The sequence below is a fragment of the Pseudomonas sp. SDO5271_S396 genome (genome assembly GCF_054071795.1).
This window is the reverse complement of sequence record NZ_JBSVWB010000017.1, coordinates 1-112,904: the sequence shown is the minus strand read 5'-3', so window position 1 is coordinate 112,904 and position 112,904 is coordinate 1. Positions and strand designations below refer to the sequence as shown.

The window sequence follows — 112,904 nt, the reverse complement described above, 5'->3', positions numbered from 1 at the left end:
AATTCAACACCGCCATCGCAGGCAAGCCAGCTCCCACATTTAGTCCTCAGTGATCAGTTGGATTTGTGCGAAGGCTTGCAGCTCGGGGTAGAAAATCCTGAAGTCTTCGCTCAACGGCTCATAAAGCTCACGCAACTCCTGCATCGCAAACCCCAACTCCCCCGGCTGTGTCAGCCGCCGCGAAATCCCTCGCAGCACCTGCTCCATCACCGCGAAGTCACGGTACGAACCCAGCCAGTCATCCGCCGCCATGTAGGGTGCAATCTGCGCCAGGCGCCCCGGCAATTGGGGCTCGGCCGCCAGTACGCGGTACACCTGCGAGGTGAAGCGCTCCAGGGGTTGGTCGGCATACAACACCCAATCCCGCGCCAGGCAGTGGTCGAAAAACACATCGAGGACAATCCCGGCATAACGCCTGCGGGTCAGGCTGAAGCGCGACAACGCCTGCGCCACCAACGGATGACTGTCGGTGTAGCGGTCGATGGCGCGGTGCAGTTGGATCGCCGCTTCGATTTGCGGGCTGAACTGGCCCTGCAGGCGGCCTTTGACGAAATCGCCATAGAGGCTGCCCAGCAGTTGTGCAGGAAGTTGGCCGCCCAGGTGCAGATGTGCGAGATAATTCATGGCGCGCAGTCTAACACTGCCACTCACATATCGTTATAACCCGATATACCGATTCATTCTGGCGTAAGACCAAAATCATATTGGTATATCGGGATAGACCGATTTAAAGTTCGCTTCATCGCGATATAACGCTGTAAGACACCGAGCACCTGCCATGTCCATCGACCTCGACGAAATAATAAAAGCCCTGGCACACCCAGTACGACGAGACATCCTCACCTGGCTGAAAGACCCGAAAGTGCAGTTCCCCGAACAAGTGCACAACCACGAATACGGCATCTGTGCCGGGCAGATCGACCAGCGCTGCGGTTTATCCCAGTCGACCGTGTCGGCCCACCTGGCCACCTTGCAGCGTGCGGGATTGATCAGCAGCCAGAAAGCCGGGCAGTGGCACTTTTTCAAACGCAACGAGGACACGATCCGCGCATTCCTCGAGGCGCTCACCACCGAACTCAGCTCTGAAAGCAGCGAACTGCTGTAACAAGGAACCCCAAATGCCCCTCTCGCTACTCATACTGGCCCTCAGCGCCTTCGCCATCGGTACCACCGAGTTCGTCATCATGGGCTTGCTGCCCGATGTGGCGACGGACCTGGGCGTGTCGATTCCCGGCGCCGGCTGGCTGGTCACCGGCTACGCCCTGGGCGTGGCCATCGGTGCACCGTTCATGGCACTGGCCACCGCCAGGCTGCCACGCAAGGCGGCCCTGGTAGCGTTGATGGGCATCTTCATCATCGGCAACCTGCTCTGTGCCCTCGCCAGCGACTACAACGTGCTGATGTTCGCCCGTGTCGTCACCGCGCTGTGCCACGGTGCCTTCTTTGGTATTGGTTCGGTGGTGGCCGCCAACCTGGTGCCGGCCAACAAACGTGCGTCGGCGGTAGCCCTGATGTTCACCGGCCTGACCCTGGCCAACGTGCTGGGTGTGCCATTGGGCACGGCACTGGGCCAGGAAGCAGGCTGGCGCTCGACCTTCTGGGCGGTGACTGTGATCGGGGTAATCGCGCTGATCGGCCTGATCCGCTTCCTGCCGGCCAAGCGCGACGAAGAAAAACTCGACATGCGCGCCGAACTCGCCGCCCTCAAGGGGGCCGGCATCTGGTTGTCGCTGACCATGACCGCGCTGTTCGCTGCGTCCATGTTCACCCTCTTCACCTACGTCGCGCCGCTGCTTGGCGACGTAACCGGCGTGTCGCCCAAAGGCGTGACCTGGACCCTGCTGCTGATCGGCCTGGGCCTCACCCTGGGCAACATCATCGGCGGCAAGCTGGCGGACAAACGCCTCGCGGCCACCCTGGTGGGTGTGTTCATCAGCATGGCGGTGGTCTCCACCGCGCTGACCTGGACCAGCATCGCCGTGATCCCGACCGAAATCACCCTGTTCCTGTGGGCCACTGCCTCGTTCGCCGCTGTCCCTGCGTTGCAGATCAACGTGGTGACCTTCGGCAAGGCCGCACCGAACCTGGTGTCCACCTTGAACATCGGCGCCTTCAACATCGGCAACGCCCTCGGTGCCTGGGTCGGCGGCAGTGTGATCGCCCACGGTTTCGGCCTGACCAGCGTGCCTTTGGCCGCTGCGGCCCTGGCGATTCTCGCGCTGTTGGTGACCCTGATTACTTTCCGTCAGAGCGGCGATGCCGACCTGGCTCCTGCGACCAACTGATCCACTTCATAGAGAAGGTGTTTTCCCATGACGACTATTTTCGATCCGATCAAACTGGGCGACCTGGAACTGTCGAACCGCATCATCATGGCGCCGCTGACCCGCTGCCGTGCCGACGCCGGTCGCGTGCCCAACGCGCTGATGGCTGAGTACTACGTACAACGCGCTTCCGCCGGCCTGATCCTCAGCGAAGCCACTTCCGTGACGCCACTGGGCGTGGGCTACCCGGATACCCCGGGCATCTGGTCCAACGACCAGGTCCGTGGCTGGGCCAATGTGACCAAGGCCGTACACGGCGCGGGCGGCAAGATCTTCCTGCAACTGTGGCACGTTGGCCGTATTTCCCATCCGTCCTACCTGAACGGCGAAAGCCCGGTGGCCCCAAGCGCCATCCAGCCTAAAGGCCACGTCAGCCTGGTACGTCCGCTGGCCGACTACCCGACGCCGCGTGCCCTGGAAACCGCTGAAATCGCCGACATCGTCGACGCCTACCGCACCGGCGCCGAAAACGCCAAGGCCGCCGGCTTCGACGGCGTGGAAATCCACGGTGCCAACGGCTACCTGCTGGACCAGTTCCTGCAAAGCAGCACCAACCAGCGCACCGACAACTATGGTGGCTCCCTGGAGAACCGTGCCCGCCTGCTGCTGGAAGTGACCGACGCGGCCATTGAAGTCTGGGGCGCCGGCCGCGTGGGCGTGCACCTGGCACCGCGCGCCGACTCCCATGACATGGGCGACGATAACCTGGCGGAAACTTTCACCTACGTCGCCAGCGAACTGGGCAAACGTGGCATCGCGTTCATCTGCTCCCGTGAGAAAGAAGCGGGCGACAGCCTCGGCCCACAATTGAAAAAAGCTTTCGGCGGCCCGTACATCGCCAACGAACGCTTCACCAAGGACAGCGCCAACGCCTGGCTGGCAGCCGGCAAGGCCGATGCGGTGGCCTTTGGCGTACCGTTCATTGCCAACCCGGACCTGCCAGCCCGCCTGAAGGCCGATGCACCACTCAACGAAGCGCACCCGGAGACTTTCTACTCCAAGGGCCCGGTCGGTTACATCGACTACCCGACCTTGGCCATCTGATGTAATGCACTGAAACGAAAAAGCCCCGGCTCGTAGGAGCCGGGGCTTTTTCTTTGGTGAACAGCTATCCAGAGCTCGGGAATAGTCTTACAGGGGTGAGGAAACACTCCTTCACAGCCTTGCAACAAAATCGCTACAAAATACTTAGCCGGCTACCTATCAACTGCAGGCCAGCCCGTATATAAAGTCACCCCACTCATCAAGCATCAGGACGATTAAGCGTCCTTGGGCTTTACTGTTGACACAACCGGACGCAATTTCGCATTTTGTCTTAATTGCGCAGACTAGGGCTCAAGCGCAGCATGTCCAGCCCGATGTCTGCCCAACGCTCGGCGTCCTGATGCAACTGATAGCTGTCGGGCACCAGCAGCCATTGGCCCAGCAGGCCATCGATAAAGGCATGGAGGCACACCGCCCCACGGACGGTGTCGAGGTTTTCCGGAAGTTGCCCGCGATGGACCGCGTTACGCAGTGTCAGGCCGATGCGCAGGTTGCACTCGAGGCTATGGGTCTGGCGCTGGCGGCGCATGTCACACATTTCATCGGTGAATTCGCACTTATGAAACAAAATCTCATTGATGCGTCGGGTTTTCGGGTCCAGAGCCACTTGGTGAAACAGGTGAACCAACAGCTTGCGCAGACACCCCAGCGGGTCGACTTCATCTTCGCTCTCACTGGCCCGGGCCAGCTCGTCCAACGGCTCGTGCAACGTCTCCAGCATGGCCTGCAACAGATCGGCCTTATTGCTGAAATGCCAATAGATGGCCCCACGCGTCACGCCGGCCAGCGTAGCAATATCCGCCAGCGTCGTTCGGGCGACGCCCCGCTCGTAAAAGGCGTGCTCGGCAGCCTGGAGAATCTGGCTGCGGGTTTCCTGAGCTTCCTCTTTGGTGCGACGAACCATGGCAGTAAAACCTCAATCAAGACACTGCGGGGGGTGCTTTTCCCCCGTCTGAATAATAGTGGAGCGCCGCCGTCAGGGGCGCCGAACGTAATAAAATCGAGGCTTTCAGCGCTGCTTTGTCAACATTTCGCACAGCCTGTCAAGAGTTTACAAACAACCGTGAACGTAAGTATATTGCGTAGCAAGCTACTTATCTACTCAGTGCCTGTTTTTTACCCTTCCACACTTCTTGTGCGCACCCTGCGTGCCTGACCCGAGGATCTTCATGCAACTTAAGCCAGCTGTTACCGCTCTGGTCACTGCCGTCGCCCTGGCATCGCTGCTCAGCGGATGTAAAAAGGAAGAAGCGGCTCCGCCCGCTCAAACCCCTCAGGTCGGCGTGGTCACCATTCAACCGCAAGCCTATACCCTGACCTCCGAACTGCCAGGCCGCACCACCGCCTACCGCATCGCGGAAGTTCGCCCTCAGGTCAACGGCATCATTCTCAAGCGCCTGTTCAAGGAAGGCGCGGACGTGAAGGAAGGGCAACAGCTCTACCAGATCGACCCGTCCGTCTACGAGGCCACGCTGAAAAGCGCGCAGGCCAGCCTGACCCAGACCAAGTCCATCACCGACCGCTACAAGCAGTTGGTCGATGAACAAGCCGTCAGCCGTCAGGAATACGACACTGCCGTCGCCAACCGCATGACCGCCGAGGCAAACGTTCAAACCGCCCAGATCAACGTGCGCTACACCAAAGTGTTCGCGCCGATCTCCGGGCGTATCGGCCGTTCTTCGGTGACCGAAGGCGCGCTTGTCAGCAATGGCCAGGCCGACGCCATGGCTGTGATCCAGCAGTTGGACCCGATCTACGTCGACGTCACGCAGTCTTCGGCAGAAATGCTCAAGCTGCGCCGCGACCTGGAAAGCGGCCAACTGCAAAAGGCCGGCGACAACGCTGCCAAGGTCAAGCTGACCCTGGAAGACGGCAGCCAGTACGCCCAGGAAGGCAAGCTGGAGTTCTCCGAAGTGTCGGTTGACGAAACCACCGGTTCCGTGACCCTGCGCGCCGTGTTCCCCAACCCTGATCACCAGTTGCTGCCGGGCATGTTCGTGCACGCCCAGTTGCAGGCCGGTGTGAACAGCAAGGCCATCCTGGCGCCGCAGCAAGGCGTGACCCGCGATCTCAAGGGCATCCCGACCGCGCTGGTGGTGAACAAGGACAACAAGGTCGAGCAACGCGTGCTGGTGGCCAACCGTACCGCCGGCGCCTACTGGCTGGTGGAAAAAGGCCTCGACGCCGGTGACCGCGTGATCACCGAAGGCCTGCAATTCATCAAGCCGGGCATCGAAGTCAAGGTCAAGGACGCCGGCAACGCCAAGCCTGCGGGTTCTGCTGCTCCTGCCGCCGCTGCTGGCAAAGGGGAGTAACCCATGTCGAAATTCTTTATCGACCGTCCCATTTTCGCCTGGGTAATTGCCCTGGTGATCATGCTGGTCGGGGCCCTTTCGATCCTGAAATTGCCCATCAACCAGTACCCGGCCATTGCGCCGACCGCCATCGACATCCAGGTGACCTACCCAGGTGCGTCCGCACAAACCGTGCAAGACACCGTGGTGCAGGTCATCGAGCAACAGCTCAACGGTATCGACAACCTGCGTTATGTCGCCTCGGACAGTAACTCCGACGGCAGCATGACCATCACCGCCACCTTCAACCAGGGCACCAACCCCGACATCGCCCAGGTCCAGGTACAGAACAAGCTGAACCTGGCCACCCCGCTGCTGCCGCAAGAAGTGCAGCAACAGGGTATCCGCGTGACCAAGTCGGTGAAGAACTTCCTGATGGTGATCGGTCTGGTGTCGGAAGACGGCAGCATGACCAAGGACGACCTGTCCAACTACATCGTGTCCAACATCCAGGACCCGATCTCCCGTACTGCGGGCGTCGGTGACTTCCAGGTGTTCGGTTCCCAGTACGCCATGCGTATCTGGCTCGACCCGGCCAAGCTGAACAACTACCAGCTGACGCCGGTGGACGTGAGCAACGCCATCCAGGCCCAGAACGTTCAGGTGGCCACCGGCCAATTGGGCGGCCTGCCTGCCCTGCCCGGTACCCAGCTGAACGCGACCATCATCGGCAAGACGCGCCTGCAGACCCCGGAAGCGTTCGGCAAGATCCTGATGAAGGTGAACACCGACGGTTCGCAGGTTCGCCTGGGCGACGTCGCCCGCATCGAGCTGGGCGGCCAGAACTACAGCATCAGCGCACAGTTCAACGGCAAGCCGGCGTCCGGTATGGCGCTCAAGCTGGCTGCGGGCGCGAACGCCCTGGACACCGCCAAGGCCATCCGTGCCACCGTGGCGTCCCTGGAACCGTTCTTTCCGCCGGGCATGAAAGCCGTGGTGCCGTATGACACCACCCCGGTGGTGACCGAATCGATCTCCGGTGTCGTGGACACCCTGGTCGAGGCGATCGTGCTGGTGTTCCTGGTGATGTTCCTGTTCCTGCAGAACTTCCGCGCCACCATCATCACCACCATGACCGTACCAGTGGTATTGCTGGGTACCTTCGGGATCCTGGCCGCTGCGGGCTTCACCATCAACACCCTGACCATGTTCGGCATGATCCTGGCCATCGGTCTGCTGGTGGACGACGCCATCGTGGTGGTGGAAAACGTCGAGCGGGTCATGGCCGAAGAACACCTGTCGCCCAAAGAGGCAACCGTCAAATCCATGGGCCAGATCCAGGGCGCCCTGGTGGGTATCGCCCTGGTGCTGTCGGCGGTACTGCTGCCAATGGCCTTCTTCGGCGGCTCCACGGGTGTGATCTACCGGCAGTTCTCCATCACCATTGTGTCGGCGATGGCCTTGTCGGTACTGGTTGCACTGATCTTCACCCCGGCGCTGTGCGCCACCATGCTCAAGCCGATCGACCCGGAAAAGCACGGTCAACCCAAGAGCGGTTTCTTCGGCTGGTTCAACCGTACCTTCGACCGTGGCGTACTGAGCTACGAGCGCGGCGTGGGCAACATGATTCGCCACAAGTTTCCGGCGTTCTTGGCCTATGCGCTGATCTTCGCCGGCATGATCTGGATGTTCACGCGTATTCCAAGCGCGTTCCTGCCCGAGGAAGACCAGGGTGTGATCTTTGCCCAGGTACAGACGCCGGTCGGTTCTTCGGCCGAACGTACGCAAAAAGTCATCGACGACATGCGCGCCTACCTGTTGAACGACAAGGAAGGCGAGCCGGGCGAAGGCAAGGCCGTGAAGTCGGTGTTTACCGTGAACGGCTTCAACTTCGCCGGTCGTGGCCAGAGCTCGGGGCTCGCGTTCGTGATGCTCAAGCCGTGGGGCGAGCGTGATGCTTCCCAGTCGGTGTTCGAAGTGGCCAAGCGGGCCCAGGGTTATTTCTTCGGGGCCTTCAAGGACGCGATGGTATTTGCCGTCGTACCGCCTTCCGTACTCGAACTGGGTAACGCCACCGGTTTCGACGTGTTCCTGCAAGACCAGGGCGGCGTCGGCCACCAGAAGCTGATGGACGCACGCAACCAGTTCCTCGGTGCCGCAGCCCAGAGCAAGATCCTGGCGGGTGTGCGCCCCAACGGCGTGAACGATGAACCGCAATACGAACTGACCGTCGACGACGAGAAAGCCAGTGCGCAAGGCATCAGCCTGGCGGACATCCAGCAGACCCTCGCCATCGCGCTGGGTGGCAGCTACATCAACGACTTCATCGACCGTGGTCGTGTGAAGAAGGTGTATGTGCAAGGTGATGCCGCCAGCCGCATGTCGCCGGAAGACCTGACCAAATGGTACGTGCGCAGCCAGTCCGGGAAGATGGTGCCGCTGTCGGCCATCTCCTCCGGCAAGTGGATCTACGGTTCGCCGAAACTCTCGCGGTACAACGGTGTGGCGGCGATGGAAATCCTCGGTACCCCGGCGCCGGGCTACAGCACCGGTGACGCGATGAAGGAAGTCGAGCGCATTGCCAAGGACCTGCCGGCCGGTGTCGGCTACGCGTGGACCGGCCTGTCGTACGAAGAACGCCTGTCCGGCTCCCAGGCTCCAGCGCTGTACGCCCTGTCGCTGCTGGTAGTGTTCCTGTGTCTCGCGGCGCTGTACGAAAGTTGGTCGATTCCGATCGCGGTGGTGCTGGTCGTACCACTGGGGGTGATCGGTGCACTGATCGCCACCAGTTTGCGCGGGTTGTCCAACGACGTGTTCTTCCAGGTGGGCTTGCTGGTGACAGTGGGCCTGGCGGCGAAGAACGCCATCCTGATCGTGGAGTTCGCCAAAGAGCTCCACGAACAAGGCAAAGGCATCGTCGAGGCAGCCATCGAAGCGTCCCGCATGCGTCTGCGCCCGATCATCATGACCTCCATGGCGTTCATGCTCGGCGTACTGCCCCTGGCGATTTCCAGCGGTGCAGGCTCGGGCAGCCAACACGCCATCGGTACCGGCGTAATTGGCGGTATGATCACGGCCACTGTCTTGGCGATCTTCTGGGTGCCACTGTTCTATGCAACCGTGTCCTCCGCAGGCGAACGTAAAAAGACTCACCCTACTGAAACTCCTAAAGAGGCTGGCTAATGAGCAAGTCGCTACTTTCCCTGGCAGTTACGGCATTCGTGCTCAGTGGCTGCTCGCTGATACCTGACTATCAGCGCCCCGAAGCGCCGGTGGCCGCACAGTTCCCGCAGGGGCCGGCGTATTCGTCGGCCCAGGCGCCGAGCCAGGCCGCTGCCGAGCAGGGCTGGAAGCAGTTTTTCCATGACCCTGCCCTGCAACAGCTGATCCAGACCGCACTGGTGAACAACCGCGACCTGCGTGTCGCCGCGTTGAACATCGACGCCTATGCCGCGCAGTACCAGATCCAGCGTGCCGATCTGTTCCCGGCCGTCTCGGCCAATGGCAGCGGCAGTCGCCAGCGTGTGCCGGCCCGTGCCTCGCAGACCGGCGAATCGACCATCACCAGCCAGTACTCGGCCACCCTCGGGATCAGCTCCTACGAGCTGGACCTGTTTGGCCGCGTGCGCAGCCTGAGTGAGGAAGCGCTGCAAAAGTACTTCGCGACTGAAGAAGCGCGCCGCAGCACCCAGATCAGCCTGGTGGCCAGCGTGGCGAATGCCTACCTGACCTGGCAGGCCGACAAGGAACTGCTCAAGCTGACCCAGGACACCCTGGGCGCGTTCGAACAGAGCTACAAGCTGACCTCGCGCAGCAACGAAGTCGGCGTGGCCTCGGCCCTCGACCTCAGCCAGGCGCGTACCTCGGTGGAAAACGCCCGTGTCCAGCTGGCCCGCTATACCCGCCAGGTGGCCCAGGACGAAAACAGCCTGACCCTGCTGCTGGGCGCCGGTCTGCCGGCGAATATCGCCAGCAAGCCACTGTCGGATAACCTGCTCAGCGAAGTGCCCGCCGGGTTGCCGTCGGACCTGCTGCAACGTCGCCCCGACATCGTGCAGGCCGAGTACAACCTCAAGGCCGCCAATGCCAACATCGGCGCAGCCCGTGCAGCGTTCTTCCCCAGCATCAGCCTGACGGCCAACGCCGGTACACTGAGCCCGGACCTCGGCGGCCTGTTCAAAGGCGGCTCGGGGACCTGGTCGTTCGCACCGCAGATCAACATCCCGATCTTCAACGCCGGCAGCCTGCGCGCCAGCCTGGACTACTCGAAGATCCAGAAAGAGATCAACGTGGCGAACTACGAGAAGGCAATCCAGACCGGCTTCCAGGAAGTCTCCGACGGCCTCGCCGCGCGTGAGACCTACAAGCAGCAGCTGGAGGCCCAGCGCGGCTTCGTCGCGGCCAACCAGGACTACTACCGTCTGGCCGAGCGTCGCTACCGCATCGGCGTCGACAGCAACCTGACTTTCCTCGACGCCCAGCGCCAACTGTTCAGTGCCCAGCAGTCGCTGATCACCGACCGCCTGGCGCAGCTCACCAGCGAGGTCAACCTGTACAAGGCCCTCGGCGGTGGCTGGAACGAGCAGACCGCGAAGAACGAGCCGTTGAACGAACAGGCACCGCCGCTGAAGTTGTTCTGATGCCGTTGTAAAAAGTCGCGCTGCTGTAAACAAAACCGCTTTCCTCACCGGAAGCGGTTTTTTTATGCCCGGCCCTCTGTGGCCGGCCTGGCAACTTGCGTTCGATCATCGCCCACAACCCGCCTTCCCCCACTTTCACCGCCCCTGCACCGCCGCGCACCATGGCCGCCACCTGCATAACCCCAATAACAACAGGTCCGACACCATGAGCACTTTTCACCCGCGCCAGCTGCTGCTGGCAACCGCTGTCGCCAGTCTTGCGCTGCCCGTCGTCGCCGACGAACACGGTTTTCTCGAAGACGCCAACGCCAACCTCAACCTGCGCAATTTCTTCTTCAACCGCAACTACACCAACCCGACCAAGGCCCAGGGCAGCGCGCAGGAGTGGACGCAGAGTTTCATCCTCGATGCCAAGTCCGGTTTTACCCAGGGCACGGTAGGGTTCGGCATGGACGTGCTGGGGCTGTACTCGCTGAAGCTCGATGGCGGGCGCGGCACCGGCGGCACCCAGTTGCTGCCGCTGGATCACGACGGGCGCCCGGCGGATGAGTTCGGGCGCCTCGGCGTAGCGTTCAAGGCACGTATTTCCAGGACCGAAGTAAAGGTCGGCGAATGGATGCCGGTGCTGCCGATCCTGCGCTCGGACGATGGCCGCTCCCTGCCGCAAACCCTGCGCGGCGGGCAGATCACCTCGAAGGAAATCGACGGTCTGACCCTCTACGGCGGCCAGTTCCGCGCCAACAGTCCGCGCGACGACAGCAGCATGACGGACATGTCGATGTTCGGAAAAACCGCCTTCACCTCAGACCGCTTCAACTTCCAGGGTGCCGAATACGCGTTCAACGACAAACGCACCCAGGTCGGCCTGTGGAACGCCCAGCTCAAGGACATCTACCGCCAGCAGTTCGTCAACCTGATCCACAGTCAGCCCGTGGGCGACTGGACCCTGGGCGCCAACCTGGGCTTTTTCTACGGCAAGGACGACGGCAGCGCCCGCGCCGGTGAACTGGACAACAAGACCTGGTCCGGGCTGTTCTCCGCCCGATACGGTGGCCATACCTTCTACGTCGGCCTGCAGAAACTCACCGGCAACAGCGCCTGGATGCGCGTCAACGGCACCAGCGGCGGAACCCTGGCCAACGACAGCTACAACGCCAGTTACGACAACGCCCAGGAAAAATCCTGGCAAGTGCGCCACGACTACAACTTCGCCGCCCTCGGCATCCCGGGCCTGACCCTGATGAACCGCTACATCAGCGGCAGTAACGTGCACACCGGCACAATCACCGATGGCCAGGAATGGGGGCGTGAAAGCGAATTGGGCTACACCGTGCAAAGCGGCAGCCTTAAGAACCTCAATGTACGCTGGCGCAACTCCAGCATGCGCCGCGACTACAGCAACAACGAGTTCGACGAAAACCGGTTGATCGTCAGTTACCCGGTGAGCCTGCTGTAAACCGACGCCCCACTTGCGGTAAGGTGCGCGCCTGCCGCTGCGAGCCCCACTGCGCAGCGGCCTCCAGACGAGTCCGGCCCACACCATGAAACCCTTGCGCCTTGCCTTCGCCCTGCTTGCCGTGGCTCTCTGCCTCAGCGGCTGCATCGGCGCACCCATCGCCCTGACGCCGCAAACCGAGCAACGCCTGCAAACCCAGGCGCCGATCCGTTTTCTGCTGACCTTCGACGATGGCCCCAGCGCCTCGGGCTACAACAACCCGAGCCGGTCGGTGGTCGCGGACCTGGCGCACAACCCGATATTGCCGGGCATCAAGGCGGTATTCTTCCTGCAAACCGAGGCCTCGCGCTCCGGCGGCAACCCCCGGGGTCACAAAACCATGGAACGAGAGTACGCCGCCGGGCATCTCCTCGCGTTTCATACCGCCACGGCGTTTCACACCAACCACCGCTGGCTGAACGACGCCGAACTGGAAAGCACCCTCACCCAGGGCAGCGCCGATATCGCTGCGATCACAGGCCAGCCGCCCGTGCTGGTACGTCCGCCGTTCTGGAACTATGACCGCCGCACCTTCGCCGCCTACCAGCGCCATGGCCTGCAAGTATTGCTCACCGACTTGAGCGCCAATGACGGCAAGATCTGGGGCTTCAACGGCAGCCCGCGCCGCCGGGCCAACCTGTACCGGCAGTTGTCGGTGGTACGCGAACACATTGCGCTGGGCGAACTGCCAACGGTGGATGGCGTGATCCCGGTGGTCGTAACCTTCCACGACATCAACCGCTACACCGCGCGCCACCTGCAGGAGTACTTGCAGATCCTGCTCGACAGCGCCCGCATCAATGGCCTGCAGACCGCCGCCGAGCCGTTCTATACCGACACCGCTGGGCTTGAACGTGCGGCGCTGGCGCGCACGGTGAAGGATGTGAACGAGCCGGTGCATCTTCCCGGCGTATGGAATTGGGTGTGGGATGCGGACTCCCACTGATCACATTTCAATTCAGGCTTCGCGGGACTCCACGCCCAGCTCATCCCACACCGACTCCGCCAAATGGAAGGTCGCATTCGCCGCCGGAATCCCGCAGTAGATCGCGCTCTGCATCAGCACTTCCTTGATCTCGGCGCGGGTCACGCCGTTGCTGGCGGCGGCGCGCAGGTGCAGCTTGAGCTCTTCGCTGCGGTTCATGCCGATCAGCATGGCGATGGTGATCAGGCTGCGGGTGTGCCGTGGCAGGCCTGGCCGGGTCCAGATATCGCCCCAGGCGTGGCGGGTGATCATTTCCTGGAACTCGCTGTTGAATTCGCTCAGGGCGTTGAGGCTGCGGTCGACATGGGCGTCGCCCAGCACTTCGCGGCGCACTTGCAGGCCTTCGGCGTAACGTTGTTTCTCGTCCACGACAAATTCTCCGTATTCAAATCGATTACGTGTGGTGAGCGGCATTGCCACCGGTTTAGTACGCCAGCAGAAATTCCAGCACACAATCGCTGAACGCCGCCCCCGCCTGCACGTTGGACAGGTGCGCCGCATAGAACTCGGCATACTCGGCGCCCTGCACATGGGCCTGGATAAAGTGACTGCCGGCGGGCGGCGTCACCGCGTCTTCGCTGCCGGCAATCACCAGGGTCGGAGCCTTGATCGACGACAACTGCTCACGAAAATCCGCATCGCGCACGGCGCCGCAGTTGGCCGCATAGCCTTCAGGCGAAGTGGCCGCCAACATATCGGTGATCAGCTTGGCCTGGTCAGGCCGGGCTTCGGCGAAATCGGCGGTGAACCAACGCGCAATCGATGCATCGCGCAGCGCGACCATCGCCGCAGTGCCGTCGCGCAAGACCATCTCGATGCGCGGGTTCCATACCTCGGGCGTGCCGATTTTGGCGGCGGTGTTGCATACCACCAACCGGTTCAGGCGCTCGCCCGCGTGAATCCCCAACCATTGGCCAATCAAACCGCCCATGGACAAGCCACAGAAATGCGCGCGTTGAATCTCCAGCGCATCCAACAGCGCGATCACATCGCGGCCCAACTGTTCGATGCGGTAAGGGCCCGGGGTCACCAGGGATTTGCCATGGCCGCGGGTGTCGAAACGCAGCACACGAAAATGCTCGGTGAACGCCGGGATCTGGATATCCCACATGTGCAGGTCGGTGCCCAGCGAGTTGGACAGCACCAGCACCGGCGCCCCCTCCGGCCCATCCAGTTGGTAATGCAGGTCGCCGTCGGCAAGGTGGACAAAAGGCACAGCGTTCTCCTCAAGCAAAGTGTTCGGTGACGGCACGGGTGACCCAGGTCTGGGCCTGGCCAAGGTAGTGGGCCGGGTCGAGCAGACGGTCCAGTTCGGCGGCGGACAACTCGGCGGTGACCTGCGGCTCATCGGCCAGCACCGCACGCAAATGCCGCCCTTGCGCAACGGCACGCTTGCAGGCTTGCTCCAGCAGATGGTGCGCGGTCTCGCGACCCAGGCGCTGGGCGAGCACAATGCTCACCGCTTCGGCCAGCACCAGCCCCTGGGTCAGGTCGAGATTTTTTCCCATGCGCTCGGCGTCGACTTCCAGGCCTTCGCTCACCAGCAACGCCTGTTGCAGCGCACCGGAAACCACACGGCAAATCTCCGGCAGGGTCTCCCATTCGGCATGCCACAGGCCCAGGCTGCGCTCGTGTTCCTGGGGCATGGCGCTGAACATCGTCGCCACCAGCCCGGGCACTCGGGTCGCAGCGCTGATCAACACCGCCGCGCCCACCGGGTTGCGCTTGTGGGGCATGGTGGACGAGCCGCCCTTGCCCGGCGCCGAGGGCTCGAAGACTTCCGCCGCTTCGGTCTGCATCAACAAACTCACATCGCGCCCCAGCTTGCCGAGGCTGCCGGCGATCAGGCCCAACACACTGGCGAACTCCACCAGACGGTCGCGCTGGGTGTGCCAGGGTTGTTCGGGCAGTCCCAGTTGTAGCTCTTCGGCCAACGCCGCGGCCACCGGCATGGCCTGCTCGCCCAGCGCCGCCAGGGTGCCGGACGCGCCACCGAACTGCAGCACCAGCAGGCGCGGTTTCAGCTCGGCAAGTCGCTGCCGGCTACGCGTCACCGCCCCCAGCCAACCGGCGATCTTCATCCCCAGGGTGACGGGCGTTGCATGCTGCAACCAGGTCCGCCCGGCCAGGGGAACAGCGGCATAACGCTGGGCCTGAGCGGCCAGAACATCGCCCAGGCGCGCCAGGTCCTTCTCGATCAGCGCCAACGCCCGCCGCAGTTGCAGCACCAGGCCGGTGTCCATCACATCCTGGCTGGTCGCGCCCAGATGTACGTAACGCTCGGCCCCGGCATCTTCTGCGGCAATCAAGGTGCCCAACGCTTTCACCAGCGGAATCGCCGAATTCCCCGCCGTGGCAATCGCCACGCCGAGGGCATCCACGTCGTACAGCGAGGCCAGGCAAGCCTGGGCGATCGGCGCGACGGCGGCCTGGGGAATCACTCCCACCCGGGCCTGGGCCCGGGCCAGCGCCGCTTCGAAATCCAGCATGCCCTGAAGCCGGCCCTGGTCGCAGAACACCTCGGCCATGCTGCCCGTCGTGAAGTAAGCGTCGAACAATTGATTGCCCGTGCGCAGTGTCATAACGCGTCCCTTACAGATCGTGGTGCAAGTACTCCGCCTGTTTCGGCAGGCGCAGGCTGAACAGGAAGGCCACGGCCATCATGCCGGTGACGTACCAGTAGAAGGTGTTTTCCATGCCCATGGACTTGAGGCCCAGGGCCACATATTCCGCCGAGCCACCAAAGATTGCGTTGGCCACCGCATACGCCAGGCCCACACCCAGGGCACGCACGTGAGGCGGGAACATTTCCGCTTTCACCAGGCCGCTGATGGAGGTGTAGAAACTCACGATGGCCAGGGCCAGGGAGATCAGCACAAAGGCCAGGAACGTGCTGGTCACGGTCTTCAGCGTCAGCAGGATCGGCACCGTGCACAGGGTGCCGAGGGCACCGAACCAGAGCATCGAATTACGTCGACCGATCTTGTCGGAGAGCATGCCGAACAACGGCTGCATGCACATGTACAGGAACAGCGCGCCGGTCATGATGTAGCTGGCGGTCTTGGCGTGCATCCCGGCGGTGTTTACCAGGTACTTCTGCATGTAGGTGGTAAAGGTGTAGAAAATCAGCGAGCCACCGGCGGTATAACCCAGCACAGTAATAAACGCGGCTTTGTGATGACGGAACAGCGCGGCCATGCTGCCGGCGTCCTTGTCCTGACGCATTTCCTTGCTGGTGGTTTCCTTCAGGGAGCGGCGCAGCAACAACGAAATCACGGCGGCAATGGCGCCGATCACGAACGGAATCCGCCAGCCCCAGGCCCGCAGCTCTTCTTCGCTGAGGATCTGTTGCAGGATCACCACCACCAGCACCGCCAGCAGTTGCCCGCCGATCAGGGTCACGTACTGGAAGGAGGCGAAGAAACCGCGTTGGCCCTTAAGCGCGACCTCACTCATGTAAGTCGCAGTGGTGCCGTATTCGCCGCCCACCGACAGGCCCTGGAACAGCCGCGCCACCAACAGCAACGCCGGGGCCCAGGCACCGATGTCCTTGTAGGTGGGCAGAAAGGCGATGACCAGCGAGCCGGCGCACATCATCAGCACCGAGATCATCATCGAGTTTTTGCGACCATGTTTGTCGGCCACCCGGCCAAACAGCCAGCCGCCGATAGGCCGCATCAGGAACCCGGCGGCGAACACGCCGGCGGTGTTGAGCAGTTGGACCGTGGGGTCGTCCGACGGGAAAAACGCCGGGGCAAAGTAGATGGCACAGAAGGCATAAACGTAGAAGTCGAACCATTCGACCAGGTTGCCGGAGGAGGCCCCGACAATTGCAAAAATCCGTTTGCTGCGTTCTTCTCCGGTGTAGTGACTCGTTGTTGTTGTCATGTTTTTTTCACTCAGTGGGAACGGGTATAGCCTAGACATACTTTGCAACAACCATGTTCCGCAAGCAGACTTTTGGATAGGGGTTGTTTGAACGGGCGTCATCGCGGGCAAGCCCGCTCCCACAATTTGATTTGTGAATACATTCGAAATGTGGGAGCTGGCTTGCCTGCGATGGGGCCCTCAAGACCAACTCAATAATCGAAGAACACCGTCTCCCTGTCCGTGCCCTGCAAGATCACATTCCACTGATGCACACCCTCTGCATCAGGCTTGGCAATCAAGGTGTTGCGCCGTTCTGACGGCACACACCCCAGCAGCGGGTCATCGCCATTCAGCGCTTCACCGTCAAAATAAATCCGCGTCAACAGGTGCTTCACCAACCCACGGGCAAACACCAGCACCACCAGGTGCGGCGCTTGGGTGGTGCCGTGCAATCCCGGCACGGCGCCGGGCTTGATGGTGGTGAAGCGAAACCGCCCTTCCCCATCGACCGGCACCCGTCCAAAGCCTTCGAAGCTGGGGTCTACAGCCTTGTCCTGCTCATCTTCCGGGTGGTCGTATTTGCCGGCGGCATTGGCCTGCCAGACCTCGAGCATGGCGTCATTGACGACATCGCCATTGCCATCCACCACCTGACCGCTGATCGCCACGCGCTCGCCGAGGGTGGCGGCAGTGGTCAGGTCTTCGCGGTTCAGCCAGGTCAGGCCGATGTGGTAATACGGCCCGACGGTGTGGGACGTGGTCGCGTTGAGTGTCATCTCATTTCTCCATCGGCGTAGCGTCGCGGCCACGCAGGACGATGTCCCAGCGGTAGCCGAGGGCATAGGAAGGAATGGTTTTTTCCAGGTCGAAACGCGCGATCAAGCGTTCCTTGGCCGAGGTGTCCGGTACGCAGTTGTAGATCGGGTCATATTCCAGCAGCGGGTCGCCGGGGAAGTACATCTGTGTGACCAGTCGCGTCAGCACGCTGGGGCCGAACAGCGAAAAGTGGATGTGCGCCGGGCGCCACGCGTTGTGGTGGTTGCCCCACGGGTAGGCGCCAGGCTTGATGGTCTGGAACTGGTACCAGCCATCGGCATCGGTGACGGTGCGCCCGGTGCCGCTGAAGTTCGGGTCCAGCGGCGCGTCGTGCAGGTCGCGCTTGTGGTTGTAGCGCCCGGCGGCGTTGGCCTGCCAGATCTCCACGAGAATGCCCGGCACCGGCAGGCCGTTTTCATCCAGCACGCGCCCGTGAATGATGATGCGCTCGCCCTGGGGCTCGCCGTCATGCTGGGCAGTGAGGTCGTTGTCCTTCGGGTTGACCCGCTCGGCGCCGATGGTCGGGCCGGTGATTTCCGACAGGGAATGGGGCAGAAACACCAGCGGCTTGGACGGCGAACGCAGGTTCGTCGACTGATAGGCCGGGTGCAGGTAATCAGGTTGAGTGCCCGCTTGCGGGCGCCGGTAACCGGGCTTGTCACTCATGAAGCCATCCTCTCTTGTTAGATGCGTTCAATCGCCAGGGCCAGGCCTTGGCCGACACCCACGCACATGGTCGCAAGGCCCTTGCGGCCGCCGGTTTTTTCCAACTGATGCAAGGCGGTCAACACCAGGCGCGCGCCGCTCATGCCCAGCGGGTGGCCGAGGGCGATCGCGCCGCCGTTCGGGTTGACCTGCGGCGCGTCGTCGGCGATGCCCAGCTCGCGCAACACCGCCAAGCCTTGGCTGGCGAAGGCTTCGTTGAGTTCGATCACGTCGAAATCGGTCACCGCCAGGCCGAGGCGCTCCACCAGCTTGCGAACCGCCGGAACCGGGCCGATGCCCATCACACGCGGCGCCACACCGGCGCTGGCCATGCCCAGCACACGGGCGCGGGCGGTCAGGCCGTGTTGCTTGACCGCCTCGGCGGAAGCCAGGATCAACGCCGCCGCCCCGTCATTCACGCCGGAGGCATTGCCGGCGGTGACCGTCTTGTCCGGGCCATTGACCGGTTTGAGTCTGGTCAACGCTTCCAGGGTGGTGTCGGCCCGTGGGTGTTCATCGTGTTCAACGAGGGTCTCGCCTTTTTTGTGGGCGATGCGCACCGGCACGATCTCTTCGGCGAAGAACCCGGCCGCCTGCGCGGCAGCGGTGCGTTGTTGGCTGCGCAGGGCAAAGGCGTCCTGGTCGGCACGGGATACCTTGTAGTCGTCAGCGACGTTGTCGGCGGTTTGCGGCATCGCATCCACGCCGTACTGGGCCTTCATCAGCGGGTTGATGAAACGCCAGCCGATGGTGGTGTCTTCCAGCTTCATGTTGCGTGAGAACGCCGTGTCGGCCTTGCCCATCACGAACGGCGCGCGGGACATCGACTCGACACCACCGGCCAGCGCCAACTCCATTTCCCCACTGGCGATGGCACGGAAAGCGGTGCCGATTGCATCCATGCCCGAAGCGCACAGGCGGTTGAGGGTCACACCCGGAATGCTGTCCGGCAACCCGGCCAGCAACAGCGCCATGCGCGCCACGTTGCGGTTGTCTTCACCGGCCTGGTTGGCGCAGCCGAGGAACACTTCATCCACCGCGCTCCAGTCCACCGACGGGTTGCGCTCGATCAGTGCCTTGATCGGCAGCGCCGCCAGGTCGTCGGCACGCACGGTGGACAGGCCCCCGCCGAAACGGCCGATGGGGGTACGAATGGCGTCACAGATAAATACGTCGCGCATCAGGCTTCTCCCGGCGCTTGGCCATGGGCTGCGGCGGTGCGGGCTTCGAGGTCGCGCAAGGCCGTCAATTCGGTTTCGGTGGGTTCGGCAGTGGTGCTCACTTCAGCGGCAAACCGAACCGGCCAGCCGGTCGCGGCCACCACTTGCTCGCGGGTCACGCCAGGGTGCAGCGCGGTGACCACGAATTCATGGGTGCCGGCTTCCGGCTCCATGATGCACAGGTCGGTAATGATGCCTACAGGCCCGGCGCCCGGCAGGCCGAGGCGTTTGCGCGAATCGCCGCCTTCGCCGTGACCGACCGAGGTGATGAAGTCCAGCTTGTCGACAAACGAGCGCGCCGACTGCTTGAGGATGATCAGCACGCTCTTGGCGGAACCGGCGATTTCCGGCGCGCCACCGGCACCCGGCAAACGAACCTTGGGCTGATGATAGTCACCCACCACGGTGGTGTTGATGTTGCCGAAACGGTCGACCTGGGCCGCACCGAGGAAGCCTACGTCGATACGTCCGCCCTGCAGCCAGTAGCGAAAGATCTCGCCGGTCGGCACCACGGTATCCGCGGTTTCGGCCAGTTCGCCGTCACCGATGGACAGCGGCAGCACCGAGGGTTTGGCGCCAATCGGGCCGGATTCGTAGATCAGCACCACGTCCGGCGACGAGGTCAGGCGCGCCAGGTTGGCGGCCTTGGACGGCAGGCCGATGCCGACAAAGCAGACGGAGCCGTTCTTGAGGCGGCGCGCCGCGGCGACGGTCATCATTTCATTGGTGGAGTAAGCCATTACTGAGCCTCCTGCGCGGTGGCCAGCTTGGCCTGGAATTCACTGAAGTCGGCGGTGCCGTGGATGTATTCGTCGATCCAGGCAGTAAAAGTCCCACGGTCACGGGCAATCGGGTCCCACGCCTGATAAAAGCGGTTGTCGCGCTCGGTGTAACCGTGGGCGTATGACGGGTGCGCGCCGCCTGGCACATGGCACACGGCGGTCAGTGCCCAGGTCGGCAACACACAGGCATTCATCGGGGCGTTCAGGTCGTCGACGATCTCCTCGACGGTCACGATGCAGCGTTTGGCTGCCAGGGCCGCTTCCTTCTGCACCCCCAGAATGCCCCACAGCAGTACGTTGCCCTTGCGGTCGGCTTTTTGCGCGTGGATCACCGTGACGTCCGGACGCACTGAAGGCACCGCCGCCAGCACTTCGCCGGTGAACGGGCAGGTCACGCTCTTGATCAACGGGTTGACCTTGGGCAGGTCGGAACCGGCGTAGGCACGCAGCACGGCGAACGGCAGGCCGGAAGCGCCGGCGACGTAGGCATTGGCCAGGTCAGCGTGGCTGTGTTCTTCGATTTCCAGCGGTTGCGGCCATTGCTTCTCCACCGCGTCACGCAGGCGATGCAGGGAGCCCACGCCCGGGTTGCCGCCCCAGGAGAAAATCAACTTGCGGGCACAACCGGCGCCAATCAACTGGTCGTAGATCAGGTCAGGCGTCATGCGCACCAACGTCAGGTCTTTCTTGCCCTGACGAATGATTTCATGACCCGCTGCCGTAGGGATCAGGTGGGTGAAGCCTTCCAGTGCAACGGTATCGCCGTCGTTCACGAAGTGCTTCACCGCGTCGCGCAGCGCAAGAATTTCAGCCATGGGGTTCGGGCTCCCGGTGTGGATCGAAAAAGGCGCTGAGGTGGCGCCGAAGTGCTTGAAGGTTAAGCCGGGGAAATGGGTCAAACAATCCGATAATCGACTCAGTGTTCGATTATCGAACAGATTGTTATCTTGCTAACCATCCGGACCCACACGGTGCATGTGGAAGCTGGCTTTTGTGGGAGCGGGCTTGCTCGCGAATGCGGTGGGTCAACCGAAATATCTGTGACTGACACACCGTCTTCGCGGGCAAGCCCGCTCCCACATTGGTTGTTCCCACATTTTTACCGCGTCGGGCCTCAGGTGGCGTCGGCGTGGCTGACCAGCCCCTTGATCACCACTGCCGCAGTGGCCAGCGCAGCGGGAATCACCAACGCGGTGAGCACCTGTTCGAAGTGCCAGCCCAGGCCCAGCAGCGTGGCGCCCATCCAGGCCCCCAGGATGGCGCCGAAGCGACCAATGCCAAGCATCCACGACACGCCGGTGGCGCGACCCTGGGTGGGGTAGAAACGTGCCGCCAGGGAGGGCATCGCCGATTGCGCGCCGTTGACGCACATCCCGGCGATCAGCACCAGCGTCGCCAGCAGCGTGATGTTGCCCAGGCTCTGTCCCACCGCGTAGGCAAACACCCCGGCCAGCAGGTAGAAAGTGCCGATAACCTTGTGGGGATTGAAGCGATCCATCGCCCAGCCCACACCGACCGCACTCAACACGCCACCGAACTGGAACAGCGCACCGATGAACGCGGCCTGCTCCAGGCTCGCGCCACTGTCACGCATCAGGGTCGGCAGCCAGCTGGTCAGCAGGTACACGATGACCAGGCCCATGAAATAAGTCAGCCACAGCAGCAAGGTGCCGGCGCTGTAGGTACCGGAGAAAATCACCGCGAACACGTTGCGAGCCTTGACGGTTTTTTGCTCGGGCACGCTGAAGCTGGTGGCCTGGGCAACGATGCCGGGCTCGATGGGCGACAGGGTTTTGCGCACCTTGTCCGTGCCCCGGTTGCGCACCACCAGGTAACGCGCCGACTCCGGCAGCCACAGCATCAGGACCACCACCAATATCAGCGGGAGGATGCCACCGATCATCAACAGCGCATGCCAGCCGAACGCCGGGATCAGCTTGGCCGAAATAAACCCGCCACCGGCCATGCCCAGATTGAAACCACAAAACATGCTGGTGACCAACAGCGACTTGTGCCGTTCAGGCGTGTATTCGGACAGCAGCGTGGTGGCATTCGGCATGCCGGCGCCCAGGCCCAGCCCGGTGAGGAAACGCAGCACCAGCAGCTGGTCGACGTTGCTGCTGTAGGCTGACGCCAGGCTGAAGGCACCGAACACCAGCACCGCGCCCACCAGCACGACTTTGCGGCCAAAACGGTCGGCCAGCGGGCCGGAACCCAGGGCACCGAACACCATGCCGATCAATGCGGCACTCATCACCGGGCCGAGGCTGGCGCGGTCGATGCCCCAGTCCTGGGACAGGGCCGGCGCAATAAAGCCCATGGCGGCGGTGTCGAGGCCATCGAGGAAAACGATCAGGAAACACAGGATCACCACGCGCCACTGATAGCGCGACAGTGGCTGGGCGTTGATAAAGGACTGCACGTCCAGGGGAGTACCGACAGAAGGCTGATTCATTATTTTTATTTCCACACCGGGGGCGGGCTGACGACCTGCGGCCATCGTTGTTATGGAGCACTCTGGGAGCGCTGCCGCACATTAATAAGCCGGGGGAAACACCGTCAATTCATCAGACCGGGATCTGTGCGATCACCGAACACTTAGGCAAACAGCTGCGCGCTCAACTCTCGGCTGGCACTGAGCATGCTCGGCAGGAATCGCTGCTCGAGCTCGCTGCGGCTGACCCGGGCCGCGTGGGTGCTGACGTTGAGCGCCGCCAGCACCTGGCCGGACGCGTCATACACCGGCACCGCAATGGACCGCAGCCCCTGCTCCAATTCCTGATCGACGATGCACCAACCCTGCTGTCGCACTTGCTGCAAGCATTCGAACAAGGCCTGGGGCGTGGTGAGGGTGCGGCTGGTCTTGGTTTGCAGGTCGGCATGGTCGAGGTAGTCCTGCAGCGAAGCGTCATCCAGTGCCGCCAACAGGATGCGGCCCATGGACGTGCAATACGCCGGCAGCCGGCCACCGACCGACAGGTCCACGGAAATCAGGCGCTGAGTGGTGGCCGAACGGGCGATGTAGAGGATGTCGTCGCCTTCGAGCGTAGCCATGTTGCAGGCTTCGTGCAGTTGCTCGCTCATGCGGTCCAGATAGGGCTGGGCCGACACCGCCAGGGGTGTGGACGACAAATAGGCATGACCCAGGGTCAGGACCTTGGGCAGCAGTGAGTAGGTACGCCCGTCGGTGGTGGCGTAGCCGAGTTTGATCAGGGTGTGCAGGCATCGGCGCACGGCGGCGCGGGGGATTTCCGTACGGTGACTGATCTGGGCAATGGTCAGGTGACGCTTGCGCTCCTGGAACGCCTGCACTACGGCAAGGCCCCGGGCCAGGGAGGTCATGAAGTCCGGATCGCCGGTAAGGGCCTGGATGCGCTTGGCCGGGGAGGCAACGATCGGGGGCGCCACTGACGCGAAGGAGTTGCGCAATTGATCGTTCATCTCGGGATCCTTTCTCTTGTTTTTGATCACTGGGAGGGTTGGCGGCTATTACAAGCCGCGCCTGTCGGGATGCACAAGACGGCATCGGCAACATTGTGCGATTATCGGACAGCCATTCGATTATCGCAATTTTGACACGCACTATCGTGCTGCCCCCTTAAAGTGGAAGTTTGCTGTAATGCGCTTGGATGCCCGCAAAATTTATGGCGCCAGAAACTCAACAAGTTCCGACGCTGTCGTGTAACAAAACGCTCACACAAAGTGGGCAGTTTTTAACTTCAGAGTGATAGTTTTATTCGAATGCATCGTTATACTACGGCCTGTATGGCGTTCAGCGCTGCTCATACCGGGATCGGACTTCGCCACTCATGCACACACCGTGCACAGCAGTTCGCAAGTATCTGTCCGGAAGGACAGCCGGCAAGAGTCACCGCCCGGCCTGTTTCAAACTTGAAGGGTTCAATTTGAAATACCTCGCGGTCGGTATTCAGGAATAACGCTCTACTGTCATGACCCTCAACTTAATTAGGTAATACTGTGACGAAAGATGAACTGCGCGCGGAACTTGAGCGCCAGGAGCAACGTTACAAGGATGTTTACGGCGGAGAAGTCACCACTTACGCCGCCCAACCGGAACCTGAACGCAAACCCTGGCGCAAACGAGCCAGCCTGCTCGATCAGGCCTTCGCTCAGGAAATCCAGAAGATTGAACAGGAACTCAAGGCCGACGAGCCCTGAGCCCTTCGGTTCGAGCCCTTGGTCAAGTCTCGGTAGCTGGCTTATGGCTAGCAGCCGGAAAGCTTGCCTCTCTCGGTCAGCCGTGAAATTTCATACAAATGTTTCAGACTTGACGTTTTGATGACAAAACGCCCTGTTACTCGGCCCAGGCTTTATAAATCAAAGACTTGTCAAAGCCCCGTAAACCCTGGGATGCATGGGATTCCCACGTTTTTTTTCATTGAAGATTGTTACCGATGAGCAGCTAGTGCATCGATTACCAAGGTTTTCTGGCATAATCGCGCCCCCTTACGACCGGGTCAGAAAACCTTCATGATCGATTTATTCAGCGGACTGGATGCTTGGGTTCTAGTGAGCCTGTTGCTCGCCCTGGCCTTTGTCCTCGCCTTCGAGTTCATCAATGGCTTTCATGACACCGCTAACGCGGTGGCCACAGTCATCTACACCAAAGCCATGCCACCTCACCTGGCCGTGTTCTTCTCCGGGGTGTTCAACTTCCTCGGCGTGCTGCTCGGCGGTGTGGGTGTCGCCTATGCCATCGTGCACTTGCTGCCGGTGGAGTTGCTGATCAATGTGAACACCGGCCACGGCCTGGCCATGGTCTTCTCGTTGCTGGCAGCCGCCATCACCTGGAACCTGGGGACCTGGTACTTCGGTATTCCCGCTTCCAGCTCCCATACCCTGATCGGTTCGATCCTCGGCGTCGGTCTGGCCAACGCCCTGATCAACGACATTCCTCTGGCGGACGGGGTGAACTGGCAGAAAGCGATCGATATCGGCGCCTCCCTGGTGTTCTCGCCAATGGCGGGCTTCCTGGTCGCCGCACTGGTGCTGATCGGCCTCAAATGGTGGCGCCCGCTGTCCAAGATGCACAAAACCCCGGACCAGCGCCGCAAGCTCGACGACAAGAAGCACCCGCCCTTCTGGAACCGCCTGGTCCTGGTGATTTCCGCCATGGCCGTGAGTTTCGTGCACGGTTCCAACGACGGCCAGAAGGGTATTGGCCTGATCATGCTGGTGCTGATCGGCATCGTTCCGGCGCAATTCGTACTCGACCTGGGCAGCACCACTTACCAGATCGAACGCACCCGCGACGCCACCGTGCACCTGAGCCAGTTCTATCAGCGCAATAACGCGACCCTCGGCGAGTTCCTGGCCTTGGGCAAAAGCGTGAAAGACGACCTGCCCGGCAAGTTCCAGTGCAACCCGCAGCAGACCGAGCCAACCATCAATGCGCTGGTCAGCACCCTCAAAGGTGTTTCCGACTATCACTCGCTGACCGCCGAACACCGTATCGAAGTGCGCCGTTACTTGCTGTGCCTGGACGACACCGCGAAGAAAGTCGGCAAGTTGCCGGGCCTGGATGCGCGTGAGAAGTCCGACCTCGACAAGTTGCGCAAGGACCTGACCGCCACCACCGAATACGCCCCGTTCTGGGTGATCCTCGCCGTGGCACTGGCTTTGGGCCTGGGCACCATGGTCGGCTGGAAACGCGTGGTACTGACCATCGGTGAAAAGATCGGCAAGCAGGGCATGACCTATGCCCAGGGCATGTCGGCCCAGATCACCACCGCCAGCATGATCGGCCTGGCCAACATCTTCAGCCTGCCGGTGTCCACCACCCACGTACTGTCCTCGGGCGTGGCCGGCACCATGGTCGCCAACAAGAGCGGCCTGCAAGGCGGCACCGTGAAGACCATCCTGATGGCCTGGGTACTCACCCTGCCCGCCACCGTGGGCCTGTCGGCCGGGTTGTTCTGGCTGGCGTCCAAGGCGCTGGGCAGTTGATAAAACGCCCGCAATAAAAAAGGTGCGATCCGCGAGGTTCGCACCTTTTTTATTGCCTGACTTTAAATCCGTCACGGTCCAATTGTGGGAGCCGGGCTTGCCCGCGATTGCGCGGGGCCAGCCAAAACATCATCGACTGACACTCCGCTATCGCGGGCAAGCCCGGCTCCCACAGTTGATCTTCGTTTGTTAAATAGCAGGCAAAAAAAAGGGCGACCGAAGTCGCCCAAAATGCCTTGCGTGCCCCTGTATCCGAAGCGACTCAGCGCTTGTTGCGCTTATTCGCGTCTCTCCAGATAAAAATTCCAAACCCTGCAAAAAACATCACCATGAGGCTGACCGTCAGCACTCCGGCGAAGACCACATTGTCGAAAAACATGATCGGCCTCCTGCACTTGCCCTGTTGCGATAGGGCTAAGTTAATGGAGAACGCGGTTTGAAAAATTGACGGGGATCAATGTCGCCCGCAAAGGGGCGTAAAGAAAGGCAACTGCTGACCTGCATCAAGAGATGCAAGTCGCTTCAACGCTTTTTCGGTTTGTTCTTCGACTTTTTCTTGCTTTTGCCCAGCGGCATCGCCTGCTCAAACGCCTGGCGTACTTCATTCAAACGTTTGTCGTTGAGGTCGTGAATACGTTTGGCACGCTCGGCATTCAGGTCGATCAGCTTGTCATCATCACTCATGGCTTGGCTTACGTCGTGGCGGGATTGGCTCAATAATGCGGCCTCTCCTACGTTACGGCAAATTCAGCGCGCGACAAACGGCAGGTCATCGCCCAAAATCGCCATGTCTCCAGGTTCGATAGAAGCACGCTGATGGCACTGCACAACAACCTTCCCCCGCTGTTGGCCCTGCGCGCCTTTGAAGCCGTGGCGCGGCACTTGAGCTTTATCAAGGCGGCGAATGAATTGTCGGTGACCCAGAGCGCCTTGAGTCACCAGGTGCAAAAGCTCGAACAGTACCTGGGCAAACCCTTATTTATCCGACGCACCCGTGCCATTGATCTGACGACAGACGGTCAACACTATTACGACGAGATCCGCCCCGCCCTGGACGCCATCGCCGCCGCCACCCGAACCCAACGGGAAACGCCCAGCGCCACGGTGCTGCGCATCGGTCTGCTCGCCTCCTTTGCCACGCTATGGTTGGCACCGCGACTGGCAGGGTTTCTCAGCCGCTACCCGCATATCCAGGTGGAGCTGTTACCGGCGATTCAACTGGCGAACGTCGCTGCCGCCGAGGTCGACCTGGCTATCCGCTATGGCAAGGGAGACTGGCCCGACGTACAGGCCACACGACTGATGGCAGAAATCATCTCTCCCGTATGCAGCCCAGGGTTCAAGGCCAGCCAATTGCACAACGGCCCGCTGTTGATGGCCACCTCGCACCGCCCTTTCGAGTGGACGGATTGGTCTGCCCACTATCAGGTCGATCTGGAACGCCACCCTCGGGTGATGCTGCACGACTACAACATCGTGGTCGAAGCCGCCGTGGCCGGCCAAGGCATCGCCATGGGCCGCCACCATTTGATCGAACGCCGGCTCCAGGACGGCAGCCTGGTGGAAGCCTTCGATTGGCCGCCGTTTCACAGCGATATCGGCTACTGGCTGATCGCCCCTCAAGCACCGATCAGCGAAGCGGCGCGGTGCTTCAGCGACTGGCTGAAGGACGCCTGCGCCGACGCGTGAGTTTTTTCGATACGTCGTGTGAGATCTATCCGTTTGTCGCTCCATCGCACGACCGCCATGCTGAAACCTCGTCAACCCTGAGGATTTCGCCATGAGTACTTCCATCCGCCAACGTGTACAAGGCCTCGGCCTGAGCTTGCCAACACCCAGCCAGCCGATCGCCAACTACATCAACCACGTGATCAGCCAGAACCAGCTGTTCATCTCCGGGCAAATCCCGTTGATCGACGGCAAGCCTGCCTTTATCGGTCGGCTGGGCGAATCCCTCAGCGATGCCGAAGGCGCCCAGGCCGCCGAGCTCGCGGCGCTGGGTCTGTTGGGGCAATTGAGCCACGCACTCGGGGATGACCTGTCGCGGTTGGTCCGCACCGTGCGCCTGGGCGTATTCATCGCCAGCAGCGGTGACTTCAAGCAACAGAGCGTCGTGGCCAATGGCGCCTCGAATCTGCTGGTCAACGCCCTCGGCGACCAGGGCCGTCATGTGCGCACCGCTGTCGGGGTGTCCAGCCTGCCCGCCGGCGTAGCGGTGGAGGTTGACGCGATTTTCGAGCTGCAGCCGTGAGCCCGCTGGAAGTCCAGCACCTGCGGGACGACACGCCTGGCTGCCAGTCCGGCATTGTGCACTTCAACCACGCCGGTGCGTCCCTGCCCAGCCAGGCGACCCTCGACGCAGTCACCGAGCAACTGCAACGCGAAGCCCGCGACGGCCCGATGGAGGCCGGCGAACACGGCGCGGTGCTGGTGGAAAAAGCCCGACGCGCTGCCGGACAACTGCTCAACGCGCCGGCGTCTTCGATTGCCTTTGCCAGCAGTGGTTCGAGCGCCTGGAGCCTGGCGTTCCAGGCGCTGGGGCGGTGGCAGCCTGGCGACCGAATTCTGGTCGGGCGTCACGAATGGGGCGGCAACCTGGCCAGTATGGAACTGGCGGTGCAAGCCGGGGCCCGCGTGGAAGTCATCCCGTGTGATGACAGCGGCGCGGTCTGCCCGATTGCGCTGGAGGCGATGATCGATGACCAGGTCAAACTGATCGACCTCACCTGGCTGCCGGCCAATGGCGGCCTGATCAACCCGGCCCAGGCCATCGGCGAAGTAGCCCGGCGTCAGGGCATCCCCTACTTCATCGATGCCGGGCAGGCCGTCGGCCAGATACCGGTGGATGTCAAGGCGCAGCACTGCGATGTGCTCAAGTCGGCAGGCCGCAAACACCTGCGCGGGCCACGGGGCACGGCGTTGCTGTATGTGCGGCCGGAATTCCTGCACCGCCTTGAGCCGGCCCAGCGCGATGTGTTTTCGGCGCCCTGGAATGCCCAGGGTTTCGACCTGCGCAACGACGCCCGGCGCTTTGAAACCAGCGAAGCGTCCCTCGCCCTGCTGGCCGGTCTGGGGAATGCCTTGCAAGAGATGAATAGGCTGGGTATCGAGCGGGCATGGCAGCGGGTTGCCCAGACCAGCGAACGGATTCGTACAGCCCTGCGTCAGATCCAGGGCATCACCCTGCATGATTTGGGAACGGCCCACTCAGGCCTGATCGCCTTCAACCTGGCCGGTTGGGAGGCCTTCGAGCTCAAACGGCGACTGGGATTGAAGCGGATCAATATCGGCGCCAACGGCGTGGCGTATACCCCACTGGATATGCAGGCACGGGGTCTGAACAGCATTGCGCGGATTTCCGTCAGCCCGCTCAACACCGATGACGACATCGAGCTGTTGCTGGCGGCCCTGCGGGAGTTGCGCGACTAGGCTTTCGTACAGCACCTAGACTTCGACGTCCACCCACAAGCCCTGGCGCGGTGCGTCTTCGATCAGCGGCACCACGGGCACGGTGTTGTCGGCGTTAAGCTCGTTGCCCGGGATCGCCAGGTGCTGCTCCGGGTCTTCGTCGGCTTCGCGCCGGCGCTTTTGTTGCTCCTGCTGACGACGCTGTTCTTCGCGCAACAGAAAGGTCGACTGCTCGGCATCGCCCTTTTTCAGGTCGATGGTGCTTTCGTTGGAACCCGGCTGCACTGGCACCACGGGCGGTATATCCGGCTTCTGGCGCACCGGGTCAAGTTGTGACGTGACCGGCACAACGTTGACGGGCAGCATGGGTGGCAACATAAGGTTAATTCTCCTGGTCAACAGGCTGTCGGCGGGGCGCAGGCTGACTTGAGCGCCCGCTCGCCAACCTGTGACCCAGTCGACACTCGCAAGTGCCCGCCACCCGTCGATTCGGCTTCCGAAGCTTCACCCAAACGGAGTAGTTTTTGTCAGAGTCCTTTGGCTGGGGGGCTTGTTCCGTTAAGATAGTCGGCTTTTTCACGGCGGGAGTCAGGCAGCATGGCGCAGCAGTATCAACCGGGGCAACGCTGGATTAGTGACAGCGAAGCAGAGCTGGGGTTAGGCACCGTTCTGGCACAGGACGGCCGCTTGTTGACCGTGCTCTATCCGGCCACTGGCGACACCCGCCAGTATGCGCTACGGAATGCGCCCCTCACCCGCGTGAGGTTTTCGCCGGGTGACTCCATCACCCATTTCGAAGGCTGGAAGATGACCGTGCAGGAAGTCGACGACGTCGACGGCCTGCTGGTTTACCACGGCCTCAACGGGCAGAACGAACAGGTCACCCTGCCGGAAACCCAACTGTCCAACTTCATCCAGTTCCGCCTGGCCAGCGACCGCCTGTTCGCCGGGCAGATCGACCCGCTGGCCTGGTTCTCGCTGCGCTACCACACCCTGGAACACACCAGCCGCCAATTGCAGTCGTCGTTGTGGGGCCTGGGTGGCGTACGTGCGCAACCGATTGCCCACCAATTGCACATTGCCCGTGAAGTCGCCGACCGTATCGCGCCACGGGTATTGCTGGCCGACGAAGTGGGCCTGGGCAAGACCATCGAAGCCGGCCTGGTGATCCATCGCCAACTGCTCTCGGGCCGCGCCAGCCGCGTGCTGATCCTGGTGCCGGAAAACCTGCAGCACCAGTGGCTGGTGGAAATGCGCCGCCGCTTCAACCTGCAAGTAGCGCTGTTCGACGAAGAGCGCTTTATCGAAAGCGATGCCACCAACCCGTTCGAAGACACCCAGCTCGCGCTCGTGGCCCTGGAGTGGCTGGTGGATGACGAAAAGGCCCAGGATGCGCTGTTCGCCGCCGGTTGGGACTTGATGGTGGTCGACGAAGCCCACCACCTGGTCTGGCATGAAGACAAGGTCAGCCCGGAATACGCGCTGGTCGAGCAACTGGCCGAGGTCATTCCTGGCGTGTTGCTGCTCACCGCCACCCCGGAACAACTGGGCCAGGACAGCCACTTCGCACGCCTGCGCCTGCTGGACCCGAACCGCTTCCACGACCTCGCCGCCTTCCGCGCCGAGAGCGAGAACTACCGCCCGGTGGCCGAAGCCGTGCAGGAACTGCTGGACAAGGGCCGTCTGTCACCGGCCGCCCACCAGACCATCCAGGGTTTCCTCGGCAATGAAGGCGAAGCGCTGCTGACCGCCGTCAACGATGGCGACACCGAAGCCAGCGCCCGCCTGGTGCGTGAACTGCTCGACCGCCACGGCACCGGCCGCGTGCTGTTCCGCAACACCCGCGCCGCGGTGCAGGGCTTCCCGGAGCGCAAACTGCACGCCTACCCGCTGCCGAACCCGGACGAATACCTCGAACTGCCGCTGGGCGAACACGCCGAGCTGTACCCGGAAGTCAGCTTCCAGTCGCAACCGGACATCGAGGAAGAAAACCGCTGGTGGCGCTTCGACCCGCGCGTCGAGTGGCTGATCGACCAGCTGAAAATGCTCAAGCGCACCAAAGTGCTGGTGATCTGCGCCCATGCCGAAACCGCCATGGACCTGGAAGACGCCCTGCGCGTGCGCTCCGGCATCCCGGCCACGGTGTTCCACGAGGGCATGAACATTCTCGAACGTGACCGCGCCGCCGCCTACTTCGCTGACGAAGAGTTCGGCGCCCAGGTGCTGATCTGCTCCGAGATCGGCAGTGAAGGCCGCAACTTCCAGTTCTCCCACCACCTGGTGCTGTTCGACCTGCCGTCCCACCCCGACCTGCTGGAACAGCGGATCGGCCGTCTGGACCGGATCGGCCAGAAGCATGTGATCGAACTGCACGTACCGTACCTGGAAACCAGCCCGCAGGAGCGTCTGTTCCAGTGGTACCACGAGGCACTCAACGCCTTCCTCAACACCTGCCCGACCGGTAACGCCCTGCAGCATCAGTTCGGCCCGCGCCTGCTGCCGTTGCTGGAAAACGCCGACGACGGCGAGTGGCAAGCCCTGATCGATGAAGCACGTGCCGAGCGCGAGCGTCTGGAAGAAGAGCTGCACACCGGCCGCGACCGCCTGCTGGAGCTGAACTCCGGCGGCGCCGGCGAAGGCGATGCGCTGGTGGAAGCCATCCTGGAACAAGACGATCAATTCGCCCTGCCGATCTATATGGAAACCCTGTTCGATGCGTTCGGCATCGACAGCGAAGACCATTCGGAAAACGCGCTGATCCTCAAGCCCAGCGAAAAAATGCTCGACGCCAGCTTCCCCCTGGGCGACGACGAAGGCGTGACCATCACCTACGACCGCGACCAGGCGCTGTCGCGCGAAGACATGCAGTTCATCACCTGGGAACACCCGATGGTGCAAGGTGGCATGGACCTGGTGCTGTCGGGCTCCATGGGCAATACCGCCGTGGCGCTGATCAAGAACAAAGCGCTCAAGCCGGGCACCGTATTGCTGGAGCTGCTTTACGTAAGTGAAGTAGTCGCGCCGCGCTCGTTGCAATTGGGCCGTTACCTGCCACCGGCGGCCTTGCGCTGCCTGCTGGACACCAATGGCAACGACCTGTCGAGCCGCGTGTCGTTCGTGACCCTCAACGACCAGCTGGAAGGCGTACCGCGGGCCAGCGCCAACAAGTTCGTCCAGGCCCAGCGCGACCAGCTGACGCCACGGATCAACGCCGGCGAAGCGAAGATCACCCCGCAACATGCCGAGCGCGTCGCCGAAGCGAAACGCCGCCTGGCCGCAGACACCGACGAAGAACTGGCACGCCTGACCGCGTTGCAAGCGGTCAACCCGACCGTGCGTGACAGTGAACTGGTCGCGCTGCGCAACCAGCGTGAGCAAGGTTTGGCGATGCTGGATAAAGCGGCTTTGCGTCTGGAAGCGATTCGGGTATTGGTCGCAGGTTGATCGCTGCTTGAAAAAAGGCCCGCGCAATGCGGGCCTTTGTTAGTGGCTTTCAGGGCCTCATCGCGGGCAAGCCCGGCTCCCACATTTGGAATGCAATCCCCTGTGGGAGCTGGCTTGCCTGCGATGAAGCCATCTCGGTCTCAGGCCGTTGCCGCCGTAGCCGGCACCTCCACTGCGCCCAACCCCTCCTTCATCTTCCTGGCATCCCGCACAAAGCTGCGCGACGCCTGGAACAGAAACAACAGGGTCAAAAACAGCGCCACCGGAATCAGGTACATGGCGTCATGCAGCCCCACCGCCTTGTACGCCTCGGTCATCTGTTCTGCCCCCGCCGCATACATGGCCGAATGGGCAAAATGGTCGGACAAGCCACCGACCACAATCGGCCCCATGCCCCCACCCAGCAAATACAGCCCGGCAAAAAACAGTGCCATCGCCGTGGCCCGCAGGCGCGGCTCGACCACATCCTGGATCGCGGTGTACACGCAGGTGTAGAAGTTATAGGCAAACAGCCAGCCCACACTGAACAGCGCCACGAACACGCCAATCTCGATACGCCCGGCGTGCAGCGCCCAGGCCGTGGTGACGGTGGAGATGACCAGGCTGAACGCGGCGAACAGCAGCCGACCATTGGCGACGCGCTGGTGGATCTTGTCGGCGATCCAGCCGCCCAGGGTCAGGCCGACCAAGCCGGTCACGCCGACAATCACCCCGGTGGCGACGGCGGCATCCTGCAGTGGCAGCAGGAAATAGCGTTGCAACATCGGCACCAGGAACGAGTTACAGGCGTAGGTGGCAAAGTTGAAGCACAACCCGGCCAGCACCAACCAGAGAAAGGTCGGTACCGCCAGCACGCGACGAATCGGGCGGTCGACGCGTTCCTGGGAGACGTGCACGGTTTCCGCCGCGCCGCGTTTGGGCTCCTTGATGTAGAACATGAACACCGCGAGGATCAACCCCGGCACGGCGGCGATGAAAAACGGGGCACGCCAACTGTCGAACGCCTTGACCATCGCGCCGATGGTAAAAAACGCCAGCAGCAGCCCCAAGGGCAGGCCCAGCATGAAAATACCCATGGCCCGGGCCCGACGGTGCGCGGGAAACAGGTCGCCGATCAACGAGTTGGCCGCCGGTGCATAGCTGGCCTCACCGATCCCGATGCCCATGCGTACTAGCAGAAAGGTCCAGAAACTGCCGACCATGCCGTTGACTGCCGTCAGGCCGCTCCAGGCGAACAGCCCCCAACCCATCAGCTTGCTGCGCGAGCCGGTATCGGCCAGGCGCCCGAGGGGCAGGCCGGCGATGGCGTAGACGATGGTGAAGGCAGTGCCGATGATGCCGAGCTGAAAATCGCTCAAGTGCCATTCCATGCGAATGGGCTCGATGATGATCGCCGGAATGGTGCGATCGAAGAAGTTGAACAGGTTGGCGAGGAACAGCAGGAACAGAATGCGCCAGGCATTCGTCGCTTGGGTCGAGTTCTGCATGGGTCCGTCTCTTTTATTGTTATGAGTGCAGCGATGCCCGATGCATCCTGCCCAGGTGTCTGCAACATAATCAGGCGGGCGCCGGTTGTCTGTAATGATTCGTAAAGCTGATAGTGCGTAATTTCAGGCGGCGTAACGGGATTTTTCCGACTAAAAATATAAGTGCGCCCCCCTCTTCCAAACGGCCATGGCGCGATTAGAATGGCGAGCCTCGCCGTACACCCCTCTTACCTTTCTTAATGATGACGCCCATGTCCGAAGCCAGTCCGTGTCTGAATTGCGGTGCCTGCTGTTCATACTTTCGTGTGTCTTTCTTCTGGGGGGAGTGCATCTCGTCGGGCGGCACCGTGCCCGATGACCTGGTGGTGCAGATCAACCCCACACGCGTGGCGATGATCGGTACCGATCAGAAACCCGCGCGCTGCTGCAGCCTTGAAGGCGAAGTGGGCAAAGCCACCAGCTGTTCAATTTATGAGCAACGCTCCAGCCCGTGTCGCGAATTCGACGCCTCGTGGAGCCAGGGCGAACAGAACGTCGATTGCGATGCCGCCCGCGCCGCCTTTGGCCTGGCACCGCTGCAAGCCCCCGTCGCAGACAGCCTGCCCATCAGCGCTTAGCATCAAACGCTATGGGCTGAATGCCAAAATCGTTGAGAGCAATGTGCCATTATCCATGGCGAATCCCGCGAGGCTTCTATACTCGACGTCATAGGTCATCGCCGTAGGCCGTGACGTAAAGACGCTATGACGGGACATGCTATGGAATGGCTTGGTCTGCATTTTTTTACCGACCTTCCAGACAGCGGGCACTTATTACTCAATTGCAGTCATAACCCCTTTCTGGTGCTACTGGCGTACCTGGTCGCTTGCGCGGCGGGCTTCGGCACGCTGGACATGGCCGAGCGCGTCGGCCATGTCGAAGACCCCACCGCCCGCCGACACTGGCGCTGGTTGGGCGCCGGCTGCCTGGCCGGCGGTATCTGGTCGACCCATTTCATCAGCATGCTGGCGTTCCAGGCACCGATCGCCATTCATTACGAATTGATCACCACGTTCGCCTCGCTGCTGATCGCCCTGATCGCTTCGCTGTTCGCCATGCAGACCCTCAGCCATGCCACTCTGCGTTTCTGGCAGTACCTGCTGGCATCCGTGTGGATGGGCATCGGTATCGCGCTGATGCATTACGTCGGCATGTCGGCCATGCGCTCTCAGGCCCAGGTGTATTTCGAGACGAGCCTGTTTCTGGCCTCGGTGGGCATTGCCATCGGCGCGAGCCTGGCGGCACTCCTGCTGTCGAGTTACCTGCGCAACGGCGCCGGCGTGTTTCACCAACTGCTCAAATACGCCGCCAGCCTGGTGCTGGGCGCCGGCATCCTGAGCATGCACTTCACGGGCATGGCCGCCATGCAAATGCTGGTGCCCGCCGGCGCGGACCTGTCGCTGCCGCTGGACAACAACCCGATCCAGCTCGGCCTGTCGGTGGCGGTGATTACCCTGCTGGTGATCGGCAGCAGCATCAGCGCGGCGCTGGCGGACAAAAAACTGCAGCACAAGGAGCGCGATCTGCGCCGGGTCAACGCCCTGCTCAGCGAACTGGACCAGGCCCGGGCCTCATTACAACAGGTGGCGCATTACGATGCGTTGACCAGCCTGCTCAACCGGCGGGGTTTCAACCAGATCTTCGCGGAAAAACTCGCCGAAAAAACCGCATCCCACGGGATGATGGCGGTGATCTTCCTCGATATCGACCACTTCAAGCGTATCAATGACAGCCTCGGGCATGACGCCGGCGACCAACTGCTCGCGGTCCTGGCGGGGCATATCAAAGGTTCGATACGCAGCCATGAAGACGTGGTTGCGCGGTTTGGCGGCGACGAGTTCTGCATCCTGATCAGCATCCATCACCGCGACGAAGCACGACACCTGGCCCAGCGCATCATGCAGAAGATGAAAGACCCGGTGGAACTGGCCGGGCGGCGCATGGTGATGACCACCAGCATCGGCATCAGCCTGTTTCCCGATGACGGCCTGACCTGCGAAGAGCTGCTGAAAACCGCTGACCTGGCGCTGTACCAATCCAAGGACGCCGGACGCAACAGCCTGAATTTCTTCAGTTCCAACCTGAAAACCCGCGCCTTCCTCGAACTGCAACTGGAAGAAGAATTGCGTGCGGCCCTGCGCTCGCGCAACGAACTGGTGCTGTTCTACCAGCCCATTTTTGATATGAAATCCGGCAAGGTCACACGCCTGGAAGCCCTGGTGCGCTGGCAGCATCCGCAACACGGCCTGCTGGCGCCCGACCGGTTTATCGGCATCGCCGAAAGCAACGGCCTGATCGCCGAACTCGATCACTGGGTGCTGCGCCAGGCCTGTCACGACTTGAGTCGGCTATCGGACCGGGGTTACACCGAATTGACCATGGCCGTGAACTGCTCGGCCTTGAACCTGGCGCGCGACGAACTGGCCGATGAAATCGAAGACGCCCTGCGCTTCAGCGGCATCGCCGCCAACCGCCTGGAACTGGAAGTCACCGAAAATGCGCTGATGGGCAATATCAGCAGCACCCTGGCCCTGCTGCGGCAGATCCGTGCGCTGGGCGTGTCGCTGGCCATCGACGACTTCGGCACGGGCTACTCATCCCTCGCCTACCTCAAGCGACTGCCCCTCAACACCCTGAAGATCGACCGTTCGTTCATTCAGGACATTCCCAAGTCCACCGCCGACATCGAGATCGTCCAGGCCATCATCGGCATGGCCCACACCCTGCACCTGCAAGTGGTGACCGAAGGGGTGGAAACCCAGGCCCAGTTCGAACTGCTGCTCAAGCACGACTGTGACTTCGTACAGGGCTACCTGCTGAGCCCGGCGGTCCCCGCCAGCGATGTGATCGGCGTGATCCAGGGCATCGAAATGCGCAACCCGCTCTACCCCTTCAGCGTGGCCGGCAGCAAGGACGCGCCCGCACCCAAAGACCCTGCCCCGGGCCGTCCCGGCCCTACCTCGGTCGTCAGGCCAATTCGCTGACGCCGAATCTTTGGCATTTCGCCATCATTTGCCTAAAGAACGCCGACGAACGGCCGATTCATCGGAGTCCGGCTTAGGAATCCCCCTACACCACAGGGGTTTCACCCAATCGCCTCGGACCCAGACGCACTGTAAAGTCGCGAACTTTCATCCCGTGATGGCTTTTTGATACTTACTTGCCATCCGCTCAGGTACATGGCGCACAATGACTTCTAAAAATAACTCTGCCACCGTGGTATCCGACGCGTTGCCGACAGCTCCTGCGGACAAACCCTCAGGTTCAAAGTCATTGAGCAGTGCCCGTCCGCTGGCCACCCAGCAGTACCTTTATTTCACCGAGACCAACACCGACCGCATCCTCGACAACCTCAACGGTTTGCGCAGCATGGTGTTCCCGCGTCCGCCCCAGCCGGACGCCGACGGTGCCCCGCGCAACGAGCAGGAGTTTCCTTCGGTGTGCCTGATCGGCCTGGGTCGCTGCGGTTCGAACATCGCGCTGGACGTGGCGGAGTTGGTGTACAACGCCCGCAAGTTCTACCTGAACGAATTCAGTAACGAAGACAAATCGCCAGACAAGGGTTACAGCCCGGCCCAGTGGATTCGCAACAACCTGCGACTCGGCGGCGGCAAGGCCAGCAAACCGGTGTTCCTGGTGGAGCCGCTGGTAATGCTCGGCGACCTGGACAAGGACATCGCCGGGCGTATCCGCTTCTCGCGCAAGGGCGAAAAAAGCGGTTTTTTGCGCGACTACAGCAAGATGAAAATCATGGACCTGTCGGAAGTCCATGCCGGTGGCGCCGGTAACGCGCCGATTCTCGGCCAGTACCTGGCCAAGATCATCCTCAATAAAGACACTCAGCGTTTTTCCAGCCCTGACTGGAAAATGATCCACTCGTACCTGATCGACTCCTGCGGCATCAAGGCCAACCAGTCGCGTCTGTACTTTTCGATCTTCAGTGCCGGCGGCGGGACCGGCTCAGGCATGGCATCGGAATTCGGCCTGGCCCAGCAGCACTCGTACATGAACAAGACTTTCGACACCAAGCCCGCCGACGAGCACGACAGCAAGAGCGGCCACGCGTTTGTGTTCGAGCCGATCTTCACCAGCGGCATTTGCGTACTGCCGAACATCTCCGATCACCGCAGCGAAATGTCCGAGGCCTTGCACATCAACGCCGGACGGCTGCTCTGCAAATACCTGTCGGAAGAATGGGATTTCTCGTACAACTTCGCCAATGAAGACAGCAGCGAAGCCAGCGTGAAGGGCCGTATCCGCCCATGGAACGCCATGATGCTGATCTCCAACGACATCATGCGGTACGCCGAAGAGAGCGATGACGGCAATATCCAGAACATTGATGTCAATGCCATGGAAAAACACGCCAACCAGTACATCTCTCAGCAGATCTTCAACATCCTCACGGCCCAGGCGGTGACCACCGACTACGACCAGAACTACTTCCGTCGCGCCGGCATCGATATCGGCGAAACCATTCGACTGGACGCCAACGACCTGTTCATGAGTCTGGCCGGCCCGGTGGCGATTGCCTACGCCGAATCCGTGGTACCGGAAACCCCCACGCCTTCGAGCGACAAGTTCAAGGTATTCGAGAAAGAGCCCCAGCGCCTGAACATCGACGACCTGTTCTTCCGCTCCATCGACTTGCCGCACTTCAACAAGGTCACCCAGGCCATCGAAGGCATCAGCCTGCTGCCGATCGAATCCAAGCGCTACCGCGCGTCGCTGGAGCAATACAAGAATTCCGGCTATGACGCCGCAGCACTGCACGACCTGCATTTCTTCAAAAACTGCTCGTCGGTGGTGTCGATCGTGTCGCTGCCCAAGGACTACAAGCTGTCCTACATGGACCTCAACCGGCTCAAGACTCACCTCAACAGCCTGTTTCCCAACACCACACTCAAGCGCTACGCCCTGGTAATCGGCGCGTCGGCCAACCTGTCGCTGACCACATTGATCGCCAAGAGCCCGTGCCTGTCGGATGACTTCCTGACCCTGATCGTGGCCTTCATCAAGCGCTGCTTCGCACGTACGCCGTACCGCTTCGACGACACCCTGGACAACTCGATCCTGGACTTCATCATCCACGAGGACTTCGACGAGGACCGCATCGACGAATTGCTCAACGAGTTCGAAAACCCGGCGAAAATCCTCGATACCAATTGGTACGCGATCAAACCGATGTACGAGAAGAAGTACCGCGAGTTGATCAATGACAAAGAGAAGTTTGTGTCGATCAACGACATTCGCCTGTCACGGGACTGCGTCAAGAAGTCGATCAAGTACCTGCGCGAGATCTATCGTCATCGCATCGGCAAGACCAAGGTGATTTCGCTGAACAGCCATACCGGCAGGACCGGCTGACCGAGGCGCGTCCATCGCAGGCAAGCCAGCTCCCACACTTGGAATGCAGTTGAAATGTGGGAGCTGGCTTGCCTGCGATGACAGTCTGTATTGCAACAAAAATGTGTTGCCTTGCCACACCACGAAACAATTTCACAACCGTTTGGCCGCCTGACCAACTGTTCCCGTGACGTTTACGTCACCCTGATCTGTGACCTTTCTCTACGGCAAGATGCCATCACCGCACCGGCGGTTACTCCGCTACACACTTGATTGGCGCAAAGACGCGCACTATTTTGGCGCAAGACGTTCTCAGGCCGCCCTTTCCTGGATCAGGATCCAGGGTGATACCACTACCGCCCACAGGCTCGGATCGCGCTCCACCAGGTCCGTTGCCCGCGTCGCAGACACTTCGCCGAGGCTCCCGGAGGCCAGCCAGGCAGCGACTTTGTCGCGGTTATCCTCGGCCATCGCCTCGGCGGCTTCGATCAAATCCAGGCCCGCGTCGACCCACAATAGGGCACCCTTGGCAAAGAACGGTTCAAGCTCCTTCCAGGATATTTCGGCAGTTTCACCGAGCAGCTTGGCATAGAGGGTGCTAGGTTCTTGCGTCATGGGAATTCACCTTGGGAAAAAAACGGCGCAATCATAACGTCGTGCTTCAGACAGCAAAACCCAAGGCAGAAAAACCCAGTTGCAATTGAGTCATCGATCGAAAGTGTCAGGAAAGCCAAGGATTGCCCGAAACTCTGGCATCACCCCGCCGCAATTCTGTCTTTTTCTTTCATTTAAGCGACATCCCTGGGTTTTGCCCCCAGCAGCCAGCTTTTCAAGCGATCAGCCGGCGCTCTACACTGTACCGGTACAGTTGCCAGGGCACTGCCGGGGGGATATCCGGGATATCCGATCCGGTTCTGCAGCTCACAAGGCCGCTAGAACTATAAAAAAGACAACAGTAAGAGTGGAGCATTATGAATAAGGCTACTAAGCAGATTTCCAAACTGTTTGCCGCGATGGTCCTGGCTGGGGTTGCCGGCCATTCGTTCGCAGCCGACACCATCAAGGTCGGCATCGCCGGGCCTAAAACCGGTCCGGTAACGCAATACGGCGACATGCAATTCATGGGCGCCAAGCAAGCCATCGCCGACATCAATGCCAAGGGCGGCGTCGACGTCAACGGCAAGAAATTCCTGCTTGAAGCCAAGGAATACGACGACGCTTGCGACCCTAAACAAGCGGTTGCCGTCGCGAACAAAGTGGTCAACGACGGCGTCAAGTACGTGGTGGGTCACCTGTGCTCCAGCTCCACTCAGCCAGCGTCCGATATCTATGAAGACGAAGGCGTGATCATGATCACCCCGGCCGCCACCAGCCCGGAAATCACCGCTCGTGGTTACAAGCTGATCTTCCGCACCATCGGTCTGGACAGCGCCCAGGGCCCTGCCGCCGGCAACTACATCGCCGACTTCGTGAAGCCAAAAGTGGTTGCCGTGCTGCACGACAAACAGCAATACGGTGAAGGCATCGCCACCGCGGTCAAACAGACCCTGGAGAAGAAAGGCACCAAGGTTGCCGTCTTCGAAGGCCTGAATGCCGGCGACAAAGACTTCTCCTCGATCATCCAGAAACTCAAGCAAGCCAACGTCGACTTCGTCTACTACGGCGGCTACCACCCTGAGCTGGGCCTGATCCTGCGCCAAGCCAAGGAAAAAGGCCTGAACGCCAAGTTCATGGGCCCGGAAGGCGTCGGCAACGACTCCATCTCCCAGATCGCCCAGGACGCTTCCGAAGGCTTGCTGGTGACCCTGCCGAAGTCCTTCGACACCGACCCTGCCAACAAAGCCATCGTGGATGAGTTCGCCAAGAACAAGCAGGACCCGACCGGTCCGTTCGTGTTCCCGGCCTACTCGGCCATTGAAGTGATCGCCGGCGGTATCACCGCTGCCAAGACCGAAGACACCGCCAAAGTGGCAGCCGCCATCCACGCGGGTACTTTCAAGACCCCTACCGGCGACCTGAGCTTCGACGCCAAGGGCGACCTGAAGGACTTCAAGTTCGTGGTCTACGAATGGCACTTCGGCAAACCTAAAACCGAAGTTTCCCCTCAGTAAGCCAGGCGTTTACTGGACAACAAGCCCACTGTGAAAGCAGTGGGCTTTGTTTTACGAGGTTTATGGGCCTGACACCCGCGATCCGGGCGCTGGCTCACCTGAAAATCTTAAAACCGTCACCAGCGGTTCGCTGGCAAACGCTTTGTGCAAATGTGCTCACAGAACACAGCACAGGGCCGGAACATGACTCCACCAGTGAAATGCGTATCGGGTTTTTAGGAGCGCTGTAATGCCTGAGATCTATCATTTTTTCCAACAGCTGGTTAATGGCCTGACCATTGGCAGCACCTATGCCTTGATAGCCATTGGCTACACAATGGTTTACGGCATCATTGGAATGATCAACTTCGCCCATGGCGAGGTGTACATGATTGGTTCCTACGTGGCCTTCATCGCCCTTGCCGGGCTGGCCATGATGGGCATCCACTCACTGCCGCTGTTGATGACCGCCGCGTTCATCGCGTCGATCGTCGTGACCAGTGCCTATGGCTACAGTATCGAGCGCGTTGCCTACCGCCCCTTGCGTGGCAGCAACCGTTTGATCCCGCTGATTTCAGCCATCGGCATGTCGATTTTCCTGCAGAACACCGTATTGCTGTCCCAGGACTCCAAGGACAAATCCATTCCCAACCTGATCCCGGGGAGCTTCTCCTTCGGCCCGGGTGGTGCAGAGGAAGTACTGGTTTCCTACATGCAGATTCTGGTCTTCGTGGTCACGCTGGTGGCCATGCTGGGCCTGACGCTGTTCATCTCCCGCTCCCGCCTGGGGCGCGCCTGCCGGGCTTGTGCCGAAGACATCAAGATGGCCAACCTGCTGGGCATCAACACCAACAACATCATCGCCCTGACCTTCGTGATCGGTGCCGCGCTGGCCGCCGTCGCGGCGGTGCTGCTGAGCATGCAGTACGGCGTGATCAACCCCAACGCCGGTTTCCTGGTAGGCCTCAAGGCCTTCACCGCGGCGGTATTGGGCGGCATCGGCAGTATCCCGGGCGCCATGCTCGGTGGCCTGGTGCTGGGTGTGGCCGAAGCCTTTGGCGCCGATATCTTCGGCGACCAGTACAAGGACGTCGTAGCGTTCGGCCTGTTGGTTCTGGTGCTGTTGTTCCGTCCGACCGGCATCCTGGGCCGTCCGGAGGTTGAGAAAGTATGAGCAGATATCTTAAATCGGCGTTTTTCAGCGCCGCACTGGTATGGGCCGTGGCCTTTCCGGTACTCGGCCTCAAGCTGAGCATTGTCGGCATCAACCTGGAAGTGCATGGCACCGGTCCCGTGACCCTGGCCATCATCGCCCTGTGCTCGGTGCTGATGTTCCTGCGCGTGTTGTTCAGCCAGCAGGTCAGTGCCGTGTTCAAAGGCAACCGCGGTCCACTGGTTTCGCCCAAGGTCAGTCAATTCCTGACCCTGCCGCGCACCCAGCGCTACATCATCATCGCGTTGATTATCGCTGCGTTGATCTGGCCGTTCTTCGGCTCGCGCGGTGCGGTGGACATCGCCACGCTGATCCTGATCTACGTGCTGCTCGGCCTTGGCCTGAACATCGTAGTGGGCCTCGCCGGCCTGCTCGACCTGGGTTATGTGGGTTTCTACGCGGTGGGTGCCTACACCTACGCACTGCTCTCGCACTACCTGGACTGGAGCTTCTGGGTCTGCCTGCCACTGGCGGGCATGGCGGCGGCCACGTTCGGCTTCCTGCTGGGCTTTCCGGTGCTGCGCCTGCGCGGTGACTACCTGGCCATCGTGACCCTGGGCTTCGGTGAGATCATCCGTCTGTTCCTGCGTAACCTGACAGACATCACCGGCGGCCCCAACGGCATCAGCAGCATTCCCAAACCGACCTTCTTCGGGCTGTCGTTCGATCGCTCCGCGGCAGAAGGCATGCAGACGTTCCACGAGTATTTCGGGATCGACTACAACCCGGTCAGCAAAGTGGTGTTCCTGTACCTGGTCGCACTGTTGCTGGCACTGGCCGCCCTGTTCGTGATCAACCGCCTGCTGCGCATGCCTATTGGCCGCGCGTGGGAAGCGCTGCGCGAAGATGAGATCGCCTGCCGGGCCCTGGGCCTGAACCCGACCATCATCAAGCTCTCCGCCTTTACCCTGGGCGCCGCGTTCGCGGGTTTCGCCGGCAGCTTCTTCGCCGCTCGCCAGGGCCTGGTCACGCCGGAATCGTTCACCTTCATCGAGTCGGCGATCATCCTCGCCATCGTGGTACTGGGTGGCATGGGCTCGCAACTGGGTGTGATCCTGGCGGCGATCGTGATGATCCTGCTGCCGGAAATGATGCGTGAGTTCAGCGAATACCGCATGTTGATGTTCGGCGCCATGATGGTGCTGATGATGATCTGGCGCCCCCAAGGCCTGCTGCCCATGCAACGTCCACACATGGAGCTGCGCAAATGAGCCGCGAGATCCTGAAAGTCGAAAATCTGAGCATGCGCTTCGGCGGCCTGCTCGCAGTCAACGGCGTCGGCCTGACCGTGAAAGAAAAACAGGTGGTGGCACTGATCGGCCCGAACGGCGCCGGCAAGACCACCGTGTTCAACTGCCTCACCGGCTTCTACAAGCCGAGCGGTGGCAGCATCCTGCTGGACGGCCAGCCGATCCAGGGCCTGGCCGGTCACGAGATCGCCCGCAAGGGCGTGGTACGGACCTTCCAGAACGTGCGGCTGTTCAAGGACATGACGGCGGTCGAGAACCTGCTGATCGCCCAGCACCGTCACCTGAACACCAACTTCTTCGCCGGCCTGTTCAAGACCCCCGCGTTCCGCAAGAGCGAGCGCGAGGCCATGGAGTACGCGGCGTACTGGCTGGACAAGGTCAACCTGACCGAATTTGCCAACCGCCCGGCGGGCACCCTGGCCTATGGTCAGCAACGCCGCCTGGAAATCGCCCGTTGCATGATGACCCGCCCGCGGATCCTCATGCTCGACGAACCCGCAGCTGGCCTGAACCCCAAGGAAACCGAAGACCTCAAGGCGCTGATCAGCGTGTTGCGTGAAGAAAACAACGCCACGGTGCTGTTGATCGAACACGACATGAAGCTGGTCATGAGCATTTCCGACCACATCGTGGTGATCAACCAGGGCACACCACTGGCAGACGGGACGCCGGAGCAGATCCGCGACAATCCCGAAGTGATCAAAGCCTATTTGGGGGAGGCGTAACATGCTGCAGTTCGAAAACGTTTCCACGTTCTACGGCAAGATCCAGGCCCTGCACAGCGTCAACGTGGAAGTGCGCCAGGGTGAAATCGTCACGCTGATCGGCGCCAACGGTGCGGGCAAGTCGACCTTGCTGATGACCCTGTGCGGTTCGCCCCAGGCCTACAGCGGCAGCATCCGTTACATGGGCGAAGAGCTGGTCGGCAAGCACTCCGCCGAAATCATGCGCAAGAGCATCGCCGTGGTGCCGGAAGGCCGTCGCGTGTTCTCGCGCCTGACCGTGGAAGAGAACCTGGCCATGGGCGGGTTCTTCACCGACAAGGGCGATTACCAGGAGCAGATGGACAAGGTGCTGCACCTGTTCCCTCGCCTCAAGGAGCGCTTCAGCCAGCGCGGCGGCACCATGTCCGGTGGCGAGCAGCAGATGCTCGCCATTGGTCGCGCACTGATGAGCAAGCCCAAGCTGCTGCTGCTGGACGAACCGTCCCTGGGCCTGGCACCGATAATCATCCAGCAGATCTTCGACATCATCGAACAGCTGCGCAAGGACGGCGTCACGGTATTCCTGGTGGAGCAGAACGCCAACCAGGCGCTGAAGATCGCCGACCGTGCCTATGTGCTGGAAAACGGCCGGGTGGTGATGCAGGGCACAGGTGAACAGTTGCTGACAGATCCGAAAGTGCGCGAGGCGTACCTCGGTGGCTAAGAACCGGTAGCTGCGCAAACCGGATCTAAAATGTGGGAGCGGGCTTGCGGGGGAGCTGGCTTGCCTGCGATGGCATCACTGCGGTGTGACTGACACACCGAGGTGGCTGCATCGCGGGCAAGCCCGGCTCCCACACAAGCCCGCTCCCACATTTGCTTTGTGTGATCCTGAAGTTTTTGCGGTATTTGAAATTATTTTCGATGAGCCTGTAACGAAACCCAGCCTGCTTCCTCTAGTGGAGTAAGCAGGCACACAAGCCTGCCACCTCAACCCACTGCTGGAGATACACCATGACGACCAAACTGTCCGCCGCTACCCTTGTCCTGGCCCTCGGTTCCGCCCTGAGCCTGTCCGCCCTGAGCACCACCGCCCACGCGGCTGACGACATGCAAAAATGCTTCGGCGTCGCTGAAGCCGGCAAGAACGACTGCGCCGCAGGCGCCGGCACCACCTGCGCCGGCACCTCGAAAGTCAAGGACCAGGCCAACGCCTGGAAACTGGTCCCGGCCGGCACTTGCAAAACCACCCCAAGCTCCACCTCGCCGACCGGTTTCGGCCAGGAAGCGGCCTTCACCGCCAAGTCCTGACCCCCGACGCAGCCTGAGAACTGACGATGACGCTTTCACTCCCGCACCCCGTCGCACAGGCTCAGGCGCCCGGCCTCCCACGCCGGGCCGGGCTGGGGCTCAAGACCGAGCACTTTGTCGAAGTGCTCGAGACCGCACCGGATATCGGCTTTTTTGAAGTACACGCCGAAAACTACATGGTTGCCGGCGGCCCGTTTCACCATTACCTGGGGTTGATCCGTGAACGCTACCCGCTTTCACTGCACGGCGTGGGGCTGTCCATCGGTGGCGAAACTCCGCCGAACGTTGAGCACCTGACACGGCTTGCGACGTTGATCGAGCGCTACCAGCCCCAGTCCTTTTCCGAACACCTGGCCTGGTCAAGCCACGGTCCGGTGTTCCTCAATGACTTGCTGCCCCTGGCCTACGACAGCACCACCCTGCAGCGGGTCTGCGAGCACATCGACCAGGTTCAGATGACGCTCAAGCGGCCGATGCTGCTGGAGAACCCGTCGACTTACCTGCAATTCCAGCGCTCGACCCTGGATGAAACCGACTTTATCAGCGAGATCATCCGGCGCACCGGCTGCGGCCTGTTGCTGGACGTCAACAATGTCTACGTGTCATGCATCAACCACCAACGTGATCCGCAGGCTTACCTGGAGGGGCTGCCGCTGCACGCGGTGGGCGAGATTCATCTGGCCGGTTTTGCCGAAGACACCGACAGCCTGGGCGACCGCCTGCTGATCGACGATCACGGTGCGCCCATCGATAGCGCGGTGTGGCAACTGTACGAACAGGTGCTGGCACGTGTTGGCCCGATGGCCACGTTGATCGAGCGGGACAACCAGGTACCAGCCTTCAGCGTGCTGCACGCCGAAGCCCGACAGGCCGAACGGCACTTGTCGCAGGTGACCCGATGAGCCTTCAAGATGCTTTTGCCGGCGCACTGCTGAACCCCGAGCAACCATGCCCCGATGGGCTGTTCAGCAGCAACGGGGCCGACCCGGCCAGCCGCTTTGCGGTGTATCGCAACAATGTGCACAGCTCGTTGATCAACGCGCTGGCCACGGCTTATCCGGTGACGTTGCAATTGGTCGGCGAGACGTTCTTTCACGCAATGGCAGGCCTGTTTGTGCAGGTCTGCCCGCCGGCCAGCCCGCTGATCAACGAGTACGGCAGTGCGTTCGCCGCCTTTATCCAGGATTTCGAGCCCGCCGCCAGCGTACCGTACCTGGCCGATGTCGCACGCCTGGAACGCCTGCGAGTACGGGCCTACCACGCGGCAGACGCCCAGCAACTCGACCAGCAGACCCTCCTCCAGACCCTGCAAGGCCAGGAAAACCTGGGAAGGCTGCGCCTGCAGTTGCATCCCTCCGTGGCCACCTTGAATTCGGCCTATGCCGTGGTCGCGGTGTGGGCAGCGCACCAGACCGAAGGCGCCACCGCCAGCATGAACCCGTGGCAGGCCCAAGGCGCACTGGTTTTGCGCCAGGGCCTGACGGTCAAGGTGTTTTCCATCGATGGCGGATCAGTCGCGTTTATCGACAGCCTGAACCAGGGCAACGAACTGGAGGTGGCCGTGACCCACGCCTTGGAAGCCTCAGCCGAATTCGACCTGCATCACTGCCTGACCCTATTGATCAGCCACGATGCCATCACCCATTTACACCTGGAACAAAAGGTATCGCCATGAACACTGCCGCCCCCACCTGCCTGGTTAAACGGATCATTCAGTACTTTGAGCAAATCCCCTACAGCCTGATCGCTTTTATCGCACGCTTCTCCATTGCGGCGGTGTTCTGGAAGTCCGGCCAGACCAAAGTCGAGGGATTTGCCATTGACCTGATCAGCGGCACCTTCCAGTTCGGCGAACCACGCCTGGCCGCCTCCACACTGCCGCTGTTTCGCAGCGAATACCACGTGCCCCTGCTTTCGCCGGAAGTGGCCGCCCATATGGCCGCGTTTGCCGAGCACTTTTTTCCGGCCCTGATTCTGCTGGGCTTGGCCACGCGCTTCTCCGCGCTGGCGCTGATCGGCATGACCCTGACCATTCAACTGTTTGTTTACCCCGAGGCCTATCCGACCCACGGCACTTGGATCGCGATACTGCTGCTGTTGGTCGCCAAGGGGCCGGGCAGCCTGTCCATCGACCACCTGATCGCCCGCCGTGACCGTTAAAGACGGTCCAAGGCTTCGCCGCTGCGCTTGAACCAGTCCACCAAATAGTCGGCGAGTACCTGGGTACGGCGCGGCAGGCCACCCTGATAAGGGTGAACCAGGTACATCGGCATGCTCCGCGTCTGATAATCGCGCAGGAGCAACCGCAATCGGCCGTCAGCCAACTCCGCAGGTAACACGTAGGACGGCAAGCGCGCGATACCTGCGCCCACCAATGCGGCTTTCTTCAACAGGTTGTAATGGTTGGAGGCAAAGGTGCCGCTGACCTTCACCCGCAGCAGCTCGTGCTGCTGGTGATAAAGCCACTCCTCGCGCCCGCTGTAGTGGCTGTTGAGCAAACAGGTGTGGCCTGCCAGGTCCGCCGGAGTCAGGGGCTCACCATGTTGCTCCAGGTACGCGGGGCTGGCGCAGGTCATCTCGTGCCAGGCCAGCAGCGGCTTGGCCACCAGCCGCTCACTCTCGCTGGCTCCCGAGCGCACGCCCAGGTCGAACCCGTCCCGCGCAAGGTCCCGGTAGCTATTGTTGAGCTCCAACTCGACCTGCACCTGCGGATACTGCCGTGAAAATTCCAGCAACAACCCGTCGAAGAAGGTTTCACCCAGTGACACCGGCACCGTCATGCGCACCGGCCCGGCCAGGTCGTCCTTGAGCCTGGCCAGCGCCTGCCGGGCACGATCCACTTGGACCACCAGTGCCTGAGCCTGGGGCAACAACGCCGCACCGGCGGCGGTAAGGCTGAGCTTGCGCGTGGTGCGATGCAGCAATACCACCGAAAACTGCGCTTCCAATTGGCTGATGCGTTTGGACAGCTGGCCCTTGCTGCAACCCAACTGCTCGGCGGCGACGGTGAAACTGCCCGCTTCGACCAGCACGGCAAACGCTGCCAGATCATCCATTTCGCTCATGGATTGTTTCCATTTGAAAACCAAAGGTTGCCTATTAGCGCGTTTATTCACTGAAAAAGCCACTCTAGACTGAGCCTTCACTTACCTTTGGAGGAACAGCACGATGAAAATCCTATTGATTGGTGCCAGCGGCACCGTCGGCTCAGCAATCAAGGCGGAATTGGCGCAGCGTCACGAGGTGATCGGCATTGGTCGCAGCAGCGGTGACTTCCAGGTGGATATCAGCGACAGCGCCTCGATCCGCAGGCTGTTCGAACAGACCGGCAAATTCGACGCCTTGGTCTGTGCGGCGGGCAGCGTGAAGTTCGTGGCGCTGGGTGAGATGAGCGAAAGCGATTTCGAACTGGGTCTGCGCGACAAGCTGATGGGCCAGGTCAATCTGGTGCTGATCGGCCGCGAGTACGCCAACGATGGCGCCTCGTTCACCCTGACCAGCGGCATTCTCAACCGCGACCCGATCCGCACCGGCGCCTCCGCAGCCTTGGTCAATGGGGCCATCGACGCCTTTGTCAAAGCGGCAGCGATTGAATTGCCACGGGGACTACGCGTCAACGCTGTGAGTCCTACGGTGCTTGAGGAAGCCATGGGCAGCTACGCGCCCTATTTCCGTGGCTACAAACCTGCGCCAGGTGCCGATGTGGCGCTGGCCTACGCGAAGAGCGTGGAAGGCTTGCAGACGGGTCAGACGTTTATCGTCGGATGAACTGCGCGTCTGTCAGAAACGCCTGAAGCTGGCGGGTGGACTTGTGATGCATCGCCAGCCTGAGTAACGTGGCGGCACTTGTCAGGAGACCCCTTATGCGCGCCGCTCGTACCTTAGCCCTGTTTGCCCTGCTTCCGCTGTTCGCCGCCTGCCAGCTGTTCGAGAGCGAGCCGGCCAAACCCTCGCTCGCCGGCTTGACTCGCATGCAGGGCGAACTCACGGCGGTGGGTGGCAAACTGTTGTTTCAGCCCTGCAACGACCAACGCAGCTACGTAGTCAACGACACCGGCGGCACCAGCGTACTGCAGGAAGCCGCATCCCTGGCCGGCCAGCAAGGCAAGCTGTTCGCCGATCTGCGCGGCAAGTTCTCGGGGGTGGCAGCCGGTACCCAGGGCTCGGTGGAGTTGCAGCAGCTCTACCGCGTGGAGCGCTCGACCTCGGCCTGTGACGACCCGGATTTCAAGCGCATGATCCTGCGCGCCAACGGCCATAAACCGGCCTGGGCGATGAATGTCACGGCCAAAGGCATGGTGCTGGAGCGCGAAGGCCAGCCACCCCTGGCGGTGCCCTATGTGGAAGAACAGATCGGTGACGGGCGCTTCAACCTGATGACCGAGGCCAATAACCAGCACGTCGAACTGTGGGTCGCCCCGCAACGCTGCGTCGACAGCGTGAGCGGCAGCCTGCAGCACATGACCGCCGAGCTGCGTGTCAACGGCCAGGTGCAACGTGGTTGCGCGGCATTCGGCGGTTCCCGGGACGACTGATTCACCGCCGCTCTGTTTTAACATGACGGGAAACCGCCATTGGGGCTTATAATCGCCGGTTTGCAAAACAGCCGGCCTCTTTGTCCGCCGCCTACCGGATCCCGTCATGTTACGAATCACCGAACTCAAGCTGCCCATCGACCATCCCGAGGAAGACCTGCGCGCTGCCGCGCTGCAGCGCCTGGGCATCGCCAGCGATGACCTGCTCGACTTCACCCTGTTCAAGCGCAGCTACGACGCGCGCAAGAAATCGTCGGAGCTGTACTTCATCTACACCCTCGACCTGAACGTGAAGAACGAAGCGGCGCTGCTGAAAAAGTTCGAAAGCGACCACAACATCAACCCGTCTCCCGACGTCAGCTACAAAGTGGTGGGGCAGGCTCCGGCAGACTTGAGTGAACGCCCGGTGGTGGTCGGCTTCGGCCCCTGCGGGATCTTTGCCGGGTTATTGCTGGCGCAGATGGGCTTCAAGCCGATCATCCTCGAGCGCGGCAAGGAAGTACGCCAGCGCACCAAAGACACCTGGGGCCTGTGGCGCAAAAGCGTGCTGAACCCTGAGTCCAACGTGCAGTTCGGTGAAGGCGGCGCCGGGACTTTTTCCGATGGCAAGCTGTACAGCCAGATCAAGGACCCGAAATTCCATGGCCGCAAGGTGTTGCACGAGTTCGTGAAAGCCGGCGCGCCAGAAGAAATCCTCTACGTCAGCAAACCGCATATCGGTACGTTCCGCCTGACCGGCATGGTCGAAAACATGCGCCAGGAGATCATCGCCCTGGGTGGCGAAGTGCGCTTCGAGCAACGCGTGACCGACGTACTGATCGAAGACGGCCAGTTGAACGGCGTGGTGATCGACGGTGGCGAACAGATCCTGTCCCGCCATGTAGTGCTGGCACTGGGTCATAGTGCCCGCGATACCTTCCGCATGCTGCATGGCCGTGGCGTATACATGGAAGCCAAGCCGTTCTCGGTGGGTTTCCGTATTGAACACCCGCAATCGCTGATCGATGCCGCGCGTCTTGGCAAGTACGCCGGGCACCCGAAACTCGGTGCCGCCGACTACAAGCTGGTGTACCACGCCAAGAACGGTCGTTCGGTGTACAGTTTCTGCATGTGCCCGGGCGGCACAGTGGTAGCAGCCACATCGGAGCCAAACCGCGTGGTCACCAACGGCATGAGCCAGTATTCGCGCAACGAGCGCAACGCCAACTCCGGCATCGTGGTAGGCATTACTCCCGAGGTGGACTACCCCGGTGGCCCGCTGGCGGGTATCGAGTTGCAGGAACGCCTGGAGTCCCATGCCTACATCCTCGGCGGCAGCAACTACGAGGCGCCCGCGCAATTGGTAGGTGACTTCATTGCCGGCAAACCGTCCACCGCCCTTGGCAGTGTGGAACCGTCCTACAAGCCCGGCGTATCCCTGGGTGACCTCGCGCTGGCGCTGCCGGACTTCGCCATCGAGGCCATCCGCGAAGCCTTGCCGGCGTTCGACAAGCAGATCAAGGGTTACTCGCTGCACGATGCAGTGTTGACCGGTATCGAGACCCGCACCTCCTCGCCGCTGCGGATTACCCGTGACGCGTCGATGCAGAGCCTGAACGTTAAAGGCCTGTTTCCAGCGGGTGAAGGGGCCGGTTACGCCGGCGGGATCCTGTCGGCAGGCGTGGACGGGATCCGCATCGCCGAAGCGGTGGCGCGGGATATCCTCGGCATCGAGGCCTGAGAACACCGCTGTTCAAATGTGGGAGCGGGCGTACTCGCGAATGAGGTCTGTCAGTTGATGATGTATCGACTGACACTCCGCTTTCGCGGGCAAGCCCGCTCCCACATTGGGTTGTGCGTTGTATCAGATGTTGGCGCGCAGGATGCTGTCCGGCAGCGCCTCGCCCCGTTCGACACAAGCCGCAACAGCCGCGATCAAACCTTCCAGCGCATAGCCCTGTCCCACCAGCCACGCCTGATCGTAATAGGTGGTCGCGTAACGCTCGCCCCCGTCGCACAGGATCGCCACAATCGAACCGGACTCGCCCGCCGCCTTCATCTGCTGCGCCGCCACCAGCGCGCCAATCAGGTTGGTCCCGCTGGACCCGCCCACGCGCCGCCCCAATCGTTCGGCCAGGTAATGCATGGCCGCCAGCGACAACGCATCCGGCACCTTGACCATCGCATCGATCACCTTGGGCAGAAACGAGGCCTCGACCCGTGGCCGGCCAATGCCTTCGATCCGCGAGCCACAGTCCAGGCGCAGGCTGGCGTCGCCGCTCTGATAAAAGTCGAAGAACACCGAACGCTCGGCATCGGCGCACAGCACGCGGGTGCAATGCTGGCGATAACGCACATAGCGCCCCAGGGTCGCCGTGGTGCCGCCGGTACCGGGACTTGAGATCAGCCAGCTCGGTTCCGGATGCCGCTCAAAGCGCAATTGCTGAAAGATCGACTCGGCAATGTTGTTGTTCGCCCGCCAGTCGGTGGCGCGCTCGGCGTAGGTGAATTGGTCCATGAAATGACCACCGCTTTCCCGCGCCAGTCGTTCGGATTCGGCATAGATCTGCGTCGGATCCTGTACCAGGTGGCTCTTGCCACCGTAGAAGGCGATCTGAGCGATTTTCTCCTGAGAGGTGGTGGCCGGCATCACCGCGATAAACGGCAGGCCGAGCAGGCGCGCAAAGTACGCTTCGGAAATCGCCGTGGAACCGCTGGACGCTTCGATCACCGGTGCACCCGGCTTGAGCCAGCCATTGCACAACGCGTACAGGAACAGCGAGCGCGCCAGCCGATGTTTCAAACTGCCGGTGGGGTGGCTCGATTCATCCTTGAAATACAACTCGATGCCCGGCAAACCGGGCAGTGGCAAGGGGATCAGGTGCGTGTCGGCACTCCGCTGGAAGTCCGCTTCGATAATCCGAATGGCTTCACGGGCCCAGGGACGGTGATCGCTCATGGTGAGGTTCTCTAAAGGTTTTCAGCCCCAATCTTAGGAGGTTTCCTACACTCCACACAGATACAGTGACGACTCAATTGGACACACAATTGGGTGGGGTCAGAGCAAGGTTGGACGGCTCCTCCATTTATAACAAATAAGAATATAACTTTTGTTTTAACAACTAACAGTACGGGTTAGGGTACCCACCTATTGAACCTGGATTGGAGAGCATCCCGTGCCTCTGCGTAGCACTTTCACCCGTTTCTTCCAGCTGGAGGCTGCCAGCGGTCTGTTGTTGATCGCCGCCGCCGCGCTGGCGTTGATCATCAATAACTCACCGTTGTCGCACCTCTACAGCGCCTTCCTCGATGTGCCGGTGGTGGCCCAGATCGGCGCACTTAAAATCGCCAAGCCTGCCTTGCTGTGGATCAACGACGGCCTGATGGCCCTGTTCTTCCTGCTGATCGGCCTGGAGGTCAAGCGCGAGTTGCTCGATGGTCACCTGTCCAAGCCCTCGCAAGTGGTATTGCCCGGCGCCGCCGCGATTGGCGGCATGGTCGTACCGGCGCTGATCTACTGGGCGATCAACAAGGACTACCCCGCCGCACTGTCCGGCTGGGCGATCCCCATGGCCACCGATATCGCCTTTGCCCTCGGCGTGCTGGCCCTACTGGGCAAACGCGTGCCGGTGTCGCTGAAACTGTTCCTGATGACCCTGGCGATCATTGATGACCTGGGCGCGATCATCGTCATCGCGGTGTTCTATTCTTCCGACCTGTCCGGTGCGTCGCTGGCCGGCGCCGGTGCCTGCCTGCTGGCACTGATCGCGATGAACCGCCTGGGCGTGATCAAGCTTGGGCCCTACCTGATCGTCGGCCTGATCCTGTGGGTGTGTGTACTCAAAAGCGGCGTACACGCCACGCTCGCCGGCGTGACCCTGGCGTTCTGCATTCCCATGCGTACCAAAAATGCCGAGCCCTCGCCACTGCTGACGCTCGAGCATGCCCTGCACCCGTGGGTGGCCTACGGCATTCTGCCGCTGTTCGCCTTCGCCAACGCCGGTGTATCCCTGACCGGCGTGAGCCTGGAAAGCTTCACCCATCACGTGCCCATGGGCATCGCCGCCGGGTTGCTGGTGGGCAAGACCATCGGCGTGTTCGGCCTTACCTGGTTCGCCATCAAGACCGGCCTCGCCGCCCTGCCCAGCGGCGCCAACTGGGGCCAGGTGTTCGGCGTGGCCATCCTGTGCGGCATCGGCTTCACCATGAGCCTGTTCGTCGGCTCCCTGGCCTTCGTGCCGGGCGCCAGCGAGTTTGCCGGCGAAGACCGCATGGGCATCCTGACCGGATCGATCCTGGCCGCGTTGATCGGCTATGCCGTCACCGCGATGGCGAGCCGCAAGCACGCCTGAACCCTTTGCAGAAGCCGGGCAACCGGCTTCTGACTTCCTGCCTGCGACGGACAACATAGAGATGTTCACCTGATCCCCAAAGACCTAACCGATTGGGGGCGTCCTGCTACCATCCTCCGTCACGTAAAGACATTCAGTCTTCCGCTGGCCCACCTTGGCATCACTCTGACGGTCCTCGTCAGCCCAGCGGCCCAAAAATCCAGCAAATGATGGATGTCGTTCATACCGGACTCGATGGTAAAGCACGTCAAAAATTGAACGGTTTGCCAAAAACTAAAAAGCCGCCTCGGTTCAAACCGAGGCGGCTTCACTTCTCAGACCTTAAAGGTCATCGAAGCTGTCCCGAAGGAATACCCATACGTGATAAACACGCAGGGCATTCACGACGAGGTTCCACGTACGTCGTGCAAACTTGGACATACTCGGCCCTCCAACAGTTGGGCCTTACCTCCAGCACACTTACCGGAACATGTGAGCCTTTGAATGCTGTCATTGCGTCCTGTGAGGCGGCTGGGTTAGTAGGCCTTCCGCATAAATCCGGCACGGATTACTAGCCCGTGGCAGTTGGTCCAAAACCTTGCACAAAGACCCAGCACATCTACAGAATTACGATCGCAGAACGGCATCGATACTAGCTGAGCCAGCAAGTGGAAGGTGTGTCCAACAACGACAAAACACCAAAGATCACCCTCGTAAGTTATGTCCGTATTTTGCAAAATACTCCCGACAAGAAATGTCTCAGAAAGGATGATCTCCGCTCATCGGCATACCTTGCTACACACTTCGGCGAACAGTAATATCCCGCCCATGTCATTGCGTTCTGTGAGCATGCGAACCAAATAAAATCAGGCTCGCACTAAAAAACCGCCCTACTAAGGCGGTTTTTTAGTGCCTGCGATTCGACATTCAGCTACCCAAAAACTCAAAAACCCCAACCGGTCACCCGGTTGGGGTTTTGTTTTTCCACAAGCCGAAGCTTAGCGGGTAACGCGGCTGGTACCGTCAACGGTCATGATGCGCACGCGGTCGCCGATGCGGAAGATTTCATTCTCCTGCACAGCCTGCACGTAGGCACGCATGCTGCCGTCGTCTTCGCGAACGGTGATTTCCACGCCCTGGGTGCGGGTCAGGCCTTCTTCGGTAGCCGAGCCCAACAGGCCGCCGGCAACGGCGCCGATCACGGCGGTTACGATGCTGCCGCGGCCACCGCCGATGGCGCTGCCGCCCACACCACCGATGACTGCGCCAGCGGCGCCGCCGATTGGGGTCTTGGTGCCTTCGATTTTCACCGGACGCAGGGATTCAATGGTACCCATGCGCACGGTCTGCACACGACGCGCTTCATCACGGGAATACGAGTCGCCGGTCAGACTCGAGGCGCAGCCACCCAGCAGCAACGACAGGGTGGTAAAGCAGGCAACCAGTAAAACGGACTTACGCATAGCATCAACTCCAAAGGACAGGTATTCATTAGACGCTGCGGCTCGTCGCCTGTCACGGCAAGCCTGGCAGAAAATTGCTTTCATTCAGCCTGAGTACAGACTGAGCACCTCCAAAAACTGGACGAATGGTAGCCCAGTTTTTGTTCCAGGAAGTGTCCAGAGTAGTGCCAACAGTGTAGTCCGTGCAGTTCACGCCCTGAAAGCCTCCTGAAACAGAGACGTCGGCAGAACCAACAGCATTCAGCTGAAGTGACGAAAATGCCGGCTCAGGGTGCCAGGCGCTCGCGACTCCACTCAGTGCCCTGCAGGCGGTAATTCAGACGATCATGCAGACGGCTCGCACGGCCTTGCCAGAACTCGATGCGCTCCGGCAGCAAGCGATAACCGCCCCAATGCTCCGGGCAATCGGGCTGGGTATCGCTGAAGCGCTGTTCAGTGGCCTTGAGCAGGTCCTGCAACTCTTCACGGTCACGAATCACCCGGCTCTGCGGCGAAGCCCAGGCGCCCAGGCGGCTGCCCAGCGGGCGGACCTGGTAATACGCATCCGATTCTTCGGGCGTGACCTTGACCACTCGCCCCTCAATGCGCACCTGGCGCTCCAGGGTCGGCCAGAAGAAGGTCATGGCCGCAAAGGGCCGCGCCGCAAGCTGTTCGCCCTTGGCGCTCTGATAGTTGGTGAAGAAAGTAAAACCCTGGGCGTCCAGGCCCTTGAGCAGCAGGATCCGGCAATGCGGGCGACCATCCTGGTCGACCGTGGCCAGGGTCATGGCATTGGCCTCCACCGGTGGTTGCTCGGTTTTCACCGCATCGTCAAACCACTGGCGGAACAAGGCAAAGGGTTCGCCCGGGGCCTGGGCCTCGCTCAAACCATCCCGTGTGTAATCACGGCGCATATCGGCCAGTGCCTGGGTCATGCGGCTTTATCCTTCTGGTTCAACGGATCAGTTTTTGGCCTGGTCGTTAGACGCCGGGGCCGCCTTGGCCTTGGCTGGAGCAGGTTTCTTCGCAGCCGGTTTGGCCGGGGCCTTCTTAGCGGCAGGCTTGGCAGCGGCTTTCTTGGCCGGGGCCTTTTTCGCCGGAGCTTTGGCGGCCGGCGCAGCGGCAGGTGCAGGGACGTCCTGTACCGCAACCATTTCAGCGACCGGCGGCTTGCCAGAGTTGTACTTGTTCAACAGCGCCAGCATGGTGGTGCGCTGGGTGAACATGATTTCCATGCGGCGGTTCAGGGCGCGGCCCTGGTTACTGTCGTTGGCAGCACGTGGCATCAGGTCGCCCATACCGCGCAGCATCAGACGGTCTTGCTTCAAGCCGCTCAGGCTGAAGATCGACGCGATGGATTGTGCACGCTCCTTGGTCAGCACCTGACTGGCCGGGGCAGTGCCGGTGGCGTCAACGTGGCCCAGAACCAATACGGCGGTCTTCGGGTCGGCTTCGACAGCCTTGGCCACACGGGTGAACGGGCCGAGAGTGGATGGCAGCAGCATCGACGGGCGTTTCGGGTTGTAGGAACCGTCTACCGGGGCGATCACGACCAGTACGTTATCGCGACGCTCCAGTTGCAGGTTGCTGTCCTTGATGGCAGCGCGCAGGCGCGGCTCATAGTCGTCCAGCCAGGCCTGGGTGATCTTCGGATCGGGCATCGGCACGTTGCTCACGTCCACCTTGGCCAACGGCTTGGGCTTGCTTTCGAACGGCCACCACCAGTGGGTTTCGGAGTCGGCGTCGGTCTTGGCCACGGCAGGCGCAGCAGCGCCCGTCGGGGCTGGGGTTGCGGCCTTGAGATCGGCTTTCAGGTCGGCAGCCTTGGCATCGGCGGCTTTCTCGTCGGCGCTCTTGGACGAGAACGGCCACCAGCTGGAACCCGTCTCCGCCTTGGCAACCGGCGCTGGCGCGGCGGCAGGTGCCGGAGCTGCTGCCGCGGCGGCAGGTGCAACTGGCTTGGCGCCGGCAGCGGGTTTGACGTCCGGTTTGACGTCCGGTTTGGCGTCGGTCTGGGTCACTGCGTCCTTGCTGGCCGCCTTGTCGGATCCAAATGACCACCAGTGCCCGCCTTCGGCATCATTTTGTGGAGTTTGTGCGCAGCCAGTAATAGTGAGGCATAGCGCCAGTGCCAGGGACTTGTTCGATAACATGAGATATCCACAAAATGAGAAAAGAAACGGGGGTCTGGATGACCCGTTAAAACAGACGCTTACTGATGATTGAAGTTACAACATTTCGCGCAGCGTCTTTTATAGATGCCTTTGTAACAAAAAAATGTGAAACAGCAAGGGGTTTATAGACAACCGGCTAATATTCCGACCAACTTCTGCGCACGTGGATCCATAAGTACGTAAGGACCCAGGGTATTAGTCACAAACCCGAAGGCAACATCATATTCCGGGTCGGCAAACCCTACGGAACCACCGGCCCCAGGATGCCCAAACGCAAGCGGGCCAAGGCCGAACGTGGCATTTGGCAATTGCGGTTGATCCAACATGCAACCCAGACCAAAACGGGTCTGGGTCAATAAGGTTTTATCCGGCCCGATACTGTGTTCGCGGGTCAGTTCTTCGAGCATATCGGCTTCCAGCAAACTACCGTCCAACAAACCACTGTAAAAACCCGCCAGGCTACGGGCATTACCGTGACCATTTGCCGCTGGCTGCTGCATACGGCGCCATTCAGGTTTATTAGTGCTGGTTAGAATGGACGGTGGATTGGCAAATGCCCGTGTGGTCATGGCTGCAGGTTCACGCATCATTACTTGCAATAAACGTTGCGCCGCTTCGTCGCCCATGTTGCCTTTACTACGGGCGATATGAGCCACACGATAAAACTCTTCATCCGCCAGGCCCACATGGAAATCCAGCCCCAGTGGCCGTGCCACTCGCGCCACGATGGACTCGCCCGGCCCGCGCCCGTCGGCACGGCGCAGCAATTCCCCGACCAGCCAACCATAGGTGATCGCCTCATAGCCATGGCCTTCGCCCGGCGTCCACCACGGCGCTTCGGCGGCCAGGGTGTCGACCATCAATTGCCAGTCGTACAGGGCTTCGGTGGGCAGCATCTCGCGAACGGCCGGCAGCCCGGCCTGGTGGCAGAGCAACTGGCGCAAGGTAATGGTTTCTTTCCCGGCAGCGGCGAACTCCGGCCAGTACCTGGCCACGGGAACGTCCAGTTGCAACTTGCCCTCGGCCACCAACTGCAAGGCCGCGACGGCAGTGAAGGTCTTGGTACAAGAGAACAGGTTGACGATGGTGTCGCTGTGCCAGGCCTCGGCACCGTCCTTGTCGGCGGTACCGGCCCACAGGTCGACGACGGTTTGCCCGCCGATCTGGATGCACAGCCCGGCACCACGCTCCTGCGGGTCGTCGAACAGCGCGGCGAAGGCTTCACGCACCGCCTCGAACTGGAGCTCGTAATGACCTTGAATCTGCACCTAAGCCCCCTGGAAAAACCGTGTAAAAAGTGGCGGCCATTGTTCCAGCCCCGGTGGGTTTTGTGAACCCGTCAGCAGCGAATCAATGGCCATTGCCGGAGTGCCCGCCTGCATGCCCGGCGCCCTGCCCCGGGCCTTTGCCATCATGCCCCGGCTTGCCGCCTTCACCCACGTGCACGTCGCTCGCCGCCCTGGCTTTTTCCGCTTCCTTGCCCAGTTGCTCGACCGCCGCCAGGTTGCTCTTGCGCACGCTGTCGACAAACCCCTGAAACGGTACGTCAGTGATTCCCACCAGACCGAAATGGCCGTTCTCACCGTCCAGCAGGCGCCCCGTTACCGGCTGGTCCAGATACTGGAACCAATGGACGCCGACAATCGACGGCTCGGCCATGGCCTGCTTGAGGAAATTACCGTAGGCCGCGCCACGCTCTTCTTCCCGCGCCACTTGCGTCACACCGCCCCATAACGGCCCACGGTCCGCCGAGCCGAAGTTGAACTCGGTGATCAGCACCGGCTTGTCCAGCGCCCTCAGGGCGGCGAAGTCATAACCGTCCTGGGGTTTGAGGGTGTACATATTGAAGCTCAATACATCGCAATACTGTGCGCAGGACGCCACCGCTTCCGGTGTGCTCACCGCATAGCGGCCGCCCAGCAACAATTGGTTGGGCGCGTGCCATTTCAGTGAGTCGGAGATGGTCTTGAAATAGGCATCGGCGAAAGTCTTCTGGAAGTATTTGAAGTCCGCCTCGATTTCCGGGTGCTCGGCGCTGGGCATCGGTGGTTCGAAGCCCGGGTCTTCCATCAACTCCCAACCCGCCAGATGAATGCCCCAGGCTTTCGAAAGGCCTTCTTCATTGCGGTACTTGTCACGCAGTTGCTTGAGGAACGCGCGCTTGGCCGGTACGTCGGTGGTCATGCGCAGGGTGCCGTAGGCCAGGGCATAGCGGGACTTCGGGTCCTCGCCCGGGCCGGCCCACGCCAGTTCGTTGTCGGCAAAGAAGCCGATCAGCCACGGGTCGTCCCGGTGATCGCGGGCCGCAATGGCCACGGCCCGTTCGGTGGCCATGGCAAAACGCGGGTCGAACGGGTCGGGCATGCCGCCCCACCAGTCGGTGCCGGTGCTGATGCTGGCGTAATCGCCGACGATCGACAGGGGCAGCGTATAAGGCACACGGTCAGCCTTGGCCAGATGCTCGTCGCTCCAATTGCCCACGGTGTTGAAGCCCCAGGCCTGCAAGCGATCAAGGGTGTGAGTCACCCAGCGTCCCGAGTCGAAGCCTTCGCCGCCATAGGTACGCTGCAAGTTGGCGCCGTAGAAGTCGTACCAGCGCCCCGCCCCGAAGCTGCGGCCTTCACCCGCGCCGTTGCCGGTGCGGTTGTCGCCGCTGCCGTAGTACTTGTCGAAGGGGTCGCCGGCCTTGGGCAACCCGGCAAACATCCATTCACGATGGGCCACATAGGTCTGGCTGTCATCCGGGGTCACGGTGTTGACGCCCAGGGAGTAGAACGGATGGCCTTGCGGTGTCACCAGGTACCAGCGGCCGTCACGCTTCTCGGTGCGGAAGAACCCGCTGGCCTCGAACGCCGGGCCTTTGTTCCAGCCACCGTATTGGTCCAGAGCGGATTTATCCCGCGCGGCCAGCCAGCCCTGAAGCTGTTGCTGCTCCTTGGCGGCGGCGGCCTTGAGTTGCTCATCGCTGCTGACCTTCTCTGGCCAGCGCGCCCGGGTGGATTGACCGTAGGCATCCACCAGCTCGCTGTAGGCCGCCTTCAATACCGGTTCAACGTCCTGCACGCCAAAACGCTCCAGCAGAATGCTCTGGGCGACATTGGGCTTGAGCATCGACACCGTCACCGAGGCCACCTGGCTGCGGTCGATTTCTCCGGCACTGCTGCCCAGCAGCACGCGCTGGCCCTCCACGGCAATCGGCATTGGCGGGCCGGCCTTCATGCCCTGGCTCAACGGCGAATTGGCTTGCAGCGGAATCAGCAAGGTCTGGGCCGGGCCGGCCGGCAGGTCGACGCGGCTGACCAGGGTTTTGCCGTCACTGCTCTGCACCTTGACATAGAGGGTCAGCGCCCAGTCCATGGCGCTCTGGATACGCAGGCTCATGGCGCCGGATTGCGACCAGTCCCACACACCGGTTTGCGGGCTGAGCACCAGGCTCGGCTCGGCCGCCGGGTTGAAGACGATGCGGCGCAGCACTTCGCCCTCCGGCGTTTGTTCGGCGTTGTACTGCGGCAGGCTGGCATCCTGGGTCGCCACCTTGACCACATCGGCAGGCCGGACGAAGTTGAACAGCGTCTGTTGCCCGGCAGGCGCGGCCATCAAGGGCGCGGCAACCAGCAAGGCAAAAAGGGCGGGCAGCGTGCGAATCATACGAGCAAGGTTCTCCCAAACGGCCGATGAATGGCCTGATGACATAAAGCGTTGGCAGTGAGATAGACCACGCAGTGGGCGAATCCGCCCACGGTGGCTCAAGAAATTTCGCGCCTGAACGGCGGCAAGGCATTCAGGATAGCCTTGCCATAGCGTTGGGTGACCAGACGGCGATCCAGCAAGGTGATGGTGCCCCGGTCCTGTTCGGTACGCAGCAAGCGCCCGCAGGCCTGGACCAGCTTCAAGGATGCATCCGGCACCGAAATCTCCATGAACGGGTTGCCGCCCCGCGCTTCGATCCACTCGGCCAGTGCGGCCTCGACCGGATCGTCCGGCACCGAGAACGGGATCTTGGCGATCACCACGTGTTCGCAGTAGGCGCCGGGCAAGTCCACCCCTTCGGCAAAGCTCGCCAGCCCGAACAACACGCTGGAGTCACCGCCGTCGACCCGCGCCTTGTGCTTGTTCAGGGTTTCCTGCTTGGACAGGTTGCCCTGGATGAACACCTGCTTGCGCCAGTCACGGTCCAGGCCGTCGAACACGTCCTGCATCTGCTTGCGCGAGGAGAACAGCACCAGGGTGCCTTTGGAGCCTTCCACCAGGTCCGGCAGGTCACGGATGATCGCAGCGGTGTGCGCCGCCGCATCCCGTGGGTCGGCGTTGAGGTCAGGTACCCGCAACACACCGGCGTCGGCATGATGGAACGGGCTGGGCACCACGGCCGTCACAGCCTTTTTCGGCAAGCCGGCGCGCATGCGGAAACGGTCGAAGGTGCCCAGCGCGGTCAGGGTCGCCGAGGTCACGAGGCAGCCGTAGGCGACGTTCCATAGGTTGCGACGCAGCATCTCGGCGGCCAGAATCGGGCTGGCATTGACCTCGATATCGAACAACGCACCGCTTTCCGCCAGGGTCAGCCAGCGGGCCATGGGCGGGTTGTCTTCCGGGTCTTCGACGGTAAAGGCCGTCCACAGCTCCCAGTTGCCCTGGGCCCGGGACAACAGGCTGCCGAACAGCGGGTACCATTCTTCCGCCTGGTTGCTGGCGATGCCGATGTTGACCTCACCGTCCATGCCTTCCTTGAGCAGATCGGTCAGGCGGGTAAACAGGTCGGTCAGGCGCGAGAAGCCTTTTTTCAGCTCGATACCCATTTCACGCATGTGCTCGGGGATCAGCCCGCCGACAAAACGATGGCGTGGCCGCTCACGACCTTCCACGTCTTCGCCGGGCTTGAAGTCGGCCACCTGCTCGCAGGCGCTGAACATGAACTGCTGCTGGGTCTTGATCTCCCGTGCCAGCTCCGGCACCTGTTCGATCAGTTTGCCCAGGTCGCCGGGCAACGGGTGCTGGGCCAGCAGCTTGGTCAGGTTCTTGGCGGTGGACTCCAGCCAGTCGGCTGTGGAACGCAGACGCGTGTAGTGGGCGAAGTGGCCGATGGCCTTGTCCGGCAGGTGATGGCCCTCGTCGAACACATACACGGTGTCACGCGGGTCCGGCAGCACGGCGCCGCCGCCCAGGGCCAGGTCGGCCAGCACCATGTCGTGGTTGGTGACGATCACATCGACCTTGCCCATGCCCTCGCGAGCCTTGTAGAACGCGCATTGGCCGAAATTCGGGCAATGGCGGTTGGTGCACTGGCTGTGGTCGGTGGTCAGGCGCGCCCAGTCGGAATCCTCCAGGGCGGTGGGCCAGCTGTCGCGGTCGCCGTCCCATTTATTGCCGGCCAGTTTTTCGATCATGCTGGTAAACAGCTTCTGGCTGGCCTCATCCACTTCGATCTTGAAGCCTTCTTCTTCGAACAGCTGGGCCGTGGCGGTTTGTGCGTGACCTTCCTGCAACAGCACATCGAGCTTGGACAGGCACATGTAGCGGCCACGCCCCTTGGCCAGGGCGAACGTGAAGTTCAGGCCGCTGTTGCGCATCAGGTCGGGCAAGTCCTTGTAGACGATCTGCTCTTGCAGGGCGACGGTGGCGGTGGCGATCACCAGGCGCTTGCCGGCGGCCTTGGCGGTGGGGATCGCAGCCAGGCTATAGGCCACGGTCTTGCCGGTACCGGTGCCGGCCTCGACGGCCACGACCGCGGGCTCACCCTCGCGGCGGCCTTCGTCGTCGGTGTCGATATCCCCGAGGACCTTGGCCACTTCGGCGATCATCAGGCGTTGGCCGTAGCGCGGTTTCAAGCTCTTGGCTTCGAGAAAACGCGAATAGGCGCCCTGGATCGTGGTTTTGAGTTCAGTGCTGATCATGAATAGTCGGGCGCAAAAAAACGCTGGATAAATTTTCAGTGGTTCGGATCGGCGGCTATCATACCCCGCTAATGAATCCCGCGCAGAACGGAGTACCTCAATGACCGTGTTCAGCTTCGCTTATACCCTGCATGTACTGGCCGCCCTGATCTGGGTCGGCGGCATGTTTTTCGCCTGGATGATCCTGCGCCCCGCCGCTGTGGCGGCACTTGAGGGCCCTGCCCGGCTCAAGCTGTGGGCAAATGTGTTTCAACGTTTTTTTGTGTGGGTGTGGGTCGCCGTGGCGATTTTGCCGATCAGCGGTGTTGGCCTGCTGCAATTGCGCTTCAACGGTTTCGAGACCGCGCCGCGTTATGTGCAGGTGATGATGGGGCTGTATCTGGTGATGACGGCGCTGTTCATCCGCATCCAGGCACTGAAGTTTCCGGAACTGCGCGCCGCGGTGGCGGCCGAGGATTGGCCGGCGGGGGCTGCGGTGTTGGGGCAGATTCGCAGGTTGGTGGGAATCAACTTGATCGTCGGGCTTCTGGTGGTCGCGGTGGCTTCGGCTCGACCGATGTTTTGAAGCGATCTTGAGATGGCTATCGCCGGCGAGCCGGCTCCTACAGTTGATCGTATATAACCTGTGGGAGCCGGCTTGCCGGCGATGGCGTCTTTACAGACGCTGAATAGTCACAGCACCCGCAGGCCCGGCCGGCCCCGGTTGCCCTTCCAGACCCGGACGGCCCTTTTCGCCGCCGTCGGCGCGGTACACCAGGCAACCTTTGGACTGGCCGCCACGGCCCGGTTTGCCGGCCGTGCCTGCCAGGCCGCCGGCGCCGCCTTCGACCCAGACCTTGATGCGTTCGACGGGAAAGTCCTGCGGCAACTCGACCCGTACCTGAGCGCCGGCTGCGCCCGGCAGGCCGTCGCCGCCGTTGTCACCATTGGCCCCGCGACCGGCCGAACCCCAGGTGCATCCAGGATCCGCGCCGTTGGCGCCATCCAGCCCGGCATAGCCCTGGGCACCGGCACCACCCCGGGCATCCACCGACAGCACCTCGGCGCTCAGCGCATCGATACGCAAGGTGAGATCACGTCCGGGCTTGGCCGGTTTTTCATGGGTACCGGGAGCGCCACGGGAAGTGATCTGACTGCCTTGATCCAACTGTGCATGGCGCACCTGCAATTGCAGCCCGGTGCCGCCCGGAGCAATGGCGATCCGCGCATCACGCCCCAAGTGAAGTTCTTCCACCGTCACCTGGCTGATGGTGGCCGGAATCAACAAGGTGCCGTAGTCCGCCACGTCCAGGCGCTCGAGTTGCAACACGCTGGTACTGCTGGGCAGGCGCATCAGTGAGTTGGTTTCCACACTGACGGTCTGGGCCAGGGCTACAGGACTGGCCAGCAGGGCCAACAGAAAAACCTTACGCATGATTGGCCTCCCGGGTTACTTCATCGACAGTGATTTCATTCGCAGCCACAGGCGCCGACAGGCCCTGCACATGGAACATTCCGACCAACAGGATCTGCAAACGGTCACGCCAGGGATGGGCACGGTGTTTGACGCTGGCGTTGAACAGCAGCAACTCCAGCAGGTGGGTGAGGAACAACAGACTGCCGGCCAGGCTGACCAACAGGTGGAACGGATTGGGCAACGGCTGGAACAGATTGACCAGCACCACGACCCAGAACAGCAACGTCAGAAACTTCCCCAGCCCCCAAAACACCTTCATCCCGCATGCCCCCTGCACATTATTCTTTGGGCGCACAGTACCGACTTCTGCGGGCGATTTGCCAGTGAAGGATTAAAAAACTTGATAAAGGGCCGGTTTGGCCGCGATTTCGCCGAGGATCGCCAGCAATGCCCCTGTGGATCCCACAGGGGCAAGGGCCGTCAGCGGTTGATCTGAATTTCCACGCGACGGTTCAAGGCGCGGCCTTCAGCGGTTTTGTTGTCGGCCACCGGATGGCTTTCGCCGGCACCGGTCACGGACACGAAATTGCTGCGGGGCACGCCGGAGCCGATCAGGTAGTCGGTCACCGAGTGAGCGCGTTTTTCCGAGAGTTTCTGGTTGTAGGCGTCTTTACCCACGCTGTCGGTATGACCACTGACCCGCAACCGGGCACTCGGCGCTTCCTGTTTCAGGCGGGTGGCGACGGCGTCGAGCTTGGTTTTGTCCGCCTGCGTCAACCTGGCCGAGTCGAACTCGAAGTGCACGTCCCGAATCACGATGGTTTCTTCCTTGACCACGACCACCTCTTCGACCACCGCCGGTGTCGGCGTGGGTGGGCAGCCGTTGGTATCGACCTGTACGCCTTTGGGGGTGCCCGGGCACTTGTCGCGGCTGTCTGGCACACCGTCGCCGTCTTCGTCACCGTCGCCGTGGACCCAGCAATAGGCGCCGGCCATGCCGCCGATCAGCAGCGCACCGGCACCGGCGTACGCCGAGCTTTCAGTGGCGCCGATCGCCGCACCGGTCACACCGCCCACGGCGGCGCAGGTGGGCCAATCGGTTTTTTGCAAGCCTGCGCAACCTGTCAATACTCCGGTTAGCAGAACCAAGGGTAGAGCTGTCCGCATGATGCTCATCTGATTTCTCCTGAGGGGATCGGCGGGGGCCGATGGGTGGAGTAAAGACGGCTCTTTTCATCTGCGCCACTACGCCACGCCCCCGTATTCATTGAGGATCACGGCTTTTGTCAGACTTTTCCGCGCCGCCCGCTCTAGGCCCGCACGCTCAGCCGCGCTAGTCTCTACGGTCCTGATGTGAGGATCTCTGATGACCGCCGGCATTTCTTCCCGTACACCCCAGCAAGCCCTGGCCGCCCTGCTCGATTTGCACTCGCCCAAACGCCTGCTTTTGTTGGGCGCCAGTCAGTTCCCGGCGCTGGAGGCATTTCAAGCCGCGCATCCCGAGACCGAGGTGGCCGTTGCACCGCCCGGGCCGCTGCCGGCGGAACTGGCGGCGCGGCGCTTTGACCTGGCGCTGGTGGTCGACTGCCTGGAGCACCTGTCAAAACCACAGGGCCTGACCTTGCTGGGCGGCATTCGCAACCTCAATGCCAGCCGCATTGCGGTGCTGGTGGACCTGGGCGCCTGCGACTGGAAAGACACCGACTTCTTCTCCCTGGCCCTGCAGGCCGGCGAGCGTTTCCAACGGGACGAGCAGGTTCTGACGCTGTTCACCTACGATCTGCTTGACTATAAACAGGTGCCGGACTGGCTCAACGCCCGCTTCTGGGCCAACCCGGAAAACTTCGGCAAGTATTGGTGGTAACCCGATGAGTACATCCATTTGCCCCTGCGGCAGTGGCAACCTGCTGGATGCCTGCTGCGGCCACTATCACGCTGGCCACCCCGCGCCCTGTGCCACCGCGCTGATGCGCTCGCGCTACAGCGCCTATGTGCTGGGCCTGGTCGACTACCTGGTCGCCACCACCCTGCCGGCGCAACAGGCCGGGCTGGACCGCGACGCCATCGGCGCCTGGAGTGCCCAGAGCACCTGGCTGGGCCTGGCGGTGGAAAGCTCCGAAGTATTCGGCGGCCAGCCGGAACACGCCTTTGTGACCTTCACCGCGCGCTGGCATGACAGCACCGGCGAACATAGCCACCGCGAGCAGTCTTCTTTCGTACAGAATGAGGGGCGCTGGTACTTCATCGACCCGACCGTGGAGGTGAAAGCCGGACGCAACGACCCGTGCCTGTGCGGCAGTGGTCAGAAATTCAAGAAGTGCTGTTCCGGCTACTTCTAACTCCCCACAGGACAGACGCCATGCTTCGGATCTACAGCTTGATGCTGGCGCTGACCTTCGGCCTGAGCGGCTGCGCGTCGTGGTTCGAAGACAACCCGCCACCGCCCCACGTATCGCTGGTGAAAGTCGAAGTGGTACGGGCCAAGTTGCTCCAACAGAAATTCAAACTGTACTTTCGTGTGGACAACCGCGACGACGCCGACCTGACGGTGCGCGGCCTGATCTACAAGGTCACGCTCGACGATTTCGTGCTGACCGAGGGCGAGTCCAACGAGTGGCTTACCGTGCCGCCCCGTGGCCATGCTTTTTTCCGGATTACAGTGCGCACCAACCTCTGGCCGCAGATCCGGGATGTGGTGCAGATGCTGAAAAATCCCGATCACCCCGTGCCCTATCGCCTGGAAGGTGAACTGAAAACCGGATTATTCATCGGTAATGACGTGCAGGTAGCCCACAATGGCGAGATAATCCCCGGCGATTTTATTCCGGAGCGACATCGATGACTCAGCAACCCCATGTCCATGGTCCCGACTGCAACCACGATCACGATCACCATGATCACGACCACGGCCATGTCCACGGCCCGAACTGCGGCCACGCTCACCACGAGCCCGTGCGCAACGCCCTGAAGGACGTTGGCCGCAACGATCCTTGCCCATGCGGCAGCGCGAAGAAATTCAAGAAGTGCCACGGGGCCTGATGCCCTGACTCAGGCTGTGAGCGGGCTTGTTGTGGTGAGCAAGCCCGCTCCCACATTTGGATGGCATTTCAAATTCAGGCTCTGCGTTGAAACAACAACGCCACTTCAAGCCCTCCGCCTTCCCGATTCCTCAAGCTCAACGTCCCCTCATGCGCCCTCGCGATGGTATGGGCAATGCTCAACCCGAGCCCGTACCCGCCGGTTTCGGCATTGCGTGAACCCTCGACCCGATAAAACGGCTCCATCACCTGTTCCAGTTGTTCCTGGGGAATCCCCGGCCCGCGGTCGCTGATGACGATCGTCAAGGTATCCGCCTGATCCTCGACCCGCACCACCACTTCACTGCCATACCGCACCGCGTTTTCCAGCAGGTTCTGCACGCAGCGTTTGAGGCTGCGCGCATAGCCCGGCAGTGGTTGTCTGGCGCGGCCTTCGATACGCACGGTTTCGCCCACGTCTTCCAGGTCCGCCTGCAAACTTTGCAGCAAGGCGTTGATGTCGATGTTCTGCCGCGTCTCGTTGATTTCGCCGCTGCTGACGAAGTCCAGGGTGCTGGACACCATGTGTTCCATTTCTTCCAGGTCGCTGCGAAAACGCTCTTTGGTGCGGTTGTCTTCCAGCATTTCGGTGCGCAGACGCAGGCGCGTGATGGGTGAGCGCAGGTCGTGGGAAATCGCCGCAAGAAAGCGTGTGCGCTCGGCAATGTTCGCAATCAGCCGCTGCTGCATGGCATTGAAGGCCTGGGCGGCACGGCGCACTTCCGTGGGGCCGTCCACCGACAGCGGCGGGCGCTGGATATCCCGGCCCAGGGCTTCGGCGGCCTTGGCCAGGGCATTGAGTGGACGGATCGCCAGGCGCACCGCCACCAGGGCGATCACCACCAGCACCAGCACCCGCAGCAGGTAGATACGCATCACGTAATCGAACAGCAGGTCCAGCGGTGAGGTGCTGGTCCAGCCCTGCTCCTCGCAGGCATCGACCTGCAACCAGCGTCCGTCGGGCAGGCGCAGGTCGATGAGGAATTGTCCCACCACCGGCCTGGAACCCAGCAGGGTCGAAAGCCCGGCGGTCTGCCCGTCGCCATCCACCAGCGACAGGCGCAACAGGATCAGGGTCTGGGCATAGCCGGTCTTCTCTGACAGCACTTTTTTGATCAGGCGTTCGGTGGGCCGGTCACTGTCGTGCAGTGTGCTCGGGGTGTTGCTGGCCTGCTCGCTGAGGGTGAGGCGGAAGTTCGGTGTGTCGAGCAACTTGATCAGTTGGTCCGCCTGCTGCGGATCGCTGTGCACCAGCCGTACCACGTCCGCCAGGCGGGTGGCGATCAACCGCGCGGGGATCTCCAGCACCTGGCCATGCCGCCGGTCGTACCAGATGCTGCTGGTCAGGGCCTGCGCGGCGAGCATGCCACTGACCAGAATCAGCACCAGCCGCCCGAACAGCGAGCGCGGCAGCAGCCTCACGGCTCCAGCACCACATCATCGGCGGTGAGCATGTAGCCCTCGTTGCGCACGGTCTTGATCAGGCCCGCCGGCAGTTGCGAGCGCAGGCGGCTGACGCACACATCGATGGAACGGTCGAACGGTGTGCTGTCCTTGTCGAACACGTGGTTGAGTAGAAAGTCGCGGCTCAGCGGGCGGTTGGGGTGCTGCAGCAGCAGACGCAGCACGCGGTAATCCGAATTGCCGAGGCTGACCACCACGCCCTCCGGCGACAGCAGTTGCCGGGCGCGGGTGTCGAGTTGCCAGCCGGCGAAGCGGATGCTCGGCGCTTCATCCAGGCGTGCGCGGTCCGGGAAGCTCTGCACACGGCGCAGCACCACCTTGATGCGCACCAGCAACTCCCGTGGGTCGAAGGGTTTGGGCAGGTAGTCATCGGCGCCGATCTCCAGGCCGACGATGCGGTCGATCAACGAGCCCTTGGCCGTCAACATCACCACGGGTGTGTTGGAACTTACCCGCAGCTCGCGGCACAGGCTCAGGCCGTCTTCGCCGGGCAGCATCAGGTCGAGGACGATCAGGTCGATGACGTTCAACTCCAGGCGCCGGCGCATTTCCTTGCCGTCGGCAGCGGTGGACACCTGGAAGCCGGCGTCGCTCAGGTAGTCGCAGAGCAGTTGGCGGATTTGCGGGTCGTCATCGACGATCAACAGGTGGTCTTGCTTGGCCATGGGCAGTCAATCCGAAAAACAATGAAACGCAGCAAATAGCGGAAAGTTCAGCCAGCCGCGCAGGCAAATGTAATGGAATGTTGTGGGAAACCCTAATCACGCATCAGCAATACAAACCCGGGGTATGGCAGGCGAAATCGCTCTTTAGACTACCGAACCTAAATGAGAGTAATTGTAATTTAGACTCGGAAGCCTCCCATGTCATTGCCCACACCTCGCAGCCACACGCTGCACACCACCCTGGCACCGATGTTCGGCCTGCTGGCCGCCGGCAGCGTCGTACCTGCTGCCTTTGCGGATGCACCGACGGTCAAGTCCAACGATTCGGTGCTGAGCCTGCCGGAAATCAAGGTCGATGGTGAAGCCACTTCCACCTTCAAAGTGGACCGCGTGACCTCGGCCAAAATCAGCCAGCCGCTGCTGGATGCGCCGCAGAGCGTGACCATCGTGCCGCAACAGGTGCTCAAGGAGCAAAACGCGCAGACCCTGCAGGAAGTGCTGCGCAACGTACCGGGCATTACCTTTATGTCCGGCGAAGGCAACCTGGGCTGGGGCGACCTGTTTTCGATCCGCGGGTTTTCTTCCGAGCAAAGCCTGACCGTCGACGGCGTGCGCGATGCCGGCATGTCGACGCGTACCGATACGTTCAACCTGCAACAGGCCGAAGTGTTCAAGGGCACCGGCTCCATCGAGTCCGGTGTGTCGGCGGTGGGCGGCAGCGTCAACCTGGTCAGCAAGGAAGCGCACCTGGGCGATGCCAACAAGGTCTCCGCCGGGATCGGCACCGACAGCTACCGTCGCCTCACCGCCGACCTGAACAAGCAACTCAACGACACCACCGCCGTGCGCATCAACTTGATGAAGCACTACAACCAGGTGGCCGAGCGTGACAACGTGGACTACGACCGCTGGGGCATCGCGACTTCGTTCGGTTTCGGCCTGGGCACCGATACGCGGCTGTTCATCGACACCTTCTATCAGAAAGACACCAACACCCCGGACGGCGGCGTGCCCATCCAGCGCGGCACCAACGGCGACCGCATGCCCGGGGTGAAACGCTCCAACTGGTATGGCGATTCCCACCTCTATACCCAGCAGAACAAAACCACCTCGCTGACCGCGCGCCTGGAACATGACTTCGACTGGAACGACGCCAACCTGCGCAACCAGACGCGCTGGGAACGCAGCGACAACTTCGCTGTACTTTCCCCGGCGCGCTTCTTCGCCGCCAATGCCAACGGCCAGAAAACCTGCACCGGCACTCGCTGTGCGACCTTGGGTTACACCGGTGTAGGACCACTGAGCCAAGTGCCCGGTAGCACCGTGAATGCCTACACCGACTACGTGAACAACAGCAACACCGCCTACGGCATCCTGCGGGGCAGCGACTTCGGCCTATCCAAGCGCTACACCATCCTGGATAACCAGACCGACTTCAGCTTCAAGTTCAATACCGGCAGCCTGCAACACGCGGTGGTGTCGGGTCTGGAGTTCTACCACGAGACCTACGGCGGCCTGAAACGCAACGCCGAAGTGCCGGCCGGCGACATGCTCTTCGACCTGAACGACCCCAGCCATAGCTTCGCCAGCACCTACGTGACCAAAGGCGAAGGCGACCCGCGCTCGGTGATCGACAACGCCGGTATCTACCTGGGCGACACCGTCACCCTCAATGATCAATGGCAGGTCCTCGGCTCGCTGCGCTACGACAACTGGCGCGCCCAGACCACGCAGCGCGGCCAGGCCAACATCAGCAGCACCGATGGCGCCGTGAGCGGCCGTGTGGGCGCGGTCTACAAGCCGTTGCCCAACGGCAGCATCTACGTGTCCTACAGCGAAGCGGCGCAACCGTCGGCGCTGGGTGCCTCGACCAACAACCAGATCTACGGTGCGGCAAGCACCAGCAACTACAGCCCGGCCAAGTCCAAGACCTACGAACTGGGCACCAAGTGGGACATCGCCCACGACATGCTGAATGTCACCGCCGCGATCTTCCGCACCGAACTGGACAACGCCTGGGAATACCAGGACGGCGAATCCGCCCCGGTACGTGCCCTGCCCGCCAAGCGCGTGGACGGCATAGAACTCGGCCTGCAAGGCAATATCACCCCGCGCTGGACCGCCTACACCGGCTTCTCGGCGCTCAAGAGCACCCAGACCAAAGGCATCAACAAGGGCGAGGAAGCCAAGAACGTTCCCGACCTGACCGCCAACCTCTGGACAACCTACGCCGTCACCGACGCCCTCAGCCTGAGCTACGGCGAGCAGTACGTAGGCCGGCGTCGCTACAGCGACAACAAATATGTGGGCGGCCTGAACAACAACAGCAGCTACGCCAACGGCCCATCCGGGGTGGCCGCCATCTATGTGCGCGACCACGAAAAAGCGCCGGGTTACTGGCTGAGCAACGTGGCGGCGCAGTACAAGGTGAACAAGGACACCACGGTCAACCTCAACCTCAACAATGTGTTCAATAAGTTCTACTACAGCCAGATCGGCGCCTCCCTCGACGGCTTCCAGCTGTACGGCATTCCCGGTGCAGGGCGCACTCTCACCGCCAGCGTCGACTATGAGTTCTAAGGCGTGCTGATCGAAATCCCGGGGCTGCTCAGCGCCCCTGAAGTCGACGCCACGGTGGCGGCCTTGCTCGATCAGCCCTGGGTTGACGGCAAGGTCACTGCCGGACAGCGCTCGGCCCTGGCGAAAAACAACCGCCAGTTGCCGGACGATTCGCCGGTAGCGCTTCGCATCGGTGAGCAGATTCTGAAGCGGCTGTCGGACAACGCGCTGTTCATGTCCGCCGCGCTGCCCAAGCGTATCTACCCGCCGCTGTTCAACCGCTACAGCGCTGGCGAAGCGTTCGACTGGCACATCGACAATGCCATTCGCGGCCTCAAGGGCGTGCGCGAACGGGTGCGCACCGACATCTCCGCCACCTTGTTCCTGGCCGACCCGGCCAGCTACGACGGTGGCGAACTGGTGATCCGCGACACCTTTGGCGAACACGCGGTGAAGCTGCCGGCCGGCCACCTGCTGATCTATCCCGGCAGCAGCCTGCACAAGATCAACCCGGTCACGCGCGGTGAACGGATCGCCAGTTTCTTCTGGATCGAAAGCCTGGTGCGCGAAGACAGCCAGCGCCAACTGCTGCTGGACATGGACATCGCGATCCAGACCCTCACCGCCCAGAACGCCGATCCCCACGCGCTGCTGCAACTGAGCGGCGCCTATCACAACCTGTTGCGGCGCTGGAGCGATGTCTGATGCGCCGCCTTCACCTGGAGTCCCCGCCATGTTGAAACCCCGTAACCTGCTCAAGCTCGGCGTACTGTTCGCTGCGCTGGTCCTCGGCCACGCCGAAACCGCCGCGGCCCATGAAGTCACCGACGTGTTGGGCCGCAAGGTCGAAGTGTCCGACAGCGTCAAGCGCGTGGTCCTCGGCGAAGGTCGCCTGATTTCGGCGTTTGCCCTGTTGGACAAAGACGCGCCGTTCCAGCGTATCGTTGGCTGGCAGAACGACTTGAAGCTGCTCGACCAGCACACCTACAACGCCTACGTGGCGAAATTTCCCACGGTCAAAGACATTCCGTTGATCGGCCAAGCGTCGGAACAAAGCGTCAGCGCCGAAGAAATCCTTTCGCTCAAGCCCGACCTTGCCGTGTTCAGCATTTCCGGACACGGTCCGACCGAGCACAGCCCGGTGGCCGACGTGCTGGCCAAGGCCGGGATCCCGGTGCTGTTCGTCGACTTTCGCATCAACCCGGTGCAAGGCACCCACACCAGCATGACCGCGCTGGGCCAGGCATTGGGACGCGACGCCCAGGCCAAGGCGTTCCTGGCCTTCTACGACCAGCACATCAAGGTCATCACCGACGCCGTCGCCACCCTGCCCGCCGGCCCGCGCCCGAGCGTGTTCCTCGAACTGCTGGCCGGCGCCTGGCAGGCACCGGGGCACACCACCGGCAAGAGCGGCATGGGTGAGGTGATCAAACTGGTCGGCGGGCGCAATATCGCCGCCGACGTGGTGCCGGGCGCGCTGGGCGACATCAGTGTCGAATACGCGCTGAAGGCCGACCCGGATGTGTACGTGGCCACCGGCAACCACAAACCCGGGCTGATCCTCGGCGCCGGTGTGAGCAGCGACGACGCACGCGAGGCGTTCGAGCGAGTGCTGGCACGTCCGGAGTTCGCCAACCTTCGTGCGATCCGCGAGGGCAATTCCCACGGCTTGTGGCATGACTTCTACAACTCGCCGTACAACCTGCTGGCGATTGAGTCGTTGGCCAAATGGGTGCATCCAGAGCTGTTTGCCAAGCTGGACCCGCAAGCCACCATGGAGCAGATCAACCAGCAGTTCCTGGGGATGCCGTTGCAGGGTGCTTACTGGATTGACGGCAAGTCCAAGTAATACCGATTGCCGATTGAAATGCAGTCAGTGTGGGAGCTGGCTTGCCTGCGATAGCGGTCTATCAGTCACCCGATGGGGTGGCAGACGCACCGTCATCGCAGGCAAGCCAGCTCCCACATTCTGATCTTCTTCGTTTTAAAGATCGTGTGAGCCCCATGACCACTCAAACCCTCGACCTCGCCAGCGCCACCCACGGTTACCGCCGCCTGCTGGCGCGACGGGCCTGGCTGTTGGGCCTGCTCGGTACGGCGCTGGCCTGCGCCATCCTGGTGGACCTGGCCAGCGGCCCCTCCGGCATGGGCCTTCTGGCCTTGCTGGACGGGATCCTGCACCCGTCCCATTTGAGCGTCACCGACCAGGTGATTATCTGGAACGTGCGCCTGCCCTACACCTTGATGGCAGTGCTGGTGGGCTGCGCGCTGTCGCTGGCGGGCGCCGAGATGCAGGCGATTCTGAACAACCCGCTGGCCAGCCCGTTCACCCTCGGCGTGTCGTCGGCGGCGGCGCTGGGCGCCTCGCTGGTCATCGTGTTTCCGGTGACCACGGTGTGGATGTCGGCCAATACCGCGATCTCCGTCTCGGCGTTCATATTTGCCGCCGCGTCGGTGTTCCTGCTCCAAGCCATGTCGCGCCTGCGCGGTGCCGGGGTGGAAAGCCTGGTGCTGTTCGGCATTGCGCTGGTGTTCAGTTGCAACGCGGTGGTGGCGTTGTTGCAACTGGTGGCCACCGAAGATGTGCTGCAACAACTGGTGTTCTGGACCCTGGGCAGCGTGACCCGGGCCAACTGGGACAAGCTGGGCATCCTGGCGCTGGTGGTCGCACTGGTGCTGCCGTTTTCGTTCGCCGCCGCGCCGCGCCTGACGCTGCTGCGCATGGGCGAGGACCGCGCGCAAAGCTTCGGCGTGGACGTGAAGCGCCTGCGCTTTTTCTCGTTGCTGCGCATCAGCTTGTTGTCGGCCACTGCCGTAGCGTTCGTAGGCACCATCGGTTTTATCGGCCTGGTGGGTCCGCATATCGCGCGGATTCTGGTAGGTGAAGACCAGCGCTTCCTGCTGCCGGCCAGCGCCTTGACCGGCGCCTTGCTGCTGTCGCTGTCGTCGATCGCCAGCAAGCTGATCATGCCGGGGGTGGTGGTACCGGTGGGTATTGTCACGGCGCTGGTGGGGGTGCCGATTTTCGTGGTGTTGGTGTTCAAGCGGGGGCGACAGTTATGAGTGCGGGTCTATCGGTACACAACGCCCACGTCAGTTATGGTCGTCGGCAAATCGTGCAGGATCTCAGCCTGCCCGCCCTGCCCCACGGTAGCCTGACCGCGCTGATAGGCCCAAACGGCGCCGGCAAGTCGACACTGTTGCGGGCCATCGCCGGACTGGAAAAGATGCAAGGTGTCGTGCGCTTGGGTGACCTGGACCTGTCGGCCATGTCGGTGGCCGAGCGGGCACGACGCGTCACCTACATGCCGCAGAACCTGCCACCGGGGCTCAGCCTGAGTGTGATGGAAAGCGTGATCGCCGCCTTGCGCGTGGCCACGGTGGAGGGCGTGCCGTTGTCCAGCGAAGCCTGCTTGCGTGAAGGCTTCGAGGCATTGCAGCGCATCGGCATCGCCCATTTGGCGGATCAACTGCTCAGCACGCTGTCGGGGGGCCAGCGCCAACTGGTCAGTCTCGCCCAGCTCATCGCGCGTCGCCCCCAGGTGATGTTGCTGGACGAACCCACCAGCGCCCTCGACCTCAACTATCAGTTGAAAGTCATGGAGTGCGTGCGTGGGCTGGTGCGTGAACACAACCTGATCGCCGTGGTGGTGCTGCACGACATCAACCTTGCCGCGCGCTTCGCCGACCAGATCGCCGTGCTGCGTCAGGGCCGCCTGTACGCCAGCGGCGCGGCGGATGAAGTGCTCGACCCAGGGTTGTTTGCCCAGGTATATGGCGTGCAAGTGCGGATCGAGCGCTGTTCGCAGCAGTCGTTGCAGGTGCTGGTGGATGGTCCTGTGTGATTTGCTTATAAGGGTATGCGCAAATACTTCATTGAATTTTCGCTCTCCGAGCTTCACCTATACCCACAGGCATTCGCTCATTTGGAGAGCTTCATGATCGACCTGTATTACTGGACTACCCCCAACGGTCACAAAGTATCACTGTTCCTGGAAGAAGCCGGCCTGCCTTACAAGGTGCACCCGATCAATATCGGCCAAGGCGATCAGTTCAAACCCGACTTCCTGAAGATCGCGCCCAACAACCGCATTCCGGCTATCGTCGATCAGGACCCGACCGACGGCGGCGCGCCGATTTCGCTGTTTGAATCGGGTGCCATCCTGCTTTATCTCGCGGAAAAAACCGGACAGTTCATTCCCAAAGACCTGCGCGCTCGTCAGGAAACCCTGCAATGGCTGTTCTGGCAGATGGGCGGTCTGGGGCCGATGGCCGGGCAGAACCACCATTTCAGCCAGTTCGCACCAGAAAAGATTCCTTACGCCATCAAGCGTTATGTCGATGAAACAGCGCGTCTTTACGGCGTACTGGACCGCCGTCTGGCGGATCGTGCCTTTGTGGCGGGCGAGGACTACAGCATCGCCGATATGGTGATCTACCCATGGATTGTTTCCCACAAGTGGCAGAGCCAGCGCCTGGAAGATTTCCCACACCTGCATCGCTGGTTCAACAGCATCAAGGAGCGCCCGGCGACGGTTCGGGCCTATGAACTGGTGCAGAAGGTGAACCCGCCCAAATCCTGAGCCCACCCCATGATCGTTCCCACGCGTGGGAACGATCGGCATAAATTGCAGACATAAAAAAACCCCGCTTTTAAGGGCGGGGTCTTTTTGACTAAAGTCAGTACAAGTTAGATAACTTGAACTTCTTCAGCTTGCATGCCTTTCTGACCGCGGGTAGCGATGAAAGAAACCTGTTGGCCTTCTTTCAGGCTTTTGAAGCCGTCGGATTGGATAGCTTTGAAGTGAACGAACAGGTCGTCACCGGATTGTGGAGTGATGAAGCCGAAGCCTTTTTCATCGTTGAACCACTTAACGGTACCAGTTTGGCGATTAGACATGGTGTATCTCCTTGGACAAAGTTAACTGCGACTCAGGAAAAGCCCTGGCCGAGACTGAGTGCAAAGAGCAGGAAAAATTCTTGGAGACGGTTGGATCGAAATTCAACATATCGTGTAGAGATTCTCAGTGACACAAGCAGCACAGTGGCGCCACCTTAACCCTTTTTCCGGGACGTGCCAATGGTATTTCCGTAGGTTTCTCCATTTTCGTGACTGGCGGTGGTATTTACGGTCACCACCGCCTGCAGCAAGGGTCCCGGCCCCGCTGGCCGTGGCTTATAGCCGCTCGGGCATTCATCAAGAAAAGACCCGCGCCCTTTGAACCCCGGGGCTGGCCCCGGTAAGATGCCCCACAGAATTTTTCCACCTCGCTATTCAGGACACCCGCCATGAGCATCAAATCGGACAAGTGGATTCGCCGCATGGCGCAAGAGCACGGCATGATCGAACCCTTCGTGGAGCGTCAGATACGCGGCGAAGGTGCCGAGCGCCTGATCTCTTACGGTGTTTCCAGCTACGGCTACGATGTGCGTTGCGCCGATGAATTCAAGGTGTTCACCAACATCAATTCGGCGACCGTCGATCCGAAAAACTTCGACGAAAAAAGCTTCGTCGATATCAAGAGCGACGTGTGCATCATCCCGCCGAACTCATTTGCCCTCGCGCGCACCGTGGAGTTCTTCCGCATTCCCCGCGACGTGCTGACCATCTGCCTCGGCAAAAGCACCTACGCTCGCTGCGGCATCATCGTCAACGTGACCCCCCTTGAGCCTGAGTGGGAAGGCCACGTGACCCTGGAGTTCTCCAACACCACCACCCTGCCGGCGAAGATCTATGCCAATGAAGGCGTGGCGCAGATGTTGTTCCTGCAGTCCGATGAGGCCTGCGAAGTTTCCTACAAGGACCGTGGTGGCAAGTACCAAGGCCAACGCGGCGTGACCTTGCCGCGCGCTTGATCGAAAGCTCCTACACACCAAGGGAATTTGTCAGCGGGCAGGCACTCTATTGGGTGTACTGCCTCGGTGCGTGCACAACGCGCCGAGCCACGCTTGAGGAGTACCCTATGAAACTCGACCCGCGAATCAGCGCCGAACTTGCCCGGCTCGAACCCAACCAGATTGGCGTTCTGGCCTGGTCCCTGATGGCAGATCCTGCCCATGCGGGCGGCATCCCCGGTCAGCCCGATGAAGACTGGCCGCAACAGCCCACAGAGCCCGGTGAACCGACATTGCCGGACGAGCCACCGCCCGCTCCCGTCGCCTGATACCTAACCCACTGGCCAGACGGCTTGATCGCCGATCACGAATACTCGGCGGTCGTCGTCCTGGTGTACCGCATACCCCCCGGTAAACGCCCCGAATGCGGGTAACAGACTGACCCGTGTTCCGATTTGGAAGCAGGGCAGGCGCAGGCGCTGTCGGCCTTTGCCGCGCAAGTGATACACCGGATGCACGTGCCCGGCCAGTACATGATGGCTGGCATGGGCCAGTGGTTCATGTTGCAGGGCAAAAGGACCCATCAGCAGCGGCTCTGCCACCACGTCGATGTTCAGCTCCGCAGGCGGGTCGCCGGCGCGTTTATCGTGATTGCCGCGGATCAGCGTCAGGCGCAGGCCGGAATGACGTTCGCGCCACTCACGCAAGGCACTCAGCGTTCCATGGCCGAGAGAGCCCGGCCCATGCAGGAAGTCGCCGAGGAAAATGACGTGCTCGCACGCGAACGTCGACAACAATCGGTCCAGCCGTTGCAGATTCGCCTCGGTGGTGCCTTGCGGCACCGGTTGGCCCAGGCTTCGATAGGTCGAGGCTTTGCCAAAATGTGCGTCGGCGATCAACAGGCAATGATGGGCGGGCCAATACACGGCTTTATCCGCCAGCAGCCATAGTTCCTCGCCTTCCACCCGCACGGTGTGATGCATCAGCGTTTCCCGTTATCCGCGACCTTTTCCAGATCCCTGACCATCCGCGCAATGCGTTCCGAGAGTTTTTCCGAACTCATGCTTTCGCGCATCCGCTCCACCAGCAGTGGAAACGCCAATGGCGTAGGGCGTTCGATTTCATGCAAGTCCAGTTGCAGCGCCGACAGGTGGCGCAAGCTCGCTTCCAGACGGTGAATATCCAACTCATCGCGCAGGACTTCTTCCCCGGCCTGGGTCAGCAACAGGTTGTGCGGGTCGTACTGCTTGAACACTTCGAAGAACAACCCGCTGGACGCCTGCACCTGGCGCGTGCTCTTGGGTGCGCCGGGATATCCGGCGAACACCAGCCCGGCAATGCGCGCAATTTCCCGAAAGCGGCGCAGGGCCAGTTCCCCTGCGTTGAGGCTGGCCACCACATCGGCCAACAAGTTCGCCGGGCTCAGCAGCGCCTCGTTCAATAAAGCGGACCAGTCCAGGGCTGTCGCGCTCAACAATTCCAGCCCGTAGTCATTCACCGCAATCGAGAAAGTCACCGGCTGTTGCTGGCTGACCCGCCACGCCAACAGGCTTGCCAGTCCAAGATGCACCTGGCGTCCGGCGAAGGGGTAGAGAAACAAGTGCCAACCTTCCCGGGATTTCAAGGTTTCGGCCAGCACGCGATCGCGGGTCGGCAGGCCGGACCAGCGCAACTGAGTCTGCAGCAAAGGTTTCACCGCCTGCATTTCCGGGCCGTCGTACTGCCCGTGCGCCGCCGCATCCAGACGTTCGACCACTGCTTGGGCCAGCTCGTTGGAAAGCGGCATGCGCCCGCCATTCCAGCGCGGCACGGCGGCTTTGCGGGCGGTGCTGCGGCGTACATAGGCGGTCATGTTTTCCACGCGCACCAGTTCCAGCAGGCGCCCGGCGAACAAAAAACCATCGCCGGGCCTAAGGCGTGCAATAAAGCCCTCTTCGACACTGCCCAGGTTTTTGCCGCCGCCGCCCTTGCTCCAGAATTTCAACTGGAGGCTGGCGTCACTGACAATCGTGCCCACGCTCATGCGATGACGACGTGCCAGCCGGGCATCCGGAACGCGCCAGACTCCCTGTTCGTCGGGCTCTGCGCGGCGATAGTCCGGATAGGCCGTCAGCGACAGCCCGCCATGGCGCACAAAACCCAGCGCCCAGGCCCAGTCCTCATCGGTGAGGTCTTTATAGGCCCAGGCGCTGCGTACTTCCGACAGCAACGCGTCAGGCGTGAACCCGCCGCCCAGGGCCATGCTGACCAAATGTTGTACGAGCACATCCAGCGGCTTGTGGGGCGATTCCCGCGCTTCGATACGACGTTGTGCAATCGCGTCCTGGGCCGCAGCGGCTTCTACCAACTCCAGGCTGTGGGTCGGCACCAGCGTCACCCGGGACGGACGTCCCGGCGCATGCCCGGAGCGTCCGGCGCGCTGCATCAGCCGCGCCACGCCCTTGGCCGAGCCAATCTGCAAGACGCGCTCCACGGGCAGAAAGTCCACCCCCAGGTCCAGGCTCGAGGTGCACACCACGGCTTTCAATTGCCCCTCCTTCAAGGCCCGTTCAACCCAGTCGCGGGTTTCCCGTGACAGCGAGCCATGGTGCAAGGCAATCAACCCGGCCCAATCCGGGCGGGCTTCCAGCAGCGCCTGGTACCAGATTTCCGATTGCGCCCGGGTATTGGTGAACACCAGACAACTGCGACTCGCCGCCACTTCGACGATCACCTGGGGCAGCATCTTCAAACCAATATGCCCGGCCCAGGGGAAACGCTCGGCGACAGCCGGCAACAAGGTGTCGACTTCCAGGCGCTTGGTCGTTTGCCCTTGCACGTTGATCCCGCCGCCTTGTGGGACTAACACCTCAAGGGCATGGGACTGATTGCCCAGCGTCGCGGAAATCCCCCACACCATCAGTTCCGGGTACCAGCGCCGCAAGCGTGCCAGCGCCAGTTGCAGCTGCACGCCGCGCTTGTTGCCAATCAGTTCATGCCATTCATCGACCACCACCATGCGCACCTGCGCCAGGCTCACTTGGCTGTCGGCACGCGCGAGCATCAGGGTCAGGCTTTCCGGGGTAGTGACCAGGACGGTGGGTTGGCGCCGGGTCTGGCGGGCGCGTTCGCTGCTGCTGGTGTCGCCGGTGCGCAGGCCGACACTCCACGGAATCTGCAAGGCCGCCAGCGGTGCCTCCAGAGCGCGGGCCGTGTCGGCGGCGAGGGCACGCATGGGTGTGATCCACAGCACCGTCAGGGGGTCGGCGGGCGGCTGGCGTTTGCCGGTCGCTGGAGGGCGGGTGATTGCGAAACGATTGAGGGCGGCAAACCACAGGGCGTAGGTCTTGCCCGCGCCGGTGCTGGCGTGCAGCAACCCCGAGTGGCCTGCCTTGACCGCCGCCCATACCTCCTTTTGAAAGGTGAAGGGTTTCCAGCCGTTGTCGGCAAACCATGTGTTGGCGAAGTTGCGCGATGTTGCCATACCGCTGTCGGTACTCTGGAGGGCCTATTCCACAGACCTTCCAGGCACGGCAAAGGTTTAAACGGTTATTGCGACCCGACGCTGCAATAGCGCAGTTCGGAGGTGTTGGCTTGCCCCACTGTCCGGCAATTGATGGACGCCGGCAGATTCAGCGGCTTGTCGGTCGAGCGTCTGACCAGATAAAAAGCTTCGGACACCGGCAAATGTTGCGGCTGTTTGAGATGGCGCGCCCAGCCGCTGCTGTAGAACTCTGCCGAATAGGAGCGTGGGCCTGCGTAGATCAGATCGCCCGGTGCTGCCGCTTGTTGTGTCTTCCACAACGTCACGATGTCTTTCTGATTCTGTGGGCGTTCCGACACTTTGTCGCCGAGGATCATCGCGTACCCTGCCACCGGCAGTGTCAGTGCGATGGCGGCGATGACCATTGCGCGTACCCTCTGGCTGATGACATCGGCCAGCAGGATTGACCAGGCCGGTAACGCCGGCAGTACATAGGTCCACAGAATGTTGGTGGAAAGGGTGAAGAAGAGCGGTGTCGATATCGCCCACGCCAGCAGGAAGATGCAGTATTCGCGCTGGGAATACAGTGAGGCACGCCACTTCACCAGTAATGGCAAGAAAAATGTCCAGGGTAAAAAACCACCCAGGAGATGTACCCAGATCATCGCCAACGGCTCGGCGTGGGCGCTGCCGTAGCGATCACCCTGCCAGCTGCTGATGAAATAACGGCTGAAATGTTCGCCGACAATAAAGTATTCCAGGAATCCCGGAGTCTTGCGCTCCGCCAGCCAATACCAGGGCAGGGCGACGATAAGCATCAACGCCAGGCCGGGCACCCAGGGCAGTGACAGCAACCTTCGCCAGTGACCGGTGATCGCCAGCCAGAGCGCGGCAGGCAGTGTAATCAGTACCAGCGCCAATGGCCCTTTTGCCAGTAGGCCCAGGCCCAGCCCGAAAAAACCGGCCAGGGCCCAGCCACGCTCGGCGTGCGCCAGGCCGCGCCACAGGCCCAGGTGTGCGAGCAAAAGAGCGAATGCCAACGCGCCGTCGGTCAACACGGCGCCGCTTGAGAGAAAACCCAGCGAACACGTCGAATAGATGATCGCAGCCGTCAACCCGATCCGCAGGCCCCGCTCCCGACAAGCGAAGTTCACGATCAGCGCGCAACTGGCGACATGCAGCAGCCAGGTGGGGAAGCGGCTGGCGAACTCGTTGATGCCGAGCACCTTCATGCTCAGGGCCTGTGTCCAGAACGACAATGGCGGTTTGCCCCAGAACGGCACGCTGTGGTCGAACATGGGCGTGATCCAGTCGTTGTATACCACCATCTTGCGGGCAATTTCCGCATAACGGGCTTCCGATGTATCCATGATCGGATACAGCCCCAGTGTCCCCAGGCGCACGAGCAGCACCGTCAACAGGATTCCCCAGAGCAAGCGTATGGACACGGATGGGTTCATGACGATCACCTTCATGCCTGGGTTCACGGTTGTTTGGGCTTATGCAAAGCGTTGGGCCGCGGGCTCACCACCGTCAGCACCCGGCCGACATATTCGCCAATCACGGCGGTGCCCAGGCACAGCAGCAGAATCGATTGCACCAGCAGGTGTTCGTGGGTCAACTCGCCGAACGCTGCGGCCAAGGCGACCCACAGTGTGCCGAGCAGAAAGCTTGCGGTGCTCAGATAGCTGTACAGGCGTAACGGGCGGGTGGAGAACGCGAGAATCGAGTTGGCACACAGGTCGAGCAAGGACACGGAGGTCCACTTGGTCCCGCCCGCCTGGCGCGGTTTGCGGTCGTAGTTGACTTCGATGCTGGGAAAGCCGAGCCAGCTGACCAGCAGTTTGAGTACCCCGGCGTTGTCATCCATGGCCTGGATGGCCGTCAGGGCATTGGGCCCGATCAGCCTGAAATCGCTGACTTGCTGAGGTACCTCGAAGTCGTCGATAAGTTGGTCCATCGTCACGTAGTAAAGCTGTGCGGCCGCGCGTTTTACCCAGGAGTCGCAGTGCCGCGAACGGCGTTGCATGTTGACGATTTCGTAACCGCGGTGCCATTCCTGCACCATCTGCGGGATCAGTTCCGGCGGGTCCTGAAGGTCGCAGTCGAGGATGATCACGGCACCGCCCGCGATGCTGTTGAGGCCTGCCCGCATGGCCGCTTCCTTGCCGAAGTTGCGGCTCAGGTGCAGGTTCCTTACCCGTGCATCCAGGGAAAAATGATCGATGAGTGCAGCGGTCCGGTCCTGACTTCCATCATTGACATACAGCACTTCAGTGGGTGTGTTTAATCGCTCGATCACGGCCATCAGGCGCGAATGAAATTCCAGAATGACGCATTGTTCATTAAAGCAGGGGACAAGTATCGTCAGTTTGATATCGGGCGTGGCATCACGGCCGAGGTGTGCGTTTGATGTCATGTTTGAATACCCATAAGTGATTGATCATGAAACCTTGAGTGGTCACGGTTGCCAGGGCGGCCAGTTGTGCAAGTTGTGCCGGTGCGCCCAGTCTGGCAAGTAACGCGACAATAAGAGTGTTGGTTAAAACCTGACTGGCAGCCGTTATGAAAAAACGTCGGCTATTACAGGTTCGTTGTGCGAACACCCAATACCTTGACAGTCCGTAGGCCACTACGGCGCCTGTTATCGCGGCACAGAACGTTGACAGTGCCGGGCCGTAATCAGGCAATAAACTCATGAACACCATGAAGTGAGCGCACGTGGCGATAAAGCCTGTGCTCAAGTAACGAATTAATAGTTGAAGTATCTTTTGCATCGCCAGAATGTATAGGATGAAATGTGAATCAAATGTCACGCTGAAAAGAGTTATTTGTCTTGTTGGTGTTTTTTGTTTTGTTGAAGGATTTATCTTAATTATCTGTGTGAATCAGGAGTTTGTTCTATGGAAATACTATTGGTGGAGGACGATAGTGAGTTGGCCGGGTCGTTGGGGGACTATCTCGGCGAGTTGGGATATGAAGTGGACTTCGCACATGACGGACGAAGTTGCCTTGAACGTGTCCGCCAGCAGGCATACGACCTTATTGTGATGGACGTCGCCATGCCCCGGATGAGCGGTTTTGACACCTGCCGCCAATTGCGCCGCGAGCAGAATGAAACCCCGATCATCTTTCTGACCGCGCGGGACGCCCTGACCGACAAGGCCGAGGGTTATGAGGCCGGGGGCGACGATTACCTGGTGAAGCCCTTCGAACCTCAGGAATTGATATGGCGCATCCGCGCATTGATGCGCCGGGGCGTGCCCCGCAGGGGAAGCAGCCCAAGGCAAGTCGGCGATCTCGTGATCGACCCGGCCACGCAGTCGTTGTGCCACAACGGCGTCGCCACGGTGTTGCCAGCGCTTCAGTTCAACCTGTTGAACCTGTTGGCCGATGTCGCCCCCGAACCGCTCAGCCGACGCAAGCTCGAGACCGCGCTATGGCCCGACGGTGATCCACCGGACAGCGATGCCTTGCGCACGCACGTTTACCGGCTCCGACAAAACCTGGGCAAACCTTACGGTAACGACTTGATCAAGACCGTTCACGGCAAAGGGTATCGCCTTGCTATTCCCCACTGATTCCTTCTTCGCACGCATCCTTTACGCCTTGTTGCCGTTCATGGCGTTGATCACCGGGTTCTACAGCCTGCTGATCTGGCTTGCGGTCGCTGTCACCGAGGATTACATCGTGGCCAGCTACCTGAACCTGGAAGCTGAAGCGTTCCAGGACAAATACGCGCAATTGGGTGGCGCCACAGCCATGCCCAATGCGATCTACCTGAAAGGTTACTGGTCGACGGACATCGCACTGCCCGACGCCGCCCGGAATCTGCCCGAGGGGCATCATGAAATCGCTGATGGGGATGTGCATGTGCTGGTGAGTGCCGTGGAGGGCGAATCGGCGTTGCTGGTACTGGTGCTGAATGAGTCCAGGCTCAGCCAGACCGAAGGTTATCGTGCACAGGTCTTCGGGCTGCTGTGCGCGGTTGCCGGGCTGATCCTGATCCTCGGCGCCATCCTGGCGGTGACCATTGCCCGGGCGATTGCCCGGCCGGTCAGCCAGTTGGCGGCGGAAGTGGCGGGCAGCGTGCCCGGGCCGCCGGGCTTCAGTGGTTTCCACCGTCAGGACGAAATCGGCACCCTGAGCCGCACGCTCTCATCGCTGGTCGCCCAACAGCATCGCACGCTGCTGCGCGAGCAGGCGTTTACCCGACACGTCAGCCATGAGCTACGCACGCCTTTGAGCATCTTGAACAACTGTGTAGCGATCCTGCGTTTACCCGGCTGCAACACAGAAAAGTCCATGCGCAGCCTGCAACGCATGGAGGGTGCGCTGGCCGGGATGAAAATGACGATCGAATTGTTTTTGTCCCTGGCCCGTGAGCCCCGGCAGTTGCCCCATGAGCCCGTCGACCTGGTCGCTGTGGTCACCGAGCAAATCGAAAAACATCAACTGCTTTACCCGCTGGCGGCCGGCACACGGTTGTTTGTCGGCGCTTCGACGATTACCGTGCGCACCCATGAGGCCATTGCCCGCAGCGTGGTGCAGAACCTGCTCGGCAACGCGGTTCAGCATGGGGCCGGCAAAATCCGCGTGATCCTCACCGGGCAGCGTCTGGTGATCCTCAATAACCGGGTAGAGCACGTCACTTCACCCGGTTTCGGCTTCGGTCTGGAGATCGTTTCCCGCGCCTGTACCCATGCCGGTTGGCGTCTGGAAACCCGGCGTACGCCTCACACGTTCCGGGCTCACATCACCTTCACTTGAGGTTGCCGCTCAAGAACTGCTGCAAGCGTTCGCTCTTCGGATTGCCCAGCACATCCTCCGGCGCGCCTTGTTCTTCCACCAGGCCCTTGTGCAGGAACAACACCTGGCTGGACACCTTGCGCGCGAAGCTCATTTCGTGGGTGACCATGATCATGGTGCGGCCTTCCTCGGCCAGCCCCTGGATCACTTTCAGCACTTCGCCCACCAGTTCCGGGTCGAGGGCCGAGGTGGGCTCGTCGAACAGCATCACCTCCGGCTCCATGGCCAGCGCGCGGGCGATGGCGACCCGCTGTTGCTGCCCGCCAGACAGAAACGCCGGGTATTGATCGGCCACCCGTGCGGGCAACCCCACTTTGTCGAGGTAGCGACGGGCACGCTCTTCGGCGTCTTTCTTGCTGCAGCCCAGCACCCGGCGCGGGGCCATGGTGATGTTTTCCAGCACGCTCATGTGGCTCCACAGGTTGAAATGCTGGAACACCATCGCCAAGCGCGTGCGCAGGCGTTGCAGTTCGGCGTCGTCGGCCACGCGCATGCCGTGGCGGTCATTGACCATGCGGATCGGCTGGCCATCCAGGGTCATGGCGCCGTCGTTGGGAGTTTCCAGAAAGTTGATGCAGCGCAGGAAAGTGCTCTTGCCCGAGCCGCTGGCGCCGATCAGGCTGATCACGTCACCGGTCTTGGCTTTGAGCGAGACGCCTTTGAGCACTTCATTGTCGCCATAGCTTTTATGCAGGCCTTCAACGGTCAATTTGTACATGGGGCTTGCATCCTCAAGGCGAAAGTAGATAGCCGCTGCGGTAGGCTTCGGTGCCGGCGATATGGCCGATGACCATCCCGGCAGTGGCCATGCGTCGCAGCGAGCGGGCGTAAAGCAGGCCGGCCTTGCGGCAGTGCACGGGCGTTACGCGGTCTGTAATGGGGTCGATGATTTCGGCGACCAATTGCCCGGCCTCCAGGTATTCCCCCGGCAGGGCGCTGAATACCAGCAGGCCGCCGACCGGCGTGGCCACCGGCTCCACGCCTGCCAGCGGGGTGGCCGGGTATGGCAGGTCGGGCAGGGGCGCCGCATCGCCGGCGATCGCCCCGAAGTGAATCAGGTAATCGATGATCGCCTGGCAATCGAGGCTGGCCAGGCCATGGTTTACGTCGCCCTGGCCACGCAATTCGACGGTCACCGAAAAGCTGCCCATGGGAATCGGGAAGCGCTCGCCGAAGCGCTGTTGCAACTGCCACCACACCAGGGTGAAACACTCATCGAAGGATTGCCCGCCCGAATCGGTGGCCAACAGGCTGGCTTCCGCGCCGATATAGCGCGCCAACGGCTCCACCTGCGGCCAGGCTTCGGGCGTGGTGTACAAATGAGCCACCGCTTCGAAGTCGCAATGCAGGTCCAGCACCATGTCGGCGTCGCAGGCCAGGCGTTGCAGGGCCAGGCGCTGGGAGTGCAACTGGGTGTCGGCACTCTGCGCGGCCAGGGCGTTGGAGAGTGCGGCGCGGATCAACTCGACGTTGCGCTGCGGATCATCCCCCAGCAGGTTCTCGACCTGGTTGCCGACTTCGTCGCTAAGGTCCACGAACCAGCGATTGAAGTTCTGCCCGCTTTCCAGCTCGTAGCGGCCCAGGGGGATATCCATCAACACCTGCTCCAGACCCACCGGGTTGGCGACGGGCACCAGCACGATCTCGCTGCGCAAGCGGCCGGCAGCCGCCAGTTGTGCCAGGCGTGCCTTCAGGTGCCAGGCCACCAGCATGCCGGGCAATTCATCGGCATGCAGCGACGACTGGATGTAGACCTTGCCCGAGGCCTGTTCCGGCCCGAAGTGGAAACTGTGAATCTGCCGTGCCGTTCCTGGCACTGGCGCGATCAGATCATGTACCTGATGACGCATCACGACTCCTTAGTGGCTCGGCCCGAGAAAGGCCAGCCAGCGGCGCTCCGCCAGACGAAACAGACCGACCAGGGCAAAGGTCACGCTCAGGTAGATCAGGGCTGCGATGCCGAATGATTGAAAGGTCATGTAGGTGGCCGAGTTGGCGTCCCGGGCAACCTTGAGAATGTCCGGCACGGTCGCGGTAAAGGCCACGGTGGTCGAGTGCAGCATCAGGATCACTTCGTTGCTGTAGTAGGGCAACGAGCGGCGCAATGCCGAGGGCATGATCACGTAGGCATACAGCTTCCAGCCGGTCAGGCCATAGGCCTTGGCCGCCTCGACCTCGCCGTGGGCCATGCTGCGAATCGCCCCGGCGAAGATCTCGGTGGTGTAGGCGCAGGTGTTGAGGGCGAACGCGAGAATGGTGCAGTTCATGGCATCGCGAAAGAATGCATCCAGCACCGGTTGCGCGCGGACCGCCGCGATGCTGTAGATCCCGGTGTAGCAGATCAGCAATTGGATATAGAGCGGTGTGCCGCGGAACAGGTAGGTGTAGAACTGCACTGGCCAGCGCACCAGAGGGTTGCGTGACACGCGGGCGATGGACAGCGGGATCGACACCAAAAAGCCGATGAAGATCGAGGCGCTGAGCAGCCACATCGTCATCGCCAGCCCGGTGATGTGCTGGCCGTCGCTGTACAGGAACGGTCGCCAGTATTGCTGCAGAAGTTCGATCATCGCACGGCCTCCCGGGACCCGGCGGAGTAGCGACGTTCAAGCCGACGCAAGACAAAGTTGGACGCGCTGGTGATCAACAGGTAGATCAACGCGGCGAGCACCAGGAAGTAAAACAGTTGGTAAGTGCTCTTGCCGGCATCCTGGGCAGCCTTGACCAGGTCGGCCAGGCCGATGATCGAGACCAGTGCGGTGGCCTTGAGCATGACCATCCAGTTGTTGCCGATGCCCGGCAGGGCAAAGCGCATCATCTGCGGGAAGGTCACATAGCGGAACCGCTGCCCGCGCTTGAGGCCGTAGGCGGTCGCCGCCTCCAGTTGGCCACGGGGCACGGCGAGGATCGCGCCGCGGAAGGTCTCGGTGAAATAGGCACCGTAGATGAAGCCCAGGGTGATGACCCCGGCGCTGAATGGGTCGATTTCGATGTAGTCCCATTCCATGAAGTCGGTCAAACCGGTCAGCCAGATTTGCAGGCTGTAGAAAATCAGCAACATCAGCACCAGGTCGGGCACGCCGCGAATCAGGGTGGTGTAGAGCTGGGCGGGGATGCGCAACAGGCGCAGGCCGGACAATTTGGCGCTGGCACCGAGCAGGCCCAGCAGAACGCTGACGGCCAGGGATGCGACCGACAGCTTGACGGTCATCCAGGTACCCTGCAGCAACAGCGGACCGAACCCCTTCAAACTGAAGGCACCCAGCCCCAGGGTTTGTAAAAGATCTTCAAACATGAATTCAGGACCTATGGCGATAAAAAAGCGCCCACCCGGGCAGGTGGGCGCCAGGGTGTCATTTACCGCTGTACAGGTTCAGATCGCCAAAGTGTTTTTTCTGGATAGTGGCGTAGGTGCCATCATCGTGTAACGCTTTGATACCTTTATCGAGCAACGCCTTGAGGTCTTTGTTACCTTTTTTGATACCGACCGCAGTTTTGGACGGCAGCAATGGGTCGTCGATAGCCTTGCTGACTTCATAGTCGGCACCGGCTGGCGACTTCAGGAAACCCAGCTCGGCTTGCAGCATGTCCTGCACGGACGCGTCCAGACGACCGGAGGTCAGGTCGGCGTACACCTGATCCTGGTTGGCGTAGGCCTTGGTGGTCACACCGGCCTTGTCCAGTACGGCCTTGGCGTAGGCTTCCTGGATGGTGCCCTGCTCGTAACCCACCGACTTGCCCTTGAGGGATTCAGGCGTGGAGTAGTTCGCGCCTTTTTTGAACACCAGGGAGGTCGGGCCGGAGAACAGTTCGCTGGAGAAATCGATCGCCTTTTCACGGGCTTCGGTCACGGTCATCGAGGAAATCACGCCGTCGAACTTGTTGGCGTTGAGGCCCGGAATCATGCCGTCGAAATCGCTTTCGACCCACTTGCACTTGACCTTCAGCTCGGCGCAGATCGCATTGCCCAGGTCGATATCGAAGCCCACCAGGCTGCCATCGGCGGCCTTGGATTCGAACGGCGCGTAGGAAGGATCGACACCAAAACGCAATTCCTTGTATTCCTTGGCCGTGGCAACGCCTGCGGCCATGCACAGAGCCAGTGCAGAAAGGGTCAGCAATGCTTTTTTCATTATGTAATCCCTGGAAACCAAGATAAGCGCTTGTGGCGCGTTTAAGACTGTTACTGAACGGTGTCAGACGGGTCACTAGTAGCAATTTCTGCACCATAGTTCCGAATGAGTGTTTTAAAAGGTGGGAAGAGGGCGGTTTGAGTGTAGAGGACGCCCGAAAATGGGCACTGAAAAATCAGTGCACTATTTTGGGGTTGGTGAGGATCAAAATGTGGATAAGTGTCAAGTCAGGAGGTCCTGTAGCGTTCCAAGGTTGTCGGCTTCCTCCACCGTCTTATCCTGTCGCCAGCGCAGCATTCGCGGGAACCGCACCGCGATCCCGCTTTTGTGCCGTTTGGACAGGGCAATTCCCTCGAACCCCAGCTCAAACACCATGCTCGGCTTCACACTGCTCACCGGGCCGAATTTTTCCACTGTGGTCTTGCGCACGATGGCGTCGACCTTGCGCATCTCTTCATCGGTCAGCCCTGAATACGCTTTGGCGAAGGGTACCAGCGTGCGTTCCGTGCCGGACGGGCCATCCCACACGGCAAAGGTGTAGTCACTGTAGAGACTGGCGCGACGACCATGGCCGCGCTGGGCGTAGATCAACACGGCGTCGACGCTGAAGGGATCGACTTTCCATTTCCACCACAAGCCCATGTCCTTGGTGCGGCCCACGCCGTAGAGGCCTTGGCGATGCTTGAGCATCATGCCTTCCACGCCGAGGCTGCGAGAGGCTTCGCGCTGTTGCGCCAAAGCCTGCCAGGTGTCGCCCGTCAGTAGCGGCGACGGGATCAGCACCGGCTGGTTGCACTGCGCAATTACCTGCTCAAGTTGAAGGCGACGCTGCGCCTGGGGCCGGTTGCGCCAATCGTCACCCCGATATTCCAGCAGGTCATAGGCCAGGACGGCGACCGGCGCGTCGTCGAGTACCTTTCTGCTCAACGTCTTGCGACCGATCCGCTGTTGCAGCAGGGCGAAGGGCTGCACCGCGTCTTTCCACACGACGATTTCGCCATCGATCACCGTACCGTCGGGCAGGCCATTGACCAGGCTGTGCAGCTCGGGAAAACGCTCGGTCACCAGCTCTTCCCCCCGGGACCAGACCCACAGATGACCGTCGCGCTTGACCAACTGCGCGCGGATACCGTCCCACTTCCATTCCACCTGCCAGTCGGCGGGGTCGCCAAGCAAGGCGTCGAATTGCTCCACAGGCTGTGACAGGCCGTGCGCCAGAAAAAACGGATAGGGCTGACCGCCCCGTTGCGCGTGCTCGTCAGACGATTCGGGCGCGATCAGCCGCTGGTAGCCCTCGGCGGTCGGCCGGTTGGACAGATCGGTGTAGCCCACCAGGCGCTGCGCCACCCGTTTGCTGTCGAGGTTGGCCAGGGCGGCGAGCGCACGGGTCACCAGCAGTTTGGACACGCCGACGCGAAAGCTGCCGGTGATCAGCTTGATGCACACCATCAGGCTGGGTTGATCCAGTTGTGCCCAGAGCGCCGGCAGTCGTTCTGCCAGATCCAGGGGCGACAGGCCGCGCAGTGGCAGGAGTTTTTCCTCCAGCCACAGCGCCAGCCCATCCTGCGAGGTGTAGGTGGATTCCGGCAGCAGCAGGGAAATCGTCTCGGCCAGGTCACCGACCGATTGGTAGCTTTCTTCGAACAGCCACGGTTCGATGCCGGACGCTTCGGTGGCCATGTCCCTGAGCAAACGGGTGGGTACCAGTTGCCGGGGGCGACCGCCGGACAAAAAGTACACCGCCCACGCGGCGTCTTCCGGCGGTGCTTGCACAAAGTAGGCTTGCAACGCTGCCAGTTTGGCGTTGCTGGAAGTGGTGGCGTCGAGGTTGGCGTACAGTTCGGCAAAGGCCTTCATGGTATGGCCTCTTCTTCGTCATCGCCGTATTCGGTGGTGAAGCCCTGGGCATCCAGGCCTTTTTCCCGCAGGTGGCGTACCAGCACGCCGACGGAGCCATGGGTGACCATCACCCGTTCGGCGCCGGTCTGTTCGATGGCCCACAGCAGGCCAGGCCAGTCGGCGTGGTCCGACAGCACAAACCCTCGATCGACACCGCGCCGACGCCGGGTACCGCGCAAGCGCATCCAGCCGCTGGCGAAGGCGTCGCTGTAGTCGCCAAAGCGACGTATCCAACTGCTGCCGCCGGCGGAGGGCGGCGCGATGATCAGGGCCTGACGCAACAAGGGATCGGTTTTCTTGAAGTCACCGGCGTAGAGGGTTTCGGGGATATAGATCCCGGCTTCACGGTATACCCGGTTCAGTGGTTCCACTGCGCCATGGCTGAGGATCGGGCCGATACTGGCGTCGATGCCATGCAAAATGCGCTGGGCCTTGCCGAAGGAATAACAGAACAACACGCTGGCTTTACCGGCCGCGATGTTCGCCTGCCACCAGTCATTGATCCCGGCAAAAATCTGCGCCTGGGGTTGCCAGCGGTAGATCGGCAACCCAAAGGTGGATTCGGTGATGAAGGTGTGGCAGCGCACCGGTTCGAAGGGCGCGCAGGTGCCATCGGGCTCGACCTTGTAATCCCCCGAGGCGACCCAGACTTCGCCTTGGTATTCCAGGCGCACTTGGGCTGAGCCCAGCACGTGTCCGGCGGGGTGGAAACTCAGGGTGACGCCGTGGTGCAGCAGTCGCTCGCCGTAGGCCAGGGTTTGCAGGTTGATGTCTTGGCCCAGTCGCGAACGCAAGATGCCTTCGCCGGGTGCCGCGGCCAGGTAGTGGTGGTTGCCGGTGCGGGCGTGATCGCCGTGGGCGTGGGTGATGACGGAGCGCTCCACCGGGCGCCAGGGGTCGATATAGAAGTCTCCGGCGGGGCAGTAGAGCCCTTCGGGGCGGGCGATGACAAGGTCCATGGGCGTGCCGGGGCGATGGGCTTATCAGGTATGAGGGGAGCGAGACTTGAGAAGTTCTATCTAAATGCATGCGATCAAATGTGGGAGCTGGCAAGCCAGCTCCCACATTTTTATCCGGTTCCTTCAGGTGGAACCGGGTTACTTGCCGGGCGTCAGGGTCAGCCGGGTTTTGCCATACGCCGCGTCAAAGTTCTGCGGTTGCATCGGGAAGCTCAGGTATTGCGCCTTGAGCGACGGGTCGATGCCATTGGCATAGTGCGGGCTGGCCGGGTTGCCCGATTGGCCGATACCGCCCTGGCCCATCATCGGTTCGGCGAGGCCGAAGTCGACGATCATGCGCAGCGCCGGTACCTGGGTGGTGGCGAAGTCCTGGCCCCAGCTGTACGGCGCCGGGTTCAGGGTGTTGTGGTCACCGCCGCTGGCCAGCGGGCCACGGATCACCTGGCCATTGCTGTTCTTCCAGGTGGTGCTGTGCAATTTGCCCCACTGCCAGGCCTTGTGATCGCCGCCCAGTTGGCTGTCACCGGCGGTGATCGCGGCGGCCAGGCTGCGGGCGAGGATCGTCGGTTTGTCTTCTTTCTGCGCGGTGCGCACATCGTCCCAGAACGGGCTGTCTTCACGGCCCAGCAGGTGGTCGGCGTTGGCGGAGTAGGACAGGTTGGCGTTGCTGACAAAGGCTTTCCAACTGGCGCTGTTTTCCGGGCCCAGTTCATCGAGGAAAATCTGCCGGGTGCTTTCTTGCAGGAACAACTCGTAGATCGCCGCATCGGCGGAACTGGCGACCAGGCGCCCGTCAAAGGCCATCAGGCGGCCGAGGGCTTCCCGTGCCTTGGCCTGTTCGGCAGGCGCCAGGGCATCAATCGCCTGCTTGAGCGGCTGGGCCATGCCCGGCGCCTGGAACATTGCCTTGAGTTTGGCGGCGAAGGTGGTCGTCTGGTCGTATTGCATGGCGATCAGGCTGCGGCTGTCATGCTTGCCGGCATTGGCCAGTTGCGCCAGGCGTTCGCTGCGCTCCGGGGCCGCCCAGGAGTTGGACAGCTGCATGCCATAACCCCGGGGCGCGGTGCGCTGGTTGGCGGTGCCGATCCAGCCTTGCGGCGGGTCCTGGTCATAGGGGTGCAGCATCGCATCGGCGTAACCGTCCCAGTCAAAGCGCGTATCCCAGCCCGGCGACGGCAGCAGGCCTTCACCTTCGCGGCGGTTGGGGAAACGCCCGGTGACTTGCCAGCCGATATTGCTGGCGTCGGCGAAGATCATGTTCAAGGCAATCGCGCGAATTTCCCGGGTCGCATCCGAGGCCTTGCCGGCGTTTTGCGCACGGGACAGGTCGAAGAATGCGTCCAGGCTCTTGTCGTCCTTGAAGTCGGCGGTCTGCAGGGCCAGGCCGAAACCGCTGGTCAGCGCCTGGCTGCTGTTGAGCAGGGCGCCGTGACGGGTTTCATACACCACCTCACGAATCGGCCGCTGGCCCTTGGCGAAATAGGTTTCGTTGCGTACCAGCGCCGGCAGCCATTTTCCATTGTTCTCGTAGTACAACGCGCTGCCCTGGCGTTTGACCTTTTCCAGGAACAGGTCCTGGGTATCACCTTTGACGGTGCTCATGCTCCACGCCACTTTGCCGTTGAAACCGGACAACAGGGTCGGCAGGCCGGCAATCGAGGCGCCGACAGCCTGGTATTTCGGCGCACGAATCTGCACGTAATTCCACGGCGAAGGCGCTTGCGGCTGGGCGGCCAGGTCGTTGGCCAGCAGGCTTTTACCGCTGCGGCTGCGTTGCGGGCCAATTGCCCAGTTGCTTGAGGTGGTCACCGCCAGTGCGTTGAGGCTGCTCAATTGCTGGCTGACGCTGTCGAGGCCGGCGAGCCCGGTGATCTGGCTCAGGTTGACGCCCTTGAGCTTGTCGGCTTCGGCAAGGGGAATCGGTTCATCCGGCGCGCTGGGGGTGAGCCAGGCGAGCTTGTCGGCCCCGACTTTTTGCGCCAGTACCAGGGAGGCCAACTCTTCCTGCAAGTTGGACGATTCGCTGAAATTCAGCAGGCAGAACAGCAGGGCCGAATCTTCCGGCTTCCAGTACTCGGGCTTGTAGCCGGTCTGGGCCAGGTCCGGCGGCAGCTTGTCGCGGTAGCGGAACAGGTAGGCGTTGACGCCCCGGGCATACACTTCGAAGAAGCGCTTGAGGCGCGGCGACGAGGCGTTGTACAGCTCGCCGGCGCTTTTCTTCAGGTTGACCGCGCGCATGAAACGGTCGACGTCCAGCACCTCCGGCCCCGACAGCTCCGCCAGACGGCCCTGGGCCAGCAGGCGCAGGGTGACCATCTGGGTGATGCGGTCACTGGCGTGCACATAGCCGAGGCTGAACAGTGCGTCATGGAAGGTATTGCTTTCGATCAACGGCATGCCCTGGGCATTGCGGCGCACGGACACGTTTTGTGCCAGGCCTTTGATCGGCTGCACACCGGCCACCGGCGGCAGGGTGTCCTGGGTGCTCTGGAGCTGGCAGCCAGCCAGGCTCAAGGCACTGGCCACCGCCGCGGCAACGCCGAACCGGGGAAGAAAATGTGAGAGGGCTGGCGAGGCCATGGCAAAGCTCCTGCGGGGGTAGCGTCAGTAAAGGCGCTACGTTAGTGAGCGCGGCGAAACGACGCAAGCAGGATCGTTCCCACGCTCTGCGTGGGAATGCAGCCCAGGACGCTCCGCGTCCCAAACCGTGACGCAGAGCGTCACAATAGACATTCCCACGCAGAGTGAGGGAACGATCAGTGCGCAGCAAAACGCCCGATGCATTCCCATGCGCCGGGCGTTTTGTCATAGCGGTCTAATCAATCGTTATTGAAACAACGACTCACTCGACAAGCCATTCTTCTCCAGGATCTCGCGCAGCCGCTTGAGCCCTTCCACCTGGATCTGACGCACCCGCTCACGGGTCAGGCCGATTTCGAGGCCCACGTCCTCCAGGGTACTGCTCTCGTGGCCACGCAGGCCGAAGCGGCGAATCACCACCTCGCGCTGCTTGTCGGTAAGCTCCGACAGCCACTGGTCAATACTTTGGGAAAGATCATCGTCCTGCAACAGTTCACAAGGATCCGTAGGACGATCATCCGTCAGGGTATCCAGCAGGGTTTTATCCGAATCCGGACCCAGCGAGACATCAACCGAAGATACACGCTCATTCAGGCCAAGCATGCGCTTGACCTCCCCTACCGGTTTTTCCAGCAGGTTGGCGATCTCTTCAGGCGAAGGTTCATGATCGAGTTTTTGTGTGAGTTCACGCGCCGCCCGCAGGTAGACGTTGAGCTCCTTGACCACATGGATAGGCAACCGGATCGTGCGGGTTTGATTCATGATCGCCCGTTCGATGGTCTGGCGAATCCACCAGGTAGCGTAGGTTGAGAAGCGGAAACCCCGCTCGGGATCGAACTTCTCCACCGCCCGGATCAGGCCCAGGTTGCCTTCCTCGATCAGATCCAGCAACGACAGCCCACGATTGACATAGCGTCGGGCGATTTTCACCACCAGCCGCAAGTTGCTTTCAATCATGCGCTTGCGCCCAGCCGGATCGCCCTTTTGCGACAAACGCGCAAAATGGACTTCTTCTTCAGGGGTCAGCAGAGGGGAAAAGCCGATTTCATTGAGGTACAGCTGAGTCGCGTCGAGCGCCCGTGTGTAGTCAATGTACTTGTGTTGCTTTAACGCAGTGGAGTTCTTGGATTTGGTGCGAACTGAAGGTACATCAGGTCCCTCATTCGACATCGATTCCGTAGCAATGCCGGTCTCCATCAGGAGAACCTCATCGTCGATGTCAAACTCCGGCGCTTCTTTACTGAGAGCCATTGTTATAGTCCTTTGGTGAGTTCGACCTCAAGCTCAAGCGACGCCTTTATCCTTGGCAACGCTGGAGCCTGTTCCTTCTACGTGATGGAACAGGCTGGCAATCTATCAACGACGGGGCAGGAATTGCAGCGGATCTACAGGCTTCCCTTGACGGCGAATCTCAAAGTGCAGTTTCACCCGGTCTGTACCCGTTGACCCCATTTCGGCAATTGTCTGTCCGACTTTGACCTGCTGCCCCTCCCGAACCAACAGCCTACGGTTGTGGCCGTAAGCACTGACGTAGGTATCGCTGTGTTTGATGATGACCAGCTCGCCGTAGCCCCGCAAACCACTCCCGGCGTACACCACTGTCCCATCAGACGCAGCTAAAACAGGCTGTCCCAAATCTCCGGCGATATCAATGCCTTTATTCAAACTACCGTTTGAAGAGAATTTTCCAATCAGAACACCGTTCGAAGGCCACCCCCAGCCGGTCGGCGCAGGCCCCGGAGGCGGCAGCGGCGCGGGTGCCGGCTTGCTCGCAACGCTAGGCGCGGCGGTGCCTGCAGGTCGAGTGATGATGGTGGTTTTGCTCGACGAGGACGGCGAAGATCCAGTGTTTGTCACAACTGTCGTAGGGGTTGAACCGGTGCGCCCATCGAAGCGAATCGTCTGACCGATCTGTATCGTGTAAGGCACAGGAATATTGTTACGAGCTGCGAGTGCCTTGTAATCCCAACCATAACGGAAGGCGATCGAGAACAAGGTATCGCCCTTGCGCACCACATATTGCCCGGTGGTGACGGTGGGTTTCTGCGGTACGGCACTGGCCGGACTATTGCGGTCGACGACCCGTGCGCCGCTGGATGGCGAGCTGGAGCACGCTGCCAATAAGGAACTCAAGACAAGGCCAAGCACCAGTCGCTGAAAGCTAGTTTTACTCATACGCTGCGCAAGACCTGTGAGACTCACCCGCCGCTCCCTTTGTGGTGGCTGAACATGAACGCCTGTATCAGGCCTGAAATATGACGCAAGTATAACTGGGCATTGGAGTTTTACCGGCACATGACTGAAACGATTCGTGCATCGCGTTCAACACCGCCGTCCGTCATGTTGACTTTACGGACCCCGCCGTAAGACACATCCCCGCCGGCGGAATTCACTGCCGGCAAAAAATGATCAGGCCAGCGGCCCGTTGAGCAGCGGCACGAAACGCACGGCCCCCAGGACATGCCGTGAAAAACCTTCTTCCTCACGAATAATGAGCATCAATTGTTGCACTTCGCCGGAGCCCACCGGGATCACCAGACGCCCTCCCGGAGCCAGTTGGTCCAGCAACGCTTGCGGCACATCGGTGGCCACGGCAGTCACGATGATGCCGTTGTAAGGCGCCAACGCCGGCCAACCCTCCCAGCCATCGCCCCAACGGAACACCACGTTGCGCAGGTTCAGCTCCACCAGGCGTTCCTTGGCGCGGTCCTGCAGGACCTTGATGCGCTCCACCGAGAAGACCCGCTCCACCAGCTGCGACAGCACGGCGGTCTGGTAGCCGGAACCGGTACCGATCTCCAGCACCTTGTCCAGCGGACCCGCCGCCAGCAGCAGCTCGCTCATGCGCGCAACCATATAAGGCTGGGAAATGGTCTGGTTATGGCCGATGGGCAATGCGGTGTCTTCGTAGGCACGGTGCGCCAGGGCTTCATCGACAAACAAGTGCCGTGGCGTACGCCGGATCACTTCCAGCACCTGGGCGTTGGACAAACCCTCTTCGTACAAACGCTGGATCAAACGCTCGCGGGTGCGCTGGGAGGTCATCCCGATGCCACGCCGCAACAGGTCGTCTTGTTCACGAGCCATCAGCGCAGCCCCTCCAGCCAGCCATCGAGGCCACTGAAGGCATCACTGAAAGTACGATCGAGCTGCAACGGGGTAATCGACACATAACCTTGCATCACCGCGTGAAAGTCGGTGCCCGGCCCGCCATCTTCGGCGTCGCCCGCTGCGGCGATCCAGTAGCCTTCCTTGCCGCGCGGATCGACCACCTTCAACGGCGCCGCCGCACGGGCGCGATGGCCCAGGCGCGTCAGCTGGATGCCACGAATGTGGTCGAGGGGCAAATTGGGAATATTGACGTTCAGTACCGTACGTGGCGGCAGGCTCAGCGACCCATGGGCCTCCACCAGCTTACGCGCGAAGTACGCCGCGGTGGGCAGGTTGTCCAGCTGGCGCGAAGCGAGCGAGAACGCGAACGAAGTACGCCCGAGGAATCGCCCTTCGAGGGCCGCCGCCACGGTGCCGGAATACAGCACGTCGTCGCCCAGGTTGGCGCCGAGGTTGATGCCCGACACCACTAGGTCCGGTTCCTGCTCCAACAGGCTGTTGATCGCCAGGTGTACGCAGTCGGTGGGGGTGCCGTTAACGCTGATATAGCCGTTGGCCAGAACCTGCGGGTGCAACGGACGGTCGAGCGTCAGCGAACTGCTGGCGCCGCTCTTGTCCTGGTCCGGGGCAACCACCACGCACTCGGCGTAATCCGCCAGCGCAGCATGGAGCGCGGCAAGGCCGGGTGCAGTGGCACCGTCATCGTTTGATATCAGAATACGCATGGGTTGTCCGTCTGCCCCACCGGGACCAGATCAACAAGTTCGCGCACCAAGGCGGTGGCGAAGCATCCGGCCGGCAGGACGAATTCCAATTGCAGAATGTCCAGCGACGGATAATGCCACGTCAACCCGCCAATGGGCAGTCGCAGAATGCGACGTTCCTGGCTCATGCCGGCTTTCACCAGCCAATCGCGCAGGTCGGCTTCACTGGCGGCAACCGCCTGCTCCAGTTCGAACGCTGCGCCGCCGGCCGGCGAGTCGCCCTCGCCCCACTGCGGTCCGGTGGGGTGCAGGTCGAGAATCGCCAGGCGCGGGTCGCTGCATTCAGCCTCCCCCGCCGGAAAGAAACTGCGACTATCGGTAAAGGCCAGCAGGTCGCCGACCTGGGCGCGCTGCCAGGAACCATCGGCCACCCGTGCCGCCAGCACTCTGTTGAACAGGAAACTGCGCGCGGCAGACAGCAGCCGCGAACGCACATTACGCTGCTCCGGCAAGGCCTTGCGTGCCGCCCAGTCGCGAGCGTCGACCACATTGCCGCCGTTATGGCCAAAGCGCTGCGCACCGAAATAATTGGGGATGCCGTGCTGTGCAATCAGGTGCAATCGTGCGTCGAGGGCGGCGCTGTCACCGGTCAACTGCGTCAGACGCAAGGTGAAGCCGTTGGCCGAATGCGCACCGCGTTGCAGCTTGCGCTTGTGACGCACGATTTTTAGGATCTTGAGCGTGTCGTTTTCTGCACTGCTCATGTCCGGGTCAGCCTTGCCCGGCAATTGCACGCTGAACCATTGGCGAGTCAACGCCTGGCGATCCTTGAGCCCGGCATAGCTGACCGTGCGCAACGGCACGCCCGCCGCCTTGGCGATACGTCGCGCAGCCTCTTCGGTATTGAGCCCGCGCTTCTCCACCCACAACCAGAGGTGCTCACCGTCGCCGGTCAGCGGGATGTCCAGCACTTCGTCGACCTGGAAATCTTCAGCGGTCGCCTTCAGCACCGCGCTGCCCAATGCCTCGCCATAGGCCCTCGGGCCCAACAATTCCAGGTCGTTCATGCGCGCAGCAACAAGGCGACGGAATGCACCGCGATGCCTTCTTCACGACCGGTAAACCCGAGCTTTTCGGTGGTGGTGGCCTTCACGTTGACCTGGTCCAGTTCAATTTGCAGATCGGCGGCAATCAGCGCGCGCATCGATTCGATATGGGGCGCCATTTTGGGTGCCTGGGCCACGATGGTGTTGTCGACATTACCGACTTTCCAGCCCTTGGCATGGATCAGGCCAACCACGTGGCGCAGCAACACCCGACTGTCCGCGCCCTTGAAGGTCGGGTCGGTATCGGGAAAGTGCTTGCCGATATCGCCCAGCGCCGCTGCGCCGAGCAAGGCATCGCTCAAGGCGTGCAGCACGACATCGCCGTCGGAATGAGCCAGCAATCCATGGTGATGTGCAATGCGCACGCCACCCAGGGTGATGAAATCGCCTTCGGCGAAACGGTGCACATCGTAGCCGTGGCCAATACGCATAAAAAAACGCCCCGATTTAATTCAGGGCGTGATTCTACCTACTTTTGCCTCACATTAACCGAGCAAAGCACGTGCGTGATGACGCAAATGATCGTCGATGAAGCTGGCGATAAAGAAGTAGCTGTGGTCGTAACCCGGTTGCAGGCGCAGTTCCAACGGATGACTGGCCGCTTTTGCCGCCTGGCTCAAGGCCTCGGGCTTGAGCTGCACCGCGAGGAAATCGTCGCGATCGCCCTGGTCCACCAACAGCGGCAGTTTTTCCGAAGCCTCGCTGATCAACACGCAGGCGTCCCATTCGCGCCACTTCGAACGCTCTTCACCCAGGTAGCGGGAGAAGGCTTTCTGGCCCCAGGGGCAATCCATCGGGTTGTTGATCGGCGAAAACGCTGACACCGACTGGTAACGTCCAGGATTGCGCAACGCACACACCAGGGCGCCGTGACCGCCCATGGAGTGGCCGCTGATACCGCGTTTATCCGATGCCGGGAAATGTGCTTCAACCAGTGCAGGCAATTCCTGCACCACGTAGTCATGCATCCGATAGTGCTTGGCCCAGGGCTCCTGGGTGGCATTCAGATAAAAGCCGGCGCCCAGACCGAAATCCCAGGCGTTGTCCGGGTCGCCCGGTACGCCCGGCCCACGAGGACTGGTATCCGGCGCCACGATGATCAACCCCAGCTCGGCAGCCAGGCGTTGGGCGCCGGCCTTCTGCATGAAGTTCTCGTCGGTGCAGGTCAGGCCGGACAGCCAGTACAGCACCGGCAACTTGCCGCCCTGCTCCGCTTGCGGCGGCAGGTAGACGGCGAAGGTCATGTCGCAACCGAGTACATCGGAATGATGTTTGTAGCGTTTATGCCAGCCGCCGAAGCTCTTCTGGCACGACAGGTTTTCCAGACTCATGGCCGACCTCAGAAGTGGATGACGGTACGAATGCTCTTGCCTTCATGCATCAGGTCAAACGCCTTGTTGATGTCTTCCAGGCCCATGGTGTGGGTGATGAAGGTGTCCAGCGGGATCTCGCCGGTCTGGGCCATTTCCACGTAGCTTGGCAATTCGCTGCGGCCGCGCACACCACCGAAGGCCGAACCACGCCAGACGCGCCCGGTGACCAGCTGGAAAGGACGCGTGGCGATTTCCTGGCCAGCACCGGCCACACCGATGATCACCGATTCACCCCAGCCTTTGTGGCAGCACTCGAGGGCCGCACGCATCAGTTGCACGTTGCCGATGCACTCGAAGGAAAAGTCCACGCCGCCGTCGGTAAGGTCGACGATCACGTCCTGAATCGGGCGGTCGTGGTCTTTCGGGTTGATGCAATCGGTAGCGCCCAGTTGCTTGGCGATTTCGAACTTGGCCGGGTTGATGTCGATGGCAATGATGCGACTGGCCTTGGCCTTCACTGCACCAATTACCGCCGACAAACCGATACCGCCCAGGCCGAAGATGGCTACGGTATCACCTGGCTTGACCTTGGCGGTGTTGATCACCGCACCGATGCCGGTGGTGACGCCGCAACCCAGCAGGCAGACTTTTTCCAGTGGTGCTTCCTTGGGAATCCTGGCCACGGAAATTTCCGGCAGCACGGTGTACTCGGAAAAGGTCGAGGTGCCCATGTAGTGGAAAATCGGCTGGCCTTTGTAGGAGAAACGCGTGGTGCCATCCGGCATCAGGCCCTTGCCCTGGGTGGAGCGAATGGCCTGGCACAGGTTGGTCTTGCCCGACAGGCAGAATTTGCACTTGCCGCATTCCGGGGTGTACAGCGGGATCACGTGGTCGCCCACGGCCACCGACGTCACGCCCTCGCCGATCGCTTCAACCACCGCGCCGCCTTCATGGCCCAGAATCGAGGGGAAGATACCCTCCGGGTCCGCGCCCGACAGAGTGTAGGCATCGGTATGACATACGCCGGATGCAACCACTCGCAGCAACACTTCGCCTGCCTTGGGCAGGGCAACATCCACTTCAACGATCTCAAGGGGCTTCTTGGCTTCGAAGGCTACGGCAGCGCGAGACTTGATCATCCGGGTTTCTCCATGGGTTGAAAATTGAGGCCACGAGTGTAAAACATGGCTGCTTGATGAATAATCCGGGCAAAAGCAAAACTTTATTGCTGTACAGGGATAATCATCATGTTGGAAAACCGCTGGGAAGGCATCGATGAGTTTGTTGCCGTCGCCGAGTGCAGCCAGTTCACGGCGGCGGCTGAACGGTTGGGGGTATCGTCTTCCCATATCAGCCGGCAGGTCGCGCGTCTCGAGGAGCGCTTGCAGACGCGATTGCTGTACCGCAGCACGCGCAAGGTGACGCTCACTGAAGCCGGTCAGACGTTTCTGCAACATTGCCAACGCTTGCAGGACGGACGCGAAGAAGCCCTGCGCGCTGTCGGCGACCTCACCAGCGAGCCCAAGGGCATGTTGCGCATGACCTGCGCTGTGGCCTACGGCGAGCGTTTTATCGTGCCGCTGGTGACGCGGTTCATGGGGCTCTACCCGCAATTGCGGGTGGATATCGAGCTGACCAACCGCCAACTGGACCTGGTGCACGAAGGCCTCGACCTGGCGATTCGCCTGGGTCGGTTGCAAGACTCGCGCATGGTCGCCAGCCGTTTGGCCCCACGTCGCATGTATCTGTGCGCGTCGCCTTCCTACCTGGAACGGTATGGTCGCCCCCATAGTTTGTCGGAATTGAGCCGGCACAACTGCCTGATCGGCAGTTCGGATATCTGGCAACTGGCCCAGGACGGGCGGGAATTTTCCCAGCGGGTGCAGGGCAACTGGCGTTGCAACAGCGGGCAAGCGGTGCTGGATGCGGCGCTTCAAGGGGTGGGGTTGTGCCAGTTGCCGGACTATTACGTGCTGGAACATCTGCACAGTGGTGCGCTGGTGTCGTTGCTGGAGGCGCATCAGCCGCCGAATACGGCGGTGTGGGCGCTGTATCCGCAGCAGCGGCACTTGTCGCCGAAGGTCAGGAAGCTGGTGGACTTTTTGAAGGTGGGGTTGGCAGAAAGGCCGGAGTACAGCCGGTAACTGTCGATTGCTGTGCAGGCCTCATCGCGGGCAAGCCCGGCTCCCACATTTGACTGCGTTTGTCCTGTAGAAACGCAATCAAATGTGGGAGCTGGCTTGCCTGCGATGAAGTTGCCCGGGTGCAGCTGACTATCCGCGGTTAGCCCACCGCAACCGCAGCCACTCCAGATCTTCCGGCCGGGTCACTTTGATATTGTCCGAGCGCCCTTCGATCAGGCGCGGCGCCTGGCCTGACCATTCCATGGCCGAGGCTTCATCGGTGATCACCGCATCGGCCACCAGGCTGTCGGCCAACGCACGGTGCAACGCACCCAGGCGGAACATCTGCGGCGTGTAGGCTTGCCAGATCAGGCTGCGGTCAACGGTTTCCACCACCCGACCGTGCTTGTCGACACGCTTGAGGGTGTCGCGGGCTGGCACCGCCAGCAAGCCGCCGACCGGATCGTCTGCCAGCTCCATGAGCAATTTATCGAGGTCATCGCGACTCAGGTTCGGTCGCGCCGCATCGTGCACCAGCACCCAGTCATCATCGCTGGCGCCCAGGGCATTCAGATGCAACAGGGCATTGAGCACCGAACCCGAGCGCTCCGAACCACCGTCCGCACGCTGGATACGCGGGTCCGCAGCACAGGCCAGGGTTGGCCAATAGGGATCATCGCAAGCGAGGCTGACCACCAGGCCCTTGAGCGAAGGATGGTCGAGAAAACAGCCGAGGCTGTGTTCGAGAATAGTGCGTCCGCCCAGTTGCAGGTACTGCTTGGGACGGTCCGCGGCCATACGGGCACCGACGCCCGCGGCAGGAATCACGGCCCAGAAGGCCGGTAAAGGGTGACTCATTGGGCCAACTGGTAGAGGGTTTCGCCCTCCTTGACCATACCCAGTTCATGACGAGCCCGTTCTTCAACGGTCTCCGTACCTTTTTTCAGCTCAAGCACTTCGGCATCGAGGACCCGGTTGCGCTCCAGCAGACGTTCGTTCTCGGCGTGCTGGTCGGCAATTTGCTGAGTCAGCTCTTTCACTTGCGCAAAGCTGCCATTACCCACCCATAGGCGGTACTGCAGGCCAGCCAGCAACAAGAGCAAGACGAGGAACAACCAATTGGGACTGCGCATCGAATATCGGGTATCCAGTGAAAAAAGACAGCCATGCCACACTTTTGAAGCAACTGATAGCACGAAGCCTGGAAGAACCAGGCTTGTGCTTGATAGCCATCAGATTAGCGTCGAAATCCACACTGTCGTGATTTTTCCGACGCAATCCGCTGCCTTTTTACCATTTACAAATCAGCCGCGAAACTCGCCGCGACCGTTGTACTTGGCTTTGCCAGCCAGTTGCTCTTCGATACGCAGCAATTGGTTGTACTTGGACACGCGGTCGGAACGGCACAGGGAACCGGTCTTGATCTGGCCTGCCGAAGTGCCCACGGCCAGGTCGGCGATGGTCGAGTCTTCGGTTTCGCCGGAGCGGTGCGAGATCACGGCAGTGTAGCCCGCAGCCTTGGCCATCTGGATGGCTTCCAGGGTTTCGGTCAGGGTACCGATCTGGTTGAACTTGATCAGGATCGAGTTGGCGATCTTCTTGTCGATGCCTTCTTTCAGGATCTTGGTGTTGGTCACGAACAGGTCGTCGCCCACCAGCTGGATCTTCTCGCCGATCTTGTCGGTGAGGATCTTCCAGCCATCCCAGTCGGACTCATCCAGGCCGTCTTCGATGGAGATGATCGGGTAGCGCTGGGTCAGGCCCTTCAGGTATTCAGCGAAACCTTCGGAGTTGAACACCTGGCCTTCGCCGGACAGGTTGTATTTACCGTCCTCGTAGAATTCGCTGGCGGCGCAGTCCAGAGCCAGCGTCACGTCGGTGCCCAGCTTGTAGCCAGCGTTGGCCACCGCTTCGGAGATCACTTTCAACGCATCTTCGTTGGACGCCAGGTTCGGCGCGAAACCACCTTCGTCCCCCACGGCGGTGCTCAGGCCACGGGCCTTCAGTACAGCCTTGAGGTGATGGAAAATCTCGGTGCCCATGCGCAGGCCGTCGGAGAAGGTCTTGGCGCCAACCGGCTGCACCATGAACTCCTGGATATCGACGTTGTTATCGGCGTGCTCGCCACCGTTGATGATGTTCATCATCGGCACCGGCATCGAGTAGACACCCGGGGTACCGTTCAGGTTGGCGATGTGGGCGTACAGCGGCAGGTCCTGGTCCTGTGCAGCGGCCTTGGCGGCGGCCAGGGACACGGCGAGGATAGCGTTGGCGCCGAGGCTGCCCTTGTTGTCGGTACCGTCGAGTTTGATCATCGCCAGGTCGAGGGCTTTCTGGTCAACCGGGTCCTTGCCTACCAGCAGGTCGCGGATCGGACCGTTGATGTTGGCTACGGCCTTGAGAACACCTTTGCCCAGGTAACGGCTCTTGTCGCCATCACGCAGTTCCAGCGCTTCGCGGGAACCTGTGGAAGCACCGGACGGCGCGCAGGCGCTGCCGATGATGCCGTTATCGAGAAGCACATCGGCTTCGACGGTGGGGTTGCCACGGGAGTCGAGAACTTCACGACCTTTGATGTCGACGATTTTTGCCATTGTTGTAAACACTCCAAAGTTGACGAAAACGACGCAGCTGAGGGAAATCTTTTGAGCGACCGCAAGGGTGTAACAACGGGGCAGGCTTGCAGGCGACAAGGCTCAGGCCCGCAGGCCTGAGCGTAAAGCGTGGGAAAGTCTACCGGAGAAATGGCGCTTACGCGGTCTCTACCGTCGGAAAACTCTTAACCAGTTCGTCCAACTGCTTGAGCTGGGCCAGGAACGGCTCCAGCTTGTCCAGGCGCAGGGCGCATGGACCGTCGCATTTGGCATTGTCCGGATCCGGGTGAGCTTCCAAGAACAGGCCGGCCAGGGACTGGCTGATGCCCGCCTTGGCCAGATCGGTCACCTGGGCGCGACGCCCGCCGGCGGAGTCCGAGCGGCCACCCGGCATTTGCAGCGAGTGGGTCACGTCGAAGAACACCGGGTATTCGAACTGCTTCATGATGCCGAAACCGAGCATGTCCACCACGAGGTTGTTGTAGCCGAAGCTCGAACCGCGCTCGCAGAGGATCAACTGGTCGTTACCCGCTTCCACGCATTTATTCAGGATATGTTTCATTTCCTGGGGCGCGAGGAACTGGGCTTTCTTGATATTGATCACCGCACCGGTCTTGGCCATGGCGACCACGAGGTCGGTCTGGCGCGACAGGAAGGCCGGCAGCTGGATGATGTCGCACACCTCGGCCACCACGGCGGCCTGCTCGGGCTCGTGGACGTCGGTGATGATCGGCACGCCGAAGGCTTGCTTGATGTCCTGGAAGATCCGCATGCCTTCTTCAAGGCCCGGGCCGCGATAGGAGGTTACGGACGAGCGGTTGGCCTTGTCGAAACTGGCCTTGAACACGTACGGAATGCCCAGCTTCTGGGTCACGCGCACGTACTCTTCACAGACCTGCATCGCCATGTCACGGCTTTCCAGCACGTTCATGCCGCCGAACAGCACCATGGGCTTGTCGTTGGCAATCTCGATGTCGCCTACGCGAATGATCTTCTGGGCCATCAGGGTTACGCCTTCTTCTGATGTTGCGTCAGTGCAGCTTTCACGAAGCCGCTGAACAACGGGTGACCGTCACGCGGAGTCGAGGTGAACTCAGGGTGGAACTGGCACGCCACGAACCATGGATGATCCGGTGCTTCAACCACTTCAACCAGTGCGCCATCACCGGAACGACCGGAAATTTTCAGGCCGGCGTCCTTGATTTGCGGCAGCAGGTTGTTGTTCACCTCGTAGCGGTGACGGTGACGCTCGACGATCACGTCCTTGCCGTAGCAACCGTGAACCAGCGAGCCCGGCTCCAGCAGGCAGTCCTGTGCGCCCAGGCGCATGGTGCCGCCCAGATCGGAGGTTTCGGTACGGGTTTCGACGGCGCCGGTGGCGTCTTGCCATTCGGTGATCAGGCCCACGACCGGGTGACCGCTGGACTGATCGAACTCGGTGGAGTTGGCGTCTTTCCAGCCCACCACGTTACGGGCGAACTCGATGACGGCCACTTGCATGCCCAGGCAGATCCCCAGGTAAGGCACCTTGTTCTCACGTGCATATTGAACAGCGGTGATCTTGCCTTCCACGCCACGCAGGCCGAAACCGCCTGGCACGAGGATCGCATCCACGTCTTCGAGCAGCGCGGTACCCTGGTTCTCGATGTCTTCGGAATCGATGTAGCGCAGGTTGACCTTGGTGCGGTTGCTGATGCCCGCGTGGCTCATCGCTTCGATCAGCGACTTGTACGCGTCCAGCAGTTCCATGTACTTGCCGACCATGGCGATGGTGACTTCGTGCTCCGGGTTGAGCTTGGCGTCGACCACGGCGTCCCACTCGGACAGGTCCGCACCGCCGCATTGCAGGCCGAAACGCTCGACCACAAAATCGTCCAGGCCTTGCGAGTGCAGGATGCCCGGGATCTTGTAGATGGTGTCGGCGTCTTCCAGCGCGATCACCGCACGTTCTTCAACGTTGGTGAATTGCGCGATCTTGCGGCGCGACGATACGTCGATCGGGTGATCGGAACGGCATACCAGCACGTCCGGCTGCAGACCGATGGAACGCAACTCCTTGACCGAGTGCTGGGTTGGCTTGGTTTTGGTTTCGCCGGCGGTGGCGATGTATGGCACCAGGGTCAGGTGCATCAGCATCGCGCGCTTGGCGCCGACTTCGAAGCGCAACTGACGGATGGCTTCGAGGAACGGTTGGGATTCGATGTCACCCACGGTACCGCCGATTTCGACCATCGCCACGTCGGCATCGCCGGCACCCTTGATGATGCGGCGCTTTATTTCGTCGGTGATATGCGGGATCACCTGGATGGTGGCACCCAGGTAGTCACCACGGCGCTCTTTGCGCAGCACGTGTTCGTACACGCGGCCGGTGGTGAAGTTGTTGTTCTGGGTCATGGTCGTGCGGATGAACCGCTCGTAGTGGCCCAGGTCCAGGTCGGTCTCGGCGCCGTCGTGGGTGACGAACACTTCACCGTGCTGGAACGGGCTCATGGTGCCCGGGTCGACGTTGATGTACGGGTCCAGCTTGAGCATGGTGACTTTAAGCCCCCGCGCCTCCAGGATGGCCGCCAATGAAGCGGAGGCAATGCCTTTCCCCAATGAAGAAACAACACCGCCCGTGACGAATATGTAGCGCGTCATGAAAAACCCTAGAAGTCTGCGTTAAAGCGGTCCGAGCCGCCGGGGAAAGCGAAGAGAGGCCGAAGCCCCCGATCACCTGCATTAATCACAGTGCACCTTTCAAAAAAACCGCCGCGTTGTGACAGACCAGCAATGGAACACCGGTACGTTGATCGCTACACATTTTTTGGAATCGCCCAGCAAAGACTGCTTGGTAATCGGCAACTGCTGCGATTCAGGCGAATCCACAGAAGTTGTATCAAGAAGGGAGCGTAGTCTACCGGAAAGGCTTTATCAGCTCAAACCTTGATCGCAGGTCTGTGGCGTCCAATGCAATTCCCAGTCGCCCGCCCGCGTATTCCACAACCCCGCCAGGCTGGGCACCGCCAGCAGCCGCTCACCCTGATACAACAGCGGCAATCTGCCACGGACGAAGCCCGGAAGCCCGCTTTCGTTAAGCAGACGCTTCAGGTCACGCCGTCCCCGACCCGGCACTTCCATGATTTCACCACCCTGGCGATAACGGATCGATAGCGGACCTTCGGGTGCATTGCCGACAAAGCTCAATTGGCCGTTGCCCGGCAACGCGAGAGGCGTTTGCGGATCGGGCCAGCTTGCCGGCGCATCGGAAAATTCCGACCAACCGGAAGGCGTCCACCAGAGGCGCGCACCGCAACGATGCAGCTCGCCATCGGCCAGGCGCCATAACGGTTGCGCGTCGCCCTTCGCGTCACGCAGGGAAAGCCAGCCGGCCCAGTGGTCGCTGTCGGGCAGACGCGTCAACGGGGCCAACCAATGACGAAGGGCATTACGCTGGCGGGCGTCGGATAATTCACGCAAGGGCGCGATCGCCAATGAGGGCAAGTCCAGCCAGGGAAAAGGCGAAGGCCGAGTAGCGGCTTGCAAGTCCATGCCGGCCAGTTCGTCGAGCAGGTCCTGGGCTTCACTCAGGTGCTCGGCGGTGCGCGCCAGATTCAAGACAGCCTGGGGCCAACGCGCCGTCACGACGGGGAGCACGCGGTGGCGCAGGTAATTGCGGGAAAACCGTGGATCCGCGTTGGAGGGGTCTTCGATCCACGTGAGCCGATGCTCCCTGGCGTAAGCTTCCAGCTCGGCACGCGAGACATCCAGCAACGGTCGCACCAGGTGGCCATCGGCCAATGGGCGATGGACAGGCATCGCGACCAACCCTCTCACCCCTGCCCCGCGTAACAGGCGGAACAACAGGGTTTCGGCCTGATCATCACGGTGCTGGCCCGTGAGCATGACGTCGCCTGCCCCGATCACCTCGGAAAACACCTTGTAACGTGCATCGCGGGCTGCGCGCTCGAGGCTGGCGCCAGGTTGCACTTGCACGCGCATGACGCGCAACGGCACACCCAGAGCGTCACAAATCGATTGGCAATGAACTGGCCAGGCGTCGGCGACAGTTTGCAGACCGTGGTGGACATGGACGGCGCGCAGAGGAGGATGCTCAGTGTTGGCGAGAAGGTGCAGCAGGACAGTGGAGTCGAGCCCACCGGAAAACGCGATGTGCCAGGCTGGGGCGTTGCGCCAGGGGGCCAGGGTTTGCAGAAGTCTGGCGGGCAAAGTTGACTTCATCACAGGTCACCGCTGCAAATCTGGAATACATCAGTCCAGCATACACAAAGCAAATGTGGGAGCTGGCTTGCCTGCGATAGCATCGTCTCGGTTTCGCAGTTGCGCCG

General features: G+C 61.4%; 105 protein-coding genes. 46 read left to right on the top strand and 59 right to left on the bottom strand.

Annotation, left to right across the window (positions count from 1 at the left end; genetic code table 11):
• Nucleotides 1-39 precede the first annotated feature (39 nt).
• A complete protein-coding gene (locus ACW9IN_RS14340; RefSeq protein ID WP_457366497.1) occupies nt 40-624 on the bottom strand; it encodes an acyl carrier protein phosphodiesterase in 585 nt (194 codons plus the stop codon).
• Between the two features lie 154 nt (nt 625-778).
• Between ACW9IN_RS14340 and ACW9IN_RS14335 the strand changes: the two genes are divergently transcribed.
• Genes ACW9IN_RS14335 through ACW9IN_RS14325 form a run of 3 tightly spaced genes read left to right on the top strand, consistent with a single transcriptional unit; the run spans nt 779 to nt 3,368 of the window.
• Nucleotides 779-1,105 (top strand): ArsR/SmtB family transcription factor, encoded by a 327-nt coding sequence (locus ACW9IN_RS14335; protein WP_457366496.1) that lies wholly within the window; start codon nt 779-781, stop codon nt 1,103-1,105.
• Between the two features lie 13 nt (nt 1,106-1,118).
• Nucleotides 1,119-2,285: an MFS transporter gene (locus ACW9IN_RS14330; RefSeq protein WP_457366495.1), complete on the top strand. Its 1,167-nt coding sequence runs from the start codon at nt 1,119-1,121 to the stop codon at nt 2,283-2,285.
• 27 nt (nt 2,286-2,312) lie between these two features.
• Nucleotides 2,313-3,368 carry an alkene reductase gene (locus ACW9IN_RS14325; protein WP_457366494.1) on the top strand — a complete coding sequence of 352 codons (1,056 nt, stop codon included), beginning with the start codon at nt 2,313-2,315 and terminating at the stop codon, nt 3,366-3,368.
• 271 nt (nt 3,369-3,639) lie between these two features.
• Here the strand turns inward: ACW9IN_RS14325 and ACW9IN_RS14320 are convergent, their stop codons facing one another.
• Nucleotides 3,640-4,272 (bottom strand): TetR family transcriptional regulator, encoded by a 633-nt coding sequence (locus ACW9IN_RS14320; RefSeq protein WP_457366493.1) that lies wholly within the window; start codon nt 4,270-4,272, stop codon nt 3,640-3,642.
• A 265-nt stretch (nt 4,273-4,537) separates the two neighbouring features.
• Between ACW9IN_RS14320 and ACW9IN_RS14315 the strand changes: the two genes are divergently transcribed.
• The 5 genes from ACW9IN_RS14315 to ACW9IN_RS14295 all read left to right on the top strand — a co-directional run bounded on the left by ACW9IN_RS14315 (nt 4,538) and on the right by ACW9IN_RS14295 (nt 12,743).
• Nucleotides 4,538-5,683: an efflux RND transporter periplasmic adaptor subunit gene (locus ACW9IN_RS14315; protein WP_457366492.1), complete on the top strand. Its 1,146-nt coding sequence runs from the start codon at nt 4,538-4,540 to the stop codon at nt 5,681-5,683.
• A 3-nt stretch (nt 5,684-5,686) separates the two neighbouring features.
• A complete protein-coding gene (locus ACW9IN_RS14310) occupies nt 5,687-8,845 on the top strand; it encodes an efflux RND transporter permease subunit (RefSeq protein ID WP_457366491.1) in 3,159 nt (1,052 codons plus the stop codon).
• On the top strand, nt 8,845-10,302 hold the full coding sequence (gene adeC / locus ACW9IN_RS14305) for an AdeC/AdeK/OprM family multidrug efflux complex outer membrane factor (protein WP_457366490.1): 1,458 nt from the start codon (nt 8,845-8,847) through the stop codon (nt 10,300-10,302). Before ACW9IN_RS14310 ends, adeC begins: the two co-directional genes overlap by 1 nt.
• A gap of 205 nt (nt 10,303-10,507) precedes the next feature.
• Nucleotides 10,508-11,758 (top strand): OprD family porin, encoded by a 1,251-nt coding sequence (locus tag ACW9IN_RS14300; RefSeq protein ID WP_457366489.1) that lies wholly within the window; start codon nt 10,508-10,510, stop codon nt 11,756-11,758.
• 85 nt (nt 11,759-11,843) lie between these two features.
• A complete protein-coding gene (locus ACW9IN_RS14295; RefSeq protein ID WP_457366488.1) occupies nt 11,844-12,743 on the top strand; it encodes a polysaccharide deacetylase family protein in 900 nt (299 codons plus the stop codon).
• 12 nt (nt 12,744-12,755) lie between these two features.
• Here ACW9IN_RS14295 and pcaC read toward each other — a convergent pair whose 3' ends face one another.
• The 11 genes from pcaC to pcaR form a co-directional block, all read right to left on the bottom strand.
• Nucleotides 12,756-13,151: a 4-carboxymuconolactone decarboxylase gene (pcaC, locus tag ACW9IN_RS14290; RefSeq protein ID WP_457366487.1), complete on the bottom strand. Its 396-nt coding sequence runs from the start codon at nt 13,149-13,151 to the stop codon at nt 12,756-12,758.
• Nucleotides 13,152-13,206: 55 nt separating this feature from the next.
• Nucleotides 13,207-13,998, bottom strand: coding sequence for a 3-oxoadipate enol-lactonase (gene pcaD / locus ACW9IN_RS14285; RefSeq protein ID WP_457366486.1), 792 nt, complete (start codon nt 13,996-13,998; stop codon nt 13,207-13,209).
• Nucleotides 13,999-14,008: 10 nt separating this feature from the next.
• Nucleotides 14,009-15,364: a 3-carboxy-cis,cis-muconate cycloisomerase gene (locus ACW9IN_RS14280; RefSeq protein ID WP_457366485.1), complete on the bottom strand. Its 1,356-nt coding sequence runs from the start codon at nt 15,362-15,364 to the stop codon at nt 14,009-14,011.
• A 10-nt stretch (nt 15,365-15,374) separates the two neighbouring features.
• Nucleotides 15,375-16,670, bottom strand: a complete 1,296-nt coding sequence (locus tag ACW9IN_RS14275) for an MFS family transporter (protein ID WP_457366484.1) — start codon at nt 16,668-16,670, stop codon at nt 15,375-15,377.
• Nucleotides 16,671-16,861: 191 nt separating this feature from the next.
• Nucleotides 16,862-17,428: a protocatechuate 3,4-dioxygenase subunit alpha gene (pcaG, locus tag ACW9IN_RS14270; protein ID WP_457366483.1), complete on the bottom strand. Its 567-nt coding sequence runs from the start codon at nt 17,426-17,428 to the stop codon at nt 16,862-16,864.
• Between the two features lies 1 nt (nt 17,429).
• Entirely contained in the window at nt 17,430-18,134 is a 705-nt protein-coding gene (gene pcaH, locus ACW9IN_RS14265) for a protocatechuate 3,4-dioxygenase subunit beta (RefSeq protein WP_457366482.1), read from the bottom strand.
• Nucleotides 18,135-18,151: 17 nt separating this feature from the next.
• Nucleotides 18,152-19,357, bottom strand: coding sequence for a 3-oxoadipyl-CoA thiolase (gene pcaF, locus ACW9IN_RS14260; RefSeq protein ID WP_457366498.1), 1,206 nt, complete (start codon nt 19,355-19,357; stop codon nt 18,152-18,154).
• The gene (locus ACW9IN_RS14255; RefSeq protein WP_457366481.1) at nt 19,354-20,133 is read right to left on the bottom strand and encodes a CoA-transferase subunit beta; all 780 of its coding nucleotides are present in this window, start codon (nt 20,131-20,133) and stop codon (nt 19,354-19,356) included. The genes pcaF and ACW9IN_RS14255 overlap by 4 nt, the downstream gene beginning before the upstream one ends.
• Nucleotides 20,133-20,990, bottom strand: a complete 858-nt coding sequence (locus ACW9IN_RS14250) for a CoA transferase subunit A (RefSeq protein WP_457366480.1) — start codon at nt 20,988-20,990, stop codon at nt 20,133-20,135. The genes ACW9IN_RS14255 and ACW9IN_RS14250 overlap by 1 nt, the downstream gene beginning before the upstream one ends.
• Nucleotides 20,991-21,289: 299 nt before the next feature.
• A complete protein-coding gene (locus ACW9IN_RS14245; protein WP_457366479.1) occupies nt 21,290-22,630 on the bottom strand; it encodes an aromatic acid/H+ symport family MFS transporter in 1,341 nt (446 codons plus the stop codon).
• Between the two features lie 143 nt (nt 22,631-22,773).
• Nucleotides 22,774-23,616 carry a pca regulon transcriptional regulator PcaR gene (pcaR, locus tag ACW9IN_RS14240; protein WP_457366478.1) on the bottom strand — a complete coding sequence of 281 codons (843 nt, stop codon included), beginning with the start codon at nt 23,614-23,616 and terminating at the stop codon, nt 22,774-22,776.
• Nucleotides 23,617-24,153: 537 nt separating this feature from the next.
• Here pcaR and ACW9IN_RS14235 point away from each other — a divergent pair.
• Together ACW9IN_RS14235 and ACW9IN_RS14230 are read left to right on the top strand one after the other, a co-directional pair.
• Entirely contained in the window at nt 24,154-24,354 is a 201-nt protein-coding gene (locus ACW9IN_RS14235) for a hypothetical protein (RefSeq protein WP_457366477.1), read from the top strand.
• A 312-nt stretch (nt 24,355-24,666) separates the two neighbouring features.
• Nucleotides 24,667-26,142 (top strand): inorganic phosphate transporter, encoded by a 1,476-nt coding sequence (locus ACW9IN_RS14230; RefSeq protein ID WP_457366476.1) that lies wholly within the window; start codon nt 24,667-24,669, stop codon nt 26,140-26,142.
• A 262-nt stretch (nt 26,143-26,404) separates the two neighbouring features.
• On the opposite strand, the gene ccoM is transcribed toward ACW9IN_RS14230, so the two are convergent.
• Nucleotides 26,405-26,521, bottom strand: a complete 117-nt coding sequence (gene ccoM, locus ACW9IN_RS14225; RefSeq protein ID WP_457366475.1) for a cytochrome c oxidase subunit CcoM — start codon at nt 26,519-26,521, stop codon at nt 26,405-26,407.
• A 143-nt stretch (nt 26,522-26,664) separates the two neighbouring features.
• A complete protein-coding gene (locus tag ACW9IN_RS14220) occupies nt 26,665-26,826 on the bottom strand; it encodes a hypothetical protein (RefSeq protein ID WP_457366474.1) in 162 nt (53 codons plus the stop codon).
• Between the two features lie 132 nt (nt 26,827-26,958).
• On the opposite strand from ACW9IN_RS14220, the gene ACW9IN_RS14215 reads away from it, so the two are divergent.
• The 3 genes from ACW9IN_RS14215 to ACW9IN_RS14205 all read left to right on the top strand — a co-directional run bounded on the left by ACW9IN_RS14215 (nt 26,959) and on the right by ACW9IN_RS14205 (nt 29,571).
• Entirely contained in the window at nt 26,959-27,831 is an 873-nt protein-coding gene (locus tag ACW9IN_RS14215; RefSeq protein ID WP_457366473.1) for a LysR substrate-binding domain-containing protein, read from the top strand.
• 91 nt (nt 27,832-27,922) lie between these two features.
• Nucleotides 27,923-28,393, top strand: a complete 471-nt coding sequence (locus ACW9IN_RS14210; RefSeq protein WP_457366472.1) for a RidA family protein — start codon at nt 27,923-27,925, stop codon at nt 28,391-28,393.
• On the top strand, nt 28,390-29,571 hold the full coding sequence (locus ACW9IN_RS14205; protein WP_457366471.1) for an aminotransferase class V-fold PLP-dependent enzyme: 1,182 nt from the start codon (nt 28,390-28,392) through the stop codon (nt 29,569-29,571). The genes ACW9IN_RS14210 and ACW9IN_RS14205 overlap by 4 nt, the downstream gene beginning before the upstream one ends.
• Nucleotides 29,572-29,586: 15 nt before the next feature.
• On the opposite strand, the gene ACW9IN_RS14200 is transcribed toward ACW9IN_RS14205, so the two are convergent.
• Nucleotides 29,587-29,928, bottom strand: a complete 342-nt coding sequence (locus ACW9IN_RS14200) for an aspartate-semialdehyde dehydrogenase (RefSeq protein WP_457366470.1) — start codon at nt 29,926-29,928, stop codon at nt 29,587-29,589.
• Nucleotides 29,929-30,147: 219 nt separating this feature from the next.
• On the opposite strand from ACW9IN_RS14200, the gene rapA reads away from it, so the two are divergent.
• Nucleotides 30,148-32,994, top strand: coding sequence for an RNA polymerase-associated protein RapA (gene rapA, locus ACW9IN_RS14195; protein ID WP_457366469.1), 2,847 nt, complete (start codon nt 30,148-30,150; stop codon nt 32,992-32,994).
• A 140-nt stretch (nt 32,995-33,134) separates the two neighbouring features.
• Here rapA and ACW9IN_RS14190 read toward each other — a convergent pair whose 3' ends face one another.
• A complete protein-coding gene (locus ACW9IN_RS14190; protein ID WP_457366468.1) occupies nt 33,135-34,481 on the bottom strand; it encodes a spinster family MFS transporter in 1,347 nt (448 codons plus the stop codon).
• Between the two features lie 251 nt (nt 34,482-34,732).
• On the opposite strand from ACW9IN_RS14190, the gene ACW9IN_RS14185 reads away from it, so the two are divergent.
• From ACW9IN_RS14185 to ACW9IN_RS14175, 3 genes are all read left to right on the top strand, one after another.
• The gene (locus ACW9IN_RS14185) at nt 34,733-35,098 is read left to right on the top strand and encodes a YkgJ family cysteine cluster protein (protein ID WP_457366467.1); all 366 of its coding nucleotides are present in this window, start codon (nt 34,733-34,735) and stop codon (nt 35,096-35,098) included.
• A gap of 141 nt (nt 35,099-35,239) precedes the next feature.
• Nucleotides 35,240-37,504, top strand: a complete 2,265-nt coding sequence (locus ACW9IN_RS14180) for a putative bifunctional diguanylate cyclase/phosphodiesterase (RefSeq protein WP_457366466.1) — start codon at nt 35,240-35,242, stop codon at nt 37,502-37,504.
• Between the two features lie 205 nt (nt 37,505-37,709).
• Nucleotides 37,710-39,887, top strand: coding sequence for a hypothetical protein (locus ACW9IN_RS14175; protein WP_457366465.1), 2,178 nt, complete (start codon nt 37,710-37,712; stop codon nt 39,885-39,887).
• A gap of 291 nt (nt 39,888-40,178) precedes the next feature.
• Here ACW9IN_RS14175 and ACW9IN_RS14170 read toward each other — a convergent pair whose 3' ends face one another.
• Nucleotides 40,179-40,481 (bottom strand): DUF2288 domain-containing protein, encoded by a 303-nt coding sequence (locus ACW9IN_RS14170; protein WP_457366464.1) that lies wholly within the window; start codon nt 40,479-40,481, stop codon nt 40,179-40,181.
• A gap of 356 nt (nt 40,482-40,837) precedes the next feature.
• Between ACW9IN_RS14170 and ACW9IN_RS14165 the strand changes: the two genes are divergently transcribed.
• The 9 genes from ACW9IN_RS14165 to ACW9IN_RS14125 all read left to right on the top strand — a co-directional run bounded on the left by ACW9IN_RS14165 (nt 40,838) and on the right by ACW9IN_RS14125 (nt 48,594).
• Nucleotides 40,838-41,977: a branched-chain amino acid ABC transporter substrate-binding protein gene (locus tag ACW9IN_RS14165; protein WP_457366463.1), complete on the top strand. Its 1,140-nt coding sequence runs from the start codon at nt 40,838-40,840 to the stop codon at nt 41,975-41,977.
• Nucleotides 41,978-42,206: 229 nt separating this feature from the next.
• Nucleotides 42,207-43,130, top strand: a complete 924-nt coding sequence (livH, locus tag ACW9IN_RS14160; RefSeq protein WP_457366462.1) for a high-affinity branched-chain amino acid ABC transporter permease LivH — start codon at nt 42,207-42,209, stop codon at nt 43,128-43,130.
• On the top strand, nt 43,127-44,380 hold the full coding sequence (locus tag ACW9IN_RS14155) for a high-affinity branched-chain amino acid ABC transporter permease LivM (protein ID WP_457366461.1): 1,254 nt from the start codon (nt 43,127-43,129) through the stop codon (nt 44,378-44,380). The genes livH and ACW9IN_RS14155 overlap by 4 nt, the downstream gene beginning before the upstream one ends.
• Nucleotides 44,377-45,144, top strand: a complete 768-nt coding sequence (gene livG, locus ACW9IN_RS14150) for a high-affinity branched-chain amino acid ABC transporter ATP-binding protein LivG (RefSeq protein ID WP_457366460.1) — start codon at nt 44,377-44,379, stop codon at nt 45,142-45,144. Before ACW9IN_RS14155 ends, livG begins: the two co-directional genes overlap by 4 nt.
• 1 nt (nt 45,145) lies before the next feature.
• Nucleotides 45,146-45,847, top strand: a complete 702-nt coding sequence (locus tag ACW9IN_RS14145; RefSeq protein ID WP_003193540.1) for an ABC transporter ATP-binding protein — start codon at nt 45,146-45,148, stop codon at nt 45,845-45,847.
• Nucleotides 45,848-46,137: 290 nt separating this feature from the next.
• The gene (locus ACW9IN_RS14140) at nt 46,138-46,434 is read left to right on the top strand and encodes a BufA1 family periplasmic bufferin-type metallophore (RefSeq protein ID WP_457366459.1); all 297 of its coding nucleotides are present in this window, start codon (nt 46,138-46,140) and stop codon (nt 46,432-46,434) included.
• A 26-nt stretch (nt 46,435-46,460) separates the two neighbouring features.
• Nucleotides 46,461-47,336 (top strand): MNIO family bufferin maturase, encoded by an 876-nt coding sequence (gene bufB, locus ACW9IN_RS14135; protein WP_457366458.1) that lies wholly within the window; start codon nt 46,461-46,463, stop codon nt 47,334-47,336.
• Complete coding sequence (locus ACW9IN_RS14130) at nt 47,333-48,109, top strand: HvfC/BufC family peptide modification chaperone (protein ID WP_457366457.1); 777 nt, start codon at nt 47,333-47,335, stop codon at nt 48,107-48,109. Before bufB ends, ACW9IN_RS14130 begins: the two co-directional genes overlap by 4 nt.
• Complete coding sequence (locus ACW9IN_RS14125) at nt 48,106-48,594, top strand: DoxX family protein (protein ID WP_457366456.1); 489 nt, start codon at nt 48,106-48,108, stop codon at nt 48,592-48,594. The genes ACW9IN_RS14130 and ACW9IN_RS14125 overlap by 4 nt, the downstream gene beginning before the upstream one ends.
• Here the strand turns inward: ACW9IN_RS14125 and ACW9IN_RS14120 are convergent.
• Nucleotides 48,591-49,499 carry a LysR family transcriptional regulator gene (locus ACW9IN_RS14120; RefSeq protein ID WP_457366455.1) on the bottom strand — a complete coding sequence of 303 codons (909 nt, stop codon included), beginning with the start codon at nt 49,497-49,499 and terminating at the stop codon, nt 48,591-48,593. The two genes, ACW9IN_RS14125 and ACW9IN_RS14120, sit on opposite strands and share 4 nt — an antisense overlap.
• 103 nt (nt 49,500-49,602) lie before the next feature.
• On the opposite strand from ACW9IN_RS14120, the gene ACW9IN_RS14115 reads away from it, so the two are divergent.
• The 3 genes from ACW9IN_RS14115 to ACW9IN_RS14105 all read left to right on the top strand — a co-directional run bounded on the left by ACW9IN_RS14115 (nt 49,603) and on the right by ACW9IN_RS14105 (nt 52,689).
• Nucleotides 49,603-50,202 (top strand): short chain dehydrogenase, encoded by a 600-nt coding sequence (locus ACW9IN_RS14115; RefSeq protein ID WP_457366454.1) that lies wholly within the window; start codon nt 49,603-49,605, stop codon nt 50,200-50,202.
• Nucleotides 50,203-50,297: 95 nt separating this feature from the next.
• Nucleotides 50,298-50,969 (top strand): COG3650 family protein, encoded by a 672-nt coding sequence (locus tag ACW9IN_RS14110; protein WP_457366453.1) that lies wholly within the window; start codon nt 50,298-50,300, stop codon nt 50,967-50,969.
• Nucleotides 50,970-51,075: 106 nt separating this feature from the next.
• On the top strand, nt 51,076-52,689 hold the full coding sequence (locus tag ACW9IN_RS14105) for an NAD(P)/FAD-dependent oxidoreductase (RefSeq protein WP_457366452.1): 1,614 nt from the start codon (nt 51,076-51,078) through the stop codon (nt 52,687-52,689).
• Between the two features lie 123 nt (nt 52,690-52,812).
• Here the strand turns inward: ACW9IN_RS14105 and ACW9IN_RS14100 are convergent, their stop codons facing one another.
• Nucleotides 52,813-53,907: a PLP-dependent cysteine synthase family protein gene (locus ACW9IN_RS14100; RefSeq protein ID WP_457366451.1), complete on the bottom strand. Its 1,095-nt coding sequence runs from the start codon at nt 53,905-53,907 to the stop codon at nt 52,813-52,815.
• 217 nt (nt 53,908-54,124) lie between these two features.
• On the opposite strand from ACW9IN_RS14100, the gene nhaA reads away from it, so the two are divergent.
• Nucleotides 54,125-55,300: a Na+/H+ antiporter NhaA gene (gene nhaA / locus ACW9IN_RS14095; RefSeq protein WP_457366450.1), complete on the top strand. Its 1,176-nt coding sequence runs from the start codon at nt 54,125-54,127 to the stop codon at nt 55,298-55,300.
• Between the two features lie 977 nt (nt 55,301-56,277).
• On the opposite strand, the gene ACW9IN_RS14090 is transcribed toward nhaA, so the two are convergent.
• The 6 genes from ACW9IN_RS14090 to dinG form a co-directional block, all read right to left on the bottom strand.
• Entirely contained in the window at nt 56,278-56,742 is a 465-nt protein-coding gene (locus ACW9IN_RS14090) for an outer membrane lipoprotein (protein WP_003189251.1), read from the bottom strand.
• Between the two features lie 266 nt (nt 56,743-57,008).
• Nucleotides 57,009-57,656, bottom strand: coding sequence for a pyridoxamine 5'-phosphate oxidase (gene pdxH / locus ACW9IN_RS14085; protein ID WP_457366449.1), 648 nt, complete (start codon nt 57,654-57,656; stop codon nt 57,009-57,011).
• 27 nt (nt 57,657-57,683) lie between these two features.
• Complete coding sequence (locus ACW9IN_RS14080; RefSeq protein ID WP_457366448.1) at nt 57,684-58,874, bottom strand: OmpA family protein; 1,191 nt, start codon at nt 58,872-58,874, stop codon at nt 57,684-57,686.
• Nucleotides 58,875-59,017: 143 nt separating this feature from the next.
• Complete coding sequence (locus ACW9IN_RS14075) at nt 59,018-60,163, bottom strand: serine hydrolase domain-containing protein (protein WP_457366447.1); 1,146 nt, start codon at nt 60,161-60,163, stop codon at nt 59,018-59,020.
• A gap of 82 nt (nt 60,164-60,245) precedes the next feature.
• Nucleotides 60,246-62,543, bottom strand: a complete 2,298-nt coding sequence (locus ACW9IN_RS14070; RefSeq protein WP_457366446.1) for a beta-galactosidase — start codon at nt 62,541-62,543, stop codon at nt 60,246-60,248.
• A 98-nt stretch (nt 62,544-62,641) separates the two neighbouring features.
• On the bottom strand, nt 62,642-64,786 hold the full coding sequence (gene dinG, locus ACW9IN_RS14065) for an ATP-dependent DNA helicase DinG (protein WP_457366445.1): 2,145 nt from the start codon (nt 64,784-64,786) through the stop codon (nt 62,642-62,644).
• 100 nt (nt 64,787-64,886) lie between these two features.
• Between dinG and ACW9IN_RS14060 the strand changes: the two genes are divergently transcribed.
• Entirely contained in the window at nt 64,887-65,351 is a 465-nt protein-coding gene (locus ACW9IN_RS14060; RefSeq protein WP_457366444.1) for a CopD family protein, read from the top strand.
• A 90-nt stretch (nt 65,352-65,441) separates the two neighbouring features.
• On the opposite strand, the gene ACW9IN_RS14055 is transcribed toward ACW9IN_RS14060, so the two are convergent.
• From ACW9IN_RS14055 to ACW9IN_RS14045, 3 genes are all read right to left on the bottom strand, one after another.
• A complete protein-coding gene (locus tag ACW9IN_RS14055) occupies nt 65,442-66,200 on the bottom strand; it encodes a collagen-like protein (protein ID WP_457366443.1) in 759 nt (252 codons plus the stop codon).
• Entirely contained in the window at nt 66,193-66,501 is a 309-nt protein-coding gene (locus ACW9IN_RS14050) for a DUF1145 domain-containing protein (protein ID WP_457366442.1), read from the bottom strand. The genes ACW9IN_RS14055 and ACW9IN_RS14050 overlap by 8 nt, the downstream gene beginning before the upstream one ends.
• A 161-nt stretch (nt 66,502-66,662) precedes the next feature.
• Complete coding sequence (locus ACW9IN_RS14045) at nt 66,663-67,358, bottom strand: OmpA family protein (protein WP_457366441.1); 696 nt, start codon at nt 67,356-67,358, stop codon at nt 66,663-66,665.
• Nucleotides 67,359-67,548: 190 nt separating this feature from the next.
• On the opposite strand from ACW9IN_RS14045, the gene ACW9IN_RS14040 reads away from it, so the two are divergent.
• From ACW9IN_RS14040 to ACW9IN_RS14025, 4 genes are read left to right on the top strand one after another with little or no spacing between them, the layout of a single operon-like run.
• Nucleotides 67,549-68,046, top strand: a complete 498-nt coding sequence (locus ACW9IN_RS14040; RefSeq protein WP_457366440.1) for a DUF6231 family protein — start codon at nt 67,549-67,551, stop codon at nt 68,044-68,046.
• A gap of 4 nt (nt 68,047-68,050) precedes the next feature.
• Entirely contained in the window at nt 68,051-68,521 is a 471-nt protein-coding gene (locus tag ACW9IN_RS14035; RefSeq protein ID WP_457366439.1) for a YchJ family protein, read from the top strand.
• Between the two features lie 20 nt (nt 68,522-68,541).
• Nucleotides 68,542-69,024 (top strand): LEA type 2 family protein, encoded by a 483-nt coding sequence (locus ACW9IN_RS14030; protein ID WP_457366438.1) that lies wholly within the window; start codon nt 68,542-68,544, stop codon nt 69,022-69,024.
• A complete protein-coding gene (locus ACW9IN_RS14025; protein WP_457366437.1) occupies nt 69,021-69,221 on the top strand; it encodes an SEC-C metal-binding domain-containing protein in 201 nt (66 codons plus the stop codon). Before ACW9IN_RS14030 ends, ACW9IN_RS14025 begins: the two co-directional genes overlap by 4 nt.
• Before the next feature lie 74 nt (nt 69,222-69,295).
• Here the strand turns inward: ACW9IN_RS14025 and ACW9IN_RS14020 are convergent, their stop codons facing one another.
• The gene (locus tag ACW9IN_RS14020; protein WP_457366436.1) at nt 69,296-70,681 is read right to left on the bottom strand and encodes an ATP-binding protein; all 1,386 of its coding nucleotides are present in this window, start codon (nt 70,679-70,681) and stop codon (nt 69,296-69,298) included.
• Nucleotides 70,678-71,388 (bottom strand): response regulator, encoded by a 711-nt coding sequence (locus ACW9IN_RS14015; protein WP_457366435.1) that lies wholly within the window; start codon nt 71,386-71,388, stop codon nt 70,678-70,680. Before ACW9IN_RS14015 ends, ACW9IN_RS14020 begins: the two co-directional genes overlap by 4 nt.
• A gap of 198 nt (nt 71,389-71,586) precedes the next feature.
• On the opposite strand from ACW9IN_RS14015, the gene ACW9IN_RS14010 reads away from it, so the two are divergent.
• The 6 genes from ACW9IN_RS14010 to ACW9IN_RS13985 all read left to right on the top strand — a co-directional run bounded on the left by ACW9IN_RS14010 (nt 71,587) and on the right by ACW9IN_RS13985 (nt 78,530).
• The gene (locus ACW9IN_RS14010) at nt 71,587-73,968 is read left to right on the top strand and encodes a TonB-dependent receptor (RefSeq protein WP_457366434.1); all 2,382 of its coding nucleotides are present in this window, start codon (nt 71,587-71,589) and stop codon (nt 73,966-73,968) included.
• 3 nt (nt 73,969-73,971) lie between these two features.
• Nucleotides 73,972-74,652: a Fe2+-dependent dioxygenase gene (locus ACW9IN_RS14005; RefSeq protein WP_457366433.1), complete on the top strand. Its 681-nt coding sequence runs from the start codon at nt 73,972-73,974 to the stop codon at nt 74,650-74,652.
• Between the two features lie 28 nt (nt 74,653-74,680).
• Complete coding sequence (locus ACW9IN_RS14000) at nt 74,681-75,796, top strand: ABC transporter substrate-binding protein (RefSeq protein ID WP_457366432.1); 1,116 nt, start codon at nt 74,681-74,683, stop codon at nt 75,794-75,796.
• A 155-nt stretch (nt 75,797-75,951) separates the two neighbouring features.
• Nucleotides 75,952-77,010, top strand: coding sequence for a FecCD family ABC transporter permease (locus ACW9IN_RS13995; RefSeq protein ID WP_457366431.1), 1,059 nt, complete (start codon nt 75,952-75,954; stop codon nt 77,008-77,010).
• Nucleotides 77,007-77,792: an ABC transporter ATP-binding protein gene (locus tag ACW9IN_RS13990; RefSeq protein ID WP_457366430.1), complete on the top strand. Its 786-nt coding sequence runs from the start codon at nt 77,007-77,009 to the stop codon at nt 77,790-77,792. Before ACW9IN_RS13995 ends, ACW9IN_RS13990 begins: the two co-directional genes overlap by 4 nt.
• Before the next feature lie 93 nt (nt 77,793-77,885).
• Nucleotides 77,886-78,530 (top strand): glutathione S-transferase N-terminal domain-containing protein, encoded by a 645-nt coding sequence (locus ACW9IN_RS13985; protein ID WP_457366429.1) that lies wholly within the window; start codon nt 77,886-77,888, stop codon nt 78,528-78,530.
• A gap of 107 nt (nt 78,531-78,637) precedes the next feature.
• On the opposite strand, the gene ACW9IN_RS13980 is transcribed toward ACW9IN_RS13985, so the two are convergent.
• On the bottom strand, nt 78,638-78,847 hold the full coding sequence (locus tag ACW9IN_RS13980; protein WP_002554837.1) for a cold-shock protein: 210 nt from the start codon (nt 78,845-78,847) through the stop codon (nt 78,638-78,640).
• A gap of 389 nt (nt 78,848-79,236) precedes the next feature.
• Here ACW9IN_RS13980 and dcd point away from each other — a divergent pair, with 389 nt between their 5' ends.
• Together dcd and ACW9IN_RS13970 are read left to right on the top strand one after the other, a co-directional pair.
• Entirely contained in the window at nt 79,237-79,803 is a 567-nt protein-coding gene (gene dcd, locus ACW9IN_RS13975) for a dCTP deaminase (RefSeq protein ID WP_457366428.1), read from the top strand.
• A gap of 107 nt (nt 79,804-79,910) precedes the next feature.
• The gene (locus ACW9IN_RS13970) at nt 79,911-80,111 is read left to right on the top strand and encodes a hypothetical protein (protein WP_457366427.1); all 201 of its coding nucleotides are present in this window, start codon (nt 79,911-79,913) and stop codon (nt 80,109-80,111) included.
• A 3-nt stretch (nt 80,112-80,114) separates the two neighbouring features.
• Here the strand turns inward: ACW9IN_RS13970 and pdeM are convergent, their stop codons facing one another.
• From pdeM to ACW9IN_RS13945, 5 genes are all read right to left on the bottom strand, one after another.
• A complete protein-coding gene (gene pdeM / locus ACW9IN_RS13965) occupies nt 80,115-80,765 on the bottom strand; it encodes a ligase-associated DNA damage response endonuclease PdeM (protein ID WP_457366426.1) in 651 nt (216 codons plus the stop codon).
• Complete coding sequence (locus tag ACW9IN_RS13960) at nt 80,765-83,245, bottom strand: ligase-associated DNA damage response DEXH box helicase (RefSeq protein ID WP_457366425.1); 2,481 nt, start codon at nt 83,243-83,245, stop codon at nt 80,765-80,767. Before ACW9IN_RS13960 ends, pdeM begins: the two co-directional genes overlap by 1 nt.
• A gap of 65 nt (nt 83,246-83,310) precedes the next feature.
• The gene (locus ACW9IN_RS13955; RefSeq protein WP_457366424.1) at nt 83,311-84,705 is read right to left on the bottom strand and encodes an ArnT family glycosyltransferase; all 1,395 of its coding nucleotides are present in this window, start codon (nt 84,703-84,705) and stop codon (nt 83,311-83,313) included.
• Between the two features lie 23 nt (nt 84,706-84,728).
• A complete protein-coding gene (locus tag ACW9IN_RS13950) occupies nt 84,729-85,664 on the bottom strand; it encodes a glycosyltransferase family 2 protein (protein ID WP_457366423.1) in 936 nt (311 codons plus the stop codon).
• Nucleotides 85,636-86,022 (bottom strand): GtrA family protein, encoded by a 387-nt coding sequence (locus ACW9IN_RS13945; RefSeq protein WP_457366422.1) that lies wholly within the window; start codon nt 86,020-86,022, stop codon nt 85,636-85,638. Before ACW9IN_RS13945 ends, ACW9IN_RS13950 begins: the two co-directional genes overlap by 29 nt.
• Nucleotides 86,023-86,148: 126 nt before the next feature.
• Here ACW9IN_RS13945 and ACW9IN_RS13940 point away from each other — a divergent pair, with 126 nt between their 5' ends.
• Nucleotides 86,149-86,826 carry a response regulator transcription factor gene (locus ACW9IN_RS13940; protein WP_457366421.1) on the top strand — a complete coding sequence of 226 codons (678 nt, stop codon included), beginning with the start codon at nt 86,149-86,151 and terminating at the stop codon, nt 86,824-86,826.
• Nucleotides 86,810-88,015: a sensor histidine kinase gene (locus tag ACW9IN_RS13935; RefSeq protein ID WP_457366420.1), complete on the top strand. Its 1,206-nt coding sequence runs from the start codon at nt 86,810-86,812 to the stop codon at nt 88,013-88,015. Before ACW9IN_RS13940 ends, ACW9IN_RS13935 begins: the two co-directional genes overlap by 17 nt.
• Here ACW9IN_RS13935 and ACW9IN_RS13930 read toward each other — a convergent pair.
• From ACW9IN_RS13930 to ACW9IN_RS13855, 16 genes are all read right to left on the bottom strand, one after another.
• A complete protein-coding gene (locus tag ACW9IN_RS13930; RefSeq protein ID WP_457366419.1) occupies nt 88,008-88,772 on the bottom strand; it encodes an ABC transporter ATP-binding protein in 765 nt (254 codons plus the stop codon). The two genes, ACW9IN_RS13935 and ACW9IN_RS13930, sit on opposite strands and share 8 nt — an antisense overlap.
• A 13-nt stretch (nt 88,773-88,785) precedes the next feature.
• Nucleotides 88,786-89,904 (bottom strand): succinylglutamate desuccinylase/aspartoacylase family protein, encoded by a 1,119-nt coding sequence (locus tag ACW9IN_RS13925; protein WP_457366418.1) that lies wholly within the window; start codon nt 89,902-89,904, stop codon nt 88,786-88,788.
• 9 nt (nt 89,905-89,913) lie between these two features.
• Nucleotides 89,914-90,624 (bottom strand): ABC transporter permease, encoded by a 711-nt coding sequence (locus tag ACW9IN_RS13920; protein ID WP_457366417.1) that lies wholly within the window; start codon nt 90,622-90,624, stop codon nt 89,914-89,916.
• Nucleotides 90,621-91,349, bottom strand: coding sequence for an ABC transporter permease (locus tag ACW9IN_RS13915; RefSeq protein ID WP_457366416.1), 729 nt, complete (start codon nt 91,347-91,349; stop codon nt 90,621-90,623). Before ACW9IN_RS13915 ends, ACW9IN_RS13920 begins: the two co-directional genes overlap by 4 nt.
• A 58-nt stretch (nt 91,350-91,407) precedes the next feature.
• On the bottom strand, nt 91,408-92,187 hold the full coding sequence (locus ACW9IN_RS13910; protein WP_110623489.1) for a transporter substrate-binding domain-containing protein: 780 nt from the start codon (nt 92,185-92,187) through the stop codon (nt 91,408-91,410).
• 222 nt (nt 92,188-92,409) lie between these two features.
• Nucleotides 92,410-94,044: an ATP-dependent DNA ligase gene (locus ACW9IN_RS13905; RefSeq protein WP_457366415.1), complete on the bottom strand. Its 1,635-nt coding sequence runs from the start codon at nt 94,042-94,044 to the stop codon at nt 92,410-92,412.
• On the bottom strand, nt 94,041-95,045 hold the full coding sequence (locus tag ACW9IN_RS13900; RefSeq protein ID WP_457366414.1) for a ligase-associated DNA damage response exonuclease: 1,005 nt from the start codon (nt 95,043-95,045) through the stop codon (nt 94,041-94,043). Before ACW9IN_RS13900 ends, ACW9IN_RS13905 begins: the two co-directional genes overlap by 4 nt.
• A gap of 138 nt (nt 95,046-95,183) precedes the next feature.
• Nucleotides 95,184-97,625 carry a penicillin acylase family protein gene (locus tag ACW9IN_RS13895; RefSeq protein ID WP_457366413.1) on the bottom strand — a complete coding sequence of 814 codons (2,442 nt, stop codon included), beginning with the start codon at nt 97,623-97,625 and terminating at the stop codon, nt 95,184-95,186.
• 246 nt (nt 97,626-97,871) lie between these two features.
• Entirely contained in the window at nt 97,872-98,876 is a 1,005-nt protein-coding gene (gene rpoS, locus ACW9IN_RS13890; RefSeq protein WP_457366412.1) for an RNA polymerase sigma factor RpoS, read from the bottom strand.
• Between the two features lie 105 nt (nt 98,877-98,981).
• Nucleotides 98,982-99,827 (bottom strand): peptidoglycan DD-metalloendopeptidase family protein, encoded by an 846-nt coding sequence (locus ACW9IN_RS13885; RefSeq protein ID WP_457366411.1) that lies wholly within the window; start codon nt 99,825-99,827, stop codon nt 98,982-98,984.
• A gap of 207 nt (nt 99,828-100,034) precedes the next feature.
• Nucleotides 100,035-100,670, bottom strand: a complete 636-nt coding sequence (locus ACW9IN_RS13880; protein ID WP_010176736.1) for a protein-L-isoaspartate(D-aspartate) O-methyltransferase — start codon at nt 100,668-100,670, stop codon at nt 100,035-100,037.
• A 41-nt stretch (nt 100,671-100,711) separates the two neighbouring features.
• A complete protein-coding gene (gene surE / locus ACW9IN_RS13875) occupies nt 100,712-101,461 on the bottom strand; it encodes a 5'/3'-nucleotidase SurE (RefSeq protein WP_457366410.1) in 750 nt (249 codons plus the stop codon).
• A complete protein-coding gene (truD, locus tag ACW9IN_RS13870; protein WP_457366409.1) occupies nt 101,449-102,507 on the bottom strand; it encodes a tRNA pseudouridine(13) synthase TruD in 1,059 nt (352 codons plus the stop codon). The genes surE and truD overlap by 13 nt, the downstream gene beginning before the upstream one ends.
• Entirely contained in the window at nt 102,504-102,977 is a 474-nt protein-coding gene (gene ispF, locus ACW9IN_RS13865) for a 2-C-methyl-D-erythritol 2,4-cyclodiphosphate synthase (protein WP_012722614.1), read from the bottom strand. Before ispF ends, truD begins: the two co-directional genes overlap by 4 nt.
• A gap of 54 nt (nt 102,978-103,031) precedes the next feature.
• On the bottom strand, nt 103,032-103,877 hold the full coding sequence (gene fghA, locus ACW9IN_RS13860; protein WP_457366408.1) for an S-formylglutathione hydrolase: 846 nt from the start codon (nt 103,875-103,877) through the stop codon (nt 103,032-103,034).
• Between the two features lie 8 nt (nt 103,878-103,885).
• On the bottom strand, nt 103,886-104,998 hold the full coding sequence (locus tag ACW9IN_RS13855; protein ID WP_457366407.1) for an S-(hydroxymethyl)glutathione dehydrogenase/class III alcohol dehydrogenase: 1,113 nt from the start codon (nt 104,996-104,998) through the stop codon (nt 103,886-103,888).
• Between the two features lie 108 nt (nt 104,999-105,106).
• Here ACW9IN_RS13855 and ACW9IN_RS13850 point away from each other — a divergent pair, with 108 nt between their 5' ends.
• Entirely contained in the window at nt 105,107-106,003 is an 897-nt protein-coding gene (locus tag ACW9IN_RS13850) for a LysR substrate-binding domain-containing protein (RefSeq protein ID WP_457366406.1), read from the top strand.
• Nucleotides 106,004-106,132: 129 nt separating this feature from the next.
• On the opposite strand, the gene ispD is transcribed toward ACW9IN_RS13850, so the two are convergent.
• The 6 genes from ispD to tilS all read right to left on the bottom strand — a co-directional run bounded on the left by ispD (nt 106,133) and on the right by tilS (nt 112,797).
• The gene (gene ispD, locus ACW9IN_RS13845) at nt 106,133-106,840 is read right to left on the bottom strand and encodes a 2-C-methyl-D-erythritol 4-phosphate cytidylyltransferase (RefSeq protein WP_457366405.1); all 708 of its coding nucleotides are present in this window, start codon (nt 106,838-106,840) and stop codon (nt 106,133-106,135) included.
• Nucleotides 106,837-107,115: a cell division protein FtsB gene (gene ftsB / locus ACW9IN_RS13840; RefSeq protein ID WP_017137157.1), complete on the bottom strand. Its 279-nt coding sequence runs from the start codon at nt 107,113-107,115 to the stop codon at nt 106,837-106,839. Before ftsB ends, ispD begins: the two co-directional genes overlap by 4 nt.
• A 171-nt stretch (nt 107,116-107,286) precedes the next feature.
• The gene (gene eno, locus ACW9IN_RS13835) at nt 107,287-108,576 is read right to left on the bottom strand and encodes a phosphopyruvate hydratase (RefSeq protein WP_457366404.1); all 1,290 of its coding nucleotides are present in this window, start codon (nt 108,574-108,576) and stop codon (nt 107,287-107,289) included.
• Nucleotides 108,577-108,733: 157 nt separating this feature from the next.
• Nucleotides 108,734-109,579 (bottom strand): 3-deoxy-8-phosphooctulonate synthase, encoded by an 846-nt coding sequence (kdsA, locus tag ACW9IN_RS13830; protein WP_457366403.1) that lies wholly within the window; start codon nt 109,577-109,579, stop codon nt 108,734-108,736.
• Between the two features lie 5 nt (nt 109,580-109,584).
• Nucleotides 109,585-111,216 (bottom strand): CTP synthase, encoded by a 1,632-nt coding sequence (locus ACW9IN_RS13825; RefSeq protein WP_457366402.1) that lies wholly within the window; start codon nt 111,214-111,216, stop codon nt 109,585-109,587.
• A gap of 273 nt (nt 111,217-111,489) precedes the next feature.
• Nucleotides 111,490-112,797 carry a tRNA lysidine(34) synthetase TilS gene (gene tilS, locus ACW9IN_RS13820; protein ID WP_457366401.1) on the bottom strand — a complete coding sequence of 436 codons (1,308 nt, stop codon included), beginning with the start codon at nt 112,795-112,797 and terminating at the stop codon, nt 111,490-111,492.
• Between the last annotated feature and the right edge of the window lie 107 nt (nt 112,798-112,904).

Coding starts and splice junctions, on each gene's coding strand:
- ACW9IN_RS14215 (WP_457366473.1), top strand. CDS start 26,959: ATGGCACTGCACAACAACCTTCCCCCGCTGTTGGCCCTGCGCGCCTTT.
- ACW9IN_RS13905 (WP_457366415.1), bottom strand. CDS start 94,044: ATGAAGGCCTTTGCCGAACTGTACGCCAACCTCGACGCCACCACTTCC.
- ACW9IN_RS14165 (WP_457366463.1), top strand. CDS start 40,838: ATGAATAAGGCTACTAAGCAGATTTCCAAACTGTTTGCCGCGATGGTC.
- ACW9IN_RS13925 (WP_457366418.1), bottom strand. CDS start 89,904: ATGCGTCATCAGGTACATGATCTGATCGCGCCAGTGCCAGGAACGGCA.
- ACW9IN_RS14035 (WP_457366439.1), top strand. CDS start 68,051: ATGAGTACATCCATTTGCCCCTGCGGCAGTGGCAACCTGCTGGATGCC.
- ACW9IN_RS13930 (WP_457366419.1), bottom strand. CDS start 88,772: ATGTACAAATTGACCGTTGAAGGCCTGCATAAAAGCTATGGCGACAAT.
- pdeM (WP_457366426.1), bottom strand. CDS start 80,765: ATGCATCACACCGTGCGGGTGGAAGGCGAGGAACTATGGCTGCTGGCG.
- ACW9IN_RS14280 (WP_457366485.1), bottom strand. CDS start 15,364: ATGACACTGCGCACGGGCAATCAATTGTTCGACGCTTACTTCACGACG.
- ACW9IN_RS13970 (WP_457366427.1), top strand. CDS start 79,911: ATGAAACTCGACCCGCGAATCAGCGCCGAACTTGCCCGGCTCGAACCC.
- truD (WP_457366409.1), bottom strand. CDS start 102,507: ATGAACGACCTGGAATTGTTGGGCCCGAGGGCCTATGGCGAGGCATTG.
- adeC (WP_457366490.1), top strand. CDS start 8,845: ATGAGCAAGTCGCTACTTTCCCTGGCAGTTACGGCATTCGTGCTCAGT.
- ACW9IN_RS14275 (WP_457366484.1), bottom strand. CDS start 16,670: ATGACAACAACAACGAGTCACTACACCGGAGAAGAACGCAGCAAACGG.
- ACW9IN_RS14325 (WP_457366494.1), top strand. CDS start 2,313: ATGACGACTATTTTCGATCCGATCAAACTGGGCGACCTGGAACTGTCG.
- ACW9IN_RS14040 (WP_457366440.1), top strand. CDS start 67,549: ATGACCGCCGGCATTTCTTCCCGTACACCCCAGCAAGCCCTGGCCGCC.
- fghA (WP_457366408.1), bottom strand. CDS start 103,877: ATGAGTCTGGAAAACCTGTCGTGCCAGAAGAGCTTCGGCGGCTGGCAT.
- surE (WP_457366410.1), bottom strand. CDS start 101,461: ATGCGTATTCTGATATCAAACGATGACGGTGCCACTGCACCCGGCCTT.
- ACW9IN_RS14060 (WP_457366444.1), top strand. CDS start 64,887: ATGACCGTGTTCAGCTTCGCTTATACCCTGCATGTACTGGCCGCCCTG.
- ACW9IN_RS14025 (WP_457366437.1), top strand. CDS start 69,021: ATGACTCAGCAACCCCATGTCCATGGTCCCGACTGCAACCACGATCAC.
- ACW9IN_RS14045 (WP_457366441.1), bottom strand. CDS start 67,358: ATGAGCATCATGCGGACAGCTCTACCCTTGGTTCTGCTAACCGGAGTA.
- ACW9IN_RS14125 (WP_457366456.1), top strand. CDS start 48,106: ATGAACACTGCCGCCCCCACCTGCCTGGTTAAACGGATCATTCAGTAC.
- livH (WP_457366462.1), top strand. CDS start 42,207: ATGCCTGAGATCTATCATTTTTTCCAACAGCTGGTTAATGGCCTGACC.
- ACW9IN_RS14250 (WP_457366480.1), bottom strand. CDS start 20,990: ATGGCTGAAATTCTTGCGCTGCGCGACGCGGTGAAGCACTTCGTGAAC.
- eno (WP_457366404.1), bottom strand. CDS start 108,576: ATGGCAAAAATCGTCGACATCAAAGGTCGTGAAGTTCTCGACTCCCGT.
- ACW9IN_RS14320 (WP_457366493.1), bottom strand. CDS start 4,272: ATGGTTCGTCGCACCAAAGAGGAAGCTCAGGAAACCCGCAGCCAGATT.
- ACW9IN_RS14185 (WP_457366467.1), top strand. CDS start 34,733: ATGTCCGAAGCCAGTCCGTGTCTGAATTGCGGTGCCTGCTGTTCATAC.
- ACW9IN_RS13855 (WP_457366407.1), bottom strand. CDS start 104,998: ATGATCAAGTCTCGCGCTGCCGTAGCCTTCGAAGCCAAGAAGCCCCTT.
- ACW9IN_RS14155 (WP_457366461.1), top strand. CDS start 43,127: ATGAGCAGATATCTTAAATCGGCGTTTTTCAGCGCCGCACTGGTATGG.
- ACW9IN_RS14245 (WP_457366479.1), bottom strand. CDS start 22,630: ATGAATCAGCCTTCTGTCGGTACTCCCCTGGACGTGCAGTCCTTTATC.
- ccoM (WP_457366475.1), bottom strand. CDS start 26,521: ATGTTTTTCGACAATGTGGTCTTCGCCGGAGTGCTGACGGTCAGCCTC.
- ACW9IN_RS14340 (WP_457366497.1), bottom strand. CDS start 624: ATGAATTATCTCGCACATCTGCACCTGGGCGGCCAACTTCCTGCACAA.
- ACW9IN_RS14055 (WP_457366443.1), bottom strand. CDS start 66,200: ATGCGTAAGGTTTTTCTGTTGGCCCTGCTGGCCAGTCCTGTAGCCCTG.
- kdsA (WP_457366403.1), bottom strand. CDS start 109,579: ATGGCCCAGAAGATCATTCGCGTAGGCGACATCGAGATTGCCAACGAC.
- ACW9IN_RS14300 (WP_457366489.1), top strand. CDS start 10,508: ATGAGCACTTTTCACCCGCGCCAGCTGCTGCTGGCAACCGCTGTCGCC.
- bufB (WP_457366458.1), top strand. CDS start 46,461: ATGACGCTTTCACTCCCGCACCCCGTCGCACAGGCTCAGGCGCCCGGC.
- ACW9IN_RS14330 (WP_457366495.1), top strand. CDS start 1,119: ATGCCCCTCTCGCTACTCATACTGGCCCTCAGCGCCTTCGCCATCGGT.
- ACW9IN_RS14190 (WP_457366468.1), bottom strand. CDS start 34,481: ATGCAGAACTCGACCCAAGCGACGAATGCCTGGCGCATTCTGTTCCTG.
- ACW9IN_RS13915 (WP_457366416.1), bottom strand. CDS start 91,349: ATGTTTGAAGATCTTTTACAAACCCTGGGGCTGGGTGCCTTCAGTTTG.
- ACW9IN_RS13945 (WP_457366422.1), bottom strand. CDS start 86,022: ATGCAAAAGATACTTCAACTATTAATTCGTTACTTGAGCACAGGCTTT.
- dinG (WP_457366445.1), bottom strand. CDS start 64,786: ATGATCAGCACTGAACTCAAAACCACGATCCAGGGCGCCTATTCGCGT.
- ACW9IN_RS13960 (WP_457366425.1), bottom strand. CDS start 83,245: ATGGCAACATCGCGCAACTTCGCCAACACATGGTTTGCCGACAACGGC.
- ACW9IN_RS13895 (WP_457366413.1), bottom strand. CDS start 97,625: ATGGCCTCGCCAGCCCTCTCACATTTTCTTCCCCGGTTCGGCGTTGCC.
- ACW9IN_RS13990 (WP_457366430.1), top strand. CDS start 77,007: ATGAGTGCGGGTCTATCGGTACACAACGCCCACGTCAGTTATGGTCGT.
- ispD (WP_457366405.1), bottom strand. CDS start 106,840: ATGAGTCACCCTTTACCGGCCTTCTGGGCCGTGATTCCTGCCGCGGGC.
- ACW9IN_RS13955 (WP_457366424.1), bottom strand. CDS start 84,705: ATGAACCCATCCGTGTCCATACGCTTGCTCTGGGGAATCCTGTTGACG.
- ACW9IN_RS14000 (WP_457366432.1), top strand. CDS start 74,681: ATGTTGAAACCCCGTAACCTGCTCAAGCTCGGCGTACTGTTCGCTGCG.
- rpoS (WP_457366412.1), bottom strand. CDS start 98,876: ATGGCTCTCAGTAAAGAAGCGCCGGAGTTTGACATCGACGATGAGGTT.
- ACW9IN_RS14175 (WP_457366465.1), top strand. CDS start 37,710: ATGACTTCTAAAAATAACTCTGCCACCGTGGTATCCGACGCGTTGCCG.
- ACW9IN_RS14050 (WP_457366442.1), bottom strand. CDS start 66,501: ATGAAGGTGTTTTGGGGGCTGGGGAAGTTTCTGACGTTGCTGTTCTGG.
- ACW9IN_RS14255 (WP_457366481.1), bottom strand. CDS start 20,133: ATGGCTTACTCCACCAATGAAATGATGACCGTCGCCGCGGCGCGCCGC.
- ACW9IN_RS14310 (WP_457366491.1), top strand. CDS start 5,687: ATGTCGAAATTCTTTATCGACCGTCCCATTTTCGCCTGGGTAATTGCC.
- ACW9IN_RS14110 (WP_457366453.1), top strand. CDS start 50,298: ATGCGCGCCGCTCGTACCTTAGCCCTGTTTGCCCTGCTTCCGCTGTTC.
- ACW9IN_RS14010 (WP_457366434.1), top strand. CDS start 71,587: ATGTCATTGCCCACACCTCGCAGCCACACGCTGCACACCACCCTGGCA.
- ACW9IN_RS13900 (WP_457366414.1), bottom strand. CDS start 95,045: ATGGACCTTGTCATCGCCCGCCCCGAAGGGCTCTACTGCCCCGCCGGA.
- tilS (WP_457366401.1), bottom strand. CDS start 112,797: ATGAAGTCAACTTTGCCCGCCAGACTTCTGCAAACCCTGGCCCCCTGG.
- ACW9IN_RS14335 (WP_457366496.1), top strand. CDS start 779: ATGTCCATCGACCTCGACGAAATAATAAAAGCCCTGGCACACCCAGTA.
- ACW9IN_RS13980 (WP_002554837.1), bottom strand. CDS start 78,847: ATGTCTAATCGCCAAACTGGTACCGTTAAGTGGTTCAACGATGAAAAA.
- rapA (WP_457366469.1), top strand. CDS start 30,148: ATGGCGCAGCAGTATCAACCGGGGCAACGCTGGATTAGTGACAGCGAA.
- ACW9IN_RS13825 (WP_457366402.1), bottom strand. CDS start 111,216: ATGACGCGCTACATATTCGTCACGGGCGGTGTTGTTTCTTCATTGGGG.
- ACW9IN_RS14030 (WP_457366438.1), top strand. CDS start 68,542: ATGCTTCGGATCTACAGCTTGATGCTGGCGCTGACCTTCGGCCTGAGC.
- ACW9IN_RS14230 (WP_457366476.1), top strand. CDS start 24,667: ATGATCGATTTATTCAGCGGACTGGATGCTTGGGTTCTAGTGAGCCTG.
- ACW9IN_RS13910 (WP_110623489.1), bottom strand. CDS start 92,187: ATGAAAAAAGCATTGCTGACCCTTTCTGCACTGGCTCTGTGCATGGCC.
- ACW9IN_RS14105 (WP_457366452.1), top strand. CDS start 51,076: ATGTTACGAATCACCGAACTCAAGCTGCCCATCGACCATCCCGAGGAA.
- ACW9IN_RS14315 (WP_457366492.1), top strand. CDS start 4,538: ATGCAACTTAAGCCAGCTGTTACCGCTCTGGTCACTGCCGTCGCCCTG.
- livG (WP_457366460.1), top strand. CDS start 44,377: ATGAGCCGCGAGATCCTGAAAGTCGAAAATCTGAGCATGCGCTTCGGC.
- ACW9IN_RS14180 (WP_457366466.1), top strand. CDS start 35,240: ATGGAATGGCTTGGTCTGCATTTTTTTACCGACCTTCCAGACAGCGGG.
- ACW9IN_RS14140 (WP_457366459.1), top strand. CDS start 46,138: ATGACGACCAAACTGTCCGCCGCTACCCTTGTCCTGGCCCTCGGTTCC.
- ACW9IN_RS14170 (WP_457366464.1), bottom strand. CDS start 40,481: ATGACGCAAGAACCTAGCACCCTCTATGCCAAGCTGCTCGGTGAAACT.
- ACW9IN_RS13985 (WP_457366429.1), top strand. CDS start 77,886: ATGATCGACCTGTATTACTGGACTACCCCCAACGGTCACAAAGTATCA.
- ACW9IN_RS14090 (WP_003189251.1), bottom strand. CDS start 56,742: ATGCGTAAGTCCGTTTTACTGGTTGCCTGCTTTACCACCCTGTCGTTG.
- dcd (WP_457366428.1), top strand. CDS start 79,237: ATGAGCATCAAATCGGACAAGTGGATTCGCCGCATGGCGCAAGAGCAC.
- ACW9IN_RS14080 (WP_457366448.1), bottom strand. CDS start 58,874: ATGTTATCGAACAAGTCCCTGGCACTGGCGCTATGCCTCACTATTACT.
- ispF (WP_012722614.1), bottom strand. CDS start 102,977: ATGCGTATTGGCCACGGCTACGATGTGCACCGTTTCGCCGAAGGCGAT.
- ACW9IN_RS14145 (WP_003193540.1), top strand. CDS start 45,146: ATGCTGCAGTTCGAAAACGTTTCCACGTTCTACGGCAAGATCCAGGCC.
- pcaR (WP_457366478.1), bottom strand. CDS start 23,616: ATGAACGATCAATTGCGCAACTCCTTCGCGTCAGTGGCGCCCCCGATC.
- ACW9IN_RS14295 (WP_457366488.1), top strand. CDS start 11,844: ATGAAACCCTTGCGCCTTGCCTTCGCCCTGCTTGCCGTGGCTCTCTGC.
- ACW9IN_RS14210 (WP_457366472.1), top strand. CDS start 27,923: ATGAGTACTTCCATCCGCCAACGTGTACAAGGCCTCGGCCTGAGCTTG.
- ACW9IN_RS14120 (WP_457366455.1), bottom strand. CDS start 49,499: ATGAGCGAAATGGATGATCTGGCAGCGTTTGCCGTGCTGGTCGAAGCG.
- ACW9IN_RS13940 (WP_457366421.1), top strand. CDS start 86,149: ATGGAAATACTATTGGTGGAGGACGATAGTGAGTTGGCCGGGTCGTTG.
- ACW9IN_RS14070 (WP_457366446.1), bottom strand. CDS start 62,543: ATGATTCGCACGCTGCCCGCCCTTTTTGCCTTGCTGGTTGCCGCGCCC.
- pcaH (WP_457366482.1), bottom strand. CDS start 18,134: ATGAGTGACAAGCCCGGTTACCGGCGCCCGCAAGCGGGCACTCAACCT.
- ACW9IN_RS13995 (WP_457366431.1), top strand. CDS start 75,952: ATGACCACTCAAACCCTCGACCTCGCCAGCGCCACCCACGGTTACCGC.
- ACW9IN_RS13950 (WP_457366423.1), bottom strand. CDS start 85,664: ATGACATCAAACGCACACCTCGGCCGTGATGCCACGCCCGATATCAAA.
- ACW9IN_RS14015 (WP_457366435.1), bottom strand. CDS start 71,388: ATGGCCAAGCAAGACCACCTGTTGATCGTCGATGACGACCCGCAAATC.
- ACW9IN_RS14100 (WP_457366451.1), bottom strand. CDS start 53,907: ATGAGCGATCACCGTCCCTGGGCCCGTGAAGCCATTCGGATTATCGAA.
- pdxH (WP_457366449.1), bottom strand. CDS start 57,656: ATGACCCAGGCACTGGCCGATATGCGCCGTGATTACACACGGGATGGT.
- ACW9IN_RS14130 (WP_457366457.1), top strand. CDS start 47,333: ATGAGCCTTCAAGATGCTTTTGCCGGCGCACTGCTGAACCCCGAGCAA.
- ACW9IN_RS14115 (WP_457366454.1), top strand. CDS start 49,603: ATGAAAATCCTATTGATTGGTGCCAGCGGCACCGTCGGCTCAGCAATC.
- ACW9IN_RS13850 (WP_457366406.1), top strand. CDS start 105,107: ATGTTGGAAAACCGCTGGGAAGGCATCGATGAGTTTGTTGCCGTCGCC.
- ftsB (WP_017137157.1), bottom strand. CDS start 107,115: ATGCGCAGTCCCAATTGGTTGTTCCTCGTCTTGCTCTTGTTGCTGGCT.
- ACW9IN_RS13920 (WP_457366417.1), bottom strand. CDS start 90,624: ATGATCGAACTTCTGCAGCAATACTGGCGACCGTTCCTGTACAGCGAC.
- pcaG (WP_457366483.1), bottom strand. CDS start 17,428: ATGACACTCAACGCGACCACGTCCCACACCGTCGGGCCGTATTACCAC.
- ACW9IN_RS14220 (WP_457366474.1), bottom strand. CDS start 26,826: ATGAGTGATGATGACAAGCTGATCGACCTGAATGCCGAGCGTGCCAAA.
- ACW9IN_RS14200 (WP_457366470.1), bottom strand. CDS start 29,928: ATGTTGCCACCCATGCTGCCCGTCAACGTTGTGCCGGTCACGTCACAA.
- ACW9IN_RS13880 (WP_010176736.1), bottom strand. CDS start 100,670: ATGACCTCCCAGCGCACCCGCGAGCGTTTGATCCAGCGTTTGTACGAA.